Origin of the sequence: Streptomyces sp. 7N604, assembly GCF_052245475.1 — a bacterium.
GTDB lineage: Bacteria > Actinomycetota > Actinomycetes > Streptomycetales > Streptomycetaceae > Streptomyces.
Window position 1 is genome coordinate 1 of sequence record NZ_JBQQBX010000032.1, and the last position, 102493, is coordinate 102493.

Genomic DNA, 102493 nt, shown 5'->3' on the forward strand with positions numbered 1-102493 from the left:
AAGCCCAGCCGGTCGGCTCCGGCCCGTTGGTATGCCTCCGCGGTGACGTTGGCGGCGGCGGCCAGATCGGCGGGCGGTGCGAACCGACGCTCCTCCTTGAGCAGGTTGGCCAGGCTCTCGTTGCTCACGGCATCTCCCATTCCCAGGGTGACTTTTGTCCCAGGCCATAGCTCATCAGTCCGCTGGCCACGTGACAAGGTCTTCCGGGAAATTGGTTTAGACCTATTTTTCATGCCGGGCGCTGCTCCTGCGCCGTCGGGGCGACCGGAGCGAAGACCTCCGCCTCCTCGTCGAGCAGATAGGCCTGGGCCTCCCCCACATGGAAGTACATGCCGTGCAGCTCCAGTGTGCCTTCGGCCACTCGGTGCGCCACGGAGTCATGGGCCGCCAGATGCTCCAACTGCTGCACGATATTGGCCAGACACAACTCCTCGACCGCATCGGCCGCCGCCCGGCCGACGATCCGGGGACGGTGCATCCCCTGCCTGCCGGCCATCCGCTCGAGGCTGGGCAGGCCGTGCCGCAGCCAGCGCCCCAGCGATGTTCTTCGCTCGTCGGGTACGGCGCCCAGCATCGCCTGCATGGCACCGCAGCCGGAGTGCCCGCACACCGTGATGCTGCTGACTTTCAGGACGTCGACGGCGAACTCGATCGCGGCGGCCACCGAGTCGTCGCCCGTTCCGGAGCCCGCGTCTTCCCCCGTACGTGACATTTCCGGCGGAGGTACCAGGTTGCCCACATTCCGCACGGTGAAGAGGTCGCCGGGACCGCTGGAGGTGATCATGCTGGTAACCAGCCGGGAGTCCGCGCAGGTCAGGAACAGGTGGGAGGGGCGCTGACCCTCGCGGGCGAGGCGGGCGAGCTCTTCCCGGACCAGTGGCGCGGTGTTCCGCTGGAACGCGCTGAGTCCGCTGGCGAGTTGGTGGTTCCCCCCGGCCCAGGGCACGGCTTCGGGGCCCGGCCGGGTGCAGGCGTGGTTGCGCCAGGGCGTCCAGGGGCGGCAGCTGTGGACGGCCGCCGACGCGGGCTCGGCGATCCGCCGCCCGTCCCGGCCCGTGACGCCGACGGTCCCGCCGTGCGCGGTATGTGCGTCCTGCCAGCTCTGCAGCGTCTCGTACGCCGCGTGGTCCATGAACGAGCCGTCCAGCTCCACGCGCGCGGGGGCCCCGTCCGGCACCTGACCCAGCGCCCGGCTCAGCCGGGGCACCGCGAGAAACGTCAACTGGCCGCGCACCAGCACCCGGTGAGTGCCGTCCGGCTCCTCCTCGACCGTGATACGGGTGTGGGCCAGCCGGTGCAGCGCGACCGACACGGCGACGGCGATTCCGACCGCCACCCCCTCGAGGACGCCGAGCAGCACGACGGCCGCCAGCGTCGCCGCGTACACCAGGACTTCGCGGTGCCGCTGGACGCTGCGGATATGCGTCAGATTCACCATCTGCACGCCCACCACCATCACCAGCGCTGCGAGCACGGCCAGCGGAATCAGCTCCAGCACCCCGACGAGCAGCCCGGCGGCCAGCAACACCCATACGCCGTGCAGCACCGCGGAACCGCGGCTGACCGCTCCGGCCGCGACATTCGCCGCGCTGCGCACGGCCACACCCGTGACCGGCAGCCCGCCCAGCAGCCCTGACACGACATTGGCCGCCCCCTGGCCGCGCAGCTCCCGGTCCAGGTTGGCGCGCGGAACGCGCTGCTCCGGCTCTCCCCGCCGGGCTGCCGCCAGCTTGTCGACCGCGACGGCGGACAGCAAAGACTCCACGCTCGCCACCAGAGTGATCGTGAGGACGGCGGCGAGCAGCCCGAGCGCCGGTCCGTGCGGCAGCTCGGGCAGCGCGTGACTGCGCCAGGACGGCAGATCAACGCGCGGCAGGTGCAGGCCGGCCAGGACCGTGCACGCCGTCGCGAGGGCCACCGCCGCCAGCGCGGCCGGGGCTTTGCGGAGCGCACGGCCCCACGCCCCGGGCAGCCGCGGCCACAGCAGGAGCACCGAGACGGTGAGCACGCTGACCGTCAGCGCCGCCGGATGCGGAGCCGCCAACTGCCCTGGGAGGGCGAAGGCGTTGGCGACCGCGGAGCTCTGGGGGCTGCCGCCGAGGACGACATGGAGCTGTGCCAGCGCGATGGTGACGCCGATGCCGGCCAGCATCCCGTGCACGATCGCGGGGCTGACGGCCAGCGCGGACCGGGCCACCCGTACGCATGCCAGGGCGAGTTGGGTGAGCCCGGCGACGACGGTGAGGGCGCACGTGGTGCGCCAGCCGTAGATCTGGATCAGTTCCGCGGTGATCACGGTGAGACCGGCAGCAGGTCCGCTGACCTGAAGCGGCGCGCCGCCCAGCGTCCCCGCGACGATGCCGCCGACGGCCGCGGCGACCAGCCCTGCCTGGAGCGGTGCGCCGGTGGCCAGGGCGATACCGAGGGAGAGCGGGAGCGCGATGAGGAAGACGGTGACCGAGGCGGAGAGGTCGGCGGGGTGGACCGGGAATCTGCCGCCGGGGCGGCCGGGAAGGGTGTCCGGCGACGGGCTCGGGCACGGCGGGCTGGGGTCCTGCGGGATCCGGGTGGTCCGTTTCACGCGGGCGAAACGGTACGAGCGAGAGGGGCGGTCGAGGTGTGTGGGCGAGCAGGCAGACATGGTTCCCGTCTCCTCCGGGGCGGCGCGGTCGCGATCATGCGGCCGTGGGTCACGGCGTACAGCGGCGGGATGACAATCCTCAACTCTCGGTAAAAGAATCGTAACGCAAGGTAAAGACGGGTGAGGCTCATTCGGGGCAAAAGCCCTGCTAGTTACGTCATTCGAGTGAAGATGTGTGGCCGTCAGCCTGTCGTACAAATCCTCCGTCCCGGTCATGCCACGGTGTGTCGCGGTGGTGTTCGCGTGCACGAGGGAGAGCGGTGCTATGGCAGCCCCGAGGAAAGTGCTCCTGGGTGTCGCCACGTCGGCGATGGCCCTGGCGGTCAGCGGTTGCTCCGGCGGTGTCGTGACGAAGCGGGACCCGGACGAGGAGCAGAAACGTTTCACCATCCCCAAGGGACCCACCGCCGCCAGGGTCCGGCTGATCGGCGACGGATCGACGGCCGACACCGGACGCCAGCCCCTCCAGCCCGCTGTCGAAAGGCTGAGACCGGGCGAACGGCCGCCGCAGTTCGTGGTCTTCTCCTGGGACGGCGCGGGCGAGGACAGCCAGAAGCTCTTCTCGCGCTTCCGCGCGATCGGCAACGAGTACGACGCGCGCATGACGTACTTCCTCAGCGGCGTCTACGTCCTGCCGCACGAGAAACGGCGGCTCTACGAACCGCCCAAGCACGCGCGCGGTGCCTCGGACATCGGCTTCAACGACATCAAGGGCATCCGCGCCACCCTGGAGCAGGTCCGCCTCGCCTGGCTGGAGGGCAACGAGATCGGCACCCACTTCAACGGCCACTTCTGCGGCCCCAACGGGGGTGTCGGCACCTGGTCCCCTGCGGAGTGGAAGAGCGAGATCGAGCAGGCCGAGTGGTTCGTCAAGCGCTGGCGGACGAACTCCGGCCTGAAGAACATGACGCCGCTGCCCTTCGACTACAGCAAGGAGCTGGTCGGCGGCCGTGCACCCTGCCTGGAGGGCCAGAAGAACCTGATCCCCGCGGCAAAGGCGATGGGCTTCCGCTATGACGCCAGCTCGTCCGGCGGGCGCCAGGTCTGGCCGGACAAGATCGACGGGATCTGGGACTTCCCGCTCCAGGAAGTCCCCCTGGCCGGGCGCACCTTCGAGACGTTGTCGATGGACTACAACTTCCTGGCCAACCAGTCGGGAACGGTGAGGGGCGACCCGTCGCGGCACAAACTCTGGGGGAAGCAGATGCGCGACGGGCTCCTGGCCGCCTTCGACCGGGCCTACAACGGCAACCGGGCCCCGTTCTTCATCGGCAACCACTTCGAGTCCTGGAACGGTGGAACGTACATGCGCGCCGTTGAGGACACCATCAAGGCCGTGTGCCGCAGGGAGGGCGTGCGCTGCGTGACCTTCAAGCAACTCGCGGACTGGCTGGACGCGCAGGACCCGGAGGTGCTGGAGAGGCTGCGCAGCCTCGAGGTCGGCGAGAAGCCCGAGGAGGGCTGGGCGGCCTTCCTGGGCGCCCGGCCCGCGGCGCCCGCGGGCCCGGGACGGCCGGCCGAGGAGTCGCCGGCCGAGAGGTCGTCGGTCGAGGGGCCATCGGTCGACGCGTTGTCGGACGGGGCCCTGCCGTGGAGCAAGGCCCGTTCGTCCGGCGACAAGCCCCCCGTCAGGGCCCGGTCATCGGCCGAAGGGGCCTCGGTCAAGCGGGCTGGGGAGCGGAAGCGGCCCCCGGGCCCTGCGCCGTGGCCAGGCCTTCGTCCATGGTGAACGCGGGGTCGACCTGGGCCGCCAGGTCGGCGCCCGTCCTCGCGTTGCCCCAGCTCTCCGCGTTCTTCAGGTGGAAGTGGACCATTTGGCGGGTGTAGCGCTCCCAGTCCCGCAGCTCGTACGACGCGTCGGCCGCCTCGTACAGGGTCCGCAGCGCACCGAGGTTGGCGGGCTCGAGTGTTTCGAAGCGAGGCGGGCGGCCCTTCTCCATGGCCCGCACCCAGTCGGAGTGACCGAAGGTGACGAGCAGGTCGTCGCCCACCTCCTCGCGCAGGAAGGCCACGTCGTCGGGCCCCTGCACCTTGTTGCCGACCACATGCAGGATTACGCCGAAGTCGCGCGCGTACTCCTTGTACTGGCGGTAGACGGCAACGCCCTTGCGGGTGGGCTCGGCGACCAGGAAGGTCGCGTCGAAGCGGGTGAACATCCCGGAGGCGAAGGAGTCGGAGCCCGCCGTCATGTCGACGACGACGTATTCGTCGCGGCCGTCGACCAGGTGGTTCAGGCACAGTTCGACCGCTCCGACCTTGGAGTGGTAGCAGGCGACGCCGAGATCGGAATCGGTGAAGGGGCCGGTCACCATCAGGCGTACGTCCGTGCCGCCCTCGAGCTCCAGCGGCCGGGCGCAGGCGGCGTAGACCGGATTGTCCTCGCGGATCCGCAGCAGTCGTGAACCCTCGCCGGGCGGCGTCGTCTTGATCATGGTTTCAGCGGACGCGATCCGCGGATTCGTGCCGCGCAGATAGTCCTTGATCAACGGCAGCCGGGCGCCCATGGCGGGGAGATCCGCCGCGTCCGCCTCGTCGAGGCCGAGGGCGGGGCCCAGGTGCTGGTTGATATCGGCGTCCACGGCGATGACCGGGATACGGGTCGCGGCGAGCTGGCGGATGAACAGCGAGGACAGCGTCGTCTTGCCGCTGCCGCCCTTCCCTACGAAAGCGATCTTCATGTTCACCTAGACTACGGCGCCCAGCCCTCGCCCGAAGTGATCTCCGTGAAGAAGACCACTCCTTCGAGGGGCGTGCGCGGTGGGTGCGTAGGCTCCTGCCCATGGGTACGAATGCCGATCCGCTGGCCGCTCTGGCCGATCTCCCGGGTGTCGCCGACTCCGTGGACTCCGTGCGCAAGGCCGTGGACCGGGTCTACGGCCATCGGGTGATGCGCCGCCGCAGCAACGAGATCACTTCGGAGGCCGCGCTGCGCGGGGCACGCGCCTCGGCGGCGCTGGCCGGCGCCGACTGGGCCCTGGAAGAGGTGCGGCGGCGCACCGACTTCGGGGGTGACGGCGAGCCGCGGACGGTCGGCGCGGCGCTGCGGCTCACCGCCGAGGCGGGCCAGCTGCTCGGCGTGTGGCGGCAGTCCCCGCTGCGGGCGCTCGCCCGGCTGCACTTGGTGGCGGCGGTCGGCGCGGCGCCGGACGAGACGGTGGGACGGCCGCGGCAGGCGGGCGAAGCGGTCTCGGAGCCGCTCGTCGAGCTGCCTCTCCCGGACGCGGGCGAGGTGGCGGGCCGGCTGGACGGCCTGGCCGGACTGCTGCTGGCGGGGACCGCGGCGCCTGCGCTGGTGACGGCCGCGGTGGTGCACGGCGAACTGCTGGCGCTGCGGCCCTTCGGGTCGTGCAACGGTCTTGTGGCGCGGACCGCGGAGCGGATCGTCCTGGTCGGCAGCGGGCTGGACCCGAAGTCGGTCTGCCCGGCGGAGGTGGGGCACGCGGAGCTGGGGCGCGAGGCGTACGCGCAGGCGCTGGAGGCGTACGCCTCCGGGACGCCGGAGGGGATGGCGGCGTGGATCGCTCACTGCGGGCGGGCGGTGGAGCTTGGGGTCAGGGAGAGCACGGCGGTGTGCGAGGCGCTGCAGCGCGGCGCGGCCTGACCGCTGGTCCCCTGGGGCGCGGCCTGACTCCGGTGCCCTGAGGCGCGGCTTGACTCCGGTGCCTTGAGGCGCGGCTTGATTCCCGGTCCCTGAACAGGGTTGCGGCGGTACCAATTGGTACCGCCGCTGGCATGTCCGTCCGGTTACCAGTGCGTGCTCGATATTCGCCCATCAGGCCGGGAACTTTTGCCCGTCACCTGGTGCGGCTGGCCCGTATTCGACGGGTCGACGTCGCGTGGGTGCCCGACTTCCATGCTTCGGTCCGTGGGGCCTCGATGCGTTATCGGGAAGATCCTCCCGGATATCCCTGGTCTCGCGGGCCGTTACGTTCTTTGTACTCCCGCGAATGATTAAGCGGAAGCCCTGCTTGCAGTTCTTTACTTTTGACTTCAAATACGGGCATACGCGGCGCGGCGCCGGCTCGCGTACCAGACCAGGCCCGCGGTGGCGGCCGCCGCGCCGATCGCGGCGACGGCCGCGAGCACCGGGCGCGGCGGCATGGACAGCGACGGTACGCGCTGCTTCAGCCGGACCGGACGGTCGAAGGTGAGCACCGGCCAGCCGCGGGCCACCGCCTCGCGGCGCAGCCCCCTGTCCGGGTTGACGGCGTGCGGGTTGCCGACGGCCTCGAGCATGGGGATGTCGGTCACCGAGTCGCTGTACGCGTAGCAGCGCGCCAGGTCGTAGCCCTCGCTTTCGGCCAGCTCGGCGATGGCCTCCGCCTTCGTGGGCCCGTAGCAGTAGTACGAGATCTCGCCGGTGAAGCGGCCGTCCTTCACGACCATGCGGGTGGCCACCACGCGGTCGGCGCCGAGCAGCTCGCCGATCGGTTCGACGACCTCGGCACCCGAGGTGCTGACGATCACCACGTCGCGGCCGGCCGTGTGGTGCTCCTCGATGAGCGAGGCCGCCTCGTCGTGGATGATGGGGTCGATCAGCTCGTACAGGGTGTCGGCCACTATCTCCCGGACCTGCTGGACGTTCCAGCCGCGGCACAGGGCGGAGAGGTACTGGCGCATCCGCTCCGTCTGGTCGTGGTCGGCACCGCCGACGAGATAGACGAACTGGGCATAGGCGGTGCGCAGTACGGCCCTGCGGTTGATCAGGCCGCCTTGGTAGAAGGACTTGCTGAAGGTCAGCGTGCTCGACTTCGCAATCACTGTCTTGTCGAGATCGAAGAAGGCGGCTGTGCGCGGCAAGGAGTGGTTTTCCACGAGGGTGAGCATAGGGGCCTGCCATTCGGCGTAAGCTGGGGCGCGTGGGTTTGCCTGAGAAGGCTCTCGGGTACACCATGGAAGTCACGGATCGTTCGCGACCGTGCTAACCCGGTCCGACTCCTCCCCCCCCGAGTCGGCCCTGGGGACGACCCCCGCTCTCCCCCCCGGCGGGGGTCGTCGCATGTCCGGACGCATTTTCGCCGTCCACTGCTTCACCTCGCTCCCCTTCCGCGCCGTTGTGCGCCCCCGGCCCTCCGTACCAGTGACGAGTGACGGAGCGTAATCGTCGCGCTGCGGAGGGGATGTCACCGGTATAGGTGAGCGGGATATTCACAACTGGCGAGTTGTCCACAGTTTTTGACGAAGATCCACAGGATTTTCCGGATCGCTGCACGGTGATTCCCCGCGGTGTTCGCGGACGTTCGCGGATGTCCGCGGACGCGAGAGTGCGAAGTGTGAGGGGGCGGGGAGCGTGGCCGGATCCATGACATCCGATCGGTTGCTTGCGGCGGGCGGACAGCAGGGCCGACCGCTGATCGTCACGGAGGACGAGGGACTGCTCGATGATCTGCTGAGACTGTGCGCGGCGGCCGGCGCCGAGCCGGAAGTCTCGCCGGGTCTGCCCGCGGGGAGGGGGAGCTGGGAGGGAGCGCCGCTCGTCCTGGTCGGGGACGACGCGGCGCACCGACTCCGCGGCGCCGCGCGCAGAGCGGGAGTGCTGCTCGTCGGGCGGGACCTCGACGATCACGCGGTGTGGCGGCAGGCCGTGGACATCGGCGCCGACCACGTCCTGTTCCTGCCCGATGCCGAGTCGTGGCTGGTGGACCGGATCGCGGACGCGGTGGAAGGCGTCGGACGGCAGGCGCTGACAGTGGGGGTGATCGGCGGCCGCGGCGGGGCCGGGGCGAGCACCCTGGCCTGCGCGCTGGCCGTGACCGCGGCCCGCGCGGGGCAGCGCACGATGCTCATCGACGGTGATCCGCTCGGTGGCGGGCTCGATGTGCTGCTGGGCGGGGAGGGCGCGGACGGGCTGAGGTGGCCCGCATTCGCCCAGTCGCGCGGCCGGGTCGGTGGCGGGGCGCTGGAGGAGTCGCTGCCCGAGCTGCACTCCCTGCGGGTGCTGAGCTGGGACAGGGGCGACTCGGTCGTCATCCCGCCGGAGGCGATGCGCTCGGTGCTGTCCGCCGCCCGCCGGCGCGGCGGAGTGGTCGTGGTCGATCTGCCGCGGCGGGTGGACGACGCGGCCGCCGAGGCCCTCGCGCAGCTGGATGCCGGGCTGCTGGTGGTGCCCGCGGAGCTGCGGGCCGTCGCGGCGGCGCACCGGGTTGCGGCGTCGGCGGCCATGGTGCTGCGGGACCTGCGGGTGGTGGTGCGGGGCCCGTGCGGCGCCGGGCTCGACGACGAGGAGATCGCGCGGCTGCTGGGCCTGCCGCTGGCGGGTGAACTCCGCCCGGAGCCGGGGCTGATGGACGCCCTCGAAGGCGGAGCCCCGCCCGGGAGCAGCGCGCGGGGTCCGCTCGCCCGATTCTGCTCGGCGTTCTGGGAACAGGCCCTGGCGGGCGGCGGTGGGGCCGCTCCCTCGGGCCGTGGTCCATCGGGTGAAGCCATGGGGACCGGCTCCACCGGCGATGCCTGGGGTGGCAAGGGGGGCGTGACGGGATGAGCGCGAGGAGCCCTGTGGGGGGCGTCCTTCCGGCGCCACTGGTGGAGGCGGTGCGGCTGCGGCTCGCGGAGACCGGGGCCGAGCCGACACCGGCGCGGGTGGCGGCAGTGCTGCGCGAGCAGGGGCGGCTGCTGGGCGACGCGGAAGTGCTGGGCGTCGTGGCGCGACTGAGGTCGGAGCTCGTCGGCAGTGGCCCGCTGGAGCCGCTGCTCGCCGCGCCCGATGTCACCGATGTGCTGGTGACAGGACCGGACCAGGTGTGGGTGGACCGCGGTCTCGGCCTGGAGCGCACGGAGGTGCGCTTCCCCGACGCGGCGGCCGTGCGCAGGCTCGCGCAGCGCCTCGCGGCCGTTGCCGGGCGGCGGCTTGACGATGCCCGCCCGTGGGTGGACGCCCGGCTGCCGGACGGGACGCGGCTGCATGCCGTACTGCCTCCGGTGGCCGTCGGCTCGGCCTGCCTGTCCCTGCGGGTGGTGCGGCCGAGGGCCTTCGGCCTTGCGGAGCTCGTCGCCGCCGGCACGGTGCCGCCGGGCGGGGAGCGGCTGCTCAGGGCGCTGCTGGAGGCCCGCCTGTCGTTCCTCATCAGCGGCGGTACGGGGTCAGGAAAAACTACGTTGCTCAGTACTCTGCTCAGCCTGGTGGGCCCGGAGGAGCGGCTCGTCCTGGCCGAGGACTCCGCGGAGTTGAGGCCCGACCACCCTCATGTGGTGCGGCTCGAGGCACGGCCAGCGAACCAGGAGGGCACCGGGCGCGTCACGCTGCGGGACCTGGTGCGGCAGGCGCTCCGGATGCGGCCCGACCGGCTGGTCGTTGGCGAGGTCCGGGGACCGGAGGTGCTGGACCTGCTCATGGCGCTCAACACCGGCCATGAGGGCGGCTGCGGGACCGTGCACGCGAACGCCGCCGCGGACGTACCCGCCCGGCTCGAGGCCCTCGGCTCGACCGCGGGTCTCGACCGGGCGGCGCTGCACAGCCAGCTGGCGGCCGCGCTGGCCGTGGTGCTGCATCTCGTACGGGACCGGGCCGGGCAGCGCCGTATCGCCGAGGTGCACGTACTGGAGCGCGACGGCGCAGGGTTCGTCACGACGGTCCCAGCCGCGGTGTGGGGCCCTGACGGCTTCCGGCGGGAGCGGGGCTGGGCGCGGTTGGAGCACTTGTGCACGCGGGGTGGGGGTGCGCTGTGACGGGGGGAGGAGTGGGGGTCGACACCGGCCCCGCGTGCGCGGCTGCGCTGTGCGCCGGTCTGGCCCTCTGGATGCTGACCGGGCGGGACAGAGAACTGCGCAGGGCGCGCCTGCTCTTCGCGGGCGGTGGTGAGGCGGAACCGGAGAGGGGCGGACTCCCCGCTCCGTGGGCCTCTTTGTGGCGGAAGGCGTCCGCGGCGCTCCGCGAGTGGTGGCGGGCGCGACTTGGCGGACGGTTCGGGCCGGAGCTCTGGTGCCTGCCGGCCGGGGGAGTTGTCGCGCTGCTCGGCGAGTCCGTGCTTCCGCTGCTCGGGGCAGTGGCCGCGCTGCCCGTGGCGCGGCGGTGGCTGCGTCGGCGCGAGCGCCGTCGGGCGCGAGAACGCACCGCGGCGCGGGTGATCGATCTTTGCGCCGCCGTAGCGGGCGAGTTGCGGGCCGGGCGGCAGCCGAACGAGGCGCTGCGCACGGCTGCCGTCGGCTCCCTCGGTGAGGCCGAGGCCTCGGTGCTGGCGGCGGCCCGGTTCGGCGGGGACGTACCGGGTGCGTTGCGCAGGGCGGCGCGGCAGGCGGGCGCGGAGGGACTGCTCGGAGTCGCGGCCTGCTGGCAGGTCGCGGCGGACGGCGGAGCAGGCCTGGCGACCGGTCTGGAGCGGGTGGCCGCGGCGCTCAGGGCGGAGCGGGAGCGGGACGAGGACCTGTACGCACAGCTGGCCGGTACGAGATCCACGGCGGCCCTGCTCGCCCTGCTACCGGTCTTCGGGCTGCTGATGGGCAGCGCGCTGGGTGCCGAGCCGCTGCGAGTGCTGCTGCACACACCGGTCGGCTGGGCCTGCCTGGCGGTGGGCGTCCTGCTCGAATGCGCTGGGCTGGCCTGGACATCGCGCATCGTGCGGTCCGCGGCCGTCGGGCGCGGAGCGGGGGCCGCATGAGCGGCGAGGTTGTCCACAGGCTGGGGGCGGTGGTGTTCGCTGTCGTGGCGGCGGTATGCCTGGCAGCGGCGATGTGCGGGGTCCGGCGGGAGCGGTCGACCCGTCGGCGGCTGGCTCTTCTGCTGGGGGCGCCCCGCGCGCGGCCCGGTATGTGGGCGGGGCTTGCCGACCGGTTCGCCAGGTGGAGCCGTGGTGCCGCGCTGCGGGACGGGTGGCCCCCGGTGGCCGCGGGACTCACCGGCTTCGTGCTCGTCGGCGGAGTGCCGGGGTGTGCCGTGGGGCTCGCCACGGCGTACGGCATACGGACGTGGTGGCGCCGACGCCCGAGACCGGCCGCGGGCGCGGATACCGAGGACGCGGCGCGCCGCCAACTGCCGCTGGCCGCCGATCTGCTGGCCGCTTGTCTCGCGGCGGGAGCCGGACCGCGCGAAGCGGCTGCGGCGGTGGGGAGTTCGCTGGGCGGCCCGGTGGGCGACCGGCTGGCACAGGCCGCCGCGGAGCTGCGGCTCGGGGGCGAACCGGCAGTCGCCTGGGGCCGGTTGGGGGCCCTTCCGGGTGCGGACGGGTTGTCGCGCTGTCTGGATCGTGCCATGGCGGCGGGCGTGCCCGCGGTGGAGCCCGTGACCCGCCTGGCGGCGGACTGCCGGGCCGCGCAGGCGCGCGCGGCCACGGCTGCGGCACGGCGGGCCGGGGTGCTGGCCACCGCGCCGCTGGGCCTGTGCTTCCTCCCCGCCTTTCTGACGATCGGCGTCGCGCCCGTACTGATCGGGCTGGCAAGCGGGCTGCTGAGCGGTGGCTGACCGAGTGGGAGCCCCGACTGCGAAGTGCCGAGACGGGCGAACTGCGCGGACAGGGCGGGAACGAAGGAACGAAACAACGAGGGGGTCGGAATGTTCGCGAAGGTCTGTGCTCGGTTGCGGGCAGTGTGCGGAGCGCGGCGGGAGGCAGGAATGACCACGGCCGAGTACGCGGTGGGGACGGTCGCGGCATGTGGCTTCGCCGCTGTTCTCTACAAGGTGGTGACGAGCGGGACGGTGTCCGCGGCGCTCGAGTCGGTGATCGGGAGGGCCCTCGATGCGCAGTTCTGAACGGTCTTCCGACCGGTCCTCTGGGTGGTGTTCCGGCCGTTCGGGCCGCCGGTGCCGGTGCCGGTGCCGTTCCGACAGGGGTTACGTGACGGCTGAGTCGGCCTTGGTGCTGCCGACCCTGGCGCTGTTCGCCGTGGTGCTGCTCTGGGGGCTGATGGCCGCCGCCGCGCAGATCCAGTGCGTGGACGCGGCGAGGGCCGGGGCCCGCGCGGTGGCACGGTCCGAACCGCGGGCGGCGGCGCTGGCCGCCGCCCGGTCGGCCGCGCCACGTGGGGCCGAAGTCGCCCTTCAGCGCGAGGGAGACCTGGTGCGGGTGCGGGTCGAGGCACCCACGGTCGGCCCAGGGCCCTTGTCGGTCCGGCTGCGCGCCGAAGCCGCGGCGCTGGCTGAGGATGCGGCGGTGGCCGACGACGCGGCGGTGGCGGCTCGATGAGACAGATGCGACGCATGAGCCGCTTGAGACACCTCACCGCCACGGGCATGCCCTCGACGCGCCCCTGTCCGGCTCCAGCGCACGAGCGAGCAAGGAGAGCTGGGGGAGGCGGAAGAGCCCGGACAGCCCGGAGAGCCCGGACAACCTGGAGAGCCGGGAGAGCCGGGGCAGTCGGGGGAGCCGGGGGAGCCGGGGGAGCCGGGAGTGGCCGTATCAAGCGACCTGCCGACCGGGGGTCGGCCACGGTGTGGACAGCCGTGCTGGCGACCGTGCTCTGCGCGGTGTTCGCCGCCGTTCTGAGCCTCGGCCAGGTGGTGGTGGCCCGTCACCGTGCGGGCGGGGCTGCCGACTTGGCGGCACTGGCCGCAGCTGACCACGCGCTTGAAGGGCAGTCGACGGCCTGCGCCACGGCACGGCGGGTGGCGGCCGCGCAGAGTGCGCGGGTGGTGCACTGCGCGGTGACCGGCGAGATCGCCGACCTCACGGCCGAGGTGCGCTCGGGTCCCTTCAGTTCGCGGGTTCGTTCGCGGGCGGGCCCTGCTGCCACCCCGGCCGGGCCTGACCCGCGCCCGAGCCACGGCCCGCCGGGTCGGCGGAATCCGCCTGACCCGGAGCCCCGGGCGCGCCCACCTCCGCCCGCCACCCAGCGCCGTAGGGCAGGGCCGCGACTAGTGCTCCGGCCGGGCCGGTCCCGGAGGTCAGGGAAGGCTCGCCTCCCCGGAGTCCGCAGCCTCCCCGGAGTCCGCAGCATCCCCGGCGTTCCGGGCGCCGGCGGCTTCCTCAGGCGCGCCCGCGAGGAGTGTGGTGAGCAGCCGCACTGCGGCGCGCTTGTTCAGCGGGTCGTTGCCGTTGCCGCACTTCGGGGACTGGATGCAGGAGGGGCAGCCGGACTCGCACTCGCAGGAGTCGATGGCCTCGTGGGTCGCCCGCAGCCAGCGCTGCGCGGTGTGGAAGGCGCGTTCGGCGAAGCCCGCCCCGCCGGGGTGGCCGTCGTACACGAAGACCGTGGGCAGCAGGGTGTCCGGGTGCAGCGGGACCGACACCCCGCCGATGTCCCAGCGGTCGCAGGTGGCGAACAGCGGCAGGATCCCGATGGAGGCGTGCTCGGCGGCGTGCAGCGCACCGCCCAGCTGCTCCGGGGCGACGCGAGCGGTGTCGAGCTGGTCCTCGGTGACCGTCCACCACACCGCGCGGGTGCGCAGCGTCCGGGGCGGCAGGTCCAGCTTCGACTCGCCCAGGACCTCGCCGGTGATCAGTTTCCGGCGGAGGAAGGAGACGACCTGGTTGGTGACCTCGACCGAGCCGAAGCACAGGCGCGAGTGGCCCCACGGGATCTCCGTGGTGGTCTCCAGGATGGAGATCGCCGTGGTGTCGCGGGCGGTGGTGGAGTACGGGGGGTTCGCCTCCTCGACCAGGGCCACCGAGTCCTCGAGATCGAGGTGCTTGACGAGGTAGCTGCGGCCCTGGTGGAGGTGGACCGCGCCGTCGTGGACCGCCGAGTGCGCGGCCGCTGCGTCCACGGTGCCCAGCAGACGGCCGGTCGCCGCCTCGACGACCTGGACCGGGGCGCCGCCCGCGCCACGGATGTCGGTGAGGTCGGCAGCCCGCTCGCGGCGCGGCCAGTGCCAGGCCGTGACTCCGGCGGCAGTGCGGCGGCGCAGCAGCTTGCGCTGTTCGAGCTGCGGTATCAGGCCGGGGGCGGCCGGCCCGAAGAGTTCGAGATCGGCCTCCGTGAGCGGGAGTTCGGCGGCGGCCGCGCACAGATGGGGGGCGAGGACGTACGGGTTGTCGGGATCGAGAACGGTGGACTCCACCGGTCGGCGGAACAGCGCCTCGGGGTGGTGAACCAGGTAGGTGTCCAGCGGGTCGTCGCGGGCCACCAGTACGGCGAGCGCCCCCTGCCCCGCGCGGCCCGCCCGGCCCGCCTGCTGCCACAGGGAGGCGCGGGTGCCCGGGTATCCGGCGAGGAGTACGGCGTCGAGGCCGGAGACGTCCACGCCCAGCTCCAGGGCCGTGGTGGCTGCCAGGCCGAGCAGCTCGCCGGAGTGCAGGGCGCGCTCGAGGGCACGGCGCTCGGCGGGGAGGTAGCCGCCGCGGTAGGCCGCGACCCGCCCGGGCAGCGAACGGTCGACGGCGGCCAGCCGCTCCTGGGCGATCAGGGCGATCAGCTCCGCGCCGCGCCGCGAGCGGATGAACGCGACCGAGCGGACCCCTTGGACGGCCAGGTCGGTGAGCAGGTCCGCGGTCTCCGCCGTGGCGGTACGCCGGATGGGGGCGCCCTGCTCGCCGTGGAGCTGGGTCAGCGGCGGCTCCCAGAGGGCGAAGACCAGCTCGCCGCGGGGCGATGCGTCGTCGGTGATCTCGGCGACCGGGAGGCCGGTGAGCCGGCTCGCGGCCTCGGCCGGGTCCGCGGAGGTGGCGGAGGCGAGGAGGAAGACCGGCTCGGAGCCGTAGCGGGCGCAGACCCGGCGCAGCCGCCGCAGCACCTGGGCCACGTGCGATCCGAAGACCCCGCGGTAGGTGTGGCACTCGTCGATCACCACGTAGCGCAGGGCGCGCAGGAAGGTGGACCAGCGCGAGTGGGCCGGGAGGATGCCCCGGTGGAGCATGTCGGGGTTGGTGAGCACGTAGTTCGCGTACTGGCGCACCCACTCGCGCTCCTCGACGGGGGTGTCGCCGTCGTATACCGCGGGCCGCACGCCGATGCCCAGCGGTGCGGCCAGCTCGGCGACGGCGCGCCGCTGGTCGGCGGCGAGCGCCTTCGTCGGCGCGAGATAGAGGGCCGTCGTGCCCCGCCCGTTGGGGGCCTCGGAGCCGTCGAGGAGGGTGCTGAGGACCGGCGTGACATAGGCGAGGGACTTGCCGGAGGCGGTGCCCGTGGCGACCACGACCGATTCGCCGCGCAGCGCGTGTTCGACCGTAAGCGCCTGGTGCACCCACGGACGCTCGATTCCGGCCCGCCCGATGGCGTCGGTGACTTCCTTGCGGATCTCCGTCGGCCAGTCCGCATGACGGCCCGCACGTGGGGGCAAGTGCTCCGTATGAGTGATGCGTACAGCCCGATCGGCCCCAGCGGCGAGCCGGTCCAGGACCGAGCGGGGGGACGGGCGGACGCCCGCGCCGTGCGGGAGTTGATTGTTGGCCATCGGCACCGAGTCTGTCACCGGAGTGACCGACAATGGGCTGAAGGCGTCGTGCACGCCTGCTGGTAAGTGATTGAATGCCATCGCGGCTGCCGATCCATGGGGGGCGACCGCTCGATGCAAGGTGCTGGAGGATCCGTGGACCTGTCCCTGTCGACCCGGACCGTTGGCGACCGCACGGTCGTCGAGGTCGGTGGCGAGATTGATGTATACACCGCGCCCAAGCTGCGCGAGCAGCTGGTCGAGCTTGTCAACGACGGTAGCTACCACCTCGTCGTTGACATGGAGGGCGTCGACTTCCTCGACTCCACCGGGCTCGGCGTGCTGGTCGGCGGACTGAAGAGGGTGCGTGCCCATGAGGGCTCGCTCCGTCTGGTCTGCAACCAGGAGCGCATTCTCAAGATCTTCCGTATCACCGGTCTGACCAAGGTGTTCCCGATTCACACCTCGGTCGACGACGCCGTCGCCGCAACCGACTGACGACGTCACCGCACGGAAGTCACCGGGGGGCTCCGGGCTCTGCCCGGGCCCCCGAGATGTACGCCCGCACGATCGAGGGGGATGGCATGGCCACCGTTGAGCTGCTGTTCAGCGCTCTGCCCGAGCACGTCAGAACCGCGCGTCTGGTGGCGGCCGCGGTGGCGCGCAGGGCGGGAGTCGACGAGGCCGTGCTGGACGAGGTGCGGCTGGCCGTCGGCGAGGCCTGCACCCGGGCCGTGAGCCTGCACCAGAGCAGCGGTGTCTCGGCGCCGGTCAAGGTCTCCCTGATCGAGGACGAGAAGAAGTTCTCCATCGAGGTCGGCGACGAGGCGCCGCATGCCAACGCCTCGGGCCCGGTGCCCGCTGCCCGCGGGGGCGGGGAGCCACCCGCGGAGGAGCCCACCGCCGAGGAGGAGGACGAGATGGGCCTCGCGGTCATCAGCGGGCTCGTCGACGATGTCGAGGTGACCGCCGGGGAGACCGGCGGCCTCATTCGCATGAGCTGGCCGACGACCCCGGCCTCGGTGCTCCCCTAGTTCAACCCACCCCTGGCCGCCAGGCCCCAGCCCCGGCCGTCCCATGCTCGGCCGCGACGCTCCCCCCTGTTCCGGCCGCCCTCCCCGGCCGCGACGTCGCGACGTCTCGACCCTTTTCCGGCCGCCTCGCCCAGCTCGGCACACCCCACCCCACCCGCGGCGATGGTCCGCGCACTAGCGCTGAGCAGGCGTTTTGTACGGCCCGAGATCTTTCCGTCGGCCATTCCGTAGATCATTCCAATGGCGTCAGCGAATTGATCAGCATCCTTCATCCGGGCGAATTCCCCGGGAGCGCTTATTTGATCTTCGCTGGTCTCTTCACCGGTCCAGGCGAATTCCCGCCCTCGCGCACTGTTTTGATCTAGTCCTGCTACCTACAATCCGTCCACATCTTGAGCTCAGGACGCCTGAGCGTGGCGGCTGTTCTTGTCACAAGAAGTCGCAAGGACTGGCTGCGCGCGCCCATGTGCCAAACGTCAAGGAGGACGAATGGCGGGGCCCTTCACCCCTCTTCAGCAGGACCACCCCTCATCGCTCGCAGCCGCCGTACTGACCAGTGAAAATCGCGCGATCGTGCTGGTCATCGCGGTGGTAGCGGTCGCGGCGATCGCCGTCGCCGTGGTGCTGGTACGCCAGGTGCTCGCGGCAGGCGAGGGTACCGACAGCATGAAAAAGATCGCCGCCGCCGTGCAGGAGGGCGCCAACGCCTATCTGGCCCGGCAGCTGCGCACCCTCGGCGTCTTCGCCGTTGCGGTGTTCTTCCTGCTCATGCTGCTTCCGGCGGACGACTGGACGCAGCGCGCAGGGCGATCCGCGTTCTTCCTGATCGGCGCGGCATTCTCCGCGGCGACCGGCTACATCGGCATGTGGCTGGCGGTGCGCAGCAATGTGCGCGTCGCCGCGGCCGCCCGCGAAGCGACACCAGCCGAGGGCGAGCCGGCCAAGGACCTCACCGAGGTCTCCCACAAAGCCATGAAGATCGCTTTCCGCACGGGCGGCGTCGTCGGCATGTTCACCGTGGGCCTCGGCCTCCTGGGCGCCTCCTGCGTCGTACTCGTCTACGCCGCAGACGCGCCCAAGGTGCTCGAGGGATTCGGTCTCGGCGCGGCGCTGATCGCGATGTTCATGCGTGTCGGCGGCGGCATCTTCACCAAGGCCGCGGACGTCGGCGCCGACCTGGTCGGCAAGGTCGAGCAGGGCATTCCCGAGGACGACCCGCGCAACGCCGCGACCATCGCGGACAACGTGGGCGACAACGTTGGCGACTGCGCCGGCATGGCGGCCGACCTGTTCGAGTCGTACGCCGTGACCCTCGTCGCCGCGCTGATCCTCGGCAAGGTCGCCTTCGGCGACTCCGGCCTGGCCTTCCCGCTCATCGTTCCGGCGATCGGCGTGGTCACCGCGATGATCGGCATCTTCGCGGTCGCCCCGCGGCGCGCCGACCGCAGCGGCATGACGGCGATCAACCGCGGCTTCTTCATCTCCGCGGTGATCTCCCTGGCGCTGGTGGCCGCGGCCGTCTTCATCTACCTCCCCTCCTCCTACGCGGAGCTGGAGGGGGTCACCGACTCGGCCATCGCCGGGCACAGCGGCGACCCGCGGATGCTCGCGCTCGTCGCGGTCGCCATCGGCATCGTTCTCGCCGCGCTGATCCAGCAGCTCACGGGCTACTTCACCGAGACGACCCGGCGTCCCGTACGGGACATCGGCAAGACCTCGCTGACCGGGCCCGCGACCGTCATCCTGTCCGGCATCTCCGTCGGGCTGGAGTCGGCCGTCTACTCGGCGGTGCTGATCGGGCTCAGCGTGTACGGCGCGTTCCTGCTCGGCGGCACCTCGATCATGCTGGCGCTGTTCGCGGTCGCGCTGGCCGGCACCGGTCTGCTGACCACCGTCGGCGTCATCGTCGCGATGGACACCTTCGGCCCGGTCTCCGACAACGCGCAGGGCATCGCCGAGATGTCCGGCGACGTCAAGGGCTCGGGCGCGCAGGTGCTCACCGACCTCGACGCGGTCGGCAACACCACCAAGGCGATCACCAAGGGCATCGCCATCGCCACGGCCGTCCTCGCCGCGGCCGCGCTGTTCGGCTCGTACCGCGACGCGATCGCCACGGCGGTCGCGGACGTGGACGCCAAGGCCGGGGAGCTGGGCCTGAGCCTGGACATCTCGCAGCCCAACAACCTCGTCGGCCTCATCCTCGGCGCCTCGGTCGTCTTCCTCTTCTCGGGGCTGGCGATCAACGCCGTGTCGCGGTCGGCCGGTTCGGTCGTCTACGAGGTCCGGCGGCAGTTCCGCGAGCACCCCGGGATCATGGACTACTCCGAGAAGCCGGAGTACGGCCGCGTCGTGGACATCTGCACCAAGGACGCGCAGCGCGAGCTCGCCACCCCCGGCCTGCTCGCCGTCATGTCCCCGATCGCCGTCGGCTTCGTCTTCGGCGTCGGCGCCCTCGGCTCCTTCCTCGCGGGCGCGATCGGCACCGGCGTCCTGATGGCCGTCTTCCTCGCCAACTCGGGCGGCGCCTGGGACAACGCGAAGAAGCTGGTCGAGGACGGCCACCACGGTGGCAAGGGCAGCGAGGCGCACGCGGCGACCGTCATCGGCGACACCGTTGGCGACCCGTTCAAGGACACCGCGGGCCCTGCGATCAACCCGCTCCTCAAGGTGATGAACCTGGTGGCGCTGCTGATCGCTCCGGCGGTGGTGACGTTCTCGTACGGAGACGACGCCAGCGTCGGTGTCCGGGTCGTCGTGGCCGTGATCGCCATCGCGATCGTCATCGGCGCGGTCTACGTCTCGAAGCGGCGCGGCATCGCCATGAGTGACGAAGGCAACTCCGGGAGGGCCGAGAACGAGGCCAGCGATCCGGCTGGTGATCCAGCGGTGGTCTCCTAGCTGAGCTGGGGTTTTCCGGCTGTTTTACGGGCGGCCCCGGGGCCGTTCGGCGGGCGGGGCGGGCGGTGCGCCTGGGGCGTACCTCCCGCCCCGCCGTGTATGTTCCGGGGCCGTAGGCCACGGAAGGGACCGATTCGGTGAACAAGAAGCTCGTGACCGCACTGTCCGGTGGCGCGGCATTGCTGATGGCGCTGTCGGGCTGCGGCGATGACGACAACGAGGTCAACGACTACGCCAAGAAGGTCTGCGACGAGGTCCAGCCGCAGCTGAAGAAGATCACCGACGCCAACAAGTCGATCACCTCCACGGCGGCGGACGGCAAGCCCGCGGACATCAAGAAGGCGGATTCGGCCGCGTTCCAGCAGATCTCCGGGGCGTACGCCGCGATGTCCGACTCCGTGGAGAACGCGGGCGTCCCGCCGGTCGACGGCGGCGAGAAGATCCAGACGGACGCGGTCAAGGAGCTCGACGCCACGTCCAAGGCGTACGCGGAGCTGAAGAAGTCCGTCGATCGGCTGGACACCAAGGATCAGGCCAAGTTCGCGGAGGGCCTCAAGGGCGTCGCGGAGGACCTCGACGAGGTCAACAAGGTCGGCGACGACGCGATCAAGAAGCTGCAGTCCGGCGAGATCGGCGCGGCGATGAGCAAGCAGCCCGGCTGCCAGCGGCCCGGCGCCGCCACGCCCACCACGAGCTGACCGGCCCCCCGGCGACCACGGCCCGCCTCCGGCCCGGCGGCCACGGCCCGCCTCCGGCCCGGCGAACCCGTGTCCGGGCCCGGCTGCCCGGGCCCGGCGGACCCGTGACCCGGCCCGGCGTACCCGCACCCGGTCCGCGAGGCCCGACAATGATCCGGTGAGTACGCAGAGCCTCCCCACGCCCGACGCCGGCCGCACCTCCCGGCTGCGCGACGCGCTGCACGCAGCCGCCTTTACCGCCGACGGGCTGCTCGACCTGCTCGGCGCGCCCGCGTACGCCGCGCTGGCCCGCAGCGAGACCGTCCCCGCGCTGCGCGCGACACGGGGCGATTCGCCGCTCGAGACCCTGGTCCGGTTGTTCCTGCTGCAGGCCGCGGTCCCGTACGCGCAGGCGCGGGCGGCGCTGCCGGTGGAGGACTGCATGGCCGACGGCTGGCTGGTGCAGCAGGGCGAGGAGGTGCGGGCGAGCGTGGACGTACGCCCGTACAGCGGTCCCGAGGGCCAGGACTGGTGGATCGTCTCCGACCTCGGCTGCGCGGTCGGCGGCGCAGGCGGCATCGGTGCGGGTGTGACCGAAGTGACCGGTGTGACCGGGGTGGACCGTTCGCAGCTCGTGCTGGGCATCGGCGGCGCGTCCACGACGCTGGCCGGCATCACGATCCGTACGCCCGTGGCCCGGGCGCTCGACCTCGGAACCGGCTCCGGCATCCAGGCGCTGCACGCCGCCCAGCACGCCACTCAGGTCACCGCCACCGACGTCAACCCCCGCGCCCTGGGCTTCGCGAGGCTCACCCTCGCCCTCTCCGGCGCGCCCCAGGCCGACCTGCGCGAGGGCTCCCTGTTCGAGCCGGTCGGCGAGGACGAGGCGTTCGACCTGATCGTCTCCAATCCGCCGTTCGTCATCTCCCCGGGACCGCGTCTCACATACCGGGACGGCGGGATGGGCGGCGACGACCTGTGCCGGACGCTCGTCCAGAGGGCGGCGGGCCACCTCACCGACGGCGGATACCTCCAGCTGCTCGCCAACTGGCAGCACATCGAGGGCGAGGACTGGCGGGAGCGGCTGGCGTCCTGGGTTCCGGCCGGCTGCGACGCGTGGATCGTGCAGCGGGAGGTGCAGGACGTGACGCAGTACGCGGAGCTGTGGCTGCGGGACGCGGGCGACCACCGGGGCGATCCGGCCGAGTACGCGGCCCGCTACGACGCCTGGCTGGACGAGTTCGAGGCCCGTAAGACCAGGGCCGTCGGATTCGGCTGGATCACGCTCCGCAAGTCGGTCGCCGACCGCCCGTCCGTGGTCGCCGAGGAGTGGCCGCACCCGGTCGAGCAGCCGCTCGGCGCCTCCGTACAGGCCCACTTCGAGCGGCAGGACTTCCTGCGCGGGACGGACGACGCCGCGCTGCTCGCCGCCCGCTTCCGGCTGGCCGACGAGGTGCTGCAGGAGCAGGTCGGACTGCCGGGCGCGGAGGACCCGGAGCATGTGGTGCTGCGGCAGAACCGGGGGATGCGGCGGGCGACGCAGGTGGACACGGTCGGAGCGGGCTTCGCGGGCGTGTGCGACGGAACGCTGGCCGCGGGCCGCATCCTCGACGCCATCGCCCAGCTCCTCGGTGAGGACCCGGTCCAGCTGCGTGACCGCACGCCCGCGTCGATCCGGCTGCTGGTCGAACAGGGCTTCCTGGAGCCGGTCCCGGAGCCCGCCGCGGCCGGATGAGGTGCCGCCGACCCGGCCGCAGGAACGGCCGGATGAGGTGCCGCAGGAACGGCCCTGTGAGCCGCCGGACGCCGCCCGGGCGGGAGACCCGAAGATGCCCCGCGTTCACCCGCGGTTCGTTCGTACGCCGCCTGCGCGTGCCATCCTCCAGCGGTCACCCGGCAGTCTCGCGGCCCGAGGGAGTGCGTGAGCCATGGAGAGCGGACCCGCGGTGTTCGCCGGAACGGCATTCACCCTGTTCGGGACCGGGCTGCTGCTGTGGACTGGGGCGCGCGCCAGGTTGCGCGCGCCGGTGGCCCACGGCGTGAGCCCTGTCGCATCCGCCGCCCTCGCGGCTTTCTTCGGTCTTGCCTCGCTGGCCCTCGGCATCTGGTGCTTCAGCTTGGCCTGATTTCACCCCTCCGAGCTGCACTGTCGTGCGTTTGTTCGTGCGCTGTGCCCGTAGTGCACGGGTCCCGCCTGCCCGTCCGGGCGGCAGACGGGACGCTTGTCGGGTTACCGTTCGAGTGGCGTTGCGGGCTTTTCCCGTTTGACACGGGGCCGGGAGGTACCGTCACACTCCGCATCGTCAGCGCAGTGCCCCGAGACCACCCAGGCGTCGACCGGAGAGAAGAGCGAAGTTGTCCCCGACCAGCGATACCGCAGCAGGCGGCCGCCGACTCGTCATCGTCGAGTCGCCCGCCAAGGCGAAGACGATCAAGGGCTATCTCGGCCCGGGCTATGTCGTCGAGGCCAGCGTCGGGCACATCCGCGACCTGCCCAACGGCGCCGCCGAGGTCCCCGCCAAGTACAAGGGCGAGTCCTGGGCGCGCCTGGGCGTCAATGTGGATCAGGACTTCCAGCCGATCTACGTCGTCAACGCCGACAAGAAGAGCCAGGTCAGCAAGCTCAAGGAGCTGCTGGCGGAGTCCGACGAGCTCTACCTCGCCACTGATGAGGACCGCGAGGGCGAGGCCATCGCCTGGCATCTGCAGGAGGTCCTCAAGCCCAAGGTCCCGGTCCGCCGGATGGTCTTCCACGAGATCACCAAGGCCGCGATCCAGGAGGCCGTGAACAACCCGCGCGACCTCAACCAGCGCCTCGTCGACGCCCAGGAGACCCGCCGCATCCTCGACCGGCTCTACGGCTACGAGGTCTCGCCCGTGCTGTGGAAGAAGGTCATGCCGCGGCTGTCGGCCGGCCGCGTCCAGTCCGTGGCGACCCGGCTCGTCGTCGAGCGGGAGCGCGAGCGCATCGCCTTCCGCTCCGCCGAGTACTGGGACCTGACCGGCACCTTCGCCACCGGCCGCACCGGCGACGCGACCGACCCCGGCACCTTCTCCGCCCGGCTGAGCACCGTCGACGGCCGCCGCGTCGCGCAGGGCCGTGACTTCGGCCCGAACGGCCGGCTGAAGGACGGCTCCCAGGTTCTGCACCTGGACGAGGCCACCGCGCGGGCGCTCGCCGACGCGCTGCAGGACACCGCCTTCTCGGTGCGCTCGGTCGAGTCCAAGCCGTACCGCCGCTCGCCCTACGCCCCGTTCCGTACAACCACCCTCCAGCAGGAGGCGTCGCGCAAGCTCGGCTTCGGCGCGAAGGCGACGATGCAGATCGCGCAGAAGCTGTACGAGAACGGCTTCATCACCTATATGCGTACGGACTCCACCACGCTGTCGGACACGGCGGTGGCGGCGGCCCGCGCACAGGTCACCCAGCTCTACGGTGCGGACTACCTCCCGGACAAGCCGCGGATCTACGCGGGCAAGGTCAAGAACGCGCAGGAGGCGCACGAGGCGATCCGGCCCTCGGGCGATCGCTTCCGCACCCCGGCCGAAACGGGCCTGACCGGCGACCAGTTCCGGCTCTACGAGCTGATCTGGAAGCGGACCGTCGCCTCCCAGATGAAGGACGCGGTCGGCCAGTCCGTGACCGTGAAGGTCGGCGGCCGCTCCAGTGACGGCCGGGACGCCGAGTTCTCCGCCTCCGGCAAGATCATCACCTTCCACGGCTTCATGAAGGCCTACGTGGAGGGCGCGGACGACCCGAACGCCGAGCTCGACGACCGCGAGCGCCGCCTGCCGCAGGTCGGCGAGGGCGACCCGCTGACGTCCGAGGAGATCACCGCCGACGGCCACGCCACCAAGCCCCCGGCCCGCTACACCGAGGCCAGCCTCGTGAAGGAGCTGGAGGAGCGGGAGATCGGCCGCCCGTCGACGTACGCGTCGATCATCGGCACCATCCTCGACCGCGGCTACGTCTTCAAGAGGGGCACCGCCCTCGTGCCCTCCTTCCTCTCCTTCGCCGTCGTCGGCCTGCTCGAGAAGCACTTCGGGCGGCTCGTCGACTACGGCTTCACGGCCAAGATGGAGGACGACCTCGACCGCATCGCGCGCGGCGAGGCCCAGGCCGTGCCGTGGCTGCGCCGCTTCTACTTCGGCTCGGACGAGGCGGGCGCGGGCGCGGCCGCCGAGGCCGGGAACGGCGACGGCGACCACCTCGGCGGTCTGAAGGAACTGGTCACCGACCTGGGCGCGATCGACGCCCGCGAGGTGTCATCCTTCCCCGTCGGCGACGGCATCGTGCTGCGCGTCGGGCGGTACGGCCCGTACGTCGAGAAGGCGTCGGAGACCGAGGGCGAGCCCGGGCAGCGCGCCGATGTGCCGGACGACCTGCCGCCTGACGAGCTGACCGTCGAGCTGGCCAAGGAGCTGCTCGCCAAGCCCAGCGGCGAGCGCCTGCTGGGCACCGACCCGGAGACGGGCCGCGCCATCGTGGCCAAGGACGGCCGCTACGGTCCGTATGTCACCGAGGTCCTGCCCGAGGGCACGCCGAAGACCGGCAAGAACGCCGTCAAGCCGCGTACCGCCTCGCTCTTCAAGTCCATGTCCCTCGAAACGGTGACGCTGGAGGACGCGCTCCGGCTGATGTCGCTGCCGCGCGTCGTCGGCGCCGACCCCGAGTCGGGCACCGAGATCACCGCCCAGAACGGCCGCTACGGCCCGTACCTGAAGAAGGGCACGGACTCGCGGTCGCTGGAGAGCGAGGAGCAGCTCTTCACGATCAAGCTCGACGAGGCGCTGGCGATCTACGCGCAGCCGAAGCAGCGCGGGCGCGCGGCGGCCAAGCCGCCGCTGAAGGAGCTGGGCACCGACCCGGTCAGCGAGCGCCCCGTCGTCGTGAAGGACGGCCGCTTCGGCCCGTACGTCACGGACGGCGAGACCAACGCGACCCTGCGGCGGGACGACGACGTCGAGACGATTACGCCGGAGCGCGGGTTCGAGCTGCTGGCGGAGAAGCGCGCCAAGGGCCCGGCCAAGAAGACCGCGAAGAAGGCGGCCAAGAAGGCTCCGGCGAAGAAGGCCGCTGCGAAGAAGACGACCACGGCCAAGAAGACGACCACGGCCAAGAAGGCGGCGGCCAAGAAGACCACCGCCAAGAAGACGGCCGCGAAGGCGACCGCCGCTGCCGCCAAGACGACGGCGAAGAAGACCGCCACGGCGAAGGCGCCCGCCGAGGACACCTGACCCCCTCGATGCCCCCTGACGTCCCCCGATGCCTGAACCCTGAAGGAGCTTGGGGAGCGGGCCCGCCGCGCTTGTGCCGGCGGGGCGGGTCCGTACGCCCACTTGTTCGGGGCGGGCCGACAGGGATTCGGCCACTGCGGATAGGCTGACGGGATGACGCGAGCCGAGCAGCCAACGGTCGTGAACCCCACATCCGACGCCCTTGCCGCAGATTCACGCGAGCGCGCCGTACGGGCCCTGCTGCGCTTCCCGCCGCTCCGGCGGCTGTGGAGCGCCCAGCTCGTCGGTGGCATCGGAGACGCCCTCGCTCTGCTGGTGCTCCTCCTGCTGTCGCTCCAGGCGGCCGTGTTGGAGGGCTCCTTCGGAGGCGGCTATCGCGGTGCGGCCTTCGCGGTCGCGGCGGTGTTCGGGGCACGCCTCGTCGCGACGGTCCTCTTCGGGGCGGCACTCCTCGGGCCGCTCTCCTCGCTCACCGCGGACCGAGGCCCACTCGACCGGCGCTGGACCATGATCAGCGCGGACGGGGTGCGGATCGCGCTCCTCATCGTGGCGCCCCTGTGGATCGACTGGACCCCCGACAACGCCCTCTCCCTGCTGCTCATCACCGTCTTCGTCGCCGGTGTCGCCGAGCGCTTCTGGACGGTCGCCAAGGAGGGCGCGGCCCCCGCTCTGCTGCCCGCGCCGCCCGCCGAAGGTGCCGCCATAAGGCCGCTGCCCGACAACGTCGACGCACTGCGCCGCCTCTGGCTCCGTACGGGCTACGTGGCGCTGCCCATCGCCGCCGCCGGGCTGGTCGTGGTCACGCTGTTCGGGAATCTGCTCGGCGCCGGGATCGACTGGTTCGACCAGCACCAGGCGGCCCTCGGCTCATACGTCGCGTCCGGGCTCTTCGCCGCGTCCGTGTCCGTCCTCTACTTCCTCGAGCTGCCCGGCGCGCAGACGCCCCGCCCGCGCTCCCCGCTGGAGGGCCTGCGCCGCCCCAAGTCCGGTTCCAAGGCCGACAAGGGCCGTACGGGTGCGATCCCGCTGCTCGTCCTGGCCTGCGCCGCCGTCGCCGGTGCCATCGCGTCCGCCGTCGCCGTGGCAGCGCTGCACGCCGCGGACCTCGGCGGCGGCCCGGTCGGCTTCGCACTGCTCGCCTTCGGGCTGACCGGCGGCACGGTGACCGGAATCCGGCTCGCGCCGCGCGTGCTGCCCGCGCTCTCCCGGCGCCGGCTGCTCGCGCTCGCGACCGCCGTCACCGGCCTCGCTCTGCTCGCCGCCGGTCTGGTGCCGGACGCGACGACCGTGCTGCTGCTCACGCTGCTCGCGGGCGCGGCGGCCGGTGTCGCCGCCAACACCGGGCACACGCTGCTCGACCAGGAGTCCGAGGAGCACCGGCGGGCCCGTACGACCGAGCACCTGCACGCTGTCGTACGCGTCTTCGTCGGGCTCGGCGCGGTCGCGGCGCCGCTGCTGGCCGCCGCGATCGGCCCGCACCGGCTCGCGAACGACGACTTCGTCTTCGCGCACGGCGGCGCCGCCTTCACGCTGATGCTGGTCGGCGCGCTGCTGCTGCCCGTGGCTGCGCTCGTGCTCGGCAAGACGGACGACCGGTCTGGCGTGCCGCTGCGCCGGGACCTGCGGGACGCGCTGCGCGGCGGCGAGCCCGTTCAGGCACCGGCCGCCACCGGCTTCTTCATCGCGGTGGAAGGCGGTGACGGGGCCGGGAAGTCCACCCAGGTCGAGGCGCTCGCGGAGTGGATCCGGGCCAAGGGCCACGAGGTGGTCGTCACGCGCGAGCCGGGAGCGACCGCGATCGGCAAGCGGCTGCGCGCCATCCTGCTGGACGTCTCGAGCGCCGGGATCTCGCACCGCGCGGAGGCCCTGCTGTACGCGGCGGACCGCGCCGAGCACGTGGACACGGTCGTACGCCCCGCCCTCGCGCGCGGTGCCGTCGTCATCTCCGACCGCTACATCGACTCCTCCGTCGCCTACCAGGGCGCGGGCCGCGACCTGTCGCCGACCGAGATCGCCCGTATCTCGCGGTGGGCGACGGACGGCCTGGTGCCGCATCTGACGGTGCTGCTCGACATCTCGCCGGAGACGGCGCGGGAGCGCTTCACCGAGGCCCCCGACCGGCTGGAGTCCGAGCCGCCCGAGTTCCACGCGCGCGTGCGCGCCGGGTTCCTGACGCTGGCCGCGGCCGACCCGGCGCGCTATCTGGTGGTCGACGCGGGGCAGGACGCGGAGGCCGTCACCACCGTTGTACGGCACCGGCTCGACCAGATGCTGCCGCTGTCCGAGGCCGAGATCCAGGCGCGCGAGGAGGCCCGTAAGGCCGCCGAGGAGGAGCGCAAGCGGCGCGAGGCGGAGGAGGCTGCGCGGAAGGCCGAGGAGGAGCGGCTCGAGCGCGAGCGGCAGGAGCAGCTCGCCCGGCTGCGCGCCGAGGAAGAGGAGCGCAAGCGCGTCGAGGCGGAGGAGGCGCGGCGCCGCGAGGCCGAGCGCCAGGCGGAGGAGGCCCGGCTGCGGGCCGAGGAGGCCCGCCGCCTCGCGGAGGAAGAGCGCAAGCGTCGCGAGGCGGAGGAGCGGGCGCGCGCCGCCGAGCAGGAGCGGCTGCGGCGCCAGGCCGAGGAGGAGGCACGGCTGCGGGCCGAGGCCGAGGCGCGCCGCCTGGAGAAGCAGCGCAAGGCGGAGGAGGCGCTGCTGCGGGCGGAGGAGGCGCGGGTCGCGGCGGAGGCGGCCGCGGCTCAGGACGCGCCGCGGGCCCCGGACGAGGCACCGACGGTGGAGACGCCGGTCGCGGGTACGGACCGTGGCACTGCGGACCGGCCCGGTACGGACCGCCGTGGCGGAGGCCCGGCACCTGGTGCGGGTGCCGATGCGGGGTCGGATCCGGACTCCGAGGCGACGCAGACGGTGCCGACCCCGCGGGTGGACCAGCACGGTCCTCAGGAACCTCAAGGCGCTGCCTCGGACGAGACGGCGGTGCTGCGGCCGGTGCGGCCCGAGGGTCCCGGCGGCCCGGAGGGAGCGGGTCCTGACGCCGAGGAGACTACGGTCCTGCCGCAGCCGCCGGTTGCGGGATCCGCGGACGAGACGGCGGTCCTCCCGCCCGTACCGCCCGAGGGGCCCGCGGCGGGGGGGCAGCCGCGCCCTGAGGGGCGTCCCGCGGACCCGGCGGACCGGGTGCCGCCGTGGCTGTTCCGTCCGGAGGACGGAGAGCCGGAGCCCGCGGCGCACCGGGAGACCGAGCGCACGCGCGAGATGCCGCAGGTCGACCCGTCAGCCGCGGACCGCCCGCGCCGCTCCCGCCCGGACTGGGCCGAGGAGACCCCGCTGGACGACCTCCCGTCTCTGGCCGACGAACTCCTGGGCCCCCGTGAAGACGAGGACGACAACGGCCGCCACCACCGGCGCCGCTGACACTCGCTGACGGCGGCCTCGCAGGCGCAGGCGCCCGCCCGCGGCGCTACCGCTCCCTCCTGCCCCGGCCGGGGGCCGTCCTCGGGTGGGCGGCGTCGGGTGTCGGTGCCGTGGACCACAATGGGGAGCTGCAGGAGGCAGCAGGACGTACGGGCGCGGCGGCAGTCGGTCAGGCAGGCGGGCAGGGGCTTATGACGGTGTGGGACGACCTCGTCGGGCAGGAGCGGGTGACGGAGCAGCTCGTGGCCGCCGCGCGCGATGCCGACGCGATCGTCACCGCAGGGGCCGAGGCCGGGAGCCGGACCGCGCTCGACCTCACGCCCGCGCCCCCGGAAGCCTCCGACGAGGCGCGTGGGTCATCGAAGATGACTCACGCCTGGCTGTTCACCGGGCCGCCCGGCTCCGGCCGGTCGACGGCGGCGCGCGCGTTCGCCGCCGCGCTGCAGTGCGTCAGCCCCGACCGGGCCCTCGGCGGAGCCCCCGGCTGCGGCTTCTGCGACGGCTGCCACACCGCCCTCTCCGGCACCCACGCCGACGTCGAGGTGGTCAGGACCGACCTGCTCTCCATCGGCGTGAAGGAGACCCGCGAACTGGTCCGCCGCGCCCAGCTCTCGCCGGCGAACGGCCGCTGGCAGGTGATCGTCCTGGAGGACTCCGACCGCCTCACGGAGGGCGCGGCCAACGTCCTGCTGAAGGCGGTCGAGGAGCCCGCGCCCCGCACCGTATGGCTGCTCTGCGCGCCGTCGCTGGAGGACGTGCTGCCGACGATCCGGTCGCGCTGCCGCCACCTCATCCTCCGTACGCCGCCGGTGGACGCCGTCGCGGACGTGCTGATGCGGCGGGACGGCATCGAGCCCGCCGTCGCCGCGGCCGTGGCGCGCGCGACCCAGGGACACATCGGGCGTGCCCGGCGGCTCGCCACCGACGAGCGGGCCAGGGCCCGCCGCGCCGCCGTACTGAAGCTCCCGCTCCGGATCGATGACGTGGGCGGCTGCCTCAAGGCCGCGCAGGAGCTCGTCGATGCGGCGGCCGAGGACGCAAAGCAGGTGGCGGAGGAGGTCGACGCGAAGGAGACGGAGGAGCTGCGCGCGGCGCTGGGCGCCGCGTCCGGCACCGGCGGCCGCCTGCCCCGCGGTACCGCGGGCGTGATGAAGGACCTGCAGGACCGCCAGAAGCGGCGCGCCACCCGCACCCAGCGCGACAGCCTCGACCTCGCCCTGACCGATCTCACCGGCTTCTACCGGGACGTCCTCGCCCTCCAGCTCGGCTCCTCCGTGGCGATGGCCAACACGGAGGTGCAGGACGCCGTGCAGCGCGTCGCGCAGTCGTCCACCCCGGAGCGCACCCTCCGTCGCATAGAAGCGGTGCTGGCGTGCCGGGAGGCCCTGGACAGCAATGTGGCGCCGCTGCTGGCGGTGGAGGCGATGACGATGGCGCTGCGCGCAGGGTGACGCATACGGACTCCGGGGGCCGGCGCGTACGGGCAACCGCGGACGGCGGCCCCGGACTCTCACCCGTATGAGAACGGCGGACCGCGCATGGACAGTGTTCGGACGGATACTCTCCGAACACCCGACATGAAGCCGCGAAGCGTAAAGCCGCGAACACGTGAAGGCGTGAAGACGCGAAGAACTGACTGAGGGATCGCCGCATGGACACCAGTAGTCTGCTCCGCACCTCCGGGACCGTTCTCGCGGTCGCGGGCCTGCTGATGTCCGGCTGCTCCTCAGGAAGTTCGTCGTCGAGCGCGTCCGCGTCCCCCAAGGCCGCGAAGAGCGGGCAGCCGCAGAAGAAGACCGACGCCCTGCAGGTGCTGCAGCCGCTCCCCGACGCCGTACCCGCAGGTCTGCGGGCGTACTACGAGCAGAAGCTGAGCTGGCGCGAGTGCGGTGTCGAGGGCTTCGAGTGCGCCACCCTGAAGGTGCCCATGGACTACGAGAGCCCGGGCGGGGGCGAGGACGTGAAGCTCGCCGTATCCCGCAAGACGGCGACGGGTCCCGGCAAGCGGCTCGGCTCCCTGCTGGTGAACCCGGGCGGGCCGGGCGGTTCCGCGATCGGCTACCTGCAGAGTTACGCCGGGATCGGCTACCCGGAGCCGGTCCGAGCCCGGTACGACATCGTTGCCGTGGACCCTCGCGGCGTGGCCCGCAGTGAGCCCGTCACCTGCCTCTCCGACTCGCAGATGGACGCCTTCACCCAGGTCGACCAGACGCCCGACGACCAGAAGGAGGTCGACCAACTCGTCGCCTCCTTCAAGGACTTCGCGACCGGCTGCCAGGACCGGTCCGGCGAGGTCCTCGGCCACGTGTCGACGGTTGAGGCCGCCCGCGACATGGACGTGCTGCGCGCGGTGCTGGGCGACGAGAAGCTGACGTACGTCGGCGCCTCGTACGGCACCTTCCTCGGCGCCACGTACGCCGGGCTCTACCCGCGCCGGGCGGGGCGCCTGGTCCTGGACGGCGCGATGGACCCCTCGCTCCCCGCCCTGACCATGAACCGCGACCAGACCGCGGGCTTCGAGACCGCCTTCACCGCCTTCGCGGAGGACTGCGTGCAGCGCGAGGACTGCCCCCTCGGCGGCGGGAGCGCGCGGGACGCGGGCCGTCGCCTCCAGGGCTTCTTCAAGAAGCTCGACGCGGACCCGGTGCCGACCGGCGAGAGCCGCCGGCTGGGCGAGTCACTGGCGACGACGGCCGTGATCGCGGCGATGTACGACGAGGGCGCGTGGGCGGAGCTGCGGGGCGCCCTGCAGTCGGCGATGGACGGGGACGGGGCGGGGCTGCTGAAGCTCGCCGACCTCTACTACGAGCGTGACGCGGACGGCTCCTACGAGAACCTGATGTTCGCCAACCCGGCCGTCAACTGCCTCGATCTCCCCGCGGCCTTCGGCGGCCCCGACGACGTCCTCAAGGCGCTGCCGTCGTTCCGCCAGGCCTCGCCGGTCTTCGGTACGGGCCTGGCCTGGGCCGCGATGAACTGCACGTACTGGCCGGTGCAGGCGACCGGCCGCCCGAACCGCATCCAGGCGAAGGGCGCGCCCCCGATCGTCGTGGTCGGCACGACCCGCGACCCGGCGACCCCCTACCGCTGGGCCGAGGCCCTGGCCGGCCAGCTCGGCTCGGGCGCGCTCCTGACATACGAGGGCGACGGGCACACGGCGTACGGGCGGGGCAGTGAGTGCATCGACTCGACGATCAACACCTACCTGCTGGAGGGGAAGGCGCCCAAGGACGGCAAGAGGTGCAGGTAGTGGCCTTTGCGGGCATTTCCGGCGGCTCGGTCCGGGACGCCCGCGCCGCCCCGGCCGAGGTGCGAGGCACCGCCGGTGACTGTGTAGACTTGGCGCCGTTGCGGCTGCCGGTCCCGTACTGCGCGACGGGGCATATCCGCAGCTCGCCGCCTTAGCTCAGTCGGCCAGAGCGACGCACTCGTAATGCGTAGGTCAGGGGTTCGACTCCCCTAGGCGGCTCAGAGAAGCCCAGGTCAGAGGCTTGAAGACCCTCCGTGAGAGATCGCGGAGGGTCTTTTGTGTGTCTGCTGGGAACATCCTGGGAACAGCCATTTCCTGACAAAGTCTCTATGCCTAGATTTTTCGACAGACTGAGACAGGCCCGGTATCAACCTGGTGCGCACGCGCCGTGACAGCAATATGCGGTCTCGACGGTTTGGTCCTGGGTGAGTTGGGCGCGCCGTGCAGAGGTCGGCACGGGTTGCGGTTGCGCTCGCGGCGCAGTGGCAGTGAAGGCAGGTGACAGCGGCATATGGCGTGTGAGCCGACGTCTGTGCGGCCCGGCCATAGCTTGGGGGCTCCCCCTGCCGCGCCCCAGATTCGCATGAATGTTCCATTCGGGGCGGCGGTTCAGACGGAACTGGAGTGGTGAGAGGCGCTTCCTTAACGCGTTTCGTCCAGTGCTCAACCCAATGGACAATCAGGAAGGGGTTCTTCACGCGACACGAGGCCGGGGCCGGCGAGCCCAGGTGGCCCCATCGACGCGGGGCTGGGACGCTACTGCCGGTCCGGCACCGTGCGGGCGGCACGGTATCCGCCCCAGCGACCTCGGATGTTGTTACGCTCAACGCGAGAACCAGACGTGGAGGCGAGGTTGGCGGGGCAGCCGACGGGTTCCGAGGATTACGAGCGCGTCCTGGACGCCGTGATTGCGCCGGTGACCGAGGCCTACTACTCCCAGCGGGTCCAGTCAGGCTTCAACGCGCGGGTGCGAGCTCAAGCCGCTCAGTCCACTATTACCTTGTTCGCCGGAGGGTTGATCGCGGCCCTGACCGTCACCACTTTGGCGGACCGAGGCAAGCTGATCCAGATTGTCGCGATCGCCACTGTTGGGCTGTGGCTACTGGCGGCGCTGCTCTACATGCGTGCCGTTGCCTTCCCCGTCATGGACCTTCCTGGCCCCGACTATGTGGCGACTCGTGAGGCGCTGATCAGGAGCGTCCTCGAGAAGGCCAATCATGAGGCCGAGAAGATCGACAAGAGACAAGGGCATGCGAACTGGGTTGCGACGGCCGCTGTCGCTATGAGCGTCCTCACCTTTGCCCTCGGGGTTCTTATAGGACCGGAAAAGGAAACCGCGCTTGGCACGGTTGTGCTGGAGCCTTCGTACAGGGAAGTATTTACGGCGCTGTGCGGTGAGAAGATGGACCCTGTCAAGGGAAGGGTGGCCAAGGACTCTCTGAACACTCCGTTCGTCGAGGTAGAATTTTCAAACAACATGTGCGGAGACAGGAGAGGGGTCCTGCAAATTCCACGTTCCGCCGTCAAAGCGGTGAGGTGGCAAAGTGCCTAATTCAAAGGTGACCGCTCACTTCCTATGCATTGGGCCGCTGCCCCAGGACGCTGGGGAGCGCGAACGAGCACGGGCTGCGGCGTCCGCCGATCTGGCCCGCCTTCACAGCGCAAGGCGCCCACTCGACGGACTGTTCGTGCTGGGTACTGCTGGTGGATTTCCGGACTGCGGGTATCCCGCGTCGAGAGAATTCATCGACTCGCTCCTTCTCGACTGCCTCAACCAAGGTCCCAGCGGGGTGCTACCGATAGTCCTCGCTGCGCCAGGCCTGGGAGATCGTCGAATTGTCCCCGAAGGACGCTTGCTGGCCAGAGTCCTTACGGGTATGTGGGAGCAGCTCGGCTCCGCGCTATGGCGCGGAGAGCTCACTGACGACGTCGTACGCCCCCTTGAATCCGAGGTTTTCCAAGACTTCGAGGAGTGGCACAGGAAGATCTACCACGTCATCCCTGGCAGACATGCGGGGCTGCTGCCTGGCGAGGGTGCACTGAGGTGGGAGGTGGCTGGCCAATCCATCGGCTTGGTCACCGTCAACACCGTCTTCAGGATGGTCTCCGCTGATGCCAACGCTGGGCTAGCGGGCTGCTCTGAGGAACAACTAAAAACCGCCGTAGGTGAAGAGTTCGAAGACTGGGCCGAGAACAACAACCTGACGCTTCTGCTTGCTGGCCGTACGGGCAGCTTGCCCGACCTGTCCGGACTGCGATCGCCGGTGTTGCCCCTCGCCGGGTCTGGAGAGGCAGACGGCCCCTGGAGCGTGCTGCCCCGCGGCACGGCCTGTGTGCACCAGTTGCTGAGCGTGGACATCGCGCGCGACACGCCTATCGAGGTGACCGATGCTGGGACTGGTCACAAACTCGCCCTGCAGGGCCCGGGCTACCCCGTGCCCGGAGCAGCTTCCGCACCGGCCACCGCGCCCCTTCCTCCCGAAGAGAGCTACGACGAGGAAGCACTTCTCGAAGCCTTCTACCAACAGGCCGCCACAGGGCGGATGGTGCTCGTGCTGGTCTCTGGCCCGGAAGCCGACGGCGGTCCCATCAACTCGGACGAGTTGAATCAGCGGTTGGCTCAAGCTGCGTTCGGCGCGGTTCCTCACCCAGTCCCAGCTTTGCAGGAGACCTGGGCCGCTGTTCGTGAGGAACTGACACCGCACCAACTCCAACAGCATCTCCAGGCGCTGCGCTGTTCCCCGGACACCTTCCCGCAGGCCGGACACCAGCTGCTGCTATCCCCCTGGTGGCGTATCTACGACTTCACAGGCTCTGACACCTTCGCCATTGCGCTCGCCAGCGACCCGAAGCTGGCCGAATCTGTCTCTCTGGTCAATGTCGGGCAGGACGGACCGGGAATCAAGAAGAATGTCATCGAGGTCGTCCCCATGAACGGGATGGTCGGCAACACACCCGAGGCTGTCGACTTCGGATACGTGCCCATGAACGGCACCGACCCTCGCAGCTTGTGGTTCCGGCAGTTCCAAGCCGAAGTCCTCGTCCGACCTACGCTGTTCATGGCACTGTCGCCTGGTAGCGCAGTTCTGTGGGGAACGCTCGCTTTGACCGGCAGGTTGTCAGGAGCTGAGGAATTTCCTGGCTTCATCGTCACGCCCGGAGGCACCCTGGCCGATCGGGCCCGGTTGCGGCGGGCCGCGCTCAGTCATATCCGGCAGACCCCATTCGCTTTCTCGATCCAGCGTCTGCGATCCGGCCACCAGAGCCTCATCGAGGGCAAGCGGCTGCTCTCGCAGTCGTACGCAGGCGAGCGTAAGGGCACGGGCGTTGCTCGGGTTACCGCATTGGTGGGTGAGGCGTCGAAGGGAAGCCGTGACTTCCTCGAAGGTCGGGATCCAGCGTGGGGCGACATCATCGACAAGGTGGCCGCCGATCTATCCATGGTGGAGGCCATGGAAAAAGCCGCGCGGCCAGGCTCGGGCGGCCGTGCCCCGATCGTTCTACTCAAAGGCAGCGCAGGGTCGGGCAAAACCACAGCCTTGATGCAGTACGCCTATCGACTGCACAAAATGGGCAAGAACGTCGGGTGGGTGGACCGCAACGCATCGCTCTCCCGCCGGGACATCGAGATCCAGGCTCTGGAACAGAAAGTAAATGCCGTCTTCGTCGATGATGTCGACATCTTCGGCAGCCAAGCGGCATCAATGCTGAAGAATCTTAGCAATGGGGGGCAAAACCTGGTCGTCGCGGCGATCCGCACGACTCGCGCCTTTGTGCTCGATGCTACTTTCACGCCCAACGTCGTAAGTTCCGACACCCCACTGAATGACAATGACCTCAAGAACATCGTCAAAGTACTCAAGAAAAATGGTCTCCTAGGAATCCTGAAACAGTACAGGTTGCCCCAACAGCGCATCAACATGCTGCGCCAGATCTGCGAACAGAGCCTGCTGGCCGCGATGATCCAAGTGGTCACCGGGGAACAATTCGAGGCCAAGATCCAGAGCGAGTTCCAGCAACTCGACGGAGGGCAGCGAGCCGCGTATGCGGTCGTTTGCCTCTTCGAGTCAGCCCTCGTCTACAAGCAGCGAGGCATCGACGAAGAGGATCTCTTGCTGATCGTCGCCTCACCAGCCGCGCCGACCCGTCGGCAGCGAGACGACGTCTCTCAACTGCTCCGCATGGGCATGCTGGTGCGGGGCCTCGACGGTCGGCTCCGCTGCCGCCAGCGCGTCATCGCTGACAGTGTGGTCGACTCAGTTCTCAGAGCCAATCAGGACCAACTGGCGAGCGTGGCCCGCCATCTCCTGGTGTTCTACGCGGCCCGCGCGCGGAACATTCAGGACAACGACCATCCTCTCCGCAGAGCCATGATCAAGCTGCTCAGCCACACTCTGATGCGCGACCTCAAACTCCCTGTCGAAACCGTACGGGCAATCTACGATGCTGCTCACGACTCTCTGCAGGACGACCGCCACTACTGGCTGCAGCGAGGCTCGTTTGAGTTGGAGCACGGCCATCTAAGAATCGCTCGAAACCATCTGGAGACGGCCAAGGGGTGCGACGGGGGCGAGCAGGATCCCCTGGTACGTACTACCAGCAGTGCGGTCCATCTGCGATCGGCAACCGAGGCACCGAAGAAGCCCGGCCTGGAAGCTGCCGCGATTGATGCTGTTCACGACCTCCACGCCGTGACCAAGCAACGGGGGGCGAGCGCGCCCCACAGCTACGCCATCTTGGCCCGGGAGGGTACCAAGTGGTTGCAGGCTTGCACTTCGACGCTCGGCGCTCAGGTCTTTCTGGACATGAAGACGCTGATCCTCGAAGTCGTTTCGGAAGGCAGGAGGTTCTGCCGCGACAACCACCAATTCATGGATATTGCAGCTACATACGAGCCTGCACTGAAGAAGCTGCAGCCGAAAGGCCCCGGCATCCCTCTATGAGGCGACAATAATTCAGGGCTACTCAGCGAGTCCAAGGGCTGTCCGATCGGGCATTCGCGAAGTATCTCGCAAACCCACCCCGAGGTGCTGCAGGCCTCTGGGTACGCCAGGCTGATAGCAACCGCGGTGTGCGGGATGACTGGCTGGCAGCGGCCGAACGCGACGTGTAGGAATTTGTGGAGTTCAGGCGGGGCGAATGAAACGACGCCTATATCGGCGCGCAATTCGCTCCGCTCGAGCAGGCAGCCTGATGGACAGCTACGACCAGGCGCAACCTACGCCATGGAAGACCCGGACGATGGTGATCCTCGCTGAGGGCCTACGAAAGGTCGCACTGCGGGGTCCGGGACAACCGGGCCGACGGAAGCTAGCCATGCCGCCAGTGCATCGGCCAAGTCATCGCCGAGTGCTGCCGACGCATAGGGGAGCGAAGCTGCCGTTTCCAGGAACCGCAGCACGTCGGCGAACGGTTCATGGCATAGCGCGAGAGCGATCTCCTCCGCGCGGTCGTGGTCGCCGGCGTGGAACTTCTGGTACCAGGAGACCAGCATGGTCTGGCATTTGATGTAGGCAGACCACCGTCCCTGCCTGAGTTCGTACCGATTGAGGCCGAACACCCGGATGGATACCTCGCCCTTGACCGATGGCTCGCCCGAGGGTGTGCTTGCGTGGTACTCGCCAGTGACTGGATCCAGGCGCAGGTGATCGGCGGGGTCGTCGACGCTCGGATCGATGAGTAGGCACTGTCCGAAGACGTCGCACGGATACGCGTCGCGCTTGAGATTGCTGTTGCAGTGCGAGCAGGCCAGCAGATGGTTGTGCCAGCAGAACGTACGTAAAGCAACACGGGACTTCGGGATGAAATGGTCGATATCTGTGCCCATGCTGTCCAGGCAGTACATGCAGCGCAGTACTCCCGGGGCCATCTGTGCAAGTAGGCCGCGGATCTCATCTTTCGCCGCCGTGGCCTGCTGCCACTGCTCGGCGGCGGCGTCGCTTGTGGCTCCGTCCTCACGGATCCTCTGTGTCCTGAAGGCGCACAGTCTCAGGAGCCGCTCGGTCGCAGCTGGGCGTTGCAGCGGGATCACCGGCCGTTCCCCAACCGGGTAGCCACCTCGTCCACCCGGGCGGCACGCGAGCTGTTCAGACGCGCGGCGCGCTCGCGATACTCGCGGGCCTCTGCCTCGGTGGCTAGGCCTGCGAAGACCTTACGCTCCAATGGCACGAGCTCACGCCGCTCCTGCTCGGCGCGATCAGAGTACGGGGACTCCAGACCGAATAGCTCGGAGAGCGCCGCGTCCTCGCCGCTCCCGTACACGATGCGCCGGTACAGCGCGTCGTCCACAACCTCGGGACCACGCTGCTCCTCTGGCCCCGCTAGCCGGATTAGCCCACCAGGATCCGCAGCCTGGCAGATGTACGGGCTGTGGCTGGTGACGATGAACTGGATTCGCGGAAAGTGGGCGCGCAACCAACTGCCGATCCGACGCTGCCAGGTGACGTGAAGGTGGGCGTCCACTTCATCGATGATCACCACTCCAGGCATTCGGACCACGGTCCGTCCTTCGCTGTCCCTGCCCGCGTCCAGTGTCCCGTACGCGTTCTGAAGCTGCCGCACGATGTCCAGGACGAGAGAGGCAACGGTACGGAAGCCATCACTCATCTCTTTCAGCGGATAGGCCCGCTCCGTGTCCCCGTCCGGCGCCACCCACAATCCGTCGGCGCTTACGCGAAGGGCACGGTAACCGTCCGGCAGCAGCCCGTCCGAGAGCAGTTCCAGGACTGACTCAAGCAACTCGTCGGCGTCCTGGTGATCTTCCAGGCCCCGGAGCCTCAGTTCCTTGAGCCAGGCAACGCTTTCGGCCAGCGACACGTCCTCGTGGAAGAGGGACGCCATACGTCCCGCGGGGCCAGGGGCGAGCATCAGCCGCTGGGCCGCACTGCTTCCGCCTGCCAGGCGCCTGAATGGTCCGTACGCGGCGCAAAACCAACCCTGCGGATTGATGGCCCAAGGGCCGTGCGCGGCGACTTTATTGCCGGACGATTCGTCGTCGCAGGGAGACAGCTGCGGTTGTGGGGGAGTCCCGTAGCGTGGTCCGTTCGATGTCTCCTCGGGCACAGTCCAGTCGATTCCGAGGACGATCAGTTCCTCCGGCGCCCGGCCGCGGCCGGTGAGCAGGTCGACGGAGGGGTCGGGGCGGATAGAGACCTTCGCCCACGCGCACCGTTCACTGGTGGTGATCCAGCCGCTGAAGTCCTGCATGAGATTCCGAGAAACCTGGGGACCGGCAATGGTGAGAGCGAGAGTACGCAGGAGTGTGGACTTGCCCGAGCCGTTACGGCCAGCGAGCACGGTCCAGCTTCCGCTAGCCCCAGCAGGCAGCGAAAGCTCGCCCACGGCACGTTCAGCCGTGAAGCCTTTGACGTTCGAGAAACCGATTCCGGATACGTACACCTGTTCACACCGCCGTTCAGCGCCCGGCAGGCTTAGCCTCTCATGGGGGGCTGACATCGGGATGACCGGTACTCCGATCTTGTGTCTGCTCCCTTCATGCGGGTGATGAAGGCCCCGTCGGCGAGGCGGAGAAGGTGGGACGTCGGCAATGCGGCGATTGCCGGCCCGCTGGCCGTGAAGGTAGCCGTGCGGGCCAGCGTGGGCAGCGCCGGGTCAGGCCCATTCCTCTGCCTTGACCTCGGTTTGCTTCAGGACGCGGTCGATCGCATCCTGCGCCCTGTCCGGGGGGTACCCGTAGAGGCGGAGCAGGAGCTTGACCTTGCCGCGGATGCGGTCGCGGGCCTGGCCCTTCACGCGCCAGTCGACGGTGACGTCCTTGCGGACGAGTTCGCACAGCTTGTGGGCGATCTCTGCGAGGACGCCATGCCCCATCTCCAGGGCGGAGGGATTGGCGGCGACGGCGTCGTAGAAGGCCAACTCGTCCTCGGTTAGGCCGAGTTCCTCGGCCCGTGCCCGGTCTGCGGAGATCGTGCGTGCCAGGTCGACGAGGAGGTCCATGACCTCGGCAGAGGTGAGGAGGCCGTTGTGGTACGTGTTCATGACCTCCTGCATCTTCTCGGTGAAGGTGCGCTGGCGGACGACGTTGCCCGGGTGGGCGTCCCGGATCTCCTTCTTGATGGCGCGCCGCAGGGCCTCGATGGCGAGGTTGGGGTGGCGGCTGGCCTTCATCTGGTGAATGAAGTTGTCGCCCAGGTGGGACAGGTCGGGCTTGGTGAGGCCGGCGGCATCGTAGATGTCGACGACACCGTCGGCGGCGACGGCTTCGGCGTTGAGCTGCTCGATGAGACGGTTCACGTCGGCCTCGGTGGCCAGACCGTCGGACCGCCGAGCGTCGACGGTGATCTTTTCGCGGGAGGTGCGGACGGCCGCGTAGAACCGGATGTCGGGCAGCAGGTCCTGGACGTCCGGGTGGGTGGCGCACAGCGAGAACGAACGGGACAGCAGGCGGGCGAAGCGCATGAACCGCTGTTGACGGGTCGGCTTGCCCGGTTCGAGTTCCGGTTCGGCCTCTTCGAGGAATTCGAGGACGTCGTACAGGGCTTCCTTGTAGCCGTGGGCGTCGAGGGTATCGCGCCAGGGGCAGTAGCGCAGCACATCCCCGATCCGCTGGTGCATGCGCCGTACGGACGCGCACGCCTCCTCGATGGGCGCGCCGATGGTCCGGTTCTCCTGGTCGGGGGCGGAGTACTCGCCGAGGGCGGCGGTGATGTCCTGGGCGACTCCGAGGAAGTCGACGACCAAGCCGGACGGCTTCTCGCCCCAGGTGCGGTTGACGCGCGCGATGGCCTGCATGAGGGCCGCACCGCGCATGCGGCGGTCCAGGTAGAGGGTGTGCAGGGGCGGTGCGTCGAAGCCGGTCAGCCACAGGGATTGCACGATGACGAGTTCGAGCTCGTCGTCCTGGTCCTTGTCCACGACGCGCTTCTGGATGCGCTTGAGCTGGGCGGGCGTACGGACGTAGTCGGCGACCTCGGCGCTGTCGCGGCCCGGGTTGCCGGTGAACACGACGCGGATCTTGCCGGTGTCGTCGGGATACAGGCTGCTCTTCTTGTCGCGCTCGCCGACCCACTCGGGGCGGAGCCGGGCGAGGGCGTCGAAGAGGCGAGCGGCGATGGCACGGGAGGAGCAGACGATCATGCCCTTGCCGGGCCTGCCGGTGAGCTTGATCATCTCGCGGCGGCGTACGTCCCAGTGGTCGAGGACGGTGGCCGCCAGCTCCTCTATCCGCTCGGGGGCGCCGATGAGGTCCTCGAAGGAGGCGAACCGGCGGCGGGCGCGGGCCTGTTCGGCCTCCGACAGCCCTTCGACCAGCCCTTCGGCCTGGGCGTCGAGGTCGTCGAGGTCGACGTCGTCGGGGAGACTGACCTTCAGCTTGACCTTGTGCAGGATCGGCTCGTAGAAGACGGGGACGGTAGCGCCGTCGTCGACGGCCTGCGTGAGGTCGTATGTGTGGATGGTGGGGCCGAAGACGGCTTCGGTGCTTCCGGTGACGTTGTCGATGGGTGTGCCAGTGAAGGCGAGGAAGGTCGCGTTGGGCAGCGCGTCCCTTAGGTGCCTCGCGAATCCGTCCTCGAAGTCGTAGTGACTGCGATGGGCCTCGTCGACGACGACGATGATGTCGCGGCGAGTGGACAGGACGGGGTGACGGGCACCCGCCTCCTTCTCGGCCTTGCTGATGCGGAACTTCTGGAGGGTGCTAAAGACGACCCCGCCGCCGTTCTCGTTCCGGGTGAGAAGTTCCTTGAGCTGCTTGGAGTTCGCGGCCTTCTCCGGCTGGCCGACGATCCGGTGCAGGCTGTGGCTCTTGGCGAAGGTGTTGAAGAGCTGGCTATCGAGGTCGATACGATCGGTGAGCAGGACGATCGTCGGGTTCGAGAGCTCGGGGGTGCCGGCCACCTTCCCGGTGTAGAAGAGCATTTCCTCGCTCTTGCCAGCGCCCTGTGTATGCCAGACGACGCCCGCTTTGCCGTCCGTGGCGACGGCCGCCTGGGTGGCGGCGACGGCCTCGTGTACGGCAAAGTACTGGTGAGCCTTGGCGAGCTTGACGGTGTCCACGTCGCCGCCGGTGCCTTCGGCGGAGTAGGAGAGGTAGGACCCGATGAGGTCGAGGAACCGGCCCGGTTCGAGCGGTCCCTGAACCATCCGTTCCAGGGCACGGCCGTCAAACCACTCGCGCTTCCTGAGGAGAGTCCTGTCCTCGTCGGCGTGCCAGGGAGCCATGTGCTGCCAGGGGGTGAACGGGGTGCCGAGCCGTGCGGTTATCCCGTCGGAGGCGATGGCCAGGAGGAAGGTCCGGAAGACACCGTCGGGCCTCAGCTCGCGCCGGTAGTTCTGGATTTGGTCGTACGCCTTGCGGGAGTCGTCGGGGCCGCTGTCCTTCTTCAACTCGATGACGGCGAGGGGGAGTCCGTTGACGTACAGGACGATGTCGAAGACGAACTCGCGCTCGCGTACGCCCTTGACGCGCACTTGCGAGGCGGCGACGAGGTCGTTGCCGTGGGGATTGGAGAAGTCGACGACTCGGACGGTGTCGTGCTTCTCCGTGTCGGTGAGGGGGTCTTTGTACGCGACCTTTACGGCCTCGACGGTGAGCCGCCTGTAGAACTGCCAGTTCTGGCGGATGTCGGAGCCGGGGGGCGGCTTGAGGAGCTCGTCGATGGCCGCCTCGACGGCGGGCGCTGGGAGGTGCGGGTAGCGGGTGGCGATGGCGGTGCGCAGCCGGGGATAGAGGACGAGGTCGTCCCACGCCTTGCGCTGACCGTGGGCGGGACCGAGATCTCTCCCGTCGATGGGCAGCCAGCCCAACGCTCGGAGCTGGTCGAGAGCGACGTGCTCCCAGTCCTTCTCGGAGAAGGCAAGGGCTTCGGCGTGACTTGCGGTTGCCTCGGGCGACTCGGCTATAGGGTCGACGTCCGTGTCGGCCGACTCCGGGGAGCCATGGCCTCTTTCGGGGCCAGCGCCCGAACGCCCGTCTACGGCTGTCATGCGGCTGCCTCCATGGTGCGTTCGGCGTCTTTGATGCGGAGCTTTCCAGCGACTAGTTGGGGAAGGAGGGTGTCGCGGAGGGCGGCGAGAGTTCGACTCTCCCTGATGGCCGCCATGGAGCGCGCGTCGAGTATGGCGAGCTCCTGGTTGATGTGTGCCCGGATTTCAGCGGGTGGCACGACGACGGGGACCGCCCCCAGGATGGCCGTGTTCAGGTTCGGCATTGTGGCGCCGACGGCGTGCTGATGAATCCAGTCCTGCACTTCCGGTTCACCGAGGTAGTGGCTGAGGAAGAGCGGTTCTACAGCCTTCCTAGGCCTTACCCGAAGACACCCTGTCCCGCATAGCCAACCGGATTCATGGCTCCTTACGAGAGCTCGGCGCTTCACATCGCCACGCCGCGAGTAGACGATGTCGCCCTCGGCCAGCTGGTACTTCGAGAGCCGACGGATATCCGCGTCTGAGACGCGGGCAATGCTGTCTTCGAGGATGACGTTGTCGCCGATGTTCTGCGGCATCACGCTCGGGATACCGGACTCGACGTAGTCAGAGGCGTGTAGTTGACTGCCGAACGGTCCAGTCTGGATCGAGCCTCCGCCCTCAGCGCACAGCTCTCCAAGGGTGGTGCGGCTCCAGTCCTGGGCGTCCGTCGCGGAGTCGATGACGAGGGAAGCCACCCGGCCCTGCTTCCACAAGCCTTGCATCATGGCACGGCAGAGGTCGGCTGCCGTCTTGGTGATGCGCTCGTTGACCGCGACCTTTTCGTCCAGCGCGCCGAGTACTTCTGCGATTGCCTGCTGCTGTTTGAAGGCAGGTGCAGGGATCCTTACCTTGACGAGCTCTGACTGGCGAATTCCCTGTACTGTAGTCCCCGAGGATCGGCCGTGGAGTCGGCTTTGAACGGTGGGTGTCTGCAACGCGTAGTACAGATACCTGCTCGAGAGAATTTCGGCACGTCCTCTTAGTCCGAAGACCCTTTGCCCCAGAGCCAAAGGTTCATCGCTCTCTACCAGAGCGCATTGCCCCAGTGGGGCTTCTGACGTTAGGATTACGTCATTTTTGCGAGTCCGAACGGGCATCCATCGCTCGTATAGATCTTGTGGAATATGGCGAGCTTCCGAGAGAGTGAGACGGCCGTTCTTGACGAGCAAAGCGGAGGCGACTGGAATACCCGTGGCGGAGAAGTCCCCGCCGAGCTTTTTTGGGGTCTTTCCTCTGTGATCGATAAGCACCTCAAGTGCCTCCCCAAGAACTACTTCGGGCATCACAGCCTCCGCAACTGCTCTCGTACCGTCATCTCAACTCTGCCCGATTCCTCAAACAGCCCGAACAACTCCTTGGTCAGTCGAGTTACCCTCTCCTCCACCGGCTCCGCATCCGGATCTTCCTCCGCCTCTGCGAAACCCACATACCGCCCCGGCGTCAGCACGAACTCGTGCTCCCGCAGCTCGTCCAGCGGAACACTGCGGCAGAAACCGGGCACGTCCTCGTACGCCCCGATTCCACGCCCCTCGGCCCCTCGCCAGGCTCGGAAGATTCCGGCAATCTTCTCGATCTCTGCCTTGCGCAACTTCTTGACTGTGCGGCTGCCCTCCTCAAGTTCGCTCATCTTGGAGGCGTCGATGAAGAGCACCTCACCTTTCCGCCCCCGCACCCATTTGGAGTGCCGCCCCTTGCCCTCAACGAGGAACCACAAACAGGCCGGAATCTGGGTCGACCGGAACAACTGCCCCGGCAGCGCCACCATGCAAGCCACCAGGTCGTCCTCCACCATCGCCCGCCGGATGTCCCCCTCCCCGCCCGACTTGCTGCTCATCGAGCCGTTAGCGAGGACGATGCCAGCCCGCCCCCCGGGCGCCAACTTGCTCACCATGTGCTGGATCCAAGCGAAGTTGGCGTTGCCGACCGGTGGGATGCCGTACACCCAGCGGTCGTCGAGGCCGAGCAATTCCCCGCCCCAGTCGGAGATGTTGAACGGCGGGTTGGCCAGGACCACGTCCGCCTTAAGGTCGCCGTGCTGGTCGTTGTGGAAGGAGTTCGAGGGGCCTTCGCCCAGGTCGGCCTCGATGCCGTGGATCGCGAGGTTCATGTGGGCGAGGCGCCAAGTCGTCAGGTTCAACTCCTGGCCGTACACAGCCACGTTGAAGCGGTCGCCTCCGTGCGTCTCCACGAACTTCTCGGCCTGGACGAACATGCCACCCGACCCGCACGCCGGGTCCAGGACCCGCTCGCCCTCCGCCGGTTCCAGCATCTCCACGAGCAGCTTCACCACGCTCGGCGGAGTGAAGTACTCACCGCCCTTGCGGCCTTCCTGAAGGGCGAACTGGCCGAGGAAGTACTCGTACACCTCACCCATCAGATCCCGTGCCCCGACCCGCTTGCCGTCCTCGCTCACCTGCGACTGGAAGGTGAGCCGGTCAAGCAGCTTCACCAGGCCCGCAAGGGTCGGCTCGTCGACGCGGCCGCTGTTGTACTGCTGGGGGAGCGTGTTCTTCTTCAGTGAGGAGTTGAACTTCTCGATCGTCTCCATCGCCGTGTCGATGACCTTGCCCAGGGTCGGGTCGTCCAGCGTGCCCTTGGCCCGTTCCAGGACGACCTCCCACCGGGCGGTCGGCGGAACGTAGAAGATCCCTGCGCCTGTGTACAGGTCCCGGTCCTCCAGGATCTGCGGGATCGCCTCCTCTGGAACCTCGCCCCTGAAGCCGAGTTCAGCCAGGAGATATCCCCCTGGCTGCAGCCCCTCCTCCAACTGCGCCCGCTTTTCCTTCATTGCCTCCGACACGTACTTGAGGAACACAAGCCCCAGCACAAAGTGCTTGTACTCGGCGGCGTCCAAACTCCCGCGCAGCTTGTCCGCGGACTTCCAGAGGATGGACTTCATGTCCTCCGGCTTGGCTTCCTTCTTCTTCCGTGGGGGCACGGGAGTTCTCACTTCTCTGCTCGACAGCGTATGTCTGCGTATGTCGTTGTACGTCATCGTTGTCTTGCGCGTACGGCCATATGCCCCGTACGGCTACGTCTGCGTAGGGTCTATCGCCCCACGCGGGGCCGCCCTACAGGCCACGCCCATCACCGCCGCCCCAGTTCCAGATACCCGTCGGCCACCCCCGCCGAGACCCGTTCGGCAAGGCCATCCAGCACCTCCAACTGCCGCCGCACCTCCGCACGCAGCCGTTCGGTCTCCGTCAGCAGCTTCTCCAACTCCGCGATCTCCGGCGGCGAGAGCTGCGGCAGATCCATCTCCCGCACGCTCACCCGCCGCACCAGTGACCCGCTGCTGCGATGCTGGTTGCGCGGCGCCTGAAGCAGCTGGGCGAGCGTCTGCGGGCGCATCCACAGAGGGTCGGACGTGGTCGGCTTCTCGCCGGTTTCCCGCAGATGACGGTGATACGCCGTGATCCGCAGGCCCTGTACCGGTGTGAGCAGTACGCAGCCGCCTGCGTCATCCACCCGACACCGCACCCCGTGCTCGGCGAGCAGGAGCACATCGCCGCGCTCAGTGACCGTCGCGGATCGGTACTCTGCCAGGGCCTCCAGGGCGATACGCCGCTGTCCGACCGGCAGGACCCCGTGTATCTCCTCACGTCCGATGACGGGAAGGCCCGCGTCCCCGATATCGGTCTCCCCGATCCGGTGTCCGCCCAACAGCTTGAGCTGGCCCGCCTTCAGGTTCTCGTCCAGCTTGCGGTGCTGTACTGCGGACTGGCGTTTGGAGATGCCCATGCCACCGAGCCAGTCCCGCAGATGAGGCAAGGCGGCCACAGCCGCACGCCGTGCGGTCAGCGTCTCCTCGAAGTGGTCGACGTCAGCCTCGGGAGCCGCCAGACGGTGCGCGGGTAGGACGGAGCGGTTGTCCAACAGCTGCTCACTGCCCGCACCGTCAGCCCGTACCGGGATCAGCCGTGCGTCCCTCGGGTCGGACGGAGCAGCGGCCTCAGCGCGCGTCAGCTGGATGACCTGCTCGGTCCACTTCCTTCCGCCGGACCGCTGGGCGATCCGATCGGCGTCGATGAGTAGAACTGGCCGAGGGTCCGACGGGGGACACAGGATGAGAAGCGCGTACTCGGCCCCTGTGCGGAACGGGTGGATACGGCGCGGGAGTTGGACAATCGTCTCCACGCAGCCGCGTTCCAGCAGCCCGTTCCGCGCGGTGACAGTCGACGTAGGCACGGACGCCGGTCCCGTACCGCGGGTGCGCGACAGTGTCCAGGCGGGGACGACGACGTACGCGCGGCCCTCGGGCGCAAGACGGCGGACGGCTTCCTCGGCCCACCACAGCGGTCCTTCGGTGTCCCGCTCCCGCTCCCCGGACACGTACGGTGGATCGGCGAGCACGATGTCGGCACTTGGGAAGCCGAATGATTCGTCGCCCGGCGCCTGTTCCCAGGTGAGGAGCGTGTCCAGGTCGGCGGGGGAGGTACAGACGTCGATGGCGCCGGCCTCGTAGCTGAGGAGCCGGTACTGCAGCAGCTTGCGCATCAGCGGGTCCGGTTCGACCGCCACGAGTCCGCCGTGTCCTCTGAGGTCCTCGTACGGTCCGCCCGACATCCCCAGCAGCAGCTCCCCCAGCCCAGCACACAGGCTGATGGTCGAACGCTGACCGGGACCGCCCTCATTGGGGCCGATGAGCGCGGCGACCAGCGAGACGACCTCGCGGGGGGTGACGTCCATGACTAGGTCGGATTCGAGCCGTCTGGCGATCTCCAGGCCTTCGTCGTCCAGGCCGAGCAAGGCATCGGCGGCCCAGCCCGGCGCGCCGATCTCGTCCAAGAGGTCATGGGCGGCATGGACGACAGCGGGGTCGGCCGCTTCGTACTCTTCGAGCAGCCCTTCGGGAAGGTACTCCGTGATCATGTCCCCGCCTTCCGCGGACATGGCAATCACGGCGAGGGCCTGGGAGATGAGAGTCTCCGCCGACCCCAGCCGGTGCTTGAGTGCGACGAGCCCTCGCAGCCGCAGCGCGCTGCGGAAGCGGTCGCCGTACGTCGGCAGCCGACCGTCCTCGTCCGGCTCGGCGGCCGGAATTGGCCGCAGGTCGAGCCAGTCGGCGATTTCGGCCGCGTCGAAGAGGGGCTTGCTCTCGCTGCCTACGCCCGGGATCGGGTCGGGGAAGGGACGACGAGACTCACCGGTGCCGCCCAGGACCTCCCGGGAGTGGCGACGGCGCCAGTTACTGACTGTGGGGCGACCGACTCCGGCGAGTTCCTTGATCTCGCCGAGCGAGACGGGCGCGTACGTTTCGCTCTCCTGGCCGGGCGCCGCACTCTTCTGTAGGCGGTCAGGTGCCTCGGGCTTCTGCCATGCCATATACGTGGGCCGGGGCCGCTGCCGGGACATAACAGCCTCACAGCCTGATCGGCTCGGCGCCGGCCAGCACCCTCGGCTTGCGGGCGAGCACGTCGGGGATCTGGCTGAACTGCCGGTGCAGAGCGGCCTTCTCGGGAGAAAGGTACTCCATGAGCCTGAGCAGCGTGTCGAAGTCCTTCTCCAAGTGGCGGTGACAGATGCGCTCATGGTGGCCGATGCGGTTGCGGAAGCAGCGCATGTGGTCCAGCTGTTGCTGGAGGGCGCCCCGCCTGCCCTGGTAGCCGCGGAACGCGTGGCGCAGAGCGGGGTTCCAGAACTGCATCTCGTAGTTCTGGCCACGACCAGTCAGCCCCACCCAGAAGCCGAGCGTCAGCTTGGCGACCATGTCCCCCGTACCGAATTGGGGCCCAAGCTCGCGCTGAAGAGCCTGCTTGGCGCTGCATACCTGCCCGATGCCCTTGCTGGTCAGCTGGACGCGAGGGGAGTCCCACCAGTCGGCGCGGCCGTAGCGCCCGGCCAGCTTGGCGTGGAACGAGTTGCGCATCGCGACCTCGAAGTCGCGCAGCGCGCCGAGGAACGCGCGGGATGCCTCTCCGTCCCAGCAGTAGAGGCGCAGAGCGACGAGGGGGTCACCACTGCACTCGTCGAGAAAGGGCTGAAACCTCTCCGCAGAGATCGCGTCCACGATCCGCTTGGCCTCTTCGTCGGTCACCATCGACGCCCCCTGAATGAAAGGTTCCGTGTTAGCCTCGAAGCGTGCGCCCCGGAGTACTGTCACTGCTTTGCACACAGCCCGGGGCACAGCTATATCCCCACCAGTGCTCATAAGTGCTGGGATCCGGTCGCTGCGGTGACCTGACTGCACAACCAGTTTCAACGTGTCGTACACGCTAGCACACTTTCGGTTCTGCCTGCACATCACTGAGAAGCTGGCTTCTCAGTGACGTGCCCGAATCTGAAGACTGGACGCTGTGCGGGGTAAAGCTCCAGAGGCGGACGGCGCGTCCTGTACGTCGAATGCGCGACCGACGGTGACCCAGAACCTGCGCCGGTCGCCCTTCTGGGGTTCGACTCACCACTGGGGGCCGCACACGCTGGCGACCTGCTGGTGTGACCGGCAGTGATTGGGCAAGCGACCAAATGCTCTGCTTGCTCCTCAGGGCCGCGCGGGAACGAGATTGACGACCGCGAAGCAGCACTTGGCGCCGCTGCGTGCCACCCGGACCACCGCCGTCGCGGACACCACCGTCAGCCGCTGGGGGCGCGGGCCATGAAGGGAACACCGACGCTGCTGGGCGGCACCGTCTCCTTCATTGAGGCCAACGGCACGGTCGCCGTGTTCGACTGCTGTCGGCGAGCATCTCTGGCTGTGTGTTGGCCGCCACAGGGTGGACGCCTTCCTGAACCCAATGTAGGTGCGAAGCACCTCGGGTCGGCCCCGCTCCTGCGGGCCACGCTGCCGGTCATCGCCGTTGTGGAGTCGCAGCTGTGGACCAGATGGGAACCTCATGGGAACGGAAGGATCACGCACGATCTAGCATGATCAGGCAGGAACGAGTATCCAGAATCGCGCTGACCTGCGACTTTCCCAAGGGGCGAGCAATGCTGATGAAGATCGGGATGATCATGTACTGGCTCGTAATGCGTAGGTCAGGGGTTCGACTCCCCTAGGCGGCTCCACTAAGCCCCAGGTCAGAGGCGATGATCCCCTGATCTGGGGCTTGATCTTTCTCCGCCGTGACGTCCCGTGTGACATCTATCCCGGGATTCCCATTACCGTCCGGCCATGGCCAAGGGGAGCATCGACCGTGACCCTGAGCCAGCTGTTAGAGCGCTGGCTCGAGGTGGCCGACCTCGAGCTGACGACCCGGGAGGCCCACGAGGGCTACATCGCGCGCACGATCAACCCGGCCCTCGGCGATCAGCCGCTCCGCAAACTGCAGCACCGCGTCGACCTCCTCGACCGCATGTACGTGCACCTGCGCCGCTGCTCTTTGCTGTGCGACGGCAAACCCTTCATCGAGCACCGCACGAAGCGCCCGCACGACTGCAAGTCCCCGGGCAAGCGCCCTTGTGGGCAACACATCTGCCGCCCGGCTTCGCCGGCGACCTGCCACCGGATCAACTCGATCATTTCGGCCGCATTCAACTACGCGATCTCATGGGGCTGGGTCGAACGCAACCCAGCTGAGTACGCCCACCTGCCGAAGCTCCGCCGCAAGCGAGCCAGGCCGCCGGCGCCGGAGAAGGTCGCCCAGCTGTTGAACCTTGCCTTCGAGAGATCACCACCGGCGCCCGTCGTGGTGAGATCTGCCAGCTGCGTTGGCCGTACGTGAACCTGCAGCTGTGCGAGGTGGTCAAGGTCAAGGAGACCAAGACCGACGATCCTCGTCGGCTCACCTTGGACAGCGCGACGGTCTCGCTCCTGGCGGAGTACAAGGCGGTCGCAATGAAAGAGCTCAAGGACATGGGCGTCGCCTTCGACGAGGTCCTACGAACCTCCGCCACTTCAACAGCACCCAGCTGCTCGCCGTCGGCGTCGACCTCCGCACCGTCGCCGGCTGTCTCGGGCACGCAGACGGCGGAGCCACGACGCTGCGCTTCTACGCCGACTGGATCCGTCCCGCCGACCGGGAGGCAGCCGAGAAGATCGGCGCGCTGATTCGTGACCTCCGAGACAAGGCCGCCGGCGACCCCGCGCTCGCCGTACCGCCGCCGCGCCGGAAGTTGGCGGGCGCCTCCGAGATCCTGGCCGCCGCGCTGCGCAAGGCGATCGCCGACGGCGTCTACCCCGTGGACGGCAAACTCCCGGAAGGTCGCCAAGCTGGCGGAGCAGTACGACCTCGGCTACGGCACGGCGCAACAGGCGATAACTCTGCTGAGGAACGAGGGGCTCGTCGAGTCAGGCAAGGCCGACCCATCCGCGTAGTGAAGGCGCCAGAGGTGTGCTAGTGCCGTAGCAGGCAACGTTTGCCCTGTTGTGATGTGACGCGCGTATCCGCCGCTACATCATCCGGCGAAACCGTCACGCTGACGACCAGCGACTACGAGCCGTGGTCGACAAGGCGAACGTTGCCTGATGCGGCACTAGCCGGAGGTCACGGGCGTTGCGTCGGGCGGCGCCGCGCCACGACGAGCGATTTCCGCTCGCGTCTCCCAGAATGGAGGTGTCGCCCCCTTGGGCGTCGGCGTCGTGTCCCCCTGAGGAATAGGGCAGTTCCATGGGAATCATTTCGCGGGGCTTTCACGGCCGGGCGCGCCCAGCGGATGTGAAGTTGCCTCCCGGGCAGTACCTGACCGAGGACTTTCCAGTGCTGTCGGCTGGTCCCACGCCGAGCATTGCGCGGGAGGAGTGGGAGTTCACCATCACGACCGAGAGCGGTACGCGCCACCGCTGGTCGTGGCGGGAGCTGCTGGCGCTGCCGAGCGAGCGGCCGACGGTGGACCTGCACTGCGTGACCAAGTGGTCGAAGCTGGGCACCGGTTGGGAAGGGGTGTCGCTGGACACGCTGTTCGCCGGTGTGGAGACGGCAGCCGAGTTCGTGCTGGTCCACTCCTACGGTGACTACACGACGAACCTGCCGCTGGAGGACCTGCTGGGCGGCAGGGCGTGGATCGCCTACCAGTACGAGGGCGAGGACCTGGCCCCGGTGCACGGCGGCCCGGCCCGGCTGCTGGTACCGCATCTGTACCTGTGGAAGTCGGCCAAGTGGGTGCGCGGCATGCGGCTGCTGACCGAGGACGAGCCGGGGTTCTGGGAGGGCATCGGCTACCACGACTACGGTGACCCGTGGCGCGAGCAGCGGTACCAGGGCGACTGAAGGCCCCCCTGACCTGGCAGGCCGCCCGGCTGGTCGGTCTGCGCGACGAGACGGCCACGGCCCGCACGCTGGTCTTCGAGGTGCCCGGCTGGTCCGGGCACCTGGCCGGTCAGCACGTGGATGTGCGGCTGACCGCCGAGGACGGCTTCAGCACCGAGCGCAGCTATTCGCTGGCCTCGGCACCGGACGGCGACCGGATCGAGCTGACGGTGCAGCGCGTGCCCGACGGGGAGGTCTCGCCGTACCTGGCCGATGTGATGGAGATCGGCGACCTGGTGGAGGTCCGGGGCCCGGTGGGTGGCTGGTTCGTCTGGCACCCGGCGGAGACCCGGCCGGTGCTGCTGGTGGGCGGCGGATCGGGGATCGTCCCGCTGATGGCCATGATCCGCACGCGCCGCAGCCTCGGCAGCCGCACCCCCTTCCGGCTGATCTACTCCGTCCGCACGCCCGAGGACCGGTACTACGCCTGCGAACTGCGCACCCCGCAGCCCGGTGACGGCGGCCTGGAGGTCACCCATCTCTACACGCGGCACACGCCTGAGGGCTGGCCGCGACCCGCCAAGCGTCTGCAACTGGCGGACCTGCAGACCTATGGCTGGCCGCCGGAGTTCGAGCCGGTCTGCTTCGTCTGCGGGCCGACCGGCTTCGTCGAGGCCGCCGCGGCCCTACTGGTGGCCTTGGGCCACGACCCGCGCCGGATCAGAACCGAACGCTTCGGCCCTACGGGAGGCTGACATGGACCGACAGGACACCACCGATTACGAGGACGGCAACGCGCTCGCCGGGCCGCTGGGCGAACTGTTCACCGCGGACGTCACCGCGGCCACCGGGCGCTGCGCCGGCTGCGGGCGCATCGCTCTCGTCGCCGAGCTGCGCGTGTACGCGTACGCCCCCGGCCTGGTGGCACGCTGCCCGAGCTGCGATGCGGTGATCCTCCGACTCGTACGGGCCCCCGACGCCGCATGGCTGGACCTGCGCGGCACGGTCTACATGCGCGTCCCGCTGCCACCCGCATGAAGCCGCCCCCGCCGCCGACGGCAGCGGCAGTGGTGGACCTCGCCCAGGGGCAACGCTCTACGGTCGGTCGCCGCGGTCCGCGGTGCGCCACTGGGTCAGCAGGATCAACGGGGCTTGGCAGGCAGCCAAGCTCGAAAGGACCGCAGCCAGACCGGCCAGGGTCACGACCGGGTACGGCTCGAGTGGCCACCCCACGATGTTGAGCGCACCCATACACCGATGCCCACCAACAGAATCGCGGGGAACCATCACGAACCCACGACCGGGATCACCGCATTGGCGGCCCGCTCACCGCGGTCGGGAGGTGACTCGGGAACATCGACAGCGCATGACCGCAGCTCGGGCAGGTCGGCGGTGGATCGGTTACCGCTCGGTGTCGCCGTGGTGGTCATCCGCGGTCTCCTGTGCGATCCGCTCCGCTGCCGCCGCGTCTGCTGCGACCACCCGATGCGCCTCCTCGAGGACTGTTTCCACGTCCCTGGAGGGGATGACCGCGGCGCCGGAGTGGTCGGCGAACACGTAGTCGCCCGGCCAGATGCCGACACCGGCCACCACCACCGGCCGGTTCGCCTCGAACGGCGTGACCACGTCCCCACCCCACCGCAATGCCTCGCCCCGGCAGTAGGTGACCATGTCGTAGGTGGCGAGATCGGCGAAGTCGCGCAGTCTGCCATCGGCCAGCACTCCGGCCAGGCCGTGGTTGACGACCCGGGTCAGCTTCGTGCCACCCCCCATGGACACCTCTGGATGTCCATTGCAAGCCATCACGAGTACCGCACCACGCCCGTCTTCCCCGATCGCCTCGTAGAACAACCGCGCGAAGTTGTAGCGGTCGGCGGGGAGGCGCTCACCGCACGACGGGAAGTAGGAGAGCGTCACTGCGGGACCGAACAACAACCGACCAGGCGTGGGACAGACCAGGTCCAGCACGTCACACCGATGCCGATGAATGCGGCCCATCGCATCGACCACGTCCGCGGACCGCAGTCCCTCGGCACGCTCGCGCAAAGGCTCCAAGGCTGACCTCCGCCAACCGCTAACACTGATGGAACAGTATCCTGACGTTTCCCCGTAATCATGGATGCTCGATGTCTACGCTGCGCGGGCGCGGCGGGCGGACGCCCACGACTGGTGTGTCTCCCCGTTGAGAAGGCGGAGCTGCTGCGGCGCCTGGCCGAGCGCAACGGACGTGACGATGCCAACGCGCTCACCGTCACCCCCCGAGGCGCTGGACGACTCTTCGCCCGCTTCGAGCCCCCCGGGCCCCCGACGAGGACGCGGATCGTCTACACCGCGACGAGGACGCCGTGCTGCGGTGGGGCCCACTCACTCCTCCTGGCCGTCGTCGTCATCGTCAAGGTCGACGGCGTCCGGGGCGCGCAGGGGCCGCATCCCGTCGACCGGCTGGGAGGCGGTGAAGCTGACGGCTCCGTCGACAGAGCCGGAGCGGCTGCGACGCGCCGGTTGGATCTTCGACAGGTCAGAACACCATCGGATGGGGCAACGTTGGTCAGAACCTGTGCCCGCCGACCGGCCACCGGAGTCACGATGTCGTACGACAACCTGGTCATCGTTCTCGCGGTAGCGGCTGGCGCCCCGTTCCTCCTCGCCGTGGTGCCCCGCGTCCCTCTCCCGGGCCCGGTCCTCGAGATCGTGGCTGGCGTCGTTCTTGGCCCGGCGGTGCTGAATGTGGTGCAGCCGGACGCCACCGTTCAGGCCTTGTCGATCATTGGACTGAGCTTCCTGCTGTTCCTTTCCGGGCTCGAGATCGACTTCCAGCAACTACGCGGGTCGCGGGCGAGGCTCATCGGTATTGGACTGGCCGGCACACTTGCGCTGGCCGCGACCGTCGGCTGGATGCTGTACATGGCCGGGTTGGTCGAGAGCCCGCTGCTGATCGGCATCGCGCTGGTGGCCACGTCTCTGGGGCTTCTGGTCCCGATCCTGGAGGACGCGGACGCGGTCGACCGGCCCGTTGGCCAACTGACCATCGGTGGAGGCTCGGCAGGTGAGATCAGCGCTGTGGTGTTGCTGTCGCTGTTCTTCTCCGAGCATGCATCGGGCCCGGCTTCCAGGCTGCTTCTCCTGCTCAGCCTTGCTTGCCTGGTGGCGCTCATCGTGGTGGCCTCAATACGTGCTGGACGCTCCATGTGGCTGTCCCGGACGGTAGTGAACCTGGCGGACACGAGCGCTCAAATCCGGGTCCGCTTGACAATGGTTCTGGTTGTTGGTCTGTCCGCGGTCGCCCTGCATCTCGGATTCGAGGCCGTTTTGGGTGCCTTCGTTGCAGGGGCCGCGCTACGGCTGGTCGACCCCGACGCCGAACGGACGCACCCGCAGTTCCACGTCAAACTGGAGGGCCTCGGCTATGGATTTCTCGTCCCTGTCTTCTTCGTGACGAGCGGTATCCAGTTCGACCTTGGAGCCCTGTTCGCGGACGCCGGAACGGCGCTGCGGGTACCGATGTTCCTTGCCGCGCTCCTCCTCGTTCGTGGAGTGCCCGCATTGGTCTACCGCAGCGCCGGCCTCTCGCGCGCCGAGGTCATGGCCAGCGGACTCTTGCAGGCCACATCCCTCCCGGTCATCGTGGCCGCGACGACGATCGGCTTGAAGTTGGACGCGATCCGACCGCCCAACGCCGCCGCGTTGGTGGCGGCAGGCCTGCTGTCAGTGGTCGTGTTTCCTCTGACGGCCTTGCCGTTGCTGAACCGTTCATGGAGATCCGCAGGACCGGAGCACAAGAAGGAGGCGGATTGATTCCGAGAACGGCTCCGCCGGCCATCACTTGGCAGGGGGCCTCGCCCTGCCCCAGGGCGACGCGACTCCGAGAGGACACGCGCCCGACACGGCGTGTACGCGGCAGATGAATGCGGTCAACAAGGGTGCCTGTCAATGTCACCACCGGCTGTCTGGGGTCGGCCGCCGAAGCGTATGCCGAGTTCGGCCGCTATCGACGCCACAGCCGCCGGGTGACGCTAGGGAGCTAGTGTCTCGTGATCCTGTCTGTGGTACCTGACGCTTCTCTGCCTGCTGAGGTGGCGCTTCGTGCGCGGATCGTGTTGTGGTCCGCTGAGGGGCGACGGCGCAAGGACATCGCCGAACTCGCCGGGGTGGCTGCGGTGACGGTGGACCGCTGCAAGGCGCGTTATGCCGGGCTGGGTCTGGCCGGGCTGGAGAACAAGCGGCCGGGAGGGCCGCGTGATCAGGTGCCGCCGCAGACACGCGGGCGGGTAGTACGAGCTGTGCGTCCTGGTCGCGCTGCGGGACGCGGTCCGCCACCGCGAGACCTACGTCGAGGGCGCGGCCCGCTGGCGCAATCCGGAGGACGACCTGCCCGGCGACTTCGAGGCCACCCGCACCGTGCACTACGCCGCGATCCGCCAGCCACTGAACCCGAGGGCGTTCATCGCGGATCTGAAGAAGCGCATGACCGCGGGCCTGGACAGCTGTCCGGCGCGCTCGCGGACGGCTCGGCGGGCGGGGTGAAGGTCACCACCCGCAAGGGCGAGCCCTGGATCACCGTGCCGAAGCTGGAGCCGCTGGCCGAGCCCACCGGTCTCCAAGCCCTCAAGGAGGAGGTCGCACGGCGCTGGGGCGTCCTGGACCTGCTGGACGTGCTGAAGAACGCCGACTTCCTCACCGGGTTCACCGAGGAGTTCTCCTCGGTGGCCGCGTACGAGCGCATCGAGCGTGACCTCCTCCAACGCCGCCTCCTGCTGGCCCTCTTCGCGCTGGGTACGAACATGGGCATCCGCGCCATCGTGGCCACCGGCGAGCACAGCGAGACCGAGACCTCGCTGCGGCACGTGCGCCGGCACTTCATCACCGTCGACAACCTGCGGGCCGCCGTGACGAAGCTGGTGAACGCCACCTTCGCCGCCCGCGACACCGCCTGGTGGGGCCGCGGCACCGCCTGCGCCTCGGACTCGAAGAAATTCGGGTCCTGGTCCTCGAACTTCGTGACCGAGTACCACGCCCGCTACGGCGGCAACGGCGTGATGATCTACTGGCACGTCGAGCGCAAGAACGTCTGCATCTACTCCCAGCTCAAGAGCTGTTCGTCGTCCGAGGTCGCGGCGATGATCGAGGGCCTGCTTCGGCACTGCACCGACGCCGAGATCGAGTCCAACTACGTCGACACCCACGGCGCGAGCGTCGTCGGGTTCGCCTTCACCGAGCTGCTCAACTTCCTCCTGCTGCCCCGGCTGAAGAACATCGGCAGCACCGCCTGTACCGCCCCGACGACACCCCGCCCGGCTGGCCAGCCCTCGGCGCCTCCCTCACGCGGCCGATCCGCTGGGAGCTGATCGAGCAGCAGTACGACCAGATGGTGAAGTATGCCACCGCGCTCCGGCTCGGGACGGCGGAGGCCGAACAGGTGCTGCGGCATTCACCCGCGGCGGCCCCAAGCGCCCCACCTACGCCGCGCTCGAAGAACTCGGCCGTGCCGTGCGCACCATCTTCGCCTGCGACTACCTGGCCAGTCCCGGCCTGCGCCGCGAGATCCACGGCGGGCTCCTGGTCGTGGAGTGCTGGAACAGTGCGAACACCGTGCTGCACTACGGCAAGGACGGCGCCCTCACCGGCCCGACAAGGAACACGCCGAGATCTCCATGCTCGCCATGCACCTGCTCCAGGCCGCGCTCGTCCACGTCAACACCCTGCTGGTTCAGCAGGTGCTGGCCGAACCGGCATGGGCGAAGAAGCTGAGCGACGAGGACCGGCGCGGCCTGACCGCCCTGTTCTGGTCCAACGTCAACCCGTACGGCACCTTCCGCCTCGACATGGACAAGCGGCTTGACCTGGCTCCCCTGGCCGTTCCCCGTGCACGTACGCCGTCGGACGCCTCCGCGCTTGTGTGAGCCGAGGCAGCTTGCACGAGCTGCCCGACTGATTCCACTATGACCTTCACGACGGTTGAGGCTTCGGCAGCCCGTATCACCGCCGGTGTCACCGTCGAGGTCAGCTGTCGACGGTGACACCGGCTGGTGATCGCGACGCCGTTGAATGCGTTCTGACGTGTCCGTCCGGCACGCGTGTGATCGCCTCGGTCGGGCGGAGGGCGGCGCGGTCGGTCTCCTGTTCAGTCTTCCGTGACGCGGATGATCGTCTTGCCGGGGGTGCGCGTGCCGGGGGCGAACGCGGAGGGTGCTTCGGCAAGGGGCCGCACGGCGCCGACGACCGGCTTGAGCCGGCCGTCCCTTACCCGCTGGGCGAGGTCGGTGAGCCGGGCGCGGTCGGGTTCGACGACGAAGAAGACCGCCCGCCCATCCTTGGGCTGGACCTTGGGCGGCATGGCGATGGTGACGAGCGTGCCGCCGGCGCGCACCAGGGCGGCCGAGCGGTCGAGGATGTCGCCGCCGATCACGTCGAACACGACGTCGGCCGCGCCGGCGTCCTCCAGCTTCTCGGCTTGCAGGTCCAGGAAGGTGTCGACGCCCAGGGCGAGTGCCCTGTCCCGGCCGGAGGCGCGGCCGGTGCCGATGACGCGGGCGCCGGCCTCGCGGGCGAGCTGTACCGCGATCGAGCCGACGCCGCCCGCGGCGCCGTGGATCAGGACGGTCTGGCCGGTGGTGAGGCGGCCGTGGTCGAACAGGGCCTGCCAGGCGGTCAGCCCGGAGATCGGCAGTGCGGCGGCCACGGTGTGGTCGATGTCCGCCGGCAGCGGGGCGAGGTTGCGGGCTTCCACCGCGGTGTACTCGGCGAGCGTGCCGTTGCGGGTCCAGTCGGCCAGGCCGAACACCCGCTGTCCGACGCTCAGGCCGGTGGTGCCGAACCCCAGCTCCACGACGACACCGGACAGCTCGTGCCCGGGCACGCTCGGCGTCCGGTCGCGGCCGGCGCGATCGGTCCACGTTCCCGGCCAGTCCAGCTCGCCAGGGGTGAAGCCCGAGGCGTGCACCCGCACGATGACGTCGTTCCCGGCCGCCTGGGGGTAGGGCATGTCCGTCAGGGACATCCCTGCAAGACCGGCGTCACGGTCTCGCACAGTGATGGCTTGCATACAGGTCCTTACTGGGAGGGGCGACTCAAGCGCACAGCCCGTTCACACGCAGAGTTCACAGCGGCTCGTCATCGGATCGATCTCATCCGCTCGCGCATTCCTTCGTCGCCCGTTTGCTTTCTCATCAGGGAAACGAGGTAGCTCCTCCGGGTGTGACAGCTCAGACGCGCACGAGTTTGTCGGTATTGATGACCCTGCGGTACGCGGTGATCAGACCGTCTGTGATCTGGACCGTGTCCACGGAGTAGACCCGGCCTTCGCGGTAGAACACCAGGGCGAGCTCGCCGCCGACCTCAGCGAAGTCGATGCGGTCCGGATGCCACTGGCGCCCCACAAGCACCATGACCTCGGCGACGCGCTCGCCGTCGTGGATGAGCTTGCGTGCCGCGAAGACCTTGCCGCCGCCGTCGGTGACGTAGACGGCCACCGGGTGCAGGAGCCTGACCAAGCTGGCCAGGTCCCGGCCTCGTACGCGGCACGGAAAATCGAGGACGCGTTCACGCTCCGCCTTCGACGCCTGCGGCATGGACTGCTTCGCCTTGGCCACCCGCCGTCGCGCCCGCGAGGCGAGCTGCCGGGCACCCGGCACAGAGACGTCCAGCAAGTCGGCGATCCGGCCGAACTCAAGACCGAAGACATCGTGCAGGACGAAAGCCACCGCTCCGGCGGGCTCAGCTCTTCCATGATCAGCAGCATCGCCGAACTGACGGACTCATCGACGAGTACCGGCTGCGACGCGTCCGGCCCCGTCAGCAGCGGCTCCGGCAGCCACGGCCCGACATAGGTCTCCCGACGGAGACGGGCACTCTTGAGAATGTCGTACGACCGCCGCGAGGCCACCGTCACCAGCCAAGCCCGCAGACACCGATGTCCTGTAGATCCGCTCCGGCCGCCCGCAACCACACATCCTGGGTCACGTCCTCGGCATCGGCCACACTCCCCAGCAGCCGGTAGGCCACACCGGAAACCGCAGGCCGGTGCTCCTCCCATCCGGCTCCGAGCGAGTCCTCCTGCTCAGACCGTCCGGGCCCGTGCCCGTCACCCATGCAGATCGCAACCTCCTCCAGCGTGCGGATCCAGCGTAGCTATCCGAACTCGGGATCTTTGAAGACAGCTCCGCGGAAGCGAGCGAGCCCGCTCAGACCGACGACGTAGGGCGGCGGTGTTTCACAGGTGGTCGCTCGTGAAACAGCCGGTTGGGCGGTGACCCACCTGGGCATGCGACGGCCGAGGCGCGCGATCCCATGCGTGAGCGATGCGTGAGCGGAGTTGAGTCGATCCAGCCATCGGCTCCGTCCCCTGAGTCTTCTTTCCTGGCTTCGGATTGGGTCTTCACACCGGCGGCTCACCGAACAGCCGCCGATAGGGACACCGACGGGCAGGCCGCTGCTCGGCCTTTCCCTCCCTCGCCCTGACAGGACAAGGCCCAGTCCACCCGATGCCACTGGTCTGCCGAGCGCGCTCGGCAGACCAGTGGCAGAACACCCTCATACATGAGGCCCGACTCCTCCCGACGAGGTCCCGGGACGCACGCGGAGGGGAGATCGGCCCTCATGGGGGTCAGGTCAGGCGGAGCGCTGGATGCGGGCCAGACGATCCGCGCGGCTGCGCCGGGACGGGGACAGGATGTCCGCCTCCACACCGGCGCCTTGGCCGGGTGTCGCATCCCATCTGCGGAGCTTGTCGGCGACCTTCCTCACCCGCTCATCGTTCGGGCCGGCGTCGATGTAGAACAGCGATTCGTCCACCTCGCTGTCGTCGCCGCCCCAGCGCACGACGCCCTCGCAGTCGGCGAGGATGTCCCGCAGCGTCAGCTCCTGGGAGGGGAAGAGCCCGCCCTTCGCGCCGGCGCCCGGCCGGATCTGCACCGCGGTACCGGAGGCGAGGTTCGACTCCGGAAGGCCCTTGCGGAGCTTGCCGATGTCCCGCCAGCCGGCCAGGTCGATCCGCTGGATCTGCTCGACTTCGTAGTGGAAGCGGCGGATCACGTGGACGAGAATCAGCTCCACGTCGCCGATCCGGACGTCGACCTTGAGCCCCGTACCGGCCACAGGGCGCGTCCACACCGTCGAGATGTGGTTCGCTTCCTTCTCGAGGGGCCAGCCGTTCGCAGACGTCGGGGGCTTCTTCGGCTCCGCCTTCGGCGTGGCCGAGGCTGTGCCCGGCGCGAAGGAGCCCATTGCGGCCACGGCACCGATCACCGCGGCGCCCTTCACCACGGCCCGCCTCGCTATGTCGTTCTGCACGTCTTCAATTCCTCTCTCATAGAACGATCATGAGCGCGATCGACGGCGCAAGAGTCATCAGGGCACCGGCCGGCCAGTACAGGCGAGCGTCCAGCGCCGTCCTGCGCCGGACAGGGCGGTTGGCGAGCCACCAGACCAGAGCGAACAGCGTCATCACGGGGCCCCCGACCAGCAGCCATGGCAGCATGCCGTCGTTCTCCGTCGGCTCCCGCTGCGTCCAGCCGACGGCAGCGAGTGGCCAGTTCACCGCGAAATACCACAACAGCCACACCGGAACGACACCGGGAATTCCCAGCAGCAGGTTCACGCCCACGGCTGTCAGCAACCACTTCCGCATGCGCCCACTATTCACGCCCATGATCGGGGTCACTTGTTGCGCGACAGCCGGTTGTAGTTCTCCAGCACGTTGTACAGGCCGATCAACTCGCGGCCGTACTGCTGGGCATCGTCACCGGTCCCGTTGTACCGGGCCAGCAGAGCCTGCGTGTCGGCCAGGCTGGTGCTCAGACTCGGCCTGGCGATCCCGAGCTGGTGCGCGTTGTAGACCGTCAGATAGGCGACCGACCGGATGTTGTACGTCGGGTCCTGGAGGTCGTCCCACACCGCCCGGACATCGTCGTTGGTCAGCGGGGTGCCGTTGATGATGCCCTGCTGCATGCAATAGTTGCGGGCGTCGATGGTCACCCAGGCGAAGATCTGACCCCAGCCGGTGCTGCAGTCGTCCTTCAGCCCGTTCTTGACGGCTTCGTCGGCGGCGAAGTCTCCGGGATTCAGCTTGCGCAGCTCCCACAGGACCGGCGCCTGGATCAGGGCCTTGCGGAGCTTGAGCTGCCGCGCCAGCGACGTGAACAGCCAGTCCGCACTCAGTACGAGGTCGTACGCCTTGGTGGTGGAGATGCCGCCCAGCGTGGCCCAGTCCTTGTCGGTCCAGCCGTCGCCGCCGGTTTCCGGAACTCCAATGGACGTCAGATAGTTCTGGACGTCCTTCAGCATCGTGTCCCGGTACGCGGCCTTGTCCAGGTCGACGTCCAGGCCCTCGGTGTACGAGCCGGCGTTGAAGTCGCCCTGGCCGGTGTCACGGCCCGAGGCGATGTTGTTGTCGATCTCGATCGCGCCGCTGCCCGAACCGACGGTGATGGTGGCGATCTGGTCGAACGCCCAGTTCGTCGGCATCGGATAACCGAGATTCCCCGAGAATCCGCTCGACATGTCCGACACGAAACTCGCCGCCGAGTACCCGGCGTCCGCGATGCGCTGGCACACGTTACGCGGTCCGTAGACGCCCACGCCGTAGCTGGAGTTCTCGCCGATCGTGCGCATCACGCCGCGGAAGTGCGGGACGATGTACTGCGTGACCTCACCGTCCATCGCGTCGTAGTCGACCGCGAAATAGATGATCGTGCCGGGCTTGAATCCGTGATACTGAGCCCATTCGATCGCCTTGAACGCGTCACTCGTGCCCTGGTTGTAGCTGAAGTAGTCCGCCGACCGGCTCCACGTCTGGAAGATGGGGAAGCAGCGCAACCCGTACTCCTTGATCGTGGCGAGCTCACCGGGTTGGATCTGCTTCTCCGGCAGGCTCGTGCTGGACGGGTTGAAGAGGTACCGGCCGATGTACTTGTAGCCGGCGTCCTTCAGGGCCTGCGCACGCGCCGGCGTGATCATCGTGACACCGTCGCACGCCGTGCCCTTGCGGGACTGGTCGCCGTAGGAGACGAGCAGCGAGGCCCACGTCTGGAAGTCGCCGAGTCCGGTGGCCGGCAGTTTGACGAACGACTGGAAGCTCTCCACGGCGGTCTTCACCTCGGCCGTGAAGTTCCCGAAGGAAACACTCCGCTTGTTGAGGACCATTGCCGCGGTGAACAGCTGCGCCCACGTGCCGGTCGTGCCGACCGAGACCGTGTGGGACTTCAGGCCGGCCTGTGTGCCAGGCCCGAAAACACCGTTCGCGGTGCCGTCGGCCATGCCCAGCTCGTACTGGATCGCGAACAGCATCGACTTGGCGACATCCCGGGAGTGGTAGCCGTCGCAGGGGATGACGTAAAAGTCCTTGCGGAGGATGTACCGGCCGTTCAGCCACTGCTGAATGGAGCGGATGGCGTCCGAACCGTTGTTGACGGTGACGTAGGCATCCATGTTGAACAGGCCTTTGACGACCTTCGGCCACAGGGAACTGCCCGGATACGTGGCACTCACGCCCATGTTCTGGTTCAGCTTGACGACGGCGGCCTTGACCCGAGAGTTGTACGTGCCGTCGATCTCGCCGCCGTCGTAACCCTTGCAGTACAGGGCGGACTGGATGATGCGGCAGAAGTTCGCAGAGGGGATGGTTGTTGCATCCAACTTGCCGTACTTCGCCCCGATCGTCGACAGTGTTGTCGGGCCGAAGGAGTCCGACAGAGCGGTGATGCCCATTTCGTACTGGAGCGCCCGCGTCAGGGCGTACATCGTGGGCCAGCCGGTGACGCCGTTCTCGTCCAGTTTGGATATGCCGAGTGTCGCGCCGTTGTTGTAAGTCGTGTTCACAAATCTTTGGGCAAGACGAACCATCTCGTCGGCCATGAACTGTCTCCTGACATCTGGGTGCGCATGAAAAGGGAGTAGGTCGAGCAGGGCTGGGAGGCCGTCCCGATACGGGCGGGCAGCGAATTGGCCCAGCGTGTCGGGGCACGGGGGGGCAAAGCGGTCGCGTTGCGGCGGCCGGTCGCGGGTCAGCCGCGTAGTGCCTCCGTCGGGGGCACGCGCGAGGCCCGCCAGGCCGGATAGAGGCCGGCCGGCCGCCCCGTGGCCAGGCCGAGCGCGGGAGCCACGGCCGGGGTGAGGGGCTCCAGGACTCCAGGACGGGCATCCTTCGCTCACCACCGAGACGCCAACGACGACGGCCATGCCGAGCGATGTTCCGGCGGCCTTCGAGCAGTCCCAACGCGGGGGCGCAGCAAGCAGGGGATGCGGCTCCGCCCCCACGAGAAGTGGATTGTTCAGCGGCAGCACAGGCCCGCGATGGAAGGGCGGCTATCGTTCCAGTCGGCTACTGCTGGTGATCTCGACCTCGGGATTGCCAGGTACGGGGTGCTCGGGGTCGCCGGGGGTGAGTTCGGTCGGCCAGGTGGTGCCGGGGTGGACACCGGTGGTGTGGGTGTCCACGTGCACGGTGGCGCTGTAGCCACCGGGGCCAGTGACCCTGATGGTGACCCTGTAGAAGGCTCGTTCACCGCCGTGGTTGGTGACCGTGACCGGTACCCGGAGCCGCCCGTCAACCTTCCTCGGCCGGTACACCAGCACGTCCCCGTCTTCGGCTGTGGCGATCGGCTTGCCGAAGCCGTAGTCCTCCGGAGCCGGGATATCGGTGTTCCTCACCACCGGCTCGCCTTCAGCCGCATGTGCCGCCCGCTGCCGCTCTGCTTCCTCCCGGGCGCGCTCAACGGCGCCTTCGGCCGATCCGCCGGTGGGAGGCGTGGAGGACTTCTCGCCCCAATGGGAGGCACTGTTCGCCTCGCCGGCCGGCGACGGAGCGGCACCGTGCTCGGCGGGCCGTTCGGCTGCCGCGGCGTCAGCGTCTGCCTGAGTCGAGCATCCGGCCAGCAGCACCGCAGTCGCGGCGGCGGCCAACGCGCTCACGGCCCTAGTCGCACAGGTACGCATAGTCCGTCCCGTAGTTGATGTAGAGCGTTCCGGAGGAGGACCACATCTGGGCGGTCACGTGCGCACAGACCGGCTCAGAGGTGTAGACGGGGCCTGCGTACTGGCTGAAGTTGCCCTCGTCGGTGTCGCACACGGTCTTCTTCCAGTTGCACACCTTCAGCTTCATGTGGCGGGTGGCGCCGAGGTTGTTGTCCATGATCGAGCAGCCGTGGTCGTTGCCGCCCTTGGTGTAGTTGAACAGGGTTGCGTGACGCATGCTCGGGTCGGTGCCCTTGGGCAGCGGGGTGACGGTGCTGAGTTCGTAGCCGGAGCCGCACACCGTCGCGGCGGCCGAGACCACCTCCGGGTTGGCCTGGGCGTAAGCCTTCGTCTGTGCGTTGGCGCTCTGCGCGACTTTCACATCGGGCTTGTCCGAGGCAACAGCCTGCGGCGCGATAAGGGCAGTCGCGGTCAGTGTTGCTATGGCGACGGCCATGCGTCTGACAGGCGTAGTGATAGCCATGAACGGGTTCCCCCTGATGAAGTTGTGCGGGACCGGTCGTATCCCAGCTTCAAGCGCTCTTCCACCCGTTGCGATGCCTTGCCCAGGTGAGGCGGGCCGGCCCCGCGGTCGGCGGCAACCCTAGCCGCAGGACAGTTCGAGTCACAGCTGTGAACCATCCGAGGGGGCAGGGGCGAACAGGGGTGGATGGCAGGAGTGGTGACGCATGGTCACCAGATATAGTCAATAGGCCCATTACGTGATGGGAAATCCGCCTTTGGGTCTTCACCGGAACATCACATTCAGTATGGTGTGTATTGAGTCACATGTGGTGTCAGTGTGTGGACCTTCTCGCCGCCCCCTGTACGGAGCAGCTGGTCCCCGCCCCCGCCCTGGAGGCGATGGCCCGGGCTTACCGCGCTCCCAGAGCATCCGATACAGCGGCAAGCACACAGGGTGATCTCTCGGCTGCGTCGCGACACATACGCGACACCTCAACATGCGCGCCTACCTGGCCCGGTGGCATGGTCCTGGATATCCGCTGACCTGGCCTCTTACGTTTTTCTGCCATCAACTGCCCCGCAACTGTCCTCAACCCCTCCTATCAGGACGGCTTCGCGCAGGCCGTCGAGGGGCGGGTGTCAGTGGCCGGTGTCACGCTGAGGTCATAGGGATCTGCGAAGGGAGTCGCCATGATCACCACTGACGTTTCCGGCTCGCCGTGCTGGCTCGATCTCGGTGCGCCCGATGTCGCTGCCGCGGCAGGCTTCTACGGCTCGGTGTTCGGCTGGGAGTTCCAGTCCTACGGTCCGGACGCGGGCGGATACGGCGTCTTCCGGCGGGACGGAAAGGTCGTCGGCGCGGTCGGGCAGCTGACCGAGGAAGGCGCCCGCTCGGCCTGGATGATCTACTTCCACACGCCCGATGCGGATGCCGCGGCGCAGACCGTGGAGCGGCTGGGCGGCTCGGTGCGGGTGGCGCCGATGGGCACCGCAGGCGAGGGGCGGATGGCTCAGTTCAGCGACCCGCTGGGCGGTCAGTTCGCCGTCTTCCAGCCCGGGACGAACGCGGGCCTTGAGGAGGTGAACGTGCCGGGCAGCCTGTCCTGGACCGAGCTCTACACCACGGACGCGGCCGCGGCGAAGGAGTTCTACGGGTCGCTCTTCGGGTGGGAGACCCAGGACATTCCGCTGCCGGGCGGTGGGGGCACCTATTCGCTGATCACTCCCGCCGACGGCGATGAGGAGCGCATGCAGGGCGGCCTGATGGAGCTCCCCGCGGAGCATCTGGCCCTCACCGGCGGCCGCCCGTACTGGCATCCGGTGTTCGCGGTCGCGGACTGTGACGCCACGGTGGCGAGTGTCACAGAGGGCGGCGGCAGCCTGCAGATGGGTCCTGAGGACGCGGAGGGCGTGGGGCGGCTGGCCGTCTGCCTCGACCCGGCCGGTGCGGATTTCGTGGTGCTCAAGCCCGTGGAAGCGCCCGTGTAAAGCGGAAAAGCCCTGATTAAAGCTGACATTTCTTCGGCCCGGATCTCCACGGGATCGGTGCTGGATCGCTACGGGATCGTGCACTGGATCATGCTGCGCCGCCCGCCGAACGTCGCGTATCGTCCCGGAAATCCCACATCCGTATCCGCTCCGGTGCCGGATTGAGTCCGTCCTGCCCCTCCCCACCAGGGGGTACCCGGCGGTAATGTCAGCGCCCTCCTAAGAGGAGGCGGCGCTTCCGGGGCCGCGGGTTTCGATCTCGAAAGTGCGAGGGGGCCTGATGGCAGCGAACACTCATCCCGCGCATTCCCGTGGGTCGTACGGCGGCTCCGAGGAGCGCTGGCGGCGGATGTGGAGCCACCGCGAGCAGTTGCTGAAGGTGGCCCGCCGGAGGTCCATGAGTCTCGAGGACGCCGAGGATGCGGTGCACGAGGCCATGCTGCGCGCGGTGGAGAACCCTCATGTCGACGAGGAGCGGCTCGGGGCATGGCTGACGACCGTGACGATGCGGCTGTGCGCCGACCGGTACCGGCAGGTCAACCGGGAGGCGCAGGTGGGCAGTCGGTCGACCTTCGCCGTCCCCCCGCCCCCGCCCGTCGAGGAAGAGGTGTGCGACCGCGCGGAGGCGAAGTGGCTGGCGAGCCGGAGCGATGAGCTGCCCGCCCGGCAGGCCGAGGCGCTCTGGCTCAAGTCGGAGGACCTGGACGTCGGTCAGGTCGCCCGGAAGATGGGCCTGAGCTACCGCACGGTCGAGTCGCTGCTGGCCAGGGCCCGGCGGACGCTGCGCAACTCGCTCGCCGCGACGCTGGGGGCTGCCCTGTGGGCGAGCGGGCAGGGACGGCACCGGGCGCCCGGCGGAGGCGCGCAGGCCGCGACGCTGGTGTCCACGGCGGCGACGCTGGCCGTTCTGGGATTCGCCGCGCCCCACTACCCGTACGAGCCGGACGGAGCCCGCCCCACACCGACCTCTCCCGAGGCGACGGAGGACTGGCCCACGGCGTCGTACGAGAGCGATATGCCTCCGGCCTCGTCCGGGTCCGCCGCGATATCCACGCCCGCCGGTCGGGGTGGTGCGCTCGCGGGTGACCTGGCCGCGGAGGTGCAGGCCATGCTGCCCGAGGCGGTGACGCTCCCGGGGCTGGCGGTTCCCTCGGTGCCCGCCGTCCCGCCGGCTGTGCACATTCCGTCGGTTCCGACCGTCCCGTCGGTACTGTCCGTGCCGACGGTTCCCGACATCCCGGACGTTCCCGGCGCTCCGTCGCTCGACGACGTTCCGTCGGCTCCCTCCGCCGACTCGGCTCGGTCACACATCCCGAACTTGTCGGACTTGTCCGGCCTTTCCGGTCCGTCCGCCCCCTCCGTTTCGAGCTCGCCCTCCGGCGTCGACCCGTCGGCCCGCCTGGGCGGCGCGACCGCTGACGACTCCACCGGGCGGCACGCCGACTCGCTGCCCACGGGCTCGCTGCACACCGACGTTCAGCCCTGATCAGCACGTGATTGCGGGCCCGTAAAAAAATTCGGATTGCTCGCGACGGACGGCCCGCCCGCCCCCGTAGAGCAGATGACAGTAGCTGCTTCAGGGTCGAAGGGCGGAGCGAATGGGTGTCGAGATCTGCGTGGAAGGGTTGACCAAATCCTTCGGTCACCAGGTCATCTGGCAGGACGTCTCGCTGACTCTGCCCGCAGGAGAGATATCGGTCATGCTCGGCCCATCGGGCACGGGTAAATCGGTCTTCCTCAAAACGCTGGTCGGGCTGCTCAAGCCGGACCGAGGCTCCATATGGATCGACGGGAGGGACGTCACCGCGCTTCGCGAGCACGACCTCTACGAGGTGCGGAAGCTTTTCGGCGTCCTCTTCCAGGACGGCGCGCTGTTCGGGTCGATGGACCTCTACGACAACATCGCCTTCCCGCTGCGCGAGCACACCCGCAAGTCCGAGCGGGAGATCCGGCAGATCGTGCTCGAGAAGATGGACATGGTCGGCCTGATCGGGGCCGAGGGAAAGCTGCCCGGTGAGATATCCGGGGGTATGCGCAAGCGGGCCGGTCTTGCGCGTGCCCTGGTGCTCGATCCCGAGATCATCCTGTTCGATGAGCCCGACTCCGGCCTCGACCCGGTGCGCGTGGCCTATCTCAACCAGCTGATCGTCGATCTCAACGCGCAGATCGACGCGACGTTTCTGATCGTCACGCACGACATCGCCTCGGCCCGCCTGGTGCCGGACAACATCGGGTTGCTGTTCCGCCGCGAGCTGGTGATGTTCGGGCCCAGGGAAGAGCTGCTGTCCAGCGGCGAGCCGGTGGTCGGCCAGTTCCTCAACGGGCGCATGCAGGGCCCCATCGGGATGGCCGAGGAGAAGGACGCCGCCCAGGTCGAGCAGGAGCTCGCCGAGCTCGACGCCGGCAACCACATCGGCCCGAAGGGCGGCAAGGGCGCATCCGGCGCGGGTGTGACCCCCCGCCTGCTGCCCAGCGAGGGCATCGTCCGCCCGCCGCGCTGGCAGGAGATCGCCGAGTACGAGGAGAAGATGCAGCGGCTGCGGGAGCTGCGGGTTGCCTCCGAGGGTGCGGTCGGCGCGGACAGCCGGGGGGTGACCGGCAAATGAGCCTTTCGCCCACCAACGCGCTGAAACATTCCGGCAGCCTGTTCGCCCTGTTCATGGACGTCCTGCGGACGCTTCCGCGACGGCCGCTCCAGATACGCGAGTTCATCCAGCAGTCCTGGTTCATCGCGAGCGTCACGATTCTGCCCACCGCGCTGGTCTCCATCCCGTTCGGAGCCGTGATCGCGCTCCAGATCGGCAGTCTGACCCGGCAACTCGGAGCGCAGTCCTTCTCCGGCGCCGCGTCGGTCCTCGCAGTGCTGCGCGAGGCGTCCCCGATCGTGACCGCGCTGCTCATCGCCGGTGCGGGTGGTTCCGCGATCTGCGCTGACCTCGGGGCGCGCAAGATCCGCGAGGAGATCGACGCCATGGAGGTGCTCGGGATCGACCCGATCCACCGGCTGGTCGTTCCGCGGGTGCTCGCCTCGATGTCCGTTGCCGTCCTGCTCAACGGACTGGTCTCGGTGGTCGGTGTGGCCGGCGGCTACTTCTTCAACGTGGTCCTGCAGAACGGGACGCCCGGCGCCTATCTGGCCTCCTTCACCACCCTCGCCCAGCTACCCGATCTCTATTGGGCCGAGCTGAAAGCACTGCTCTTCGGGGCCATCGCCGCAATCGTCGCCTCGTACAAGGGCCTGACGGCCAAGGGAGGCCCCAAAGGTGTCGGAGACGCGGTGAACCAGTCGGTCGTCATCACCTTCATGCTGCTGTTCGTCGCCAACTTCGTGATGACGGCGATCTACTTCCAACTCGTTCCGCAGAGGGGTTAGTCGATGGCGCTGTCGGAACGATTCATCACAGGCCCCCTCCGCTCCCTCGAGGAGCTCGGCGGCCAGCTGTCCTTCTACGGTCGCTCGCTCGCCTGGACCGGCCGCACGATGCGCCGCTACAAGAAGGAAGTCCTGCGCCTGCTGGCCGAGGTGAGCTTCGGCCGCGGAGCGCTGGCGGTCATCGGCGGCACCGTCGGGGTCATCGCGTTCCTCACCTTCTTCACCGGAACCGAGGTCGGCCTCCAGGGGTACGCCGCGCTCAACCAGCTCGGCACGTCGAACTTCGTGGCGTTCATCTCCGCCTACTTCAACACCCGTGAGATCGCGCCCCTGGTATCCGGGCTCGCCCTCTCCGCGACCGTCGGCGCCGGCTTCACCGCCCAGCTCGGCGCGATGCGGATCAGCGAAGAGGTCGACGCGCTGGAGGTGATGGGCGTCCCCTCGCTGCCCTTTCTGGTCACCACGAGGATGATCGCCGGTTTCGTCGCGGTGATCCCGCTGTACGTGATCGGGCTGCTCTCTTCCTACTTCGCCGCCCGCACGATCACCACCGGCTACTACGGGCAGTCGTCGGGCACGTACGACCACTACTTCCAGCAGTATCTGCCGCCCGTCGACGTGTTGTGGTCCTTCGGCAAGGTGATCGTCTTCGCCGTCGTGATCATTCTCGTCCACTGCTACTACGGCTACTACGCGAAGGGCGGCCCGGCGGGCGTCGGCGTCGCGGTGGGCCGGGCGGTGCGCACGTCCATCGTCGCCATCAACATCATGGACTTCTTCCTCAGCCTGGCGATCTGGGGAGCCACCACGACTGTGCGGATCGCGGGGTAGCAGACAGATGCCGATATTGACACCGACACGGATGCAGACGCCGGCTCCGGCTCCATCCCCGGCGAAGGCCCGTACGCCCGGCGGCAAGCTGCGGCTCTACGGCATTGTCTTCATCGTCGTCCTCGGGTTGCTGCTTGCGCTGACGGTCGCCATCTACCAGAAGGCGTTCACCCCGTCGGTCCCGATCACCCTCCAGGCGACCACGACCGGCAACCAGCTGGAGCCGCCCGCCGACGTGAAGCTGCGCGGCCTGATCGTCGGGGAGGTCCGGGAGGTACGGGCTGACGGCGAGAAGGCGACGCTCGACATCGACCTCAAGCCCGAGCACACGTCCCGCATCCCGGCCGACGTCCAGGCCCGGCTGCTGCCCAAAACGCTGTTCGGCGAGAAGTACGTCGACCTGGTCGTCCCCGACCACTCCCCGCAGCGGCCCATCCAGGCCGGAGACGTCATCACCCAGGACCGCACCAAGGCGGGCATGGAGCTCCAGAAGCTGATGGACGACCTGCTGCCGCTGCTGCGCGCGGTCCAGCCGGGCAAGCTGAACGCCACGCTGTCCGCGTTCGCCGACGCGCTCGAGGGGCGCGGCGACGAGATCGGCACCAACCTCGTCCGGGTGGAGCGCTACTTCCACGAACTCAACCCGCACATGCCTGCCATGCAGGCGAACATCTCGAAGTTCGCGGACGTGGCCGAGATCTACGCGGACGCCGCCCCCGACCTGGCGAGGATCCTGCGCAACTCGATCGCCAGCAGCAAGACGCTGGTGGAGAAGAAGCAGACGTTCGCCTCGGCCCTGACCGGGACCACCACCTTCGCGGGCACCGCGGAGAACGTGATCGATGACAACTCCGAGCGGCTCATCGGCCTGGCCCGGGTCTCCCGGCCCACCCTGGCGCTGCTCGCCCGCTACTCGCCCGAATACCCCTGCCTGCTGCGCGGCCTGGTGAAGTCGGAGCCGCTGGCCGAGCAGATTTTCAAGGGCGGAAAGATGCACATCACCCTGGAGGTCGCTCTGCCCCGCTCTCCCTACAGCCCCGGCGAGGAGCCGCGCTACGCCGAGCGCTCAGGACCGAGCTGCCGGGGCCTGCCCAGTCCGCAGAAGCCGTTCCCCGGGGCCAAGCTGAACGATGGCACCAAGGGCTCCGGCTCCTCTTCCCACTCCACGCCCGGCCTGCTCAGCGGCGTGACCGGTACGGCGGCGGAACAGCAGGTCGTCGGTTCGCTGGTGGCCCCGGTCATGGGCGTGCCCGCCGACGAGGTGCCCGGCGTGGCGACCCTGCTCTTCGGCCCGATGGCCCGCGGAACGGCGGTGAGCGTCGCATGAAGGCACGGGAGACGGCCGCACCGCTGATCAAGTTCGCGCTTTTCGCCGTGGTGACTGTGCTGGCCACGGCCCTGCTCGCGGCCACCATCGTCAACATACGGTTCACCGACGAGGACACCTACCAGGCGGTGTTCAGCGACGTCACTGGCCTGGAGAAGGGCGACGACATCCGGGTGGCCGGGGTCAGGGTCGGCGAGGTGCAGGACATCCGGATCAAGGACCGGACGCTGGCCGAGGTCGAGTTCACCGCCTCCAGCGACCGGCCGCTGCTCGCCTCCTCCGGCGCGGTCATCCGCTACCGCAACCTGGTCGGACAGCGCTACATCGCGCTGACCGAGGGCGCGGGGAAGAGCAGCGATCGGCTCCGGCCCGGAGCCACCATCCCGCTCTCCAGGACCCAGCCCGCCCTCGACCTCAACGCGCTGCTCAACGGCTTCAAGCCGCTGTTCGCCGCGCTGAGTCCGAAGGACACCAACCAACTGGCCACGGAGATCATCAAGACGCTCCAGGGCGAGGGCGGCACGATCAACAGCCTGCTCGCGCACACCGCGTCGCTCACCACGACGCTCGCCGACCGCGACGAGCTGATCGGCTCGGTGATCGACAACCTCAACGACGTGCTCGGCACGGTGGACAAGCGCAGCACGCGCTTCTCCGGCCTCCTCAAGCAGCTCCAGCGGGTGATGTCCGGGCTGTCCGCCGACCGTAAGGCGATCGGTGACTCGCTGGTGGGCATCAGCGACCTGGCCGGCGCCACCTCGGGCCTGCTCGAAGACGGACGCCCGGCGCTGAAGTCCGATATCGCCCAGCTGTCCCGGCTCACCGGAACGCTCAACAAGAACGAGAAGACCGTGGAGGGCGTCCTGAAGCGGCTCCCGCGCAAGCTCAACAAGCTCACCGCCACCGGCTCGTACGGCTCCTGGTTCAACTTCTATCTGTGCGACTTCGACGGCCGTGTCGTGCTGCCGAAGACCGCGGAGGCCATTACGCCCCGGCTCCACGTCGACCAGGCGAGGTGTGGTCGGTGATCCCCTTCCGCGAACGCAACCCCGTAACGATCGGGGCGGCCGGCCTCACCACCATCGCGCTGCTCATCGCCGCGGCGTTCAATGTGGAAAGCCTTCCGCTGATCGGCAGCGGCGAGAAGTACAGCGCCGCTTTCTCCGAGGCGGGCGGCCTCAAGTCAGGTGACGAGGTCCGTATCGCCGGGGTCAAGGTCGGCAAGGTCGACGACGTCGAGCTGGACGGTGACCACGTCAAGGTCACCTTCCGGGTCAAGGGCGAGCCGCAGTTCGGGACCAGGAGCGGCGCCGCCATCCGGGTCAAGACCATCCTCGGCGCCAAGTACCTGTCCCTGGAGCCCAAGGGGACCGGGCAGTTGGAGCCCGGCAGCGAGATCCCGATCAACCGGACGGTCCCGGCCTACGACGTGGTGCAGGCGTTCAGCGACCTCACCACGACCAGCGAGAAGATCGACCACAAGCAGGTGGCGAAGGCGATGGACACGATCTCGGCGACGTTCAAGGACTCGCCCCCCGAGGTCAAGGCGTCGCTCAACGGTCTGTCCCGGCTGTCCAGGACGGTGGCCTCGCGCGACAAGGCGCTGGGCGATCTGCTCAAGCGCGCCAACGGCGTCACCGGGGTGCTGTCCAACCGCTCGGACGAGCTGGTCTCCATGATGAAGGACAGCAACGCGCTGTTCGAGGAGATCCGCAAGCGGCGCCAGGTCATCCACACCCTGCTGGTCAACGCCACCACGCTCGGGGTGCAGCTCTCGGGTCTCGTCGAGGACAACCGGAAGCAGATCGGCCCGGCGCTGAGCCGGCTGAACACGGTCGTCCAGATGCTGCAGCGCAACGAGAAGAGCCTGAACCGCAGCATCAAGCTGATGGCGCCGTTCGCCCGGGTCTTCACCAACACCCTCGGCAACGGCCGCTGGTTCGACACCTACGTCCAGAACATGGTCGCGGTTAATCCCGCCTCGCCCCGCGGCGGGGGCTCCGCGCAGACATCCCCGGGAGGTTCACGATGAGGGCCGCCTCCAGGAGGAACAGGACACGGCGCAAGCTGCAGCGCCGTATCGCGCTCGCCGTCGCGCTGGCGCTTGTCACGGGACTGGCCGTGGCGCTCTGGCCGCAGCAGGACAACGTCAAGGTCACCGCGTACTTCCCGCGCACCGTCGGCATCTACCCCGGTTCGGACGTCCGCGTCCTCGGCATCCGCATCGGCGAGGTCAAGAAGATCACGCCGCAGGGTTCCCGGGTGCGGGTGGAGCTGGAGTACGAGGCGGACAAGAAGGTGCCCACGGACGCCAAGGCCGCCATCATCAACTCCTCGGTGGTCAGCGACCGTTACGTCCAGCTGCTGCCGGTCTACCGCAGCGGCCCGGAGATGAAGAGCGGCGACGTCATCCCCCAGAACCGCACGGCCGTCCCGGTCGAGCTGGACCGGATCAACGACAGCCTGCACACCACGGCCGAGGCGCTCGGCCCGCGTGGCGCCAACAAGGACGGCTCGCTGAACCGGCTGCTCGGGGTCAGCGCGGACAACCTGAAGGGGCAGGGCGGGAAGATGCACCAGATGGTGAAGGACCTCTCGCTGGCCGTCTCCACCCTTTCGGACAGCCGCAAGAACATGTTCGGGACGGTCCGGAACCTCCAGGTGTTCACGTCCGCGATGGCGGCGGACGACAAGAGCGTCCGGACCTTCAACGACAGCCTGGCCGGCGTGGCGGAGCAGCTCTCCGGTGAGCGCAAGGAGCTCGGGGAGGCGCTCAAGCAACTGTCGATCGCCCTCAAGGACGTGGCCGGTTTCGTCAAGGGCAACAAGAAGTCGCTGACCTCCAATGTGAAGGGTCTCAGCGAGGTGACGCGCGTACTGGTCAAGCAGCGCGCCGCGCTGGAGGAGCTGATGGACGTCGCACCCGCCGGTCTCGGCAACCTCAACAACGCGTACAACCCGGAGTCCGGCACGCTGGACACCCGCAGCAACAGCGAGCAGTCGCATGACCCGGCCAGCGTGCTGTGCTCGATCTTCAAGACGACGGGAGAGAGGTCCGACTGCGGGGAGCTGCAAGAGCTCTTCAAGTCCCTCCCCGACATGCCGAAGGGCGACCCCGTCACCGGAGCCCCCCAGCAGGCCTCCGCAGGGACCGCCACAACGGACAAGACGCTCGGCGGGATTCTGGGGGCCAGCGCATGATCGTCCGGAACGAGGCCGCCCGCCCCGAGCGGCGGCACAGGACCGGCTTCGCGGCGAACGTCCGGCGCACGGCCGCCCTGTGGGTGGCCGCCGGGTCGGTGCTGCTGTCCGGCTGCGAGTTCAACGGCCTGTACGACGTCCAGCTCCCGGGCGGCGCCGCCGCGAACGACGACGCGTACCACGTCACCGTCGAGTTCCGGGACGTCCTCGACCTGGTGCCGCAGTCGGCCGTGAAGGTCAACAACGTCACCGTGGGCGCCGTCGAGAAGGTGGAGCTCAAGGGCTGGCACGCCAGCGTCCGCCTGCGCATCGCGGACCATGTGAAGCTGCCGGAGAACGCGGTCGCCGAAATGCGCATGACCAGCATGCTCGGCGAGAAGTACGTGTCGCTGGCCAAGCCGGCGGGCGTCCAGCCGGTCGGGAAGCTCGAGGACGGCTCGCGGATCCGGATGTCCCGCAGCAGCAGGACCCCGGAGATCGAGGAGGTGCTCTCCGCCCTCTCCGCGCTGCTCAACGGCGGCGGGGTGGCCCACCTCCACACGATCACCAAGGAACTGAACAACACGATGGAGGGTCGCGAGGACCGGATCAAGAACCTGCTCACGGAGCTGGACACCTTCCTTGGCGGCCTCGACCGGCAGCGCTCCGAGATCGTCCGCGCGATGAAGGGCATCGACCGGCTCTCCAAGCGGCTCCGGAAGGAGAAGACCGCGATCGGCGAGGCCATCGACACCATGCCGCCCGCGCTGAAGGTGCTGGCCGACCAGCGCCGCAACCTCACGCGGATGCTGCGGTCCCTCTCCAGTCTCGGCAAGGTCTCGACGAAGGTGATCAACGCGTCCAAGGACGATGCGATCGCCAACCTCCGGAACCTGCAGCCGATCCTCACCAAGCTCAACCAGGCGGGCAACGACCTGCCGAACGCGCTGGAGCTGCTGACCACCTATCCGTTCCCGCGCAACGCCCCGGACGCCATCAAGGGCGACTACACCAACCTGCACATCACTGCGGACCTCGACCTCAAGAGCATCTACGGCAACGTCACCGAGGACCCGAAGAAGCCGCGCGAGGGCAAGAAGGACGACGGCGGGAAGCCCGGCGTGCCGGAGGCACCAGAGGCACCGGACGCGCCGGAGGCACCGGACGTGCCGGAGTTCCCCGGTCTCCTCGAGCCCACCTCGCTCCCGGAGTCGGATGGGGGCCAGGACACGGGCGGCGGCGACGCGACGTGCCTGCCGCTGTGCACCGGAACCCAGGCCTCGTACCGCACCTCCGGCATCGGCGGACCGGTCTATCCCAGCGGTTTCGACCTGGCTCTCGCGAGGCTCATGACGAAGGGGATGCTGTCGTGATCACCCGTATGGTCAAGGCGCAGCTTCTCGCCTTCACCGCCATCACCGCCGTGGGCGTGTCCTACGTCGGCGCGGAGTACGCCGGCCTCGGCGACCGGATCCTGGACCGCGACTACACGGTGCGGGCGAACTTCGCCGACTCCGGAGGCATCTACTCGGACGCCGAGGTGACCTACCGAGGGATCCCGGTGGGCCGCGTGGGCGAGCTGCGCCTCGGCGACTCCGGCGGTGTCTCGGTGGAGCTGCGCATCAAGGACGGCCCGCGCATCCCCTCCGACACCCTCGCCGTGGTGGCCAACCGCTCGGCGGTGGGCGAGCAGTACGTCGATCTGCAGCCGCGCGCCAGGAGCGGCCCGTATCTGAGCGAAGGCTCCGTGATCGCCCAGAGGGACACCCGTACCCCGCTGCAGACGACGAAGCTGATCAAGGGTCTCGACCGGTTCGTCCAGTCCGTCGACAAGAAGGACCTGAAGATCACGGTCGACGAGCTGGGCAAGGCGTTCGCGGGCACGGGGCCGCACATGTCCCGGATGGTCGACTCGGGCAACGCGCTCGTGAAGGAGGCGAGCGACTCGCTCCCCCAGACGATCAAGTTGATCGAGGACTCCCAGGGTGTGCTGCAGACCCAGATCGACAAGGGCTCGTCCATCAAGTCCTTCTCCCGCGATCTGGCGGACCTCACCGAGCAGATCAAGAACAGCGACGGCGACTTCCGCAGGCTGATGGACGGCCAGACGTCGGCCGCGCACGAGATGGACTCGCTGCTGAAGGCCAACCAGAGGGCGCTGCCGGTGCTGCTGGGGAACCTGATCAGCGGAGGCCAGGTGAGCGCGGCACGGCTGCCGGGCATGGAGCAGACCCTGGTGACCTTCCCGGCCGTCGTCGCCGGCAGCTTCACGGTGCTCCCGGGCGACGGCACCAGCCACTTTGGTATGGTCCTCAACTCCGACGAGCCCCCGGCGTGCCGGCAGGGATACGGCAGCACCCAGCGTCGCTCCCCCAAGGACACCAGCGAGCGGCAGGCGAACACCTCGGTCCGCTGCACGGAGCCGCGCGGCAGCAAGACCTCGGTGCGCGGTGCGCAGAACGTCCCGCAAGCGGGTGGCTCCGCCTCCGGGAGCCGGGCCGATCTGGCGTCGTACGTGGCGCCCTACGACCCCGCGTCCGGCCTCGTCACGGGACCGGGCGGAGGGGCCGTCCAGATCGGCTCGACCGGGGGAGAACAGAACGTGTTCGGAAAGGACTCATGGCAATGGCTGCTCGTTGGACCGATGGCATGAATGTCATGAATGTCCGGAACCTGGCCGCCCGCGCCGGCGGGCCGCCGCTCCGTCTGCTGGCCAGGGGGGTGCGCTCTGCGCGCCGCAGCAGGGCGCTCCCGGTGGGGCTTGCCGTCGCCGCCGTCCTGCTGCTGGCCCTCTCCGGCTACCTCGGCGTGCAGAAGTACGAGCACCACCAGGCGGACCGGCGCGACCAGCAGGTCCTGGCCGCCGCCCGCCAGTCGGTGCTCAACTTCACCTCGCTCGACTACCGGCACTACGACCGGGACAGCAAGAACGTCCTGGACGGCGCCACCGGTGACTTCAAGCAGCAGTTCGCCGAGCAGAACAAGCAACTGACCAAGCTGGTGGCCGCCAACAAGTCGGTCTCGCAGGGGCAGGTGCTCGAGGCGGGGATCATCCGGGCCGGTGACAAGACCGCCCGGGTCCTGGTCGTGGGCGACAGCAAGGTCACCAACGTCGCCGCTCCGAAGGGGCAGGCCCGCAACTACAGGCTGCAGCTCGACCTCGTGCGCGAGGACGGGCGATGGCTGACGTCCAATGTCGAATTCGTCGGCTGACAGCCAGTAAAGCCAGTAAGGAGAAAGACCGTGGCGAAGCTGTCCGTTCGAGGGAGTGCCGGCAGCGGCACGACCCGGTCCCGTTCCTCCTTCGCCGCGGCTGCCCGTGCCGCGGCCAAGCGAGCCGAGAAGGCGCACGGTCCGGCCGCGGAGGAGGAGGCCGTGCCGTCGCCGGGACGTACGGGGCTGATCGACGCGCCGGAGGCGGAGACGCCCGCGAAGGCGGCCGCTGAGCCGAAGCCGAAGCCGAAGCTGAAGCTGAAGCCCGAGTCGGATCAGAAGCCGACGCCGACGCCGACGTGGCTTCGCTCCGGCCTGATCAGCGCCGTACTCGCGGTCCTCGTCGTGGCGGGTCTCGCCGCGACCGCCGTGCTCGGGTGGGACTACCGGGACGCCGAGCGCGCGAACGAGGCCCGTACGGAGGCGCTCGCGGCCGCGCGCAAGGCGGCTCCGGCGATTCTGTCGTACGACTACCGGCACCTCGACCGCGACTTCGCTGCGGCGCGCAGCCACATCACGGGCGCCTTCCAGGACAAGTACCGGAAGACCACCTCGACCGTCGTCGCGCCCACCGCGAAGCGCTACCACGGGGTGGTCAAGGCCACGGTGGCGAAGCCCGCGTCCGGCGACGAGGCGGCATCGGTGGTGTCCGCTTCGCCGGACAAGGTCGTCGTCCTGCTGTTCATGAACCAGGTCACCAACAGCACCCAGGTCTCAGGCCCGCGCCTCGACCTCAACCGGGTGCGGATGACCCTGCAGCGGACGTCCGACGGCTGGAAGGTGAGCGCGGTCGACGCGCTGTAGGCGGGACAGGCCCGGACAGGCGGGATAGGCGGGCGAGGGCGGCTCGGGTCAGAACCCTCCACCGAAGTCGCCGCCGCCGAACCCTCCGCCGAGGTCGCCGCCGCCCCCGAAGTCGCCCGAGTTGAAGTCGGAACCGGAACTGTCGCCGCCGCTGTAGTCACCGCCGTACCCGTCGTACCCGTACGCGTACGGCCCGGTCAGCATGCTGCCCAGCAGCGTGCCCGCCAGCAGCCCGGGCAGGATACCGCCGCCGAAATAGCCGTAGGCCCACGGCCCGTACGCCGGTCCGGCCTCCCAGTACGGCCTGCGCCCGGACGCCGTCTCCACCTCGCGCCCCATCGGCTCCTCGCCGTCCTCGAGGCGCGCCGCGTCCGCCGCGCACACCGGCACGGTGCGCTCCTCGCCGCCCGACGGCGCCCACTGCACGTCCTGGACCGACGGGCCGTGCCGCGGGTCGAAGAAGCACGGCACCCGGCGCTCGGGCAGCGGCTCGCCGTCCCGCCGCGCCTCCAGCGTGGCCAGCGAGAACCGGCCGTCCTCCAGCGACTCGGTCACATCCCGTACGTCACTGGGCCGCCGCGCGCGGTCCATCGACGCCTTCGCCTTGTCGTACGAGTCCAGGGCTCGGGCGTAGTCCTCGCGCATCGCGTCGTCCGTCTTCGGTGCCGAGGGGTCGAAGTCGATCCGCTCCAGCTCCTCGCCGAAGGCGGTGATGTCCTCGTCCACGACCGGGCGGAGCGTCTCCAGCTGCGCACGGTCCCGCTCGGCCCTGCGCTGCTTGCCCCGGCGGCTGACCAGCAGGGCACCGCCGCCGACGGCCGTGATCAGCACGCCGAGCGTCACGAGCAGGCCGGCCGCGCTGACTCCGGTGCCGTTCCCGGTGCCGGTGCTGGTGCCCGAGCCGCCGCTCCAGGTGGCCGGGGCGTGGCCGTTGGCCTGCTGCAGGGCCTGATCGACGAAGCCGTTGACCATGGCGCTCACGTCGCCGGGGTCGGATCGCTCCACGGCGCCGGAGAGGTTGGAGACCTCGTTGCGGGACATCACCGAGGAGTCGGCGCCCGCGTCGAACCGGTCACCCAGCGCGACTGCGTACACGCCGGTGATCCCGACCTTGGTCCGCAGGTCCTGGAGCAGCGTCGACGGCTGGAACTCGGAGGCGTTGGGCAGCACGGCGACGAACACCGGCTTGTCCGCCTTCTCGATCTTGTCCGCCAGCGCGTCCGCATCGGCGGCGGGCAGCTGCCCCGAAGCGCGCGGATCGACGTAGACAGGGCCCTTCTTCAGGGCGTTCGCGGCGCTGTCGAGCCCGTCCGCGGCCCGCGCCCCGGGAGCCATGACGGCCATCAGTACGAGGGCGGCGGCGAGCACCGCCAGCACAGGCAGAAGCAGGGTGCGGCCCGCCCAGGACTTCGCTGCGGTGTTCATATCTACGAAACTACTCCAAAGGTGCAATTTCGGGCTTCTCGGTGTGCAGGGCAACCATCCCGCGGCCAGGGCAGGCGGCGCGAGGGCCTGGACCCGTACGAGCCCGGGTGGAGGAGTTCGCCTTCCCCGAGGGCGCCACGCTGCTGCTGTTCACGGACGGAGTGACCGAGGCGCGGAATGCGGAGGGCGTCTTCTGCGGCCCGGGGGGCGGCTGCGCGGCCGGCGGTTCCCCGGGCCCGACGCGCTGCTCGACACGCTCGTGGCGGACGTACGGCGGCATGCGGAGGGCGGGGTGCCGGACGGCATGGCGATGCCGGCGGTCACCCGCCCCGCATCCTACGTTCCGTAACCGGGCGCATCCCTGCGTATAACAACTGACGCACGATCGGGGAAGCGGTGTTTCCGTGCGTGGGGGCAACTCGCCCGAATTGGCGGCTTCCTGTCCTGGTTGGTCCCTCGGGATTTCGTTAACGATCACACCGAACGGCTTGGAATCACGTCCCGCCGTCTATTAACGTTCGATAACGCAGCGCGGTCGTCCCAGCCGCCACAAGAGGTGGCACCGTGCGCCTACGCCGAATCCCGCACCACCAGCACCAGCAGCACCACCTGCACGACCTGCACCAAGGGAACCGGGGAACCACCACCTTGGGGTGAATCGGGCGCCTCTCCGGAGGGGCCCGTAGGAGACCTTCCTGCTCCGAACCCGTCAGCTAACCCGGTAGGCGAGAGGAAGGAAAGGAGTGCGCCCGAGTGGCGTCCAACAGGCCTGGCCCCGAGATCTTGCCCGAACCCTCCGACACCCAGAGCTTCGACTTCGGGCCGGGCGGATTCGGTGAGTTCGGTGAGGACTACCCGGCCGCCGGTTCCGGCGACTGGAACCCGACCACGGATTCCCTGGCCCCGGTGCGCGGCAGGCACCGCGTCGTCAAGCAGCGCGGTGGCGGCATGGCCCGCAGCGGCGCGGTCCTCGGGGTCGGCGTGTTCGCCGCCGTCGGTGCGGGCGGCATGGCGAGTGCGCAGGACAAGCCACCGGTCTCCATCTCCATGCCGGATCTCTCGTCTGTCTCGGACAAGCTCCCCGACGCAAAGGCGCTCCCCGGCATCGGCTCGCTGATATCCGACGACGCGGACAGCGTCGGCGACGGCACCGTGACCGCCGCGGCCCCGCTCTCCCAGGCCGGTCTCACCGACGAGGAGGCGGCCGGGGGCGCCGACGCGGGCGAGGCGCTGCGCGCCCGCATCATGCGCCAGGCCGAGCAGCAGCAGACGGCGGCGGAGACGGCGGAGCGCGAGGCCGCGCAGGAGGCCGCGGCGGAGAAGGCCGCCCAGGAGGCCGCCGAGGCGAAGGCGAAGGCCGTTGCCGCGGCGAAGAGGGCCAAGGAGGAGGCCGAGCGGAAGGCGGCCGAGGAGGCGGCGCGCAAGGCCGAGGCCGAGCGGCTCGCCAAGCTGGCCCGCAGCTACAGCCTCCCCACCTCCTCGTACACGCTGACTTCGAGCTTCGGCGAGTCCGGCTCCATGTGGTCCAGCACGCACACGGGCCAGGACTTCGCCGCCCCGACCGGCACCCCCGTCAAGGCGGTGCACGGCGGCACGATCACGGAGGCCGGCTGGGCGGGCTCCTACGGCTACCGGATCGTCCTCACCCTCGAGGACGGCACCGAGGTCTGGTACTGCCACCTCTCCTCGATGACCCAGACGTCGGGCGAGGTGACGACGGGCGAGACGATCGGCCGCGTCGGCGCCACGGGCAATGTCACCGGCCCCCACCTCCACCTGGAGGTACGGCCGGGCGGCGGCGACCCGATCGACCCGGCGGCCTGGCTGCGCGGCAAGGGCGTCTCGCTCTGACGTCCGTACGGCTGCTGTGACTTATCGCACCCTGTTCGTCGGCAGCCCTGGTGCAAACCCCCCGACACCAGGGCTGTCGGCTTGCCTGCGTGTCCGCGTCCCCGCTTCTCAGTCCGCGTCGCGGTTCGCGTCGCTGTGCGGGCGTTGCCCGGAATGGCCCGGCGCAGGGCGGCGTTGATCAGCCGTATGGCTGACAGGAACAAGATCATCGGTGATCTGGCCGTCCACCCCCTCTCCCTCGGCGGCAACGTCTTCGGCTGGACCGCGGACGAGGCGCAGTCCTTCGCCGTACCCGACGCGTATGGAGGCGGGCGGCAACTTCCTCGACACCGCCGACGTCTACGGAGATCATCACCGCCCTCGACCAGCTGGTGCGGGCGGGCAAGGTCCGGCAGATCGGCGCCTCCAACGTCTCGCCCGAAGCGGTTCGAGGCGTCGCTCGCCTTCTCCGACCGCGAGGGCCTGGCGAAGTACGCCGCCCTCCAGCCGCACTACAACCTCGTCTCGCGCGATACGTACGAGGGGCCGCTCGCCGGCGTCGCGGCCCGTCACGGGCTGGCGGCCGTCCCGTACTCCGCGCTCGCCTCCGGCTTCCTCACCGGCAAGTACCGGGCGGGCGCGGCGGTGGGTGCGCGGGCCGCGCGGGCGGCCCAGCACCTGGAGACGGAGCGCGAGCGGCGCGTGCCGGCCGCGCTCGACGAGGTCGCCTCGGCGCGGGCGCGGAGGTCGCCACGGTCGCCCTGGCGTGGCCGGCCGCCCAGCGAACGGTGGCCACCCCCATCGCCGGCGCCCGCACCCCCGCCCAACTCCCCGCCCTCCTGGCGCTCGCCGACCTCGAGCTGACGGACGCGGAGGTGGCGGTGCCGACGGCGGCATCGGCCTGACCCTTCCCCCCCGCCTCCCCCAGGGCGAGTGATGCGCCGGACCCGCCCTAAGGGCGGGTGGGTGGGTATGGGCGGGTCGTGGGTGTGGGCGGGTGATGGTGCGGCCCCGTGCCGGGGCCGTAGTACGGCGGTGGCGCGTAGCCGTACGGCGGCAGGCCGCCGTAGCCGTGGGGCGGCCCCCACTGGGGCGGGACCCACGGGCGGGCCGTCAGCAGCGCCGCATGCGCAAGCGCAGGCTGCGCCAGGTCCTTGCGCTGCCACAGGTGGTGCAGCAACTCCTGCTCGCGCGCCACGAAATCCGCCCCCGCCGCCCCCCGGTGCGCCCGCTGCCGCAGGAACGCCAGCGCCGTGGCGAACGCCTGGTACTCCGCGACCGCCCGCGCCGCCGCCTTCCCGTGGTGGCGCCGCGCCACGTCCCGCGCGATCGCCCGCGCCCGCATGGACGACAGCGCCTGCGGCTCCTGCGGCACCAGCCAGCCGGCCGCCACGTACGCGGGCAGATGGCTCCGTACGGTCCTCAGCTCGCTGCCGCGGGACCAGATCACCAGCCACGTCAGCAGCCCGAAGACCGGGACCATGAACATGCCGTAGACGGCGATGAAGCCGTACCCGCCGAGGCTGGCCGAGCCGTTCCAGACGGCGTGCAGCACGATCGCCGTGAGCAGGCCGGCGAGCGGCACCAGGACCCGGCGGGCGCGCTGGCGCGGCGCGGCGAGCGCGGCGACACCGAAGCCGATGCCCGTCAGCGCGGTGAAGAGCGGGTGCGCGAACGGCGACATCACGATGCGGATGAAGAACGTCGCCGCCGTGACGGACTGGATGCCGGACGACCCGAGGGCCTGGTCCTCGCCGAAGGCGTTGCCGAGGTAGAGGATGTTCTCGGTGAAGGCGAAGCCGGTCGCGGTGATCCCGGCTATGACGACGCCGTCGACGATGCCGTCGAAGTCGCGGCGGCGGAAGACGAAGAGCAGGAGCAGCGCCGCGCCCTTGGCGCTCTCCTCGACGACCGGGGCGATGACCGTGGCCCCCCAGGTCTCGGCCTCCGTCGCGGAGTCGGTCTCGACGCGGGTGGCTATCCACTCCGTGGCGAAGCCGTTGGCGATGATCGCCACCAGCGTCGCGGCGCACGCGCCCCAGGCGAAGGCGAAGGCCAGGTTCCGCCAGGGCTCCGGCTCGACGCGGCCGAGCCAGCGGAACGCGGCGATCATCAGGGGGACGGGCAGCACGGCGAGCCCGAGGCCGACCAGGAAGCCCTCGGTGCCGGTCTGTTCGCGCACGAGGGCGAGGATGACCAGGCCGCAGAGCGCGAGCAGGGTGATCAGCGTGCCGAAGCGCAATGCCTTGCTGTGCCGGAGGGCACGGCGCGGGCGGTAGCGCCAGTGCGCCCGCTCCGGCACGGCGTCGAACTGCGGCTGCGGTTCGTAGGCCGGGACGGGCGGTTGCCCTGGAGGTTGACCAGGCGGTTGTCCGGGCGCTTGTCCTGACGGTTGCCCAGGCATCTGCCCGGATGGTTGCGCAGGCGGCTGCCCGGGCGGTTGCCGGGGCTGCTGCGGGAGCGGGGACTGGTGCACCTGTCGACCCTAACGAGGGCCGGAGCCCCGTGCGGCGGCGTATCGCCTTTCGTGCGCAGCCTCATACGCGCGGGGCAGGGGCCGGCGGGGCCGGGGCCGCGGGACAGGCGTGCGCCTCCAGGCTCAGCGGCGTACGAACAGGAGGTCGCGCACCACGTGCCCCTTGTCGAGGCCCGCGCTCTCGAACTTGGTCAGCGGCCGGAAGGCGGGGCGCGGCGCGAAACCGCCGTCGGGCCGGGTGTTCTCCAGCTCGGGGCTCGCGGACAGCACTTCGAGCATCTGCTCGGCGTACGGCTCCCAGTCGGTCGCGCAGTGCACCAGCGCGCCGGACCGCAGCCGGGAGGCGGCCAGCTCGACGAACTCGGGCTGGATCAGGCGGCGTTTGTGGTGGCGCTTCTTCGGCCAGGGGTCGGGGAAGTAGATGCGCAGCCCAGAGAGCGCGGCGGGCTCGATCATCTCGCGGAGGAGGATGATCGCGTCACCGTTCGCGACCCGGACGTTGGACAGGCCGTTCCGCTCCGCGAGACTGAGCAGGTTGCCCTGGCCGGGGGTGTGCACATCCGCGGCGAGGATGCCGGTGCCGGGGTCCGCGGCGGCCATCCGGGCCGTGGCCTCGCCCATGCCGAAGCCGATCTCCAGGACGACGGGGAGCCCGCCGAAGAGGCCGTCCAGGTCGAGCCGGGACAGGCCGTCGATGTCCAGGCCCCACTTCGGCCACAGCCTGCGCAGCGCCTCGCCCTGGCCGGCGGTGACCCGGCCACGGCGCGGGCGGAAGCTGCGGATCCGGCGCTCGTGGTGCGAGCCCGCGGGGTCGGCGGCGGGCCCCTCGGGGAAGAGCACGGCGCGAACCTCGCGCGGCGCCCCGTCCCCGGGCCCAGGCATACTCCGCCCGCCGCCGGGGCCGTCCTGCGGGGCGCCGTCGGCAGATGCGGACATGGGGGTCTTCTCGGACTCAAGCACAGTGCCTCCGATTCTACGTTCGGCCTGCTGCGCCCCCACCCGCCGACGCATTCCGCCCGGCTCCCGCGCCCGGTCGCCGGGCGCTGACACCGCCCGCCCTGTGAGGGCGCGCGCCGAAACCGGGCGTGCCACGGTGCGGGTCGGCGGGGCGTCCGCAGCCCCCCGGCGCTGCCCGCGCCTCCGGCGGCGTGCAGGCGTGCCGCTGGGCGGCTACGTCCGCACGCCCGGCGTGGCGTGCTCTCGGTGGGGAGGCCCGGGGGCGTTCCGCCCGCCCCCGGGCGCTGCACGCGCCTTCAGCGGCGTGCAGGCGCGAGGCCGGCGGCTACGTCCGCACCGCGCCCAGCGTGGCGAGCGCTCGGCGGGCGATTTCGCGGCCGATCGGGAGGGATGCGGTTGCCGCGGGAGACGGGGCGTTCAGGACATGGATCACGCCGGGGGACTGCGTGATGAGGAAGTCGTCGACCAGCGTCCCGTCCGGCAGCACCGCCTGGGCCCGAACGCCCGCCGGGGCAGGCGCGAGATCCTCGTCCGCGATGTCCGGGAGCAGCCTGCGCACCGCGTCCGCGAAGGCGTGCTTCGACAGCGAGCGGCGCAGCTCGCCCGTCCCGTACCGCCAGTGGTGGCGGGCGATCCGCCACGTCCCCGGGTACGCCAGCGTCCCGGCCAGCTCCCGGGGCCGTACGGTCCGCCAGTCGTAACCCTCGCGGGCCAGCGCCGGCACCGCGTTCGGCCCGATGTGGACCGTGCCCTCGATGCCGCGGGTCAGATGGACGCCGAGGAAGGGGAACCGGGGGTCGGGCACCGGGTAGACGAGGCCGCGGACCAGGTCGCGCCGCTCGGGCACCAGCTCGTAGTACTCCCCGCGGAAGGGCACGATCCGCATGCCGGGGTCGTCGCCCGCGAGCCGCGCCACCCGATCGCAGTGCAGCCCTGCGCAGTTGACCAGCGCGCGCGCCCGGAGCACGGCCCCGTCCGCCGTACGGACCGCGATCCGGGAGGCCCGGCGTCCGATGACCCGGACCTCGGACCCGTACCGGATCCGCCCGCCCGCGTCCTGGACGAGCTCGGCCAGCCGGTTCGCGACCGCCGTGAAGTCGCACACACCCGTGGTGCCCACCTGGATGGCGGCGAGTCCTCGCACATGCGGCTCGCGCTCCGTGATCTGGGCCGGGCCCAGCTCGCGCACCGGAATGCCGTTCTCCCGCCCCCGCTGGACCAGCGCGTGCAGCCGCGGCAGCTCGGCCCGCTCGGTGGCGACGATCAGCTTGCCGGTCACCTCGTGCGGAATGTCGTGCTCGGCGCAGAACTTCACCATCTCGGCGGCACCGCGAACCGCGAACCGCGCCTTCAGGGACCCCGGCCGGTAGTAGATCCCGCTGTGGATCACGCCGCTGTTGCGCCCGGTCTGGTGGCGCGCGGGGGCGCTCTCCTTCTCCAGGACGGTGACGCGGGTGCCGGGCGCGGCGCGGGTCAGCGCGTACGCGGCCGACAGGCCGACGATCCCGCCCCCGATCACCAGCACATCGCTGTCCTGCGCCACCGCCACCGCTCCACCTCCGCTCAGGTCACCATCCGGCCCGGTCCGCCTTCACCTCGTCTTCACGATGATGCCTTGGCCCACCGACAAACGTCCGAAACCCGCGCGGCGCAAGGGGGCGGGGCGCACAGCGGGCGCACGGCGGCGCGGCGGAAGCAGGGCCATCCGCGGTCACGGGAGTCACGGGGACCACGGACGGAGACCGCGGAGGTCACGACGGAGACCGCCGGGGTCGCGACGAAGCTCGCAGGGTCACGGCGATCACGCCGGGGAGACCAGCAGCGGCCGTGCCCGCTCCCGCAGCTCCACGACCCGCGGCTCGTCCCCGTACGGCTCGAGCCGGTGCAGCAGATCGCGCACATACTCCGTCGTGCGTGCCGACGATATCCGCCCGGCGACCTCCACCGCGCGCGTGCCTTGCGCGCACGCCGCGTCGAGGTTCCCGGACTCCAGTTCGGCGACAGCGGACACGACGAGCCGCAGCCCGTGCGAGCGTACGAACTCCTCCGTCGGCCGGGACAGCGCCTGCTCCGTGAAGCGGCGCACCTGGCGCGGGGCCTTCAGGTCGCGGTAGCACTCGGCGGCGTCGGCGGCGAACCGGTCCTCGGTGTAGAAGCCGAGCCACGAGGGGTCGGGGTCGCCGTCCCTGGACCGCTCCAGCCATGCCTCGGCCGCCTTGAGGGCCGCGCCCGCCGCATGCGAGTCGCTCGCCTTGGCATGCGCCCGGGCCTCGACGAGCCGGAAGAAGCTCATGGTGCGGGCCGTGGCGAGCCCGCGGTTGCGCTCGAGCGCGGCCTGCGCGAGGTCCACACCCTCGTCGGCGAAGCCGCGGTAGGTGGCCTGCAGGCTCATCGAGGCGAGGACATAGCCGCCGAGGGGCACGTCGGCCGCGGCCCTGGCGAGCCGCAGTGCCTGGATGTAGTAGCGCTGCGCGGCCTCCTGCTGGCCGGTGTCGAAGGCCATCCACCCGGCGAGCCGGGTGAGTTCGGCGGTCGCGCCGAAGAGCGAGCGGCCGACCTCGTCGCTGTACGTGCCGAGCAGCAGCGGTGCGGCGTCGACTCGTAAGCACTCCGGCACCATGGATGAACGCCAATCCCCGCCGCCGTACTTGGAGTCCCAGCGGCGCGCGTCCTCGGCCGCCTCGCGCAGCTTCGTCACATCGCTGTGCCCCACCCGCAGAGGCGTGCCGTCGCCGCCGTTCGCCTCGGCCTCCCTGGGGTCGCGGGCGGCCGCGCTGTCGGCCGGGGTTATCAGCCAGCGGGAGGCGGGCGTCGCGTACGCACTGACCGAGAACGACCCCGCCAGGCTCTGCCAGATGCCCCCGCCGCCCGCCCGGCGGCCCGCGAGGTCGAGCCGGTAGAGCTCGGTCGCGGAGCGGACCGCGGCTGCCACGTCGCGCGGGAAGGCCAGGCCGACCTCCGGTGCCGGGTCGGCGTCCGCCAGACCGATCTCGTGCAGCGGCACGGGGCGGCCGAGCTTGCCGGCGATCGCGGCGGCGATGAGGTGGGGCGCGGCACCCTGCGGCACCATGCCCTTGGACACCCACCGGGCGACGGACGTCTTGTCGTAGCGGAGCGTCAGTCCGCGCTGCGCGCCGAGGTCGTTGACCCTCCGCGCGAGCCCGGCGTTGCTGATCCCCGCGAGGGCGAGAACGGTGCCGAGCTTCTCGTTCGGCCCGCGTTGCTCCCTGGACATGCGCCACCCCTCGACACACCGACGACCCCCCGGCATAGGCACGGGGCATTCGTAAACCCAGCGTAGTTCGCCGCATCCCGACCGTTAAGGGGCAGGATTCCGGATGGCGAGATTGTTGTCCGTTCTGGCGTACGGGCAAGGGGGCGCGTGCTCCGGGTGTATGTGGCCGTGCGCCCGGCCGTGCGCTCTGTCCTGGCCACAGGGGGAGCGCTTCCATGGATGGTGCGTGGGTCGGCCCGCTGAACTGGAACCAGTGGGCTGGGGGATACCGCCACCTCATTCCCCGCGGGTGGCGGACCAGTCCGGGAGGCGGGTTCCGCCTCCCGGACTGCGCGGGTTCCGCCTCCCGGACTGCGCCGTTCTGCGCCGAAACGCCCTCGCTCGCGCCCCTGCCGCAGATTGGCTGAATGGCGCCTCCCGGTTGGGGGTTTGACCGCCCCCGGGCACGAAAGGACGGGGGCTCCGGTGCAGGCTTCCCGGCCTTCTCCGGCCACCTGACGCGCCACCGCCGCGGATTCCGGAGGTATTTCGCGGGGATTGTGCCGAGGCCCCGCCGTTTGCGTCTGCTTGTGTCCGCGCTCGCGGAGCCGGTCCCGTACGCCCGTGTCGTGGCAGCATGGTCCCTGAAGCGAGAGCACGATCCCTTGGGGGACCGGCCGTTGGCCCGGCCGCGACTTGAGCGGGTTCCGCGCCGGAACCGCCGGCTGACTGTGCATGATGACTGCTGATTCCTGGTTGCCCAGCGTGTGGAGGCGGCGATGCGGTGGTTGGTGGGATGGAGCAGCGCCGCCGCGGTGCCGGTCACGGGCGAGGCCCGCACGGTCCACCCGGTCGGCGCCCAGCTCCTGTGGGGTGACCCCGATCCGCTGTGGGCCGTCGGCGACTGGCGCCCCGATGAGGTGCGCGTCGTTCAGGCTGCCCCCAACACCCGCCTCGCCGTGCTCGGTTGCTGCGGCGCGAGCGACGAGCAGCTGCGCGCGGGCCTGTTCACCGCCCGCGGCGGCGCCCTGCGCCACCTCACCGCCTGGCCCGGCAGCTACACCGCCGTCGCCCAGGTCGGCCGCCGCCTCACCATCGCGGGAGACCTGGCCGGGGCCAGGCCCGTCTTCCACACCCCCTGGGCGGGCGGCACCGCGTACGCCACAGCCGCCCTGCCGCTCGCCGACCTCATCGAGGCCCAGCTCGACATCGGCCACCTCGCCGCGCTGCTCGCCTGCCCGGACGCGCCGGAAGCCCTGGGGGACGGCACGCCCTACGCGGGCGTGCGGCGGGTTCCGCCGGGACACGCGCTGATCCTGCGCGACGGCGCCCGCGAGATCACCGCCTACGAGCCCACCGCCTCGCTCGCCGTCGCCGCGCCCCAGGTGGAGGCCGCACAGGCCGTGGACGGCGTACGGGACGCGCTCGTCGAGGCCGTACGCGCCAGGCTCGCCGCGCCCCGGCACGCGCCCGAGACTCCCGAGCCCGACCAGGGCCCCGTCCCCGGGATGGGGCCCGCGGCCCGGCGGGCGGCGCGCGGCGCCCCGGCGCCGGGCATCGGCGCCGACCTCTCGGGCGGCAGCGCCTCCTCGACCCTCGCGCTGCTCGCCGCAGGCCTGCCGGGCGTGCCGGGGACGCCGTTCGGGCACGGCACGGGGGCGGGCGAGCGGCTGCTCGCCGTCACCTTCAACGACCTGGCGTCGGGGGCGTCCGGCGGCCACGCGCGCGTGGGGCGGGAGGCCGAACTGGAGCGCGCCCGCAGCATCGCCGCCAACCCGCGGTTGCACCACGTCGTCGTCACCGGCGGCGAGGAGGCCCTGCCGTACGCCGACCTCGACGCCATGCCGCTGACCGACGAGCCCGGTCCCTCGCTGGTCGTCGCGGAACGGCACCGGCGGCGACTCGCCGCGGGCAGCGCGGACCACCTGGTGGGCAACGGGGCCAGACAGGTCCTGGACGGGCACCCGGCGCGCCTCGCAGACCTGCTGATGGACCGCCAGCGGCGTCGCCTATTGCGGCCCGTCGCGGCCCTGGCGAAGTCCGAAGGCCCTTCCGCGCACTCGCTGTTCGTCCCCTTCACCGTCTACCGAGCGGCCCGCAGACTGGCCCGCACCTCGTACCGGGACGGGGTACGGGAGGCGGCGGCGCGGCTGCTGGAGCGGCGCTTCGACGACGGCGCGGACGGTGGCGGAGGTGGTGGGGGTTGGGATGGCAGCGGCGGTGGTGGCGCGGCGGCGCTCAACGGCAGCGGTCCTGCCGGGGCCGTGGACGCGTCTCTGGCGGCCCTCGCCTGGTGCCGGCCGGGGCCCGCGGCGCGCTGGCTGACGGGGGAGGCGCTCGCTGAAGTATCGGTTCGCCTGCAGGACGCGGCCTCCCGGACGGCGCCCGTGGAACGACCCGGGGAGCGGCGCGCCCGAGCCGCCCTTGCCCGCCACGCGCTGGACCACCGCATCTTCGAGCAGGCCGCGGAGGTGCGCAGCCAGCGCCTGCACGCGCCGTTTCTCGACAACCAGGTCGTTCGCGCCTGCCGCGCGCTGCCCGAGGCGCTACGCGTACAACCGGGGGCGCGCGCTTCGGTGTTGCGCGCTGTGCTGGCGGGCGCAGGCATCCGCGATCTCCCTCCGGGGTGGGGTGCCACCTCGCACGCCTCGCACGCGGCCGCGGTACGGGCCGGGCTCCGCGCCGCCGTCGGCGATCTCGTCGCCCTCTTCGACGCACCGCTTCTCGCCGACGCGGGCCTGGTCGAGGCGCGCGTGATCCGCAAGGCGCTGCGCGCCGCGGCCGAAGGCGAACGGCTTCCGCTGGACGGCCTCGCCGAACTGGCCTCCACGGAGCTGTGGTTGCGCCGCCTCCTCTCGCGCCGCGGCACCTGCTGGGCGGGGTCCGCGGCGCCGCGGCAGCGCGCGGTGGCGGGCGGTGTGGTTCCGCGGCCTGCGCTTTAGGCTCGCCGCAGGGCCGCTCCGCGGAGGGGGAACCTCCACCCCCTCCGACCCCCTGACCCTCCCGCCGGTGGCCGCTGGTGGCCTGCACCCGTAGCCCGAACTCGTCGGAGAACCCCTGCTGAACGAGCGGTCGCCCGCTGAATGATCAGCGGCAGGTGATGCTCGACTGCGCCCAGTCGGCCAGCGCCACATAGCCGAGGAGCGATTGCCCCTCGACGACCAGGCGGATCGTCTCGCGCCCGGCCAGCGGCACATGGACGGGCACCGCCGCGTCGCCGCCGCGCACCACGCCCGAGCGCCACAGGCGCGCCCCGTCCCCGTAGACGGAGAACCGGACGGCGCCAAGGCCGAGAGTCGCGTCGTCCACGCCGACGAGCGCGTCGTAGGCCGTGCAGGAGCGGTTCAGGTCGATGGTCACGGACGAGTCCGCGTGCACCGTCGCTCCGTGGTCGTACCGGGTCCCACCGATCCGCTGCCCCCCGCGCTGCCACAGCCACGAGCTCTCCATGGCCCGTACCTCCGGCTCCGTGCTGTCCCCGGTCACGTCGTACGACAGCCCGCTGATCCGGTACGTGGTCGTGGGCGGCGGAGGAGCCGGCTTCGGGGGCTTCGGAGGCTTCGGCGGTTCCGGGGACTCCGGCTCGGTCGGGGTCGGCTCAGGCGTGGTGGGGGAGGGCGTCGGCTCGGGGTACTCCGGGCTCGGCGTGGGTGTGCTCGGTTCCGGCTCGCGCTGCGTGGACCGCGCGGTGGGCTTTCCGGGCTTCTGCTCAGGATCCCGGTCCGGCCGTCCCGCCTTGTGCTCGGGCGGCGGGGTCGGTTCGGGCTTGGTGCCCGGTGGTGCAACAGGGGCCGACGCGGGCGGCCTGGCCTGAGTCTGCTTCTCCGGCTCGCCGTTCCCGGCGATCACCGCGAACACGGTCGCCGCAGCCGCGACCGCGACGACTGCCGCGATGCCGGCCTTCACCGGCAGGCCCAGACCCTCGGACGCGACCGCTCCCCCGGAGCCCGCACCGCCTCCGGAGCCCGTCCCCGCGCCCGCCCCGGTTCCGGAACTCGCACCGCCTGCCGCGCCGACCGCTGTCCCGGCCGCCGTTTCGCCCGCCCCCGGGGCGCCCGCCCCCGCCGCGGCCGCGGCGCCCGCGCCCGCCGCCCCCGCCGCGCCCGGGGCGCCCGCGCCCGCCGCAGCCGCGGCGCCGGCCGTACCGGCTGCGACTCCCGCCGCCTTGAGCGTGTACCCGGCGGCGATCCAGCCGATGACCGCGACCGGCAGAACCGCCCGCAGCCGCGCGTTGACGTCCTTGACCTCCAGCGCGGCCGTACGGCACCTCGCGCACGTCTCCAAGTGCTTGCGCAGGCCGCGCTCGGCCCGCACCCGAAGGCCGCCGCGGGCATAGGCGCCCAGCCGGTCGGCGTACCGCGCGCAGTCGCCGGCCGAGGTCAGCGAGGAGTTCACATGCGCCTGCAGATAGGCCTGCTTGAGCCCTTCGCGGGCCCGGTACGCCAGCACAGCCGTGGCATTCGCGGTCAGCCCGAGCAGCGGGGCCACCTCGCTGGGCGACTCCTTCTCGACCGCGGTGTGCCACAGCACGGTCTGCCAGCGCTCGGGCAGGCTGCGGAACGCCTGCACCGCCATCGACTGCTCGGCCTCGTGCATGGCCCGCACGTCCGCGCCCAGGTCGAGCGTGCCCTCACTGGAGGCGGATGTGCGCGCCGCGAACAGCGCGAAGTCCTCGACCAACTGCTCCCGCCTCGCGGTCCTCGTCCAGGCCGCCGCCACCCGCCGTACGGTCGTCAGCAGATAGGCGCGCACCGCGGAGTCCGGGCCCGTGCCGCTCTGCACCGCCTGCAGGGTGCGCGCGAACACCTCGCCGGTCAGGTCTTCCGCGGTGTGGTCGTCCCGGCAGCAGGACCTGGCGTACCGGCGCACCGCATCCGCATGGCGCCGGTACAGCTCCTCGTACGCACCGATGTCTCCGCCGCGCATCCGCCCGATCAAGTCGGCGTCGGAGGGCGCCGTTTCATCGGAGGGCCCCGTTTCAATGGAGGCGGCACCGGCGGATGATCCGGCGGAATACGCGGCGCCAGACCCGGCCGGTGCCTCGCCGCCGTCCCGCTGCCGCGGCACACTCGGACCTGTCTCCGCGCCCAACTCGCTGCCACCGAGTGGCTCGTCCCGCCCGCCAGCGCCCATATCCGAGGCCCCCGTACCCGCAGTCACGCCCGAACACCGGGCAAGCCTGCCACAAACGGGCGGCCCGGCTGACCCGTCATGGCGACCAACCACACCTCTGGGGCGTGTTCGCACGACAGGGCACTACAGATCCCCCGATCGGGGCATAATCCGCGGATGCCCGAAGGGCGAAACCCCCGGCCCTCGCGGCCGTAACGGGACGCCGCGGCCGCTCCTGATACCCCGGGCGCCACAACGACGACGGCGAGGGCTGCCAGGGCAGCCGACGACGGACACGACCGCCGCACCGCATGCCCTACGCCACAGGGCGCGACCGAAGCCCCTCCAGCAGGATGTCCAACAGCCGCGCGGAAGCCGCCTGCTGGTGAGCCGCGTCCGGCAGCGACGGCGCGGCCGTGGCTATCACCAGCAGCACATCCGCGACCGTCACATCCCCCCGCAGCTCGCCCGCCGCCCGCGCCCGGTCCACCAGTTGTCCCACGACCTCCAGGAGCGCCGCCGCCCCCGCGTCGTCGCCCGGATCGCCTGCCCGTCCCGCGGCACCGTCCGCCCGCGCCGGCGACTGCTCCACCAGCCGGAGCCCCGGCTGCGGGTTCCGCTGGTGCGGCACCCGGCCCGCCGGGCCGGCGGCCGGGGCAGCCGGCGTGGCAGCTCCCGAATCAGTCCCGGACACAGCTTCCGAAGCGGCCCCCGATCCAGCCGCGGCCGCCTCCGGCTCGGCGTCCACCCCCACCCGCAGCACCTGCGGAGGCAGCAGCCGCCCCGCGCCCGAGGCCACCGAGGTCCGCAGGAACCTCGACAGCGCCGACCACGGCTCCTCCTCCTGCCCCAGCGCGGCCCGCGCCTGGTCGGTGAGCCGGGCGGTCTCCTCCTCGGCTATACGCCTGACCAGCACGTCCTTGCTCGGGAACCGCCGGTACACAGTCCCCACGCCGACCCGCGCCCGGCGGGCCACATCCTCCATCGGCGCGCCGTAACCCAGCTCGCCGAAAACCTCGCGCGCCGCGCGCAGTACATGCTCCAGATTGCGCTGCGCATCCACCCGCAGCGTTGAAGAGCCCTGAATGTGCATAACGCGTATCCCCGTTCCCCCGGTAATGACGTCTCCCCCCGGAGACTCCCCGCCCTGACTGCCGGGGGCGGTCCGGCACCCCGACGAAGTACGAACATAGTTGAGCCCAGGTCAAGAATGAAGGGGGACGCTCCGGGCGCGCGGCACCCCGTTCGGACTACCAGCCACCGCCGCTCAGGACCCGTACCCCGTGATCGCCCCCGCCCCATCGGCTGACCTGCGCCATTGCGGCACCCACGAGCGCGCCCGTCCGTACCGGGCGCCAGGCACCTCCGGTCACACATTTCGACGAGCCTGTGGACAAACGCGCGTGGCGGGTGCGTCATGGGAGTGTGCTGTGAGCAACGTCGCGAGGAGACCCTCTGTGAAGGAACCGGCGCGCATTCTCGTTGTCGGCGGTGGATACGTCGGGATGTACTCCGCCCTGCGCCTTCAGCGGAAGCTGAAACGCGACGAAGCCCGCATCGTCGTGGTCGACCCCGAGCCGTACATGACGTACCAGCCCTTCCTCCCGGAGGCCGCCGCCGGCTCGATCTCGCCGCGCCACGTGGTGGTCCCGCTGCGCCGCGTCCTCGACCGGTGCCAGGTCGTCATCGGCGAGGCCAAGTCCATCGACCACGCCAAGCGCACCGCGACCATCTCCACCCTCGCCTCCGCTGAGGAAGGCACCGGTTCGGTCGAGCTCCACTACGACGAGCTGGTGCTGGCCCCGGGCTCCGTCTCCCGCACCCTGCCCATCCCCGGCCTCGCCGACTACGGCATCGGCTTCAAGACGGTTGAGGAGGCCATCGGCCTCCGCAACCACGTCCTCGAGCAGCTCGACATCGCCTCCTCCACCCGGGACCCCGACGTCCGCGACGCGGCGCTCACCTTCGTCTTCGTCGGCGGCGGCTACGCGGGCGTGGAGGCGCTCGCCGAGCTTGAGGACATGGCGCGTTACGCCTCGCGCTACTACCACAACATCTCCGCAGACGACATGAAGTGGATCCTCGTCGAGGCGACCGGTCGGATCCTCCCCGAAGTCGGCGCGGACATGGGCAAGTACGCCGTGCGCGAGCTGCGCAGCCGCAACATCGACGTACGGCTCGAGACCCGCCTCGAGAGCTGCGAGGACCGGGTCGCGGTGCTCAGCGACGGCTCCCGCTACCCGACCCGGACGCTCGTTTGGACCGCCGGCGTCAAGCCGCACCCCGTCCTGGCCGCGACAGACCTGCCGCTGAACGGGCGCGGGCGCCTCGCCTGTACCCCGGCCCTCCGTGTGGACGGCGCGGATCACGCGTGGGCGGCCGGCGACGCCGCGGCCGTCCCGGACCTGGCCGCCGACGAGCCGGGCAAGGAGTGCGCGCCCAACGCCCAGCACGCCGTCCGCCAGGCCAAGGTGCTCGCCGAGAACATCATCGCGTCCCTGCGCGGCGAACCCGTCAAGGACTACGAGCACTCCTACGCGGGATCCGTCGCCTCCCTCGGCCTCCACAAGGGGGTGGCCCAGGTCTACGGGCGCAAGATCAAGGGCTACCCCGCCTGGTTCATGCACCGCACCTACCACCTCAGCCGTGTGCCGACCTTCAACCGCAAGGCCCGGGTGCTCGCCGAGTGGACCCTGGCCGGGCTGTTCAAGCGCGAAATCGTTTCGCTCGGTTCGCTGGAGAACCCGCGCGGTGAGTTCGAACTCGCCGCGGGCACCGGCCGGCACAACGAGACGACGTAGCGCGGTGCCGGGGCGCGAGGGCGCGAGACCGGGGCGCAAGGGCGCGAAGCGACGGCGCAACGCCCGGAACTGCCCGCCGGCCGCCCGCGTCTGACGAATGTCAGTCCCCTCGGCCACACTGGACGTGTGACCATGGGTGGGCTCATACCTACGAAGCGTGCTGTAGGGAACGAACTGTTGCACTTGCTGTACCCCCGGCCGGCCTGGCTGACCCGAAGCGACATCACGAGGCAAAACTCAGTGAACTTCACGCGCTGGAGCGCCCGGCTCCCCGGAACACAGCGACGCGCCGCCGCGCGGACCGAGCGCGGCTCGCGCCCCCGGCAGCCGTCAGGGCCCGCGGGCAGCGGAAGCCCGGTGCCCGCCGCGCGCGGAGAGCACGCGGAGTCCGCCGTCACGCCCGCGTACCCGGCCGCGACCGCACTTCCTGACGGGCACCCCACCGTGGACGGGCTGTCCGTCCACGGCGTCCTCGGCCAAGTACCGGGCCTGGTCGCGGTTGTGTACGGCCCGGACCACCGCATCGCGTACGTCAACGGGGCGTACGCCGCGGTCTTCGGCCCGCGCGCCCCGGGCGGCCCCGCGCGCGAGGCGCTGCCCGAACTCGCGGAGCTCGGCCTGCTTCCCCTGATGGATCAGGTCCTGCGCAGCGGCAAGCCCCGCACCGTCAAGTCCCGCCGCGTCCCCGCGGGCGGCCCGGCGGCGGGGGCCGAAGGCTCCCGCCCGGAGGCGGCCGAAGGCCGTGGCCGGCACGGCTACTACACCTTCACCTGCAGCCCGATCGACATTGCGGTGCCCGGCGCGGGCGTCGGCGAGGCGGCCTGGCAGCCCGGAGCGGCGGCCGGGACGGAAGCCACTCGGGAGCCCGGAGCCGGGGCCCTCGGAGTCGGGGACACCGGCGCCGAGGGCGGCGCGCCAGGCGCGGAAGGGGGCGCGCGCAGCGCCAACGCGCCCTCAGTAGTCCCCGATGCTCCAGATGCTCCCGTTGCCGCGAACAACACGCCGCCGGCCCCCGCCGCGAGCGGCTCCCACCGCGGCGTGCTGATCTTCGCCGCCGACGTCACCGACCAGGTCGAGGCCGCCGAGCGGCTGCGCGCCAGCGAGCGCCGCCAGCGCGAGGCCGCCGTCACCCTCCAGCGCAGCCTGCTCCCCCAGGAGTTGGAGCAGCCCGACGACCTGCGCATCGCCGCCACGTACCTGCCCGGCGGCACGGACGCCGCAGTGGGCGGCGACTGGTACGACGTCATCACCCTCGGCGCGGGCCGTACGGCCCTGGTCATCGGCGACGTGATGGGGCGTGGCGTGCGTGCGGCCGCCGTCATGGGCCAGCTCCGCACGGCCGTACGGGCCTACGCGCGCCTGGACCTGCCTCCGCACGAGGTGCTCCAGCTCCTCGACGGGCTCGCCGCCGAGATCGACCCGAGCCAGATCGCCACCTGCGCCTACGCCGTGCACGACCCCAACGAGGGGCGGCTCGTCTACGCCTCCGCGGGCCACCTCCCGATCATCCTCCGGGACCCCGACGGCACGGTCCGGCGCGCGTCCGAGCCCACGGGGCCGCCGCTCGGCACGGGCGGATGGCTGCACACCTCGGGCTCCGTACCGCTCGGCCCCGGCTCGACCGCCGTCCTCTACACGGACGGCCTCGTCGAGCGCCGCGGCGAGGACATCGACGAGGGCGTGGCCGCCCTGGAACAGGCACTCGCAGGCGCCACGGGCACACCCCAGGTGGTGTGCGACCGCCTGATCCGCGCCCTGGGCGTCACCGCGGACCACGACGACGACGTCGCCGTCCTCGCGCTCCAGCACCCGGCTCGTACGGGCCATGACGCCGAGCTCTTCCACAACGCCGCCCTTGAGCTGCTGGGCGGAGTGGAGGCCGCGCCACGCGCGCGTGCGTTCGCCTCGGGCGTCCTCGCGAGCTGGCGCTTCCCACCCGAACTGCGCGACCTCGGCGTCCTGGCCGCAAGCGAACTCGTCGCCAACTCCCTCCAGCACGGCACCCCGCCGATGCGCCTGCGGCTGCGCCGCACCGACCGCCGCCTGATCATCGAGGTCACCGACGGCGACGACCACCTCCCGCGCCGCCGCCGTGCGGAACCGGCGGACGAAGCGGGCCGCGGGATCTCGATCGTCGCCACCATCGCCTCCTCCTGGGGCTCCCGCAGAACCCCGGGCGGCGGCAAAGCGGTCTGGTGCGAATTCGCCCTGCCGGCGGGTTAGCCGAACGGCTCTTCCCAGCCACTCCCATGCGTGGGGCGAGTGGGTGGGAAGAGCCGGGCGCGTAGCGCCGGTCCCGGCCCGTGGGGAGCTCAGGCGGCCGCAGTGACCGGCTCGGACTCCGGGGGCTGGGCCGGGAGCGACGCCGCGCCTGCCGGGCTCGGAGCCGGGCGCTGCTGCCCAGCGCGCAGCGGGCTGTCCTCGCGCGGGCTGAGCCGGCGCCCCAGCCGCAGCGCCAGCACCGTAATCCCCAGCGAGCACCCGATGAGCATCACGATGTACGCCACGTACATCCCGGCCCCGGCCATCAGCCCGCCCACCGCCGGCCCGACGGCCAGCGCCAGCTGCTTCACCAGAGCGAAAACCGAGTTGTACTGCCCCACGCGCGCGTGCGGCGCCAGGTCCGCCACCAGCGGAGCCACCGTCGGCGACAGCATCGCCTCGCCGAGCCCGAACAGCGCGTACGTCGAGATGATCGCCGCCGTCGCAATCGCCTGGCTCCCGTGCACGAGTCCGGACGCACCGGCCGCCGCCCATGCCACCGTCCAGATCAGCCCGACCAGCGCGATGACCCGGCTGCGCCGCCGCCGCTCCACCAGCTTCAACACCACGAACTGCGCCAGCACGATCACCGCCGTGTTGGCCGCCAGCGCCGCCCCCAGCATCGCGGGCGAGATCCGGGAGACCTCGACGGCGAAGGCGGAGAGCCCCGACTCGAACTGCCCATAGCAGGCGAAGAACATCACGAAGCCCAGCACGCACAGCTGCACCATGGCTCGGTCCGCGAGCAGCGCCCGCCAGCCGCCCTTCGCCCGCTCGTCCGTCGGCACCGCGTCCTCCATACGAGGCACCCGTGGCAGCCGTACGGTCGCCACCGTCGCCCCGAGCACCAGGAACATCAGCGCCTCGATCGAGAACAGGGTCACGAAGCTCGATGCCCGCGATGTGTCGACGATCAGCCCGCCCAGCAGGCCGCCGACGCCGAGACCCAGGTTGTTCAGGAAGAACTGCATGGCGAAGGCACGCGACCGCGTGGCCGTCGTCGAGCACCACACGATCATCGTGGCCAGTGCGGGGTGGATGACCGCGATGCCGGCGCCCAGCATTCCCGCCGCAGCGATGACCAGCGGCTCGCTGCTCGCCAGCCCGAGCCCCAGCGACCCCACGGCGCCCGCGACCCCACCCGCGACGGCGACAGGCAGCGGCCCCCGCCGGTCGATGATCCGACCGGTGAAGGGCAGCACGACGAGCGCCGCCACGGCGAACGCCGCGAGCACTGCACCTGCCGTACTGGCGCCGAGTTCCCGCACCTGCGCCACGTAGATGAACAGGAACGGGACGGTGAAGCCATTGCCGAACGCGCTCAGGGCGTTGCCCAGTTGGATCCGGCGCAGCGCAGCGCCCATCGCGGTGGTCACACTCACCTGCCCAGGTCGAGAGAGTCGGAGGGTGATCCGACGTCGGAGAGGAAGAAGGACGAACGTCGAAGTCTGAAGACTTCAAGCCTAAAGTTCGAACCTAAAGAGTACACATCCAAGGACTTCAACGCCAATGAGTTGCGTGCGATACTTCCGGGCATGGCTGACACCCCCGCCCCCGCAGGCCCGGATCTGGAGCCGAGCCTCGAGGCACAGATCGCGGCCTACCAGCGCGAGTTCCGCGACCTCGACCCCCAGGTCGAGAAGGTCGTCTCCGCGCTCCAGCGCCTCAACCGCCGTATGAACGTGGCCTACGGGCGCCAGACCGCGACACTCGGCATCAGCAACGCCGAGTGGGAGGTCCTCAAGGCCCTCGTCCTGGCGGGCGCCCCGTACCGCCTGGGCCCCGGCGACCTCGCCAAGCGCCTCGGCCTCACCCCGGCCGCGATGACCCACCGCGTCGACCGCATGGCGAGCGACGGTCTGGTGACGCGGGAGCGGGACGAGAAGAACCGCGTACGCGTGATCGTCGAGCTGACGGCGGAGGGCAGGGAGAAGTGGCTCGAGGCGATGCGGATGGCGTCGGTCTTCGAGGAGGAGCTCCTCCAGGACCTGTCGGACAAGGAGCGCGGCCAACTCGGCGAGATGCTCATCCGGCTGCTGCGACGGGTGGAAGATGCCCAACCGGACGCCGAGGGGCGCCTGAACGACCTGGACTGAGGCGGCCGTTCACCCGCAGGACAACTGCCGGTTGACACGGGTCGACCCGATGCGTAGTGTTCTCCGGGTTGCCACAGAGCCGTACCGGTTCTTCGGCGACTACTCGCGCCGCACCGGCGGCAAACCACTGACGATCTCCCCTCGGGGACGATTTCGGCATGCCGAAATCCGAGCCGAATGCTCGATTATGAGCACCGGAGGGAATCCGCTAACGTGGTGGCTGCGCCGGAAGGCGCAGCCCCCTCCAACGGGGACCG

Annotated in this window: 72 protein-coding genes, 1 tRNA gene, 4 pseudogenes and 1 riboswitch; of the genes and pseudogenes, 49 read left to right on the forward strand and 28 right to left on the reverse strand. The window is 70.1% G+C overall.

The window, feature by feature from the left end:
- Positions 1-229: 229 nt before the first annotated feature.
- Complete coding sequence (locus tag ACTWP8_RS30015) at positions 230-2641, reverse strand: SulP family inorganic anion transporter (RefSeq protein ID WP_443325229.1); 2412 nt, start codon at positions 2639-2641, stop codon at positions 230-232.
- Positions 2642-2906: 265 nt separating this feature from the next.
- Between ACTWP8_RS30015 and ACTWP8_RS30020 the strand changes: the two genes are divergently transcribed.
- The gene (locus ACTWP8_RS30020) at positions 2907-4370 is read left to right on the forward strand and encodes a hypothetical protein (RefSeq protein WP_443325230.1); all 1464 of its coding nucleotides are present in this window, start codon (positions 2907-2909) and stop codon (positions 4368-4370) included.
- On the opposite strand, the gene ACTWP8_RS30025 is transcribed toward ACTWP8_RS30020, so the two are convergent.
- A complete protein-coding gene (locus tag ACTWP8_RS30025) occupies positions 4303-5319 on the reverse strand; it encodes a nucleotide-binding protein (RefSeq protein ID WP_443325231.1) in 1017 nt (338 codons plus the stop codon). The two genes, ACTWP8_RS30020 and ACTWP8_RS30025, sit on opposite strands and share 68 nt — an antisense overlap.
- A 101-nt stretch (positions 5320-5420) precedes the next feature.
- On the opposite strand from ACTWP8_RS30025, the gene ACTWP8_RS30030 reads away from it, so the two are divergent.
- Positions 5421-6242, forward strand: a complete 822-nt coding sequence (locus ACTWP8_RS30030; protein ID WP_443325232.1) for an oxidoreductase — start codon at positions 5421-5423, stop codon at positions 6240-6242.
- 389 nt (positions 6243-6631) lie between these two features.
- Here ACTWP8_RS30030 and ACTWP8_RS30035 read toward each other — a convergent pair whose 3' ends face one another.
- Positions 6632-7468 (reverse strand): HAD family hydrolase, encoded by an 837-nt coding sequence (locus ACTWP8_RS30035; RefSeq protein ID WP_443325233.1) that lies wholly within the window; start codon positions 7466-7468, stop codon positions 6632-6634.
- Between the two features lie 475 nt (positions 7469-7943).
- On the opposite strand from ACTWP8_RS30035, the gene ssd reads away from it, so the two are divergent.
- The 7 genes and pseudogenes from ssd to ACTWP8_RS30070 all read left to right on the forward strand — a co-directional run.
- A complete protein-coding gene (gene ssd, locus ACTWP8_RS30040; RefSeq protein ID WP_443325234.1) occupies positions 7944-9122 on the forward strand; it encodes a septum site-determining protein Ssd in 1179 nt (392 codons plus the stop codon).
- The gene (locus ACTWP8_RS30045; RefSeq protein ID WP_443325235.1) at positions 9119-10306 is read left to right on the forward strand and encodes a TadA family conjugal transfer-associated ATPase; all 1188 of its coding nucleotides are present in this window, start codon (positions 9119-9121) and stop codon (positions 10304-10306) included. The genes ssd and ACTWP8_RS30045 overlap by 4 nt, the downstream gene beginning before the upstream one ends.
- A 71-nt stretch (positions 10307-10377) precedes the next feature.
- Complete coding sequence (locus tag ACTWP8_RS30050) at positions 10378-11235, forward strand: type II secretion system F family protein (RefSeq protein ID WP_443325291.1); 858 nt, start codon at positions 10378-10380, stop codon at positions 11233-11235.
- The gene (locus tag ACTWP8_RS30055; protein ID WP_443325236.1) at positions 11232-12035 is read left to right on the forward strand and encodes a type II secretion system F family protein; all 804 of its coding nucleotides are present in this window, start codon (positions 11232-11234) and stop codon (positions 12033-12035) included. The genes ACTWP8_RS30050 and ACTWP8_RS30055 overlap by 4 nt, the downstream gene beginning before the upstream one ends.
- A 90-nt stretch (positions 12036-12125) precedes the next feature.
- On the forward strand, positions 12126-12323 hold the full coding sequence (locus ACTWP8_RS30060) for a DUF4244 domain-containing protein (RefSeq protein WP_443317880.1): 198 nt from the start codon (positions 12126-12128) through the stop codon (positions 12321-12323).
- Positions 12310-12756, forward strand: coding sequence for a TadE family type IV pilus minor pilin (locus tag ACTWP8_RS30065; protein ID WP_443325237.1), 447 nt, complete (start codon positions 12310-12312; stop codon positions 12754-12756). Before ACTWP8_RS30060 ends, ACTWP8_RS30065 begins: the two co-directional genes overlap by 14 nt.
- Before the next feature lie 47 nt (positions 12757-12803).
- Positions 12804-13283 (forward strand): annotated as a pseudogene (locus ACTWP8_RS30070) (Rv3654c family TadE-like protein); the annotation flags it as partial.
- A gap of 171 nt (positions 13284-13454) precedes the next feature.
- Here ACTWP8_RS30070 and ACTWP8_RS30075 read toward each other — a convergent pair.
- Entirely contained in the window at positions 13455-15983 is a 2529-nt protein-coding gene (locus tag ACTWP8_RS30075) for a DEAD/DEAH box helicase (RefSeq protein WP_443325239.1), read from the reverse strand.
- 54 nt (positions 15984-16037) lie between these two features.
- Here ACTWP8_RS30075 and bldG point away from each other — a divergent pair, with 54 nt between their 5' ends.
- The 13 genes from bldG (at position 16038) to ACTWP8_RS30140 (ending at position 37326) form a co-directional block, all read left to right on the forward strand.
- A complete protein-coding gene (bldG, locus tag ACTWP8_RS30080) occupies positions 16038-16379 on the forward strand; it encodes an anti-sigma factor antagonist BldG (protein ID WP_055472740.1) in 342 nt (113 codons plus the stop codon).
- Positions 16380-16465: 86 nt separating this feature from the next.
- Positions 16466-16915, forward strand: a complete 450-nt coding sequence (locus ACTWP8_RS30085; RefSeq protein WP_443325240.1) for an ATP-binding protein — start codon at positions 16466-16468, stop codon at positions 16913-16915.
- A 489-nt stretch (positions 16916-17404) separates the two neighbouring features.
- Positions 17405-19813 carry a sodium-translocating pyrophosphatase gene (locus ACTWP8_RS30090; RefSeq protein ID WP_443325241.1) on the forward strand — a complete coding sequence of 803 codons (2409 nt, stop codon included), beginning with the start codon at positions 17405-17407 and terminating at the stop codon, positions 19811-19813.
- A 137-nt stretch (positions 19814-19950) separates the two neighbouring features.
- Positions 19951-20511: a small secreted protein gene (locus tag ACTWP8_RS30095; RefSeq protein ID WP_443325242.1), complete on the forward strand. Its 561-nt coding sequence runs from the start codon at positions 19951-19953 to the stop codon at positions 20509-20511.
- A 157-nt stretch (positions 20512-20668) separates the two neighbouring features.
- Positions 20669-22225: a DUF7059 domain-containing protein gene (locus ACTWP8_RS30100; protein WP_443325243.1), complete on the forward strand. Its 1557-nt coding sequence runs from the start codon at positions 20669-20671 to the stop codon at positions 22223-22225.
- Positions 22226-22418: 193 nt separating this feature from the next.
- Positions 22419-22616, forward strand: a complete 198-nt coding sequence (locus ACTWP8_RS30105) for a hypothetical protein (protein WP_443325244.1) — start codon at positions 22419-22421, stop codon at positions 22614-22616.
- Positions 22617-22845: 229 nt separating this feature from the next.
- On the forward strand, positions 22846-25728 hold the full coding sequence (topA, locus tag ACTWP8_RS30110; protein ID WP_443325245.1) for a type I DNA topoisomerase: 2883 nt from the start codon (positions 22846-22848) through the stop codon (positions 25726-25728).
- A gap of 153 nt (positions 25729-25881) precedes the next feature.
- Positions 25882-29133 carry a dTMP kinase gene (gene tmk / locus ACTWP8_RS30115; protein ID WP_443325246.1) on the forward strand — a complete coding sequence of 1084 codons (3252 nt, stop codon included), beginning with the start codon at positions 25882-25884 and terminating at the stop codon, positions 29131-29133.
- A 191-nt stretch (positions 29134-29324) separates the two neighbouring features.
- Entirely contained in the window at positions 29325-30584 is a 1260-nt protein-coding gene (locus tag ACTWP8_RS30120) for a DNA polymerase III subunit delta' (protein WP_443325292.1), read from the forward strand.
- A gap of 200 nt (positions 30585-30784) precedes the next feature.
- Positions 30785-32383: an alpha/beta hydrolase gene (locus ACTWP8_RS30125; protein WP_443325247.1), complete on the forward strand. Its 1599-nt coding sequence runs from the start codon at positions 30785-30787 to the stop codon at positions 32381-32383.
- A 145-nt stretch (positions 32384-32528) separates the two neighbouring features.
- Positions 32529-32602 (forward strand) — tRNA-Thr (locus tag ACTWP8_RS30130).
- A gap of 634 nt (positions 32603-33236) precedes the next feature.
- Entirely contained in the window at positions 33237-33935 is a 699-nt protein-coding gene (locus ACTWP8_RS30135) for a hypothetical protein (protein ID WP_443325248.1), read from the forward strand.
- A 325-nt stretch (positions 33936-34260) separates the two neighbouring features.
- Positions 34261-37326 carry a P-loop NTPase gene (locus ACTWP8_RS30140; RefSeq protein WP_443325249.1) on the forward strand — a complete coding sequence of 1022 codons (3066 nt, stop codon included), beginning with the start codon at positions 34261-34263 and terminating at the stop codon, positions 37324-37326.
- Positions 37327-37601: 275 nt separating this feature from the next.
- On the opposite strand, the gene ACTWP8_RS30145 is transcribed toward ACTWP8_RS30140, so the two are convergent.
- From ACTWP8_RS30145 to ACTWP8_RS30175, 7 genes are all read right to left on the reverse strand, one after another.
- Positions 37602-38414, reverse strand: a complete 813-nt coding sequence (locus tag ACTWP8_RS30145) for a hypothetical protein (RefSeq protein ID WP_443325250.1) — start codon at positions 38412-38414, stop codon at positions 37602-37604.
- Complete coding sequence (locus ACTWP8_RS30150) at positions 38411-39781, reverse strand: AAA family ATPase (RefSeq protein WP_443325251.1); 1371 nt, start codon at positions 39779-39781, stop codon at positions 38411-38413. Before ACTWP8_RS30150 ends, ACTWP8_RS30145 begins: the two co-directional genes overlap by 4 nt.
- 213 nt (positions 39782-39994) lie before the next feature.
- The gene (locus ACTWP8_RS30155) at positions 39995-43327 is read right to left on the reverse strand and encodes a type I restriction endonuclease subunit R (RefSeq protein WP_443325252.1); all 3333 of its coding nucleotides are present in this window, start codon (positions 43325-43327) and stop codon (positions 39995-39997) included.
- The gene (locus tag ACTWP8_RS30160; RefSeq protein ID WP_443325253.1) at positions 43324-44592 is read right to left on the reverse strand and encodes a restriction endonuclease subunit S; all 1269 of its coding nucleotides are present in this window, start codon (positions 44590-44592) and stop codon (positions 43324-43326) included. The genes ACTWP8_RS30155 and ACTWP8_RS30160 overlap by 4 nt, the downstream gene beginning before the upstream one ends.
- Positions 44592-46247, reverse strand: a complete 1656-nt coding sequence (locus tag ACTWP8_RS30165; RefSeq protein WP_443325254.1) for a class I SAM-dependent DNA methyltransferase — start codon at positions 46245-46247, stop codon at positions 44592-44594. Before ACTWP8_RS30165 ends, ACTWP8_RS30160 begins: the two co-directional genes overlap by 1 nt.
- Positions 46248-46396: 149 nt before the next feature.
- Positions 46397-48634, reverse strand: a complete 2238-nt coding sequence (locus ACTWP8_RS30170) for a hypothetical protein (RefSeq protein ID WP_443325255.1) — start codon at positions 48632-48634, stop codon at positions 46397-46399.
- Between the two features lie 37 nt (positions 48635-48671).
- The gene (locus tag ACTWP8_RS30175) at positions 48672-49349 is read right to left on the reverse strand and encodes a hypothetical protein (RefSeq protein WP_443325256.1); all 678 of its coding nucleotides are present in this window, start codon (positions 49347-49349) and stop codon (positions 48672-48674) included.
- 1093 nt (positions 49350-50442) lie between these two features.
- Between ACTWP8_RS30175 and ACTWP8_RS30180 the strand changes: the two genes are divergently transcribed.
- From ACTWP8_RS30180 to ACTWP8_RS30195, 4 genes are all read left to right on the forward strand, one after another.
- Entirely contained in the window at positions 50443-50970 is a 528-nt protein-coding gene (locus ACTWP8_RS30180) for a hypothetical protein (protein WP_443325257.1), read from the forward strand.
- An 885-nt stretch (positions 50971-51855) separates the two neighbouring features.
- Positions 51856-52455, forward strand: a complete 600-nt coding sequence (locus ACTWP8_RS30185; RefSeq protein WP_443325258.1) for a sulfite oxidase-like oxidoreductase — start codon at positions 51856-51858, stop codon at positions 52453-52455.
- Positions 52425-53189: a ferredoxin reductase gene (locus ACTWP8_RS30190; RefSeq protein WP_443325259.1), complete on the forward strand. Its 765-nt coding sequence runs from the start codon at positions 52425-52427 to the stop codon at positions 53187-53189. Before ACTWP8_RS30185 ends, ACTWP8_RS30190 begins: the two co-directional genes overlap by 31 nt.
- A 1-nt stretch (position 53190) precedes the next feature.
- Positions 53191-53472 carry a DUF6510 family protein gene (locus ACTWP8_RS30195; protein WP_443325260.1) on the forward strand — a complete coding sequence of 94 codons (282 nt, stop codon included), beginning with the start codon at positions 53191-53193 and terminating at the stop codon, positions 53470-53472.
- 363 nt (positions 53473-53835) lie between these two features.
- Here ACTWP8_RS30195 and ACTWP8_RS30200 read toward each other — a convergent pair whose 3' ends face one another.
- Positions 53836-54444: an RraA family protein gene (locus tag ACTWP8_RS30200; protein WP_443325293.1), complete on the reverse strand. Its 609-nt coding sequence runs from the start codon at positions 54442-54444 to the stop codon at positions 53836-53838.
- A 576-nt stretch (positions 54445-55020) separates the two neighbouring features.
- Between ACTWP8_RS30200 and ACTWP8_RS30205 the strand changes: the two genes are divergently transcribed.
- The 3 genes and pseudogenes from ACTWP8_RS30205 (at position 55021) to ACTWP8_RS30215 (ending at position 58334) form a co-directional block, all read left to right on the forward strand.
- The gene (locus tag ACTWP8_RS30205) at positions 55021-56229 is read left to right on the forward strand and encodes a cation:proton antiporter (protein WP_443325261.1); all 1209 of its coding nucleotides are present in this window, start codon (positions 55021-55023) and stop codon (positions 56227-56229) included.
- A 299-nt stretch (positions 56230-56528) separates the two neighbouring features.
- Positions 56529-57799: pseudogene (locus ACTWP8_RS30210) on the forward strand (Tn3 family transposase); the annotation flags it as partial.
- A 122-nt stretch (positions 57800-57921) separates the two neighbouring features.
- Positions 57922-58334 (forward strand): annotated as a pseudogene (locus ACTWP8_RS30215) (Tn3 family transposase).
- 221 nt (positions 58335-58555) lie between these two features.
- Here ACTWP8_RS30215 and ACTWP8_RS30220 read toward each other — a convergent pair.
- From ACTWP8_RS30220 to ACTWP8_RS30255, 8 genes are all read right to left on the reverse strand, one after another.
- Positions 58556-59476, reverse strand: coding sequence for an NADP-dependent oxidoreductase (locus ACTWP8_RS30220; RefSeq protein WP_443325262.1), 921 nt, complete (start codon positions 59474-59476; stop codon positions 58556-58558).
- A 160-nt stretch (positions 59477-59636) separates the two neighbouring features.
- On the reverse strand, positions 59637-60134 hold the full coding sequence (locus tag ACTWP8_RS30225) for a sigma factor-like helix-turn-helix DNA-binding protein (protein ID WP_443325263.1): 498 nt from the start codon (positions 60132-60134) through the stop codon (positions 59637-59639).
- 184 nt (positions 60135-60318) lie between these two features.
- Entirely contained in the window at positions 60319-60522 is a 204-nt protein-coding gene (locus ACTWP8_RS30230; protein ID WP_443325264.1) for a sigma factor, read from the reverse strand.
- A 519-nt stretch (positions 60523-61041) separates the two neighbouring features.
- On the reverse strand, positions 61042-61722 hold the full coding sequence (locus ACTWP8_RS30235; protein WP_443325265.1) for a hypothetical protein: 681 nt from the start codon (positions 61720-61722) through the stop codon (positions 61042-61044).
- Positions 61723-61738: 16 nt separating this feature from the next.
- The gene (locus ACTWP8_RS30240; protein ID WP_443325294.1) at positions 61739-62080 is read right to left on the reverse strand and encodes a hypothetical protein; all 342 of its coding nucleotides are present in this window, start codon (positions 62078-62080) and stop codon (positions 61739-61741) included.
- A gap of 8 nt (positions 62081-62088) precedes the next feature.
- Positions 62089-64284: a glycoside hydrolase domain-containing protein gene (locus ACTWP8_RS30245; protein WP_443325266.1), complete on the reverse strand. Its 2196-nt coding sequence runs from the start codon at positions 64282-64284 to the stop codon at positions 62089-62091.
- A 450-nt stretch (positions 64285-64734) separates the two neighbouring features.
- Positions 64735-65340: a hypothetical protein gene (locus ACTWP8_RS30250; RefSeq protein WP_443325267.1), complete on the reverse strand. Its 606-nt coding sequence runs from the start codon at positions 65338-65340 to the stop codon at positions 64735-64737.
- A 4-nt stretch (positions 65341-65344) separates the two neighbouring features.
- Entirely contained in the window at positions 65345-65839 is a 495-nt protein-coding gene (locus ACTWP8_RS30255) for a hypothetical protein (protein ID WP_443325268.1), read from the reverse strand.
- Positions 65840-66537: 698 nt separating this feature from the next.
- Here ACTWP8_RS30255 and ACTWP8_RS30260 point away from each other — a divergent pair.
- The 13 genes from ACTWP8_RS30260 (at position 66538) to ACTWP8_RS30320 (ending at position 80063) form a co-directional block, all read left to right on the forward strand.
- On the forward strand, positions 66538-67335 hold the full coding sequence (locus ACTWP8_RS30260; protein ID WP_443325269.1) for a VOC family protein: 798 nt from the start codon (positions 66538-66540) through the stop codon (positions 67333-67335).
- Positions 67336-67615: 280 nt separating this feature from the next.
- Complete coding sequence (locus tag ACTWP8_RS30265) at positions 67616-68821, forward strand: sigma-70 family RNA polymerase sigma factor (RefSeq protein ID WP_443325270.1); 1206 nt, start codon at positions 67616-67618, stop codon at positions 68819-68821.
- Positions 68822-68933: 112 nt separating this feature from the next.
- Positions 68934-69941: an ABC transporter ATP-binding protein gene (locus ACTWP8_RS30270; RefSeq protein WP_443325271.1), complete on the forward strand. Its 1008-nt coding sequence runs from the start codon at positions 68934-68936 to the stop codon at positions 69939-69941.
- The gene (locus ACTWP8_RS30275) at positions 69938-70708 is read left to right on the forward strand and encodes an MlaE family ABC transporter permease (RefSeq protein WP_443317825.1); all 771 of its coding nucleotides are present in this window, start codon (positions 69938-69940) and stop codon (positions 70706-70708) included. Before ACTWP8_RS30270 ends, ACTWP8_RS30275 begins: the two co-directional genes overlap by 4 nt.
- 3 nt (positions 70709-70711) lie before the next feature.
- Positions 70712-71539, forward strand: coding sequence for an MlaE family ABC transporter permease (locus tag ACTWP8_RS30280; RefSeq protein WP_443325272.1), 828 nt, complete (start codon positions 70712-70714; stop codon positions 71537-71539).
- A gap of 31 nt (positions 71540-71570) precedes the next feature.
- On the forward strand, positions 71571-72866 hold the full coding sequence (locus ACTWP8_RS30285) for an MCE family protein (protein ID WP_443325273.1): 1296 nt from the start codon (positions 71571-71573) through the stop codon (positions 72864-72866).
- Complete coding sequence (locus ACTWP8_RS30290; RefSeq protein ID WP_443317822.1) at positions 72863-73894, forward strand: MCE family protein; 1032 nt, start codon at positions 72863-72865, stop codon at positions 73892-73894. The genes ACTWP8_RS30285 and ACTWP8_RS30290 overlap by 4 nt, the downstream gene beginning before the upstream one ends.
- Positions 73891-74898, forward strand: a complete 1008-nt coding sequence (locus ACTWP8_RS30295; protein ID WP_443325274.1) for an MCE family protein — start codon at positions 73891-73893, stop codon at positions 74896-74898. The genes ACTWP8_RS30290 and ACTWP8_RS30295 overlap by 4 nt, the downstream gene beginning before the upstream one ends.
- Positions 74895-76067, forward strand: coding sequence for an MCE family protein (locus ACTWP8_RS30300; protein ID WP_443325275.1), 1173 nt, complete (start codon positions 74895-74897; stop codon positions 76065-76067). Before ACTWP8_RS30295 ends, ACTWP8_RS30300 begins: the two co-directional genes overlap by 4 nt.
- A complete protein-coding gene (locus tag ACTWP8_RS30305) occupies positions 76064-77419 on the forward strand; it encodes an MCE family protein (protein ID WP_443325276.1) in 1356 nt (451 codons plus the stop codon). The genes ACTWP8_RS30300 and ACTWP8_RS30305 overlap by 4 nt, the downstream gene beginning before the upstream one ends.
- Positions 77416-78699, forward strand: a complete 1284-nt coding sequence (locus ACTWP8_RS30310) for an MCE family protein (RefSeq protein ID WP_443325277.1) — start codon at positions 77416-77418, stop codon at positions 78697-78699. Before ACTWP8_RS30305 ends, ACTWP8_RS30310 begins: the two co-directional genes overlap by 4 nt.
- A 5-nt stretch (positions 78700-78704) precedes the next feature.
- Positions 78705-79259, forward strand: a complete 555-nt coding sequence (locus tag ACTWP8_RS30315; RefSeq protein WP_443325278.1) for a hypothetical protein — start codon at positions 78705-78707, stop codon at positions 79257-79259.
- A 30-nt stretch (positions 79260-79289) separates the two neighbouring features.
- Entirely contained in the window at positions 79290-80063 is a 774-nt protein-coding gene (locus ACTWP8_RS30320) for a hypothetical protein (RefSeq protein WP_443325279.1), read from the forward strand.
- 48 nt (positions 80064-80111) lie between these two features.
- Here the strand turns inward: ACTWP8_RS30320 and ACTWP8_RS30325 are convergent, their stop codons facing one another.
- The gene (locus ACTWP8_RS30325) at positions 80112-81488 is read right to left on the reverse strand and encodes a hypothetical protein (protein ID WP_443325280.1); all 1377 of its coding nucleotides are present in this window, start codon (positions 81486-81488) and stop codon (positions 80112-80114) included.
- Between the two features lie 107 nt (positions 81489-81595).
- Here ACTWP8_RS30325 and ACTWP8_RS30330 point away from each other — a divergent pair, with 107 nt between their 5' ends.
- The 3 genes and pseudogenes from ACTWP8_RS30330 (at position 81596) to ACTWP8_RS30340 (ending at position 84223) form a co-directional block, all read left to right on the forward strand.
- On the forward strand, positions 81596-81859 hold the full coding sequence (locus ACTWP8_RS30330) for a SpoIIE family protein phosphatase (protein ID WP_443325281.1): 264 nt from the start codon (positions 81596-81598) through the stop codon (positions 81857-81859).
- A 229-nt stretch (positions 81860-82088) separates the two neighbouring features.
- A riboswitch (cyclic di-AMP (ydaO/yuaA leader) is annotated at positions 82089-82231 on the forward strand.
- A gap of 10 nt (positions 82232-82241) precedes the next feature.
- A complete protein-coding gene (locus ACTWP8_RS30335; RefSeq protein WP_443325282.1) occupies positions 82242-83339 on the forward strand; it encodes a M23 family metallopeptidase in 1098 nt (365 codons plus the stop codon).
- Positions 83340-83525: 186 nt separating this feature from the next.
- Positions 83526-84223, forward strand: a pseudogene (locus ACTWP8_RS30340) (aldo/keto reductase).
- Between the two features lie 47 nt (positions 84224-84270).
- On the opposite strand, the gene ACTWP8_RS30345 reads toward ACTWP8_RS30340, so the two are convergent.
- The 4 genes from ACTWP8_RS30345 to ACTWP8_RS30360 all read right to left on the reverse strand — a co-directional run bounded on the left by ACTWP8_RS30345 (position 84271) and on the right by ACTWP8_RS30360 (position 89986).
- Complete coding sequence (locus ACTWP8_RS30345) at positions 84271-85722, reverse strand: PrsW family intramembrane metalloprotease (RefSeq protein WP_443325283.1); 1452 nt, start codon at positions 85720-85722, stop codon at positions 84271-84273.
- Between the two features lie 195 nt (positions 85723-85917).
- On the reverse strand, positions 85918-86730 hold the full coding sequence (trmB, locus tag ACTWP8_RS30350) for a tRNA (guanosine(46)-N7)-methyltransferase TrmB (RefSeq protein ID WP_443325284.1): 813 nt from the start codon (positions 86728-86730) through the stop codon (positions 85918-85920).
- Between the two features lie 346 nt (positions 86731-87076).
- A complete protein-coding gene (gene lhgO, locus ACTWP8_RS30355; protein ID WP_443325285.1) occupies positions 87077-88300 on the reverse strand; it encodes an L-2-hydroxyglutarate oxidase in 1224 nt (407 codons plus the stop codon).
- Between the two features lie 252 nt (positions 88301-88552).
- Positions 88553-89986 carry an MFS transporter gene (locus ACTWP8_RS30360; protein ID WP_443317809.1) on the reverse strand — a complete coding sequence of 478 codons (1434 nt, stop codon included), beginning with the start codon at positions 89984-89986 and terminating at the stop codon, positions 88553-88555.
- A gap of 758 nt (positions 89987-90744) precedes the next feature.
- Here ACTWP8_RS30360 and ACTWP8_RS30365 point away from each other — a divergent pair.
- Entirely contained in the window at positions 90745-92907 is a 2163-nt protein-coding gene (locus tag ACTWP8_RS30365) for an asparagine synthase-related protein (RefSeq protein WP_443325286.1), read from the forward strand.
- Positions 92908-93052: 145 nt separating this feature from the next.
- Here ACTWP8_RS30365 and ACTWP8_RS30370 read toward each other — a convergent pair whose 3' ends face one another.
- Positions 93053-95098 (reverse strand): sigma-70 family RNA polymerase sigma factor, encoded by a 2046-nt coding sequence (locus ACTWP8_RS30370; protein ID WP_443325287.1) that lies wholly within the window; start codon positions 95096-95098, stop codon positions 93053-93055.
- Between the two features lie 295 nt (positions 95099-95393).
- On the reverse strand, positions 95394-96170 hold the full coding sequence (locus tag ACTWP8_RS30375; protein ID WP_443325288.1) for a TetR/AcrR family transcriptional regulator: 777 nt from the start codon (positions 96168-96170) through the stop codon (positions 95394-95396).
- A gap of 412 nt (positions 96171-96582) precedes the next feature.
- On the opposite strand from ACTWP8_RS30375, the gene ACTWP8_RS30380 reads away from it, so the two are divergent.
- Positions 96583-97878 (forward strand): NAD(P)/FAD-dependent oxidoreductase, encoded by a 1296-nt coding sequence (locus ACTWP8_RS30380; protein ID WP_443325295.1) that lies wholly within the window; start codon positions 96583-96585, stop codon positions 97876-97878.
- A 240-nt stretch (positions 97879-98118) separates the two neighbouring features.
- Entirely contained in the window at positions 98119-100101 is a 1983-nt protein-coding gene (locus ACTWP8_RS30385; protein ID WP_443325289.1) for an ATP-binding SpoIIE family protein phosphatase, read from the forward strand.
- A gap of 89 nt (positions 100102-100190) precedes the next feature.
- Here the strand turns inward: ACTWP8_RS30385 and ACTWP8_RS30390 are convergent, their stop codons facing one another.
- Positions 100191-101516 carry an MFS transporter gene (locus tag ACTWP8_RS30390; protein ID WP_443325296.1) on the reverse strand — a complete coding sequence of 442 codons (1326 nt, stop codon included), beginning with the start codon at positions 101514-101516 and terminating at the stop codon, positions 100191-100193.
- Between the two features lie 159 nt (positions 101517-101675).
- On the opposite strand from ACTWP8_RS30390, the gene ACTWP8_RS30395 reads away from it, so the two are divergent.
- Complete coding sequence (locus tag ACTWP8_RS30395) at positions 101676-102236, forward strand: MarR family winged helix-turn-helix transcriptional regulator (protein ID WP_443325290.1); 561 nt, start codon at positions 101676-101678, stop codon at positions 102234-102236.
- Positions 102237-102493: the final 257 nt, after the last annotated feature.

Bases quoted from the DNA above. Each gene is read 5' to 3' on its own strand.
- ACTWP8_RS30015 (WP_443325229.1), bottom strand. From the start codon at position 2,641: ATGTCTGCCTGCTCGCCCACACACCTCGACCGCCCCTCTCGCTCGTAC.
- ACTWP8_RS30020 (WP_443325230.1), top strand. From the start codon at position 2,907: ATGGCAGCCCCGAGGAAAGTGCTCCTGGGTGTCGCCACGTCGGCGATG.
- ACTWP8_RS30025 (WP_443325231.1), bottom strand. From the start codon at position 5,319: ATGAAGATCGCTTTCGTAGGGAAGGGCGGCAGCGGCAAGACGACGCTG.
- ACTWP8_RS30030 (WP_443325232.1), top strand. From the start codon at position 5,421: ATGGGTACGAATGCCGATCCGCTGGCCGCTCTGGCCGATCTCCCGGGT.
- ACTWP8_RS30035 (WP_443325233.1), bottom strand. From the start codon at position 7,468: ATGCTCACCCTCGTGGAAAACCACTCCTTGCCGCGCACAGCCGCCTTC.
- ssd (WP_443325234.1), top strand. From the start codon at position 7,944: ATGACATCCGATCGGTTGCTTGCGGCGGGCGGACAGCAGGGCCGACCG.
- ACTWP8_RS30045 (WP_443325235.1), top strand. From the start codon at position 9,119: ATGAGCGCGAGGAGCCCTGTGGGGGGCGTCCTTCCGGCGCCACTGGTG.
- ACTWP8_RS30050 (WP_443325291.1), top strand. From the start codon at position 10,378: ATGCTGACCGGGCGGGACAGAGAACTGCGCAGGGCGCGCCTGCTCTTC.
- ACTWP8_RS30055 (WP_443325236.1), top strand. From the start codon at position 11,232: ATGAGCGGCGAGGTTGTCCACAGGCTGGGGGCGGTGGTGTTCGCTGTC.
- ACTWP8_RS30060 (WP_443317880.1), top strand. From the start codon at position 12,126: ATGTTCGCGAAGGTCTGTGCTCGGTTGCGGGCAGTGTGCGGAGCGCGG.
- ACTWP8_RS30065 (WP_443325237.1), top strand. From the start codon at position 12,310: ATGCGCAGTTCTGAACGGTCTTCCGACCGGTCCTCTGGGTGGTGTTCC.
- ACTWP8_RS30075 (WP_443325239.1), bottom strand. From the start codon at position 15,983: ATGGCATTCAATCACTTACCAGCAGGCGTGCACGACGCCTTCAGCCCA.
- ACTWP8_RS30085 (WP_443325240.1), top strand. From the start codon at position 16,466: ATGGCCACCGTTGAGCTGCTGTTCAGCGCTCTGCCCGAGCACGTCAGA.
- ACTWP8_RS30090 (WP_443325241.1), top strand. From the start codon at position 17,405: ATGGCGGGGCCCTTCACCCCTCTTCAGCAGGACCACCCCTCATCGCTC.
- ACTWP8_RS30105 (WP_443325244.1), top strand. From the start codon at position 22,419: ATGGAGAGCGGACCCGCGGTGTTCGCCGGAACGGCATTCACCCTGTTC.
- tmk (WP_443325246.1), top strand. From the start codon at position 25,882: ATGACGCGAGCCGAGCAGCCAACGGTCGTGAACCCCACATCCGACGCC.
- ACTWP8_RS30120 (WP_443325292.1), top strand. From the start codon at position 29,325: ATGACGGTGTGGGACGACCTCGTCGGGCAGGAGCGGGTGACGGAGCAG.
- ACTWP8_RS30125 (WP_443325247.1), top strand. From the start codon at position 30,785: ATGGACACCAGTAGTCTGCTCCGCACCTCCGGGACCGTTCTCGCGGTC.
- ACTWP8_RS30140 (WP_443325249.1), top strand. From the start codon at position 34,261: ATGTGGGAGCAGCTCGGCTCCGCGCTATGGCGCGGAGAGCTCACTGAC.
- ACTWP8_RS30155 (WP_443325252.1), bottom strand. From the start codon at position 43,327: ATGACAGCCGTAGACGGGCGTTCGGGCGCTGGCCCCGAAAGAGGCCAT.
- ACTWP8_RS30160 (WP_443325253.1), bottom strand. From the start codon at position 44,592: ATGCCCGAAGTAGTTCTTGGGGAGGCACTTGAGGTGCTTATCGATCAC.
- ACTWP8_RS30170 (WP_443325255.1), bottom strand. From the start codon at position 48,634: ATGGCATGGCAGAAGCCCGAGGCACCTGACCGCCTACAGAAGAGTGCG.
- ACTWP8_RS30175 (WP_443325256.1), bottom strand. From the start codon at position 49,349: ATGGTGACCGACGAAGAGGCCAAGCGGATCGTGGACGCGATCTCTGCG.
- ACTWP8_RS30185 (WP_443325258.1), top strand. From the start codon at position 51,856: ATGGGAATCATTTCGCGGGGCTTTCACGGCCGGGCGCGCCCAGCGGAT.
- ACTWP8_RS30195 (WP_443325260.1), top strand. From the start codon at position 53,191: ATGGACCGACAGGACACCACCGATTACGAGGACGGCAACGCGCTCGCC.
- ACTWP8_RS30205 (WP_443325261.1), top strand. From the start codon at position 55,021: ATGTCGTACGACAACCTGGTCATCGTTCTCGCGGTAGCGGCTGGCGCC.
- ACTWP8_RS30220 (WP_443325262.1), bottom strand. From the start codon at position 59,476: ATGCAAGCCATCACTGTGCGAGACCGTGACGCCGGTCTTGCAGGGATG.
- ACTWP8_RS30230 (WP_443325264.1), bottom strand. From the start codon at position 60,522: ATGGGTGACGGGCACGGGCCCGGACGGTCTGAGCAGGAGGACTCGCTC.
- ACTWP8_RS30240 (WP_443325294.1), bottom strand. From the start codon at position 62,080: ATGGGCGTGAATAGTGGGCGCATGCGGAAGTGGTTGCTGACAGCCGTG.
- ACTWP8_RS30245 (WP_443325266.1), bottom strand. From the start codon at position 64,284: ATGGCCGACGAGATGGTTCGTCTTGCCCAAAGATTTGTGAACACGACT.
- ACTWP8_RS30255 (WP_443325268.1), bottom strand. From the start codon at position 65,839: ATGGCCGTCGCCATAGCAACACTGACCGCGACTGCCCTTATCGCGCCG.
- ACTWP8_RS30260 (WP_443325269.1), top strand. From the start codon at position 66,538: ATGATCACCACTGACGTTTCCGGCTCGCCGTGCTGGCTCGATCTCGGT.
- ACTWP8_RS30265 (WP_443325270.1), top strand. From the start codon at position 67,616: ATGGCAGCGAACACTCATCCCGCGCATTCCCGTGGGTCGTACGGCGGC.
- ACTWP8_RS30270 (WP_443325271.1), top strand. From the start codon at position 68,934: ATGGGTGTCGAGATCTGCGTGGAAGGGTTGACCAAATCCTTCGGTCAC.
- ACTWP8_RS30275 (WP_443317825.1), top strand. From the start codon at position 69,938: ATGAGCCTTTCGCCCACCAACGCGCTGAAACATTCCGGCAGCCTGTTC.
- ACTWP8_RS30280 (WP_443325272.1), top strand. From the start codon at position 70,712: ATGGCGCTGTCGGAACGATTCATCACAGGCCCCCTCCGCTCCCTCGAG.
- ACTWP8_RS30285 (WP_443325273.1), top strand. From the start codon at position 71,571: ATGCAGACGCCGGCTCCGGCTCCATCCCCGGCGAAGGCCCGTACGCCC.
- ACTWP8_RS30290 (WP_443317822.1), top strand. From the start codon at position 72,863: ATGAAGGCACGGGAGACGGCCGCACCGCTGATCAAGTTCGCGCTTTTC.
- ACTWP8_RS30300 (WP_443325275.1), top strand. From the start codon at position 74,895: ATGAGGGCCGCCTCCAGGAGGAACAGGACACGGCGCAAGCTGCAGCGC.
- ACTWP8_RS30305 (WP_443325276.1), top strand. From the start codon at position 76,064: ATGATCGTCCGGAACGAGGCCGCCCGCCCCGAGCGGCGGCACAGGACC.
- ACTWP8_RS30315 (WP_443325278.1), top strand. From the start codon at position 78,705: ATGAATGTCCGGAACCTGGCCGCCCGCGCCGGCGGGCCGCCGCTCCGT.
- ACTWP8_RS30325 (WP_443325280.1), bottom strand. From the start codon at position 81,488: ATGAACACCGCAGCGAAGTCCTGGGCGGGCCGCACCCTGCTTCTGCCT.
- ACTWP8_RS30345 (WP_443325283.1), bottom strand. From the start codon at position 85,722: ATGCCTGGGCAACCGTCAGGACAAGCGCCCGGACAACCGCCTGGTCAA.
- trmB (WP_443325284.1), bottom strand. From the start codon at position 86,730: ATGTCCGCATCTGCCGACGGCGCCCCGCAGGACGGCCCCGGCGGCGGG.
- ACTWP8_RS30360 (WP_443317809.1), bottom strand. From the start codon at position 89,986: ATGTCCAGGGAGCAACGCGGGCCGAACGAGAAGCTCGGCACCGTTCTC.
- ACTWP8_RS30365 (WP_443325286.1), top strand. From the start codon at position 90,745: ATGCGGTGGTTGGTGGGATGGAGCAGCGCCGCCGCGGTGCCGGTCACG.
- ACTWP8_RS30370 (WP_443325287.1), bottom strand. From the start codon at position 95,098: ATGGGCGCTGGCGGGCGGGACGAGCCACTCGGTGGCAGCGAGTTGGGC.
- ACTWP8_RS30375 (WP_443325288.1), bottom strand. From the start codon at position 96,170: ATGCACATTCAGGGCTCTTCAACGCTGCGGGTGGATGCGCAGCGCAAT.
- ACTWP8_RS30380 (WP_443325295.1), top strand. From the start codon at position 96,583: ATGTACTCCGCCCTGCGCCTTCAGCGGAAGCTGAAACGCGACGAAGCC.
- ACTWP8_RS30395 (WP_443325290.1), top strand. From the start codon at position 101,676: ATGGCTGACACCCCCGCCCCCGCAGGCCCGGATCTGGAGCCGAGCCTC.